Annotated in this window: 106 protein-coding genes and 3 tRNA genes (2 of these 109 cut by a window edge); 46 read left to right on the forward strand and 63 right to left on the reverse strand. The window is 57.0% G+C overall.

Annotation, left to right across the window (positions count from 1 at the left end; genetic code table 11):
- The 9 genes in view from AC2FNC_RS00305 to iscR are tightly spaced (at most 51 nt apart) and all read right to left on the reverse strand, a layout consistent with a single transcriptional unit that may run on beyond the window.
- Window positions 1-911: the 5' portion of a cysteine desulfurase gene (locus tag AC2FNC_RS00305; protein WP_480505150.1), read on the reverse strand. The gene continues 310 nt to the left of window position 1, outside the view; the window shows 911 of its 1,221 coding nt (coding positions 1-911); its start codon is at window positions 909-911; the stop codon falls past the left edge of the window.
- A 13-nt stretch (window positions 912-924) separates the two neighbouring features.
- Window positions 925-1,467, reverse strand: coding sequence for a YIP1 family protein (locus AC2FNC_RS00310; RefSeq protein WP_480472817.1), 543 nt, complete (start codon window positions 1,465-1,467; stop codon window positions 925-927).
- 20 nt (window positions 1,468-1,487) lie between these two features.
- The gene (locus AC2FNC_RS00315) at window positions 1,488-1,973 is read right to left on the reverse strand and encodes a YIP1 family protein (protein ID WP_480472819.1); all 486 of its coding nucleotides are present in this window, start codon (window positions 1,971-1,973) and stop codon (window positions 1,488-1,490) included.
- Entirely contained in the window at window positions 1,973-3,253 is a 1,281-nt protein-coding gene (sufD, locus tag AC2FNC_RS00320; protein WP_496714248.1) for a Fe-S cluster assembly protein SufD, read from the reverse strand. Before sufD ends, AC2FNC_RS00315 begins: the two co-directional genes overlap by 1 nt.
- Entirely contained in the window at window positions 3,253-4,008 is a 756-nt protein-coding gene (gene sufC, locus AC2FNC_RS00325; RefSeq protein WP_480472823.1) for a Fe-S cluster assembly ATPase SufC, read from the reverse strand. Before sufC ends, sufD begins: the two co-directional genes overlap by 1 nt.
- Before the next feature lie 48 nt (window positions 4,009-4,056).
- Entirely contained in the window at window positions 4,057-4,260 is a 204-nt protein-coding gene (locus AC2FNC_RS00330) for a hypothetical protein (protein ID WP_480517060.1), read from the reverse strand.
- Window positions 4,260-5,780 (reverse strand): Fe-S cluster assembly protein SufB, encoded by a 1,521-nt coding sequence (gene sufB / locus AC2FNC_RS00335; RefSeq protein WP_480472827.1) that lies wholly within the window; start codon window positions 5,778-5,780, stop codon window positions 4,260-4,262. The genes AC2FNC_RS00330 and sufB overlap by 1 nt, the downstream gene beginning before the upstream one ends.
- A gap of 18 nt (window positions 5,781-5,798) precedes the next feature.
- Entirely contained in the window at window positions 5,799-6,878 is a 1,080-nt protein-coding gene (locus tag AC2FNC_RS00340) for a cysteine desulfurase family protein (RefSeq protein WP_496714251.1), read from the reverse strand.
- A 51-nt stretch (window positions 6,879-6,929) separates the two neighbouring features.
- Complete coding sequence (gene iscR, locus AC2FNC_RS00345) at window positions 6,930-7,388, reverse strand: Fe-S cluster assembly transcriptional regulator IscR (RefSeq protein ID WP_209596301.1); 459 nt, start codon at window positions 7,386-7,388, stop codon at window positions 6,930-6,932.
- A gap of 179 nt (window positions 7,389-7,567) precedes the next feature.
- Between iscR and AC2FNC_RS00350 the strand changes: the two genes are divergently transcribed.
- From AC2FNC_RS00350 to AC2FNC_RS00375, 6 genes are all read left to right on the forward strand, one after another.
- Window positions 7,568-8,221 carry an alpha/beta hydrolase gene (locus AC2FNC_RS00350; protein WP_170424714.1) on the forward strand — a complete coding sequence of 218 codons (654 nt, stop codon included), beginning with the start codon at window positions 7,568-7,570 and terminating at the stop codon, window positions 8,219-8,221.
- Window positions 8,221-8,466 (forward strand): hypothetical protein, encoded by a 246-nt coding sequence (locus AC2FNC_RS00355; RefSeq protein ID WP_480493134.1) that lies wholly within the window; start codon window positions 8,221-8,223, stop codon window positions 8,464-8,466. Before AC2FNC_RS00350 ends, AC2FNC_RS00355 begins: the two co-directional genes overlap by 1 nt.
- On the forward strand, window positions 8,463-9,632 hold the full coding sequence (locus AC2FNC_RS00360; RefSeq protein ID WP_480553533.1) for an HD domain-containing protein: 1,170 nt from the start codon (window positions 8,463-8,465) through the stop codon (window positions 9,630-9,632). The genes AC2FNC_RS00355 and AC2FNC_RS00360 overlap by 4 nt, the downstream gene beginning before the upstream one ends.
- A 362-nt stretch (window positions 9,633-9,994) precedes the next feature.
- The gene (locus AC2FNC_RS00365) at window positions 9,995-10,330 is read left to right on the forward strand and encodes a DMT family transporter (RefSeq protein WP_480517066.1); all 336 of its coding nucleotides are present in this window, start codon (window positions 9,995-9,997) and stop codon (window positions 10,328-10,330) included.
- Between the two features lie 76 nt (window positions 10,331-10,406).
- The gene (gene typA, locus AC2FNC_RS00370; RefSeq protein ID WP_480472835.1) at window positions 10,407-12,224 is read left to right on the forward strand and encodes a translational GTPase TypA; all 1,818 of its coding nucleotides are present in this window, start codon (window positions 10,407-10,409) and stop codon (window positions 12,222-12,224) included.
- A gap of 614 nt (window positions 12,225-12,838) precedes the next feature.
- On the forward strand, window positions 12,839-13,042 hold the full coding sequence (locus AC2FNC_RS00375) for a hypothetical protein (RefSeq protein ID WP_480472837.1): 204 nt from the start codon (window positions 12,839-12,841) through the stop codon (window positions 13,040-13,042).
- A 150-nt stretch (window positions 13,043-13,192) separates the two neighbouring features.
- Here the strand turns inward: AC2FNC_RS00375 and AC2FNC_RS00380 are convergent, their stop codons facing one another.
- From AC2FNC_RS00380 to recA, 4 genes are all read right to left on the reverse strand, one after another.
- Entirely contained in the window at window positions 13,193-13,816 is a 624-nt protein-coding gene (locus AC2FNC_RS00380) for a transglutaminase-like cysteine peptidase (RefSeq protein WP_496714255.1), read from the reverse strand.
- Between the two features lie 372 nt (window positions 13,817-14,188).
- A complete protein-coding gene (locus AC2FNC_RS00385) occupies window positions 14,189-14,476 on the reverse strand; it encodes a DUF1330 domain-containing protein (protein WP_480517072.1) in 288 nt (95 codons plus the stop codon).
- A gap of 1 nt (window position 14,477) precedes the next feature.
- On the reverse strand, window positions 14,478-17,150 hold the full coding sequence (gene alaS / locus AC2FNC_RS00390; protein WP_496714257.1) for an alanine--tRNA ligase: 2,673 nt from the start codon (window positions 17,148-17,150) through the stop codon (window positions 14,478-14,480).
- A 169-nt stretch (window positions 17,151-17,319) separates the two neighbouring features.
- Window positions 17,320-18,387, reverse strand: a complete 1,068-nt coding sequence (recA, locus tag AC2FNC_RS00395) for a recombinase RecA (protein ID WP_480472844.1) — start codon at window positions 18,385-18,387, stop codon at window positions 17,320-17,322.
- Window positions 18,388-18,579: 192 nt separating this feature from the next.
- Between recA and AC2FNC_RS00400 the strand changes: the two genes are divergently transcribed.
- Window positions 18,580-19,173 carry a sulfotransferase family 2 domain-containing protein gene (locus AC2FNC_RS00400; protein WP_496714259.1) on the forward strand — a complete coding sequence of 198 codons (594 nt, stop codon included), beginning with the start codon at window positions 18,580-18,582 and terminating at the stop codon, window positions 19,171-19,173.
- Between the two features lie 4 nt (window positions 19,174-19,177).
- On the opposite strand, the gene AC2FNC_RS00405 is transcribed toward AC2FNC_RS00400, so the two are convergent.
- From AC2FNC_RS00405 to guaB, 3 genes are all read right to left on the reverse strand, one after another.
- On the reverse strand, window positions 19,178-21,469 hold the full coding sequence (locus AC2FNC_RS00405; RefSeq protein ID WP_496714261.1) for a hybrid sensor histidine kinase/response regulator: 2,292 nt from the start codon (window positions 21,467-21,469) through the stop codon (window positions 19,178-19,180).
- 108 nt (window positions 21,470-21,577) lie between these two features.
- A complete protein-coding gene (locus tag AC2FNC_RS00410) occupies window positions 21,578-22,735 on the reverse strand; it encodes an RsmB/NOP family class I SAM-dependent RNA methyltransferase (RefSeq protein WP_496714263.1) in 1,158 nt (385 codons plus the stop codon).
- 93 nt (window positions 22,736-22,828) lie between these two features.
- Window positions 22,829-24,277 carry an IMP dehydrogenase gene (guaB, locus tag AC2FNC_RS00415; protein ID WP_480517082.1) on the reverse strand — a complete coding sequence of 483 codons (1,449 nt, stop codon included), beginning with the start codon at window positions 24,275-24,277 and terminating at the stop codon, window positions 22,829-22,831.
- Window positions 24,278-24,494: 217 nt separating this feature from the next.
- On the opposite strand from guaB, the gene AC2FNC_RS00420 reads away from it, so the two are divergent.
- On the forward strand, window positions 24,495-26,540 hold the full coding sequence (locus AC2FNC_RS00420; RefSeq protein ID WP_496714265.1) for an ASKHA domain-containing protein: 2,046 nt from the start codon (window positions 24,495-24,497) through the stop codon (window positions 26,538-26,540).
- Window positions 26,541-26,593: 53 nt separating this feature from the next.
- Here AC2FNC_RS00420 and AC2FNC_RS00425 read toward each other — a convergent pair whose 3' ends face one another.
- The 11 genes from AC2FNC_RS00425 to AC2FNC_RS00475 form a co-directional block, all read right to left on the reverse strand.
- Window positions 26,594-27,700, reverse strand: a complete 1,107-nt coding sequence (locus tag AC2FNC_RS00425) for an alpha-hydroxy acid oxidase (protein ID WP_496714267.1) — start codon at window positions 27,698-27,700, stop codon at window positions 26,594-26,596.
- Complete coding sequence (gene comE, locus AC2FNC_RS00430) at window positions 27,700-28,254, reverse strand: sulfopyruvate decarboxylase subunit beta (RefSeq protein WP_496714269.1); 555 nt, start codon at window positions 28,252-28,254, stop codon at window positions 27,700-27,702. Before comE ends, AC2FNC_RS00425 begins: the two co-directional genes overlap by 1 nt.
- The gene (comD, locus tag AC2FNC_RS00435; protein ID WP_480517090.1) at window positions 28,251-28,757 is read right to left on the reverse strand and encodes a sulfopyruvate decarboxylase subunit alpha; all 507 of its coding nucleotides are present in this window, start codon (window positions 28,755-28,757) and stop codon (window positions 28,251-28,253) included. The genes comE and comD overlap by 4 nt, the downstream gene beginning before the upstream one ends.
- A 46-nt stretch (window positions 28,758-28,803) precedes the next feature.
- A complete protein-coding gene (locus AC2FNC_RS00440) occupies window positions 28,804-29,214 on the reverse strand; it encodes a universal stress protein (RefSeq protein WP_480505127.1) in 411 nt (136 codons plus the stop codon).
- A gap of 23 nt (window positions 29,215-29,237) precedes the next feature.
- Window positions 29,238-30,218 carry an alcohol dehydrogenase catalytic domain-containing protein gene (locus tag AC2FNC_RS00445; RefSeq protein ID WP_480493122.1) on the reverse strand — a complete coding sequence of 327 codons (981 nt, stop codon included), beginning with the start codon at window positions 30,216-30,218 and terminating at the stop codon, window positions 29,238-29,240.
- Entirely contained in the window at window positions 30,215-30,976 is a 762-nt protein-coding gene (locus tag AC2FNC_RS00450; RefSeq protein WP_480517094.1) for an SDR family NAD(P)-dependent oxidoreductase, read from the reverse strand. Before AC2FNC_RS00450 ends, AC2FNC_RS00445 begins: the two co-directional genes overlap by 4 nt.
- On the reverse strand, window positions 30,969-32,276 hold the full coding sequence (gene hisD, locus AC2FNC_RS00455) for a histidinol dehydrogenase (RefSeq protein ID WP_480517096.1): 1,308 nt from the start codon (window positions 32,274-32,276) through the stop codon (window positions 30,969-30,971). The genes AC2FNC_RS00450 and hisD overlap by 8 nt, the downstream gene beginning before the upstream one ends.
- Before the next feature lie 12 nt (window positions 32,277-32,288).
- The gene (locus tag AC2FNC_RS00460) at window positions 32,289-33,617 is read right to left on the reverse strand and encodes a TRAP transporter large permease (RefSeq protein ID WP_480517098.1); all 1,329 of its coding nucleotides are present in this window, start codon (window positions 33,615-33,617) and stop codon (window positions 32,289-32,291) included.
- 11 nt (window positions 33,618-33,628) lie between these two features.
- Window positions 33,629-34,141, reverse strand: coding sequence for a TRAP transporter small permease (locus tag AC2FNC_RS00465; RefSeq protein ID WP_480517100.1), 513 nt, complete (start codon window positions 34,139-34,141; stop codon window positions 33,629-33,631).
- A 108-nt stretch (window positions 34,142-34,249) separates the two neighbouring features.
- Window positions 34,250-35,395 (reverse strand): TRAP transporter substrate-binding protein, encoded by a 1,146-nt coding sequence (locus tag AC2FNC_RS00470; protein WP_496714272.1) that lies wholly within the window; start codon window positions 35,393-35,395, stop codon window positions 34,250-34,252.
- Between the two features lie 23 nt (window positions 35,396-35,418).
- Window positions 35,419-35,604, reverse strand: a complete 186-nt coding sequence (locus AC2FNC_RS00475) for a hypothetical protein (RefSeq protein ID WP_480517102.1) — start codon at window positions 35,602-35,604, stop codon at window positions 35,419-35,421.
- Window positions 35,605-35,738: 134 nt separating this feature from the next.
- Between AC2FNC_RS00475 and AC2FNC_RS00480 the strand changes: the two genes are divergently transcribed.
- The 3 genes from AC2FNC_RS00480 to AC2FNC_RS00490 all read left to right on the forward strand — a co-directional run bounded on the left by AC2FNC_RS00480 (window position 35,739) and on the right by AC2FNC_RS00490 (window position 40,017).
- Window positions 35,739-36,761, forward strand: a complete 1,023-nt coding sequence (locus AC2FNC_RS00480; protein ID WP_496714274.1) for a LacI family DNA-binding transcriptional regulator — start codon at window positions 35,739-35,741, stop codon at window positions 36,759-36,761.
- A gap of 370 nt (window positions 36,762-37,131) precedes the next feature.
- On the forward strand, window positions 37,132-38,352 hold the full coding sequence (locus tag AC2FNC_RS00485) for an APC family permease (RefSeq protein WP_496714276.1): 1,221 nt from the start codon (window positions 37,132-37,134) through the stop codon (window positions 38,350-38,352).
- A 126-nt stretch (window positions 38,353-38,478) separates the two neighbouring features.
- On the forward strand, window positions 38,479-40,017 hold the full coding sequence (locus AC2FNC_RS00490; protein WP_496714278.1) for an MFS transporter: 1,539 nt from the start codon (window positions 38,479-38,481) through the stop codon (window positions 40,015-40,017).
- Here the strand turns inward: AC2FNC_RS00490 and AC2FNC_RS00495 are convergent, their stop codons facing one another.
- From AC2FNC_RS00495 to AC2FNC_RS00525, 7 genes are all read right to left on the reverse strand, one after another.
- Window positions 40,018-41,610, reverse strand: a complete 1,593-nt coding sequence (locus AC2FNC_RS00495) for a trypsin-like peptidase domain-containing protein (RefSeq protein ID WP_496714280.1) — start codon at window positions 41,608-41,610, stop codon at window positions 40,018-40,020.
- A gap of 190 nt (window positions 41,611-41,800) precedes the next feature.
- Window positions 41,801-41,874, reverse strand: a tRNA-Gly gene (locus tag AC2FNC_RS00500).
- Window positions 41,875-41,943: 69 nt separating this feature from the next.
- Window positions 41,944-42,771 (reverse strand): polyphosphate kinase 2 family protein, encoded by an 828-nt coding sequence (locus tag AC2FNC_RS00505; RefSeq protein ID WP_480472879.1) that lies wholly within the window; start codon window positions 42,769-42,771, stop codon window positions 41,944-41,946.
- Between the two features lie 125 nt (window positions 42,772-42,896).
- The gene (locus tag AC2FNC_RS00510; RefSeq protein WP_480553557.1) at window positions 42,897-43,952 is read right to left on the reverse strand and encodes a methyltetrahydrofolate cobalamin methyltransferase; all 1,056 of its coding nucleotides are present in this window, start codon (window positions 43,950-43,952) and stop codon (window positions 42,897-42,899) included.
- Between the two features lie 9 nt (window positions 43,953-43,961).
- Window positions 43,962-44,888 carry a methylenetetrahydrofolate reductase gene (locus AC2FNC_RS00515; RefSeq protein ID WP_496714282.1) on the reverse strand — a complete coding sequence of 309 codons (927 nt, stop codon included), beginning with the start codon at window positions 44,886-44,888 and terminating at the stop codon, window positions 43,962-43,964.
- 25 nt (window positions 44,889-44,913) lie between these two features.
- A complete protein-coding gene (locus tag AC2FNC_RS00520) occupies window positions 44,914-45,210 on the reverse strand; it encodes a virulence factor (RefSeq protein WP_209503861.1) in 297 nt (98 codons plus the stop codon).
- 249 nt (window positions 45,211-45,459) lie between these two features.
- Window positions 45,460-47,346 carry a PhoX family protein gene (locus AC2FNC_RS00525; protein WP_496714283.1) on the reverse strand — a complete coding sequence of 629 codons (1,887 nt, stop codon included), beginning with the start codon at window positions 47,344-47,346 and terminating at the stop codon, window positions 45,460-45,462.
- Window positions 47,347-47,524: 178 nt separating this feature from the next.
- Between AC2FNC_RS00525 and AC2FNC_RS00530 the strand changes: the two genes are divergently transcribed.
- Both AC2FNC_RS00530 and AC2FNC_RS00535 read left to right on the forward strand, forming a co-directional pair.
- Entirely contained in the window at window positions 47,525-48,637 is a 1,113-nt protein-coding gene (locus tag AC2FNC_RS00530) for a Ppx/GppA phosphatase family protein (RefSeq protein WP_209503859.1), read from the forward strand.
- Window positions 48,637-49,353, forward strand: coding sequence for an RlmE family RNA methyltransferase (locus AC2FNC_RS00535; protein ID WP_496714286.1), 717 nt, complete (start codon window positions 48,637-48,639; stop codon window positions 49,351-49,353). Before AC2FNC_RS00530 ends, AC2FNC_RS00535 begins: the two co-directional genes overlap by 1 nt.
- Window positions 49,354-49,355: 2 nt before the next feature.
- Here the strand turns inward: AC2FNC_RS00535 and AC2FNC_RS00540 are convergent, their stop codons facing one another.
- The 3 genes from AC2FNC_RS00540 to AC2FNC_RS00550 form a co-directional block, all read right to left on the reverse strand.
- Complete coding sequence (locus tag AC2FNC_RS00540; protein ID WP_480472891.1) at window positions 49,356-49,547, reverse strand: hypothetical protein; 192 nt, start codon at window positions 49,545-49,547, stop codon at window positions 49,356-49,358.
- An 87-nt stretch (window positions 49,548-49,634) separates the two neighbouring features.
- Window positions 49,635-51,536, reverse strand: coding sequence for a cytochrome c3 family protein (locus tag AC2FNC_RS00545; protein ID WP_496714288.1), 1,902 nt, complete (start codon window positions 51,534-51,536; stop codon window positions 49,635-49,637).
- On the reverse strand, window positions 51,533-52,399 hold the full coding sequence (locus AC2FNC_RS00550) for a YihY/virulence factor BrkB family protein (protein ID WP_496714290.1): 867 nt from the start codon (window positions 52,397-52,399) through the stop codon (window positions 51,533-51,535). The genes AC2FNC_RS00545 and AC2FNC_RS00550 overlap by 4 nt, the downstream gene beginning before the upstream one ends.
- Before the next feature lie 171 nt (window positions 52,400-52,570).
- Between AC2FNC_RS00550 and AC2FNC_RS00555 the strand changes: the two genes are divergently transcribed.
- Window positions 52,571-53,659: an AI-2E family transporter gene (locus AC2FNC_RS00555; RefSeq protein WP_496714292.1), complete on the forward strand. Its 1,089-nt coding sequence runs from the start codon at window positions 52,571-52,573 to the stop codon at window positions 53,657-53,659.
- A gap of 99 nt (window positions 53,660-53,758) precedes the next feature.
- Here AC2FNC_RS00555 and AC2FNC_RS00560 read toward each other — a convergent pair whose 3' ends face one another.
- Window positions 53,759-54,427 carry a Crp/Fnr family transcriptional regulator gene (locus AC2FNC_RS00560; protein WP_480553569.1) on the reverse strand — a complete coding sequence of 223 codons (669 nt, stop codon included), beginning with the start codon at window positions 54,425-54,427 and terminating at the stop codon, window positions 53,759-53,761.
- Between the two features lie 206 nt (window positions 54,428-54,633).
- Between AC2FNC_RS00560 and AC2FNC_RS00565 the strand changes: the two genes are divergently transcribed.
- The 3 genes from AC2FNC_RS00565 (at window position 54,634) to cls (ending at window position 58,756) form a co-directional block, all read left to right on the forward strand.
- Entirely contained in the window at window positions 54,634-56,253 is a 1,620-nt protein-coding gene (locus tag AC2FNC_RS00565) for an arylsulfatase (RefSeq protein WP_480480823.1), read from the forward strand.
- 94 nt (window positions 56,254-56,347) lie between these two features.
- Window positions 56,348-57,319 carry an HAD family hydrolase gene (locus AC2FNC_RS00570; RefSeq protein ID WP_496714295.1) on the forward strand — a complete coding sequence of 324 codons (972 nt, stop codon included), beginning with the start codon at window positions 56,348-56,350 and terminating at the stop codon, window positions 57,317-57,319.
- Between the two features lie 24 nt (window positions 57,320-57,343).
- The gene (cls, locus tag AC2FNC_RS00575) at window positions 57,344-58,756 is read left to right on the forward strand and encodes a cardiolipin synthase (protein ID WP_480472905.1); all 1,413 of its coding nucleotides are present in this window, start codon (window positions 57,344-57,346) and stop codon (window positions 58,754-58,756) included.
- On the opposite strand, the gene AC2FNC_RS00580 is transcribed toward cls, so the two are convergent.
- A complete protein-coding gene (locus AC2FNC_RS00580; protein ID WP_480472907.1) occupies window positions 58,753-59,187 on the reverse strand; it encodes an ion channel in 435 nt (144 codons plus the stop codon). The genes cls and AC2FNC_RS00580 overlap by 4 nt on opposite strands.
- Before the next feature lie 171 nt (window positions 59,188-59,358).
- Between AC2FNC_RS00580 and AC2FNC_RS00585 the strand changes: the two genes are divergently transcribed.
- The 3 genes from AC2FNC_RS00585 to AC2FNC_RS00595 are packed head-to-tail and all read left to right on the forward strand — an operon-like array spanning window position 59,359 to window position 63,447.
- A complete protein-coding gene (locus tag AC2FNC_RS00585; protein ID WP_480472909.1) occupies window positions 59,359-60,006 on the forward strand; it encodes an ABC transporter ATP-binding protein in 648 nt (215 codons plus the stop codon).
- Window positions 60,003-62,417, forward strand: coding sequence for an FtsX-like permease family protein (locus AC2FNC_RS00590; RefSeq protein ID WP_496714297.1), 2,415 nt, complete (start codon window positions 60,003-60,005; stop codon window positions 62,415-62,417). The genes AC2FNC_RS00585 and AC2FNC_RS00590 overlap by 4 nt, the downstream gene beginning before the upstream one ends.
- Window positions 62,407-63,447 carry a lipocalin-like domain-containing protein gene (locus AC2FNC_RS00595; protein ID WP_496714299.1) on the forward strand — a complete coding sequence of 347 codons (1,041 nt, stop codon included), beginning with the start codon at window positions 62,407-62,409 and terminating at the stop codon, window positions 63,445-63,447. Before AC2FNC_RS00590 ends, AC2FNC_RS00595 begins: the two co-directional genes overlap by 11 nt.
- 58 nt (window positions 63,448-63,505) lie before the next feature.
- On the opposite strand, the gene AC2FNC_RS00600 is transcribed toward AC2FNC_RS00595, so the two are convergent.
- From AC2FNC_RS00600 to AC2FNC_RS00615, 4 genes are all read right to left on the reverse strand, one after another.
- A complete protein-coding gene (locus AC2FNC_RS00600; RefSeq protein WP_496714301.1) occupies window positions 63,506-63,937 on the reverse strand; it encodes a universal stress protein in 432 nt (143 codons plus the stop codon).
- The gene (locus tag AC2FNC_RS00605; protein WP_480553581.1) at window positions 63,934-66,543 is read right to left on the reverse strand and encodes a TRAP transporter permease; all 2,610 of its coding nucleotides are present in this window, start codon (window positions 66,541-66,543) and stop codon (window positions 63,934-63,936) included. Before AC2FNC_RS00605 ends, AC2FNC_RS00600 begins: the two co-directional genes overlap by 4 nt.
- Window positions 66,544-66,651: 108 nt before the next feature.
- Entirely contained in the window at window positions 66,652-67,620 is a 969-nt protein-coding gene (locus tag AC2FNC_RS00610) for a TAXI family TRAP transporter solute-binding subunit (protein WP_480603544.1), read from the reverse strand.
- Window positions 67,621-68,085: 465 nt separating this feature from the next.
- Window positions 68,086-68,171, reverse strand: a tRNA-Leu gene (locus AC2FNC_RS00615).
- Window positions 68,172-68,316: 145 nt separating this feature from the next.
- On the opposite strand from AC2FNC_RS00615, the gene AC2FNC_RS00620 reads away from it, so the two are divergent.
- Entirely contained in the window at window positions 68,317-68,895 is a 579-nt protein-coding gene (locus tag AC2FNC_RS00620) for a YqaA family protein (RefSeq protein ID WP_480472921.1), read from the forward strand.
- Complete coding sequence (locus AC2FNC_RS00625; protein ID WP_480472923.1) at window positions 68,892-69,362, forward strand: disulfide bond formation protein B; 471 nt, start codon at window positions 68,892-68,894, stop codon at window positions 69,360-69,362. Before AC2FNC_RS00620 ends, AC2FNC_RS00625 begins: the two co-directional genes overlap by 4 nt.
- On the opposite strand, the gene AC2FNC_RS00630 is transcribed toward AC2FNC_RS00625, so the two are convergent.
- A complete protein-coding gene (locus tag AC2FNC_RS00630; protein ID WP_209503840.1) occupies window positions 69,359-69,946 on the reverse strand; it encodes an HNH endonuclease in 588 nt (195 codons plus the stop codon). The two genes, AC2FNC_RS00625 and AC2FNC_RS00630, sit on opposite strands and share 4 nt — an antisense overlap.
- A gap of 213 nt (window positions 69,947-70,159) precedes the next feature.
- On the opposite strand from AC2FNC_RS00630, the gene AC2FNC_RS00635 reads away from it, so the two are divergent.
- Together AC2FNC_RS00635 and AC2FNC_RS00640 are read left to right on the forward strand one after the other, a co-directional pair.
- Window positions 70,160-70,765 carry an rRNA large subunit pseudouridine synthase E gene (locus AC2FNC_RS00635; protein WP_480476745.1) on the forward strand — a complete coding sequence of 202 codons (606 nt, stop codon included), beginning with the start codon at window positions 70,160-70,162 and terminating at the stop codon, window positions 70,763-70,765.
- Window positions 70,766-70,797: 32 nt separating this feature from the next.
- The gene (locus tag AC2FNC_RS00640) at window positions 70,798-71,223 is read left to right on the forward strand and encodes a VOC family protein (protein WP_480517126.1); all 426 of its coding nucleotides are present in this window, start codon (window positions 70,798-70,800) and stop codon (window positions 71,221-71,223) included.
- Window positions 71,224-71,266: 43 nt separating this feature from the next.
- Here AC2FNC_RS00640 and AC2FNC_RS00645 read toward each other — a convergent pair whose 3' ends face one another.
- Together AC2FNC_RS00645 and AC2FNC_RS00650 are read right to left on the reverse strand one after the other, a co-directional pair.
- Window positions 71,267-71,932: an alpha/beta hydrolase gene (locus AC2FNC_RS00645; RefSeq protein WP_496714305.1), complete on the reverse strand. Its 666-nt coding sequence runs from the start codon at window positions 71,930-71,932 to the stop codon at window positions 71,267-71,269.
- Window positions 71,929-72,561, reverse strand: coding sequence for a DNA-3-methyladenine glycosylase family protein (locus AC2FNC_RS00650; RefSeq protein ID WP_496714374.1), 633 nt, complete (start codon window positions 72,559-72,561; stop codon window positions 71,929-71,931). Before AC2FNC_RS00650 ends, AC2FNC_RS00645 begins: the two co-directional genes overlap by 4 nt.
- A 97-nt stretch (window positions 72,562-72,658) precedes the next feature.
- Between AC2FNC_RS00650 and AC2FNC_RS00655 the strand changes: the two genes are divergently transcribed.
- Window positions 72,659-73,885 carry an MFS transporter gene (locus AC2FNC_RS00655; protein ID WP_480553587.1) on the forward strand — a complete coding sequence of 409 codons (1,227 nt, stop codon included), beginning with the start codon at window positions 72,659-72,661 and terminating at the stop codon, window positions 73,883-73,885.
- Here the strand turns inward: AC2FNC_RS00655 and AC2FNC_RS00660 are convergent, their stop codons facing one another.
- The 3 genes from AC2FNC_RS00660 to cysS are packed head-to-tail and all read right to left on the reverse strand — an operon-like array spanning window position 73,886 to window position 77,696.
- Complete coding sequence (locus AC2FNC_RS00660; protein ID WP_496714376.1) at window positions 73,886-74,662, reverse strand: squalene/phytoene synthase family protein; 777 nt, start codon at window positions 74,660-74,662, stop codon at window positions 73,886-73,888.
- Window positions 74,663-74,664: 2 nt separating this feature from the next.
- On the reverse strand, window positions 74,665-76,299 hold the full coding sequence (gene cimA / locus AC2FNC_RS00665) for a citramalate synthase (protein ID WP_496714307.1): 1,635 nt from the start codon (window positions 76,297-76,299) through the stop codon (window positions 74,665-74,667).
- Window positions 76,299-77,696, reverse strand: a complete 1,398-nt coding sequence (gene cysS / locus AC2FNC_RS00670; RefSeq protein ID WP_480553589.1) for a cysteine--tRNA ligase — start codon at window positions 77,694-77,696, stop codon at window positions 76,299-76,301. The genes cimA and cysS overlap by 1 nt, the downstream gene beginning before the upstream one ends.
- A 219-nt stretch (window positions 77,697-77,915) precedes the next feature.
- On the opposite strand from cysS, the gene AC2FNC_RS00675 reads away from it, so the two are divergent.
- Together AC2FNC_RS00675 and AC2FNC_RS00680 are read left to right on the forward strand one after the other, a co-directional pair.
- Window positions 77,916-78,260, forward strand: coding sequence for an MmcQ/YjbR family DNA-binding protein (locus AC2FNC_RS00675; RefSeq protein ID WP_496714310.1), 345 nt, complete (start codon window positions 77,916-77,918; stop codon window positions 78,258-78,260).
- Between the two features lie 56 nt (window positions 78,261-78,316).
- A complete protein-coding gene (locus AC2FNC_RS00680; RefSeq protein ID WP_496714312.1) occupies window positions 78,317-79,501 on the forward strand; it encodes a pyridoxal phosphate-dependent aminotransferase in 1,185 nt (394 codons plus the stop codon).
- A gap of 6 nt (window positions 79,502-79,507) precedes the next feature.
- On the opposite strand, the gene AC2FNC_RS00685 is transcribed toward AC2FNC_RS00680, so the two are convergent.
- Window positions 79,508-80,026 carry an outer membrane protein gene (locus AC2FNC_RS00685; protein WP_480553595.1) on the reverse strand — a complete coding sequence of 173 codons (519 nt, stop codon included), beginning with the start codon at window positions 80,024-80,026 and terminating at the stop codon, window positions 79,508-79,510.
- A 414-nt stretch (window positions 80,027-80,440) separates the two neighbouring features.
- On the opposite strand from AC2FNC_RS00685, the gene AC2FNC_RS00690 reads away from it, so the two are divergent.
- A complete protein-coding gene (locus AC2FNC_RS00690) occupies window positions 80,441-81,985 on the forward strand; it encodes a trimethylamine methyltransferase family protein (protein ID WP_480553597.1) in 1,545 nt (514 codons plus the stop codon).
- A gap of 52 nt (window positions 81,986-82,037) precedes the next feature.
- Here the strand turns inward: AC2FNC_RS00690 and AC2FNC_RS00695 are convergent, their stop codons facing one another.
- Both AC2FNC_RS00695 and AC2FNC_RS00700 read right to left on the reverse strand, forming a co-directional pair.
- Complete coding sequence (locus AC2FNC_RS00695) at window positions 82,038-82,283, reverse strand: EF-hand domain-containing protein (protein WP_480472945.1); 246 nt, start codon at window positions 82,281-82,283, stop codon at window positions 82,038-82,040.
- A 537-nt stretch (window positions 82,284-82,820) separates the two neighbouring features.
- Complete coding sequence (locus tag AC2FNC_RS00700; protein ID WP_496714314.1) at window positions 82,821-86,441, reverse strand: vitamin B12-dependent ribonucleotide reductase; 3,621 nt, start codon at window positions 86,439-86,441, stop codon at window positions 82,821-82,823.
- A gap of 541 nt (window positions 86,442-86,982) precedes the next feature.
- Between AC2FNC_RS00700 and AC2FNC_RS00705 the strand changes: the two genes are divergently transcribed.
- Complete coding sequence (locus tag AC2FNC_RS00705; RefSeq protein ID WP_480553601.1) at window positions 86,983-87,417, forward strand: hypothetical protein; 435 nt, start codon at window positions 86,983-86,985, stop codon at window positions 87,415-87,417.
- A 14-nt stretch (window positions 87,418-87,431) separates the two neighbouring features.
- Here the strand turns inward: AC2FNC_RS00705 and AC2FNC_RS00710 are convergent.
- The 4 genes from AC2FNC_RS00710 to pdxH all read right to left on the reverse strand — a co-directional run bounded on the left by AC2FNC_RS00710 (window position 87,432) and on the right by pdxH (window position 89,281).
- Window positions 87,432-87,508, reverse strand: a tRNA-Pro gene (locus tag AC2FNC_RS00710).
- A 43-nt stretch (window positions 87,509-87,551) separates the two neighbouring features.
- Window positions 87,552-88,019, reverse strand: coding sequence for a DUF192 domain-containing protein (locus AC2FNC_RS00715; protein ID WP_496714316.1), 468 nt, complete (start codon window positions 88,017-88,019; stop codon window positions 87,552-87,554).
- A 7-nt stretch (window positions 88,020-88,026) separates the two neighbouring features.
- Complete coding sequence (locus tag AC2FNC_RS00720) at window positions 88,027-88,533, reverse strand: cold-shock protein (RefSeq protein WP_496714378.1); 507 nt, start codon at window positions 88,531-88,533, stop codon at window positions 88,027-88,029.
- A 142-nt stretch (window positions 88,534-88,675) separates the two neighbouring features.
- On the reverse strand, window positions 88,676-89,281 hold the full coding sequence (gene pdxH / locus AC2FNC_RS00725) for a pyridoxamine 5'-phosphate oxidase (protein ID WP_480517750.1): 606 nt from the start codon (window positions 89,279-89,281) through the stop codon (window positions 88,676-88,678).
- A gap of 135 nt (window positions 89,282-89,416) precedes the next feature.
- On the opposite strand from pdxH, the gene fabI reads away from it, so the two are divergent.
- The 5 genes from fabI (at window position 89,417) to trpE (ending at window position 95,379) form a co-directional block, all read left to right on the forward strand.
- On the forward strand, window positions 89,417-90,223 hold the full coding sequence (gene fabI / locus AC2FNC_RS00730) for an enoyl-ACP reductase FabI (RefSeq protein ID WP_480553605.1): 807 nt from the start codon (window positions 89,417-89,419) through the stop codon (window positions 90,221-90,223).
- Between the two features lie 4 nt (window positions 90,224-90,227).
- Complete coding sequence (gpt, locus tag AC2FNC_RS00735; RefSeq protein WP_480517147.1) at window positions 90,228-90,737, forward strand: xanthine phosphoribosyltransferase; 510 nt, start codon at window positions 90,228-90,230, stop codon at window positions 90,735-90,737.
- Window positions 90,738-90,758: 21 nt separating this feature from the next.
- The gene (locus AC2FNC_RS00740) at window positions 90,759-91,934 is read left to right on the forward strand and encodes an aminotransferase (protein ID WP_480517149.1); all 1,176 of its coding nucleotides are present in this window, start codon (window positions 90,759-90,761) and stop codon (window positions 91,932-91,934) included.
- A gap of 80 nt (window positions 91,935-92,014) precedes the next feature.
- Window positions 92,015-93,856: a SurA N-terminal domain-containing protein gene (locus AC2FNC_RS00745; RefSeq protein ID WP_496714319.1), complete on the forward strand. Its 1,842-nt coding sequence runs from the start codon at window positions 92,015-92,017 to the stop codon at window positions 93,854-93,856.
- An 11-nt stretch (window positions 93,857-93,867) separates the two neighbouring features.
- On the forward strand, window positions 93,868-95,379 hold the full coding sequence (gene trpE, locus AC2FNC_RS00750) for an anthranilate synthase component I (RefSeq protein ID WP_480517153.1): 1,512 nt from the start codon (window positions 93,868-93,870) through the stop codon (window positions 95,377-95,379).
- 44 nt (window positions 95,380-95,423) lie between these two features.
- Here trpE and AC2FNC_RS00755 read toward each other — a convergent pair whose 3' ends face one another.
- Window positions 95,424-96,851, reverse strand: coding sequence for a divergent polysaccharide deacetylase family protein (locus AC2FNC_RS00755; protein ID WP_496714321.1), 1,428 nt, complete (start codon window positions 96,849-96,851; stop codon window positions 95,424-95,426).
- Window positions 96,852-97,050: 199 nt separating this feature from the next.
- Between AC2FNC_RS00755 and AC2FNC_RS00760 the strand changes: the two genes are divergently transcribed.
- The 6 genes from AC2FNC_RS00760 (at window position 97,051) to lexA (ending at window position 101,876) form a co-directional block, all read left to right on the forward strand.
- Entirely contained in the window at window positions 97,051-97,632 is a 582-nt protein-coding gene (locus AC2FNC_RS00760; RefSeq protein ID WP_209503818.1) for an anthranilate synthase component II, read from the forward strand.
- Complete coding sequence (gene trpD, locus AC2FNC_RS00765; protein WP_480517159.1) at window positions 97,629-98,648, forward strand: anthranilate phosphoribosyltransferase; 1,020 nt, start codon at window positions 97,629-97,631, stop codon at window positions 98,646-98,648. Before AC2FNC_RS00760 ends, trpD begins: the two co-directional genes overlap by 4 nt.
- A complete protein-coding gene (trpC, locus tag AC2FNC_RS00770) occupies window positions 98,645-99,457 on the forward strand; it encodes an indole-3-glycerol phosphate synthase TrpC (RefSeq protein WP_496714324.1) in 813 nt (270 codons plus the stop codon). The genes trpD and trpC overlap by 4 nt, the downstream gene beginning before the upstream one ends.
- Complete coding sequence (moaC, locus tag AC2FNC_RS00775; protein ID WP_480472966.1) at window positions 99,457-99,930, forward strand: cyclic pyranopterin monophosphate synthase MoaC; 474 nt, start codon at window positions 99,457-99,459, stop codon at window positions 99,928-99,930. Before trpC ends, moaC begins: the two co-directional genes overlap by 1 nt.
- Window positions 99,927-101,099: a molybdopterin molybdotransferase MoeA gene (locus AC2FNC_RS00780; RefSeq protein ID WP_496714325.1), complete on the forward strand. Its 1,173-nt coding sequence runs from the start codon at window positions 99,927-99,929 to the stop codon at window positions 101,097-101,099. The genes moaC and AC2FNC_RS00780 overlap by 4 nt, the downstream gene beginning before the upstream one ends.
- A gap of 78 nt (window positions 101,100-101,177) precedes the next feature.
- Entirely contained in the window at window positions 101,178-101,876 is a 699-nt protein-coding gene (gene lexA, locus AC2FNC_RS00785; protein WP_496714327.1) for a transcriptional repressor LexA, read from the forward strand.
- Here the strand turns inward: lexA and AC2FNC_RS00790 are convergent.
- A complete protein-coding gene (locus AC2FNC_RS00790; protein ID WP_480603516.1) occupies window positions 101,870-103,918 on the reverse strand; it encodes a ComEC/Rec2 family competence protein in 2,049 nt (682 codons plus the stop codon). The two genes, lexA and AC2FNC_RS00790, sit on opposite strands and share 7 nt — an antisense overlap.
- 78 nt (window positions 103,919-103,996) lie before the next feature.
- Between AC2FNC_RS00790 and gltX the strand changes: the two genes are divergently transcribed.
- The gene (gltX, locus tag AC2FNC_RS00795; protein WP_496714381.1) at window positions 103,997-105,397 is read left to right on the forward strand and encodes a glutamate--tRNA ligase; all 1,401 of its coding nucleotides are present in this window, start codon (window positions 103,997-103,999) and stop codon (window positions 105,395-105,397) included.
- Between the two features lie 121 nt (window positions 105,398-105,518).
- Window positions 105,519-106,814 carry a citrate synthase gene (gltA, locus tag AC2FNC_RS00800; protein ID WP_480472976.1) on the forward strand — a complete coding sequence of 432 codons (1,296 nt, stop codon included), beginning with the start codon at window positions 105,519-105,521 and terminating at the stop codon, window positions 106,812-106,814.
- Between the two features lie 93 nt (window positions 106,815-106,907).
- On the opposite strand, the gene AC2FNC_RS00805 is transcribed toward gltA, so the two are convergent.
- Window positions 106,908-107,975, reverse strand: a complete 1,068-nt coding sequence (locus AC2FNC_RS00805) for a PA0069 family radical SAM protein (protein WP_496714329.1) — start codon at window positions 107,973-107,975, stop codon at window positions 106,908-106,910.
- Window positions 107,976-108,245: 270 nt separating this feature from the next.
- Between AC2FNC_RS00805 and AC2FNC_RS00810 the strand changes: the two genes are divergently transcribed.
- From AC2FNC_RS00810 to AC2FNC_RS00820, 3 genes are all read left to right on the forward strand, one after another.
- A complete protein-coding gene (locus AC2FNC_RS00810) occupies window positions 108,246-108,944 on the forward strand; it encodes a corrinoid protein (RefSeq protein ID WP_209503809.1) in 699 nt (232 codons plus the stop codon).
- Between the two features lie 146 nt (window positions 108,945-109,090).
- Complete coding sequence (locus AC2FNC_RS00815) at window positions 109,091-110,128, forward strand: Hint domain-containing protein (RefSeq protein WP_496714330.1); 1,038 nt, start codon at window positions 109,091-109,093, stop codon at window positions 110,126-110,128.
- Between the two features lie 77 nt (window positions 110,129-110,205).
- Complete coding sequence (locus AC2FNC_RS00820) at window positions 110,206-110,865, forward strand: DUF1638 domain-containing protein (protein ID WP_480517173.1); 660 nt, start codon at window positions 110,206-110,208, stop codon at window positions 110,863-110,865.
- Between the two features lie 2 nt (window positions 110,866-110,867).
- Here AC2FNC_RS00820 and AC2FNC_RS00825 read toward each other — a convergent pair whose 3' ends face one another.
- Window positions 110,868-111,278 carry a SufE family protein gene (locus tag AC2FNC_RS00825; protein ID WP_480472984.1) on the reverse strand — a complete coding sequence of 137 codons (411 nt, stop codon included), beginning with the start codon at window positions 111,276-111,278 and terminating at the stop codon, window positions 110,868-110,870.
- Between the two features lie 138 nt (window positions 111,279-111,416).
- Between AC2FNC_RS00825 and AC2FNC_RS00830 the strand changes: the two genes are divergently transcribed.
- Window positions 111,417-111,947, forward strand: a complete 531-nt coding sequence (locus AC2FNC_RS00830) for a hypothetical protein (protein WP_496714332.1) — start codon at window positions 111,417-111,419, stop codon at window positions 111,945-111,947.
- 6 nt (window positions 111,948-111,953) lie between these two features.
- Here the strand turns inward: AC2FNC_RS00830 and rnd are convergent, their stop codons facing one another.
- The 3 genes from rnd to purM form a co-directional block, all read right to left on the reverse strand.
- Entirely contained in the window at window positions 111,954-113,111 is a 1,158-nt protein-coding gene (gene rnd / locus AC2FNC_RS00835; protein WP_496714334.1) for a ribonuclease D, read from the reverse strand.
- Between the two features lie 114 nt (window positions 113,112-113,225).
- On the reverse strand, window positions 113,226-113,822 hold the full coding sequence (gene purN / locus AC2FNC_RS00840; RefSeq protein WP_480553627.1) for a phosphoribosylglycinamide formyltransferase: 597 nt from the start codon (window positions 113,820-113,822) through the stop codon (window positions 113,226-113,228).
- Window positions 113,819-113,944, reverse strand: partial view of a phosphoribosylformylglycinamidine cyclo-ligase gene (purM, locus tag AC2FNC_RS00845; RefSeq protein ID WP_496714335.1) — the final stretch only. Its footprint extends 921 nt past the window's final position; only the last 126 of its 1,047 coding nucleotides appear in the window; its start codon lies beyond the right edge, outside the window — the gene reads right to left on this strand; the stop codon is at window positions 113,819-113,821. The genes purN and purM overlap by 4 nt, the downstream gene beginning before the upstream one ends.

Raw genomic sequence — 113,944 nt, forward strand, 5'->3', positions numbered from 1 at the left:
TCATGAGCTGCGATGTTTTCCATCCCCAGGTCCATCATATACTCCAGCGCCACGCCAAGACCGATGGTCTGTACGATCCCCGGCGTGCCGGCCTCGAACTTCATTGGCGGGTCATTATAGATGATCTGATCCTTGCTGACCTCTTTGATCATGTCGCCGCCACCGATAAAGGGGCGCATTTCGGCCATGCGTTTGGATTTGATGTAAATCGCACCTGACCCTGACGGCCCATAAAGCTTGTGGCCTGTGATCGCGTAGAAATCGCACCCTATTTCTTCGACATTTACCGGCATGTGAACGGCACCCTGACTGCCATCAACCAGAACCGGGACGCCCTTGGCGTGGGCACCATCAGTTATGGCTTTCACATCTACAACCGTACCCAGCACGTTCGAGCAGTGTGTCACTGCAACCAGCTTGGTTTTCGGTCCGATTGCATCGATTACCGCCTGCGGGTCAAGCCCGCCCTCTGCGTCGACATCGACCCATTTCAGCACGACGCCCTGTCGTTCGCGCAGGAAATGCCAGGGTACGATGTTTGCATGGTGCTCCATCACACTCAGAACAATCTCATCGCCCGCTTCAAGTCGCGGCATAGCCCAGCCATAAGCGACCAGGTTGATCCCTTCGGTCGTACCAGAGTTCAGGACGATCTCATTCTCGTTCGATGCCCCCAGAAACCGCGCGATCGTGCCACGAACGGCCTCGTATTTCTCTGTCGCAAGATTGGACAGGAAATGCAGGCCACGATGGACATTCGAATACTCCTCGGCATAGGCCCGCGTCACCGCGTCAATGACCACCTGAGGTTTCTGAGCCGAAGCACCATTGTCGAGATACGTCAAAGGCTTGCCATTCACCTGACGCGACAAGATCGGAAAGTCAGAGCGGATTTTCTGCACATCATACATAAGAGAGGTATTCCTAGACGGGCCCGGTTGGGCTTAGAAACAGAACGAAGGGGATGGCGACAAGGGCTGACAACACAATTACCGCAAAGGATTTCCAGAGCGACCCGAGTTGATGCGCTTCGTTCAGAAAATGAAGCGTGACGTAAAGGCTCAGGATTGCTGTCGCCAACAATGACATCATCATCAGGAACGGTAGGGTCAGGCTCAAGATCAGCGTCACGACCAAGGCGGCTATTTGCAGGAATTGCAGCCAGATCGTCAAAACCATCAGATCATCGAACTTCGCCAGACCTCCAAGCATTCGCCCGACCAGCAGGAATGCGACGATGCTCAGCATCATGGCCCCAGCCGAGCGCACCAAAACCATGGGAATGCTTTCGAGCGCCGGAGAGGGTTGGCCTGCCGCCATTGTTATTGACAAACCTATTCCCAATTGGACAACGCAGTTCAAAACGACCGCCAGTGCAAATGCCAGCCAAAGCACTTCTCGCCCCAGCTTGAGCGCCATCAGCCGTCGCGCCGCTTCGGCCGGGTTCCTGATCGTCAGGACAGCCATATTTCCCAGAAAACTCGAATTCATGCGACGGACCTTTGCACTTGTCTGAGACCGGATACCCAGAACCAGACAAAAACAGCAACCCAGACAAGACCCACAATCGTCAATGTAGGCCCTGGTCCGATAAACCCGGCGACAAGGCCGTTCAGCAGAACCAGCGGTGCAGACGACAACAGCGCCCAGAACAGCGCCAGGCGCGCACCATAAGCGCTTCCCTGACCGCCAAACAAGCGCGCCGCCCAATGAGACACCAGTGCCAGCGTGTAAAAGACCAAGGGCAGAATGAACACGGATCCGAGCAGAGCACCACCCAAAAGCATGTTCAGCTCAACGCCTTCCAGATGCGCTTTGCGCGCAAGGCCAGGCATCTGGGCGATGAATGCCACCACACAAAACGCCATGACAAAGATCAGCGCACGGTCTTCTCGTTGACCCATATCCAGAAGCCTGCGCACCACGCGCCCCGGCCCCTTGTACGTTGCCAGGATATCTGACGACAGGGCCATCAGCTTCGGCGCGCCAGCCACCCTTCCAGACGGCTTAAGATTTCATCTGCTAATGTGCTGTCTTCGATCTCGTCCACTGCTTCGGCCAGGAATGCCAGCGTCAACATGTTGGTCGCGTCCTTGACCGGTACACCCCGTGACCGAAGATAGAACAACGCCGTATCGTCAATCGCACCCGAGGTTGAGCCATGGGAACACGCCACGTCATCGGCGTAGATCTCAAGTTCCGGTTTAGCGAGGAACTGGCTGTCATCATCTAAAAGCAGCGATTGACTGATTTGGTAACCATCGGTTTTCTGGGCCCCTTGCTTTACAAGGATCTTGCCCTGAAACACTCCGGTCGCACCGTTGCGAAGCACTTTCTTAAAGACCTGACGGCTTTCGCAATTCACCGCGTCATGGGTGATAAACACCGTGTCATCATGGTGGAAATCACCATCCCCAACACAGGCCCCGGCCACATGCGCCACCGCATTGTCGCCTGTCAGTTCAACGACCTGTTCGTTACGGGTCAGCACCCCATTCGCCGTCAAGGTGAAGGACTTGTAGACCGATTCTGCCCCCAAACGCGTGAACATATGGGTCGCGGCGCGACGTTCGTGGTCCCTGCCCTGCGCCCGCACATGATGCAGCGTCCCCTTGTCGGCAATTTCAATCTCTGTACATTTGTTGAAACGCGACGCCGCCGGGCCGGATTCAAGAATAGTCACCTCGGCCCCGCTTTCCACGCGAATGACGTGATGCAGGATCGCGTCGGATGTCGGCGAGGCATGACGATAGATCAGGTTGATCGGTTTGGAGGGTTTGCCCGTAACGTGAATGGCAACGCCGTCCGACGCAAAAGCCGTGTTCAATGCAGCCAACGGGCGTTGAACCGGGGACTGGCCGCGCGCTTCCAGAACGCCATACAGGTCTTTTGCCCAATGAATGTCTTTGCAGCAGATGTCTTCAATCCGGTCGATCTTGACACCGTCCAGCGACAGGTCATCGGATTCCTCGGCGCTGAACACCCCGTCGACAAAAACAATTTTCAAACGGTCAAGGTCGTTGAAAAGCACCGGTTCATCATTGATAAACACCGCCGCAGGCAAAGCCTCGGCAGAAATCAGACTATCGGGTTGAGTGTATTTCCAATACTCATCCCGGCGCCCCGGCAGGCCGGATTCCAGAACACGCGCCAAAGCGTCTTCGCGTGCACCACGGGTGCAGCCCGCATCGGGCATGATCAACGTAGCCAGACGCGCCTCGGTTGCGGATTGTTTCGCTTGCGGCAAAGCCATCAGTTCACCTCGGCCAGAATGTCGGCATAACCGTTGTTTTCAACCTCAAGCGCCAGTTCAGGTCCGCCCGTCTTAACGATGCGACCATTGGCCATGATATGCACAACATCCGGTTTGATGTGATCCAGCAGGCGCTGATAATGCGTGATCACCAGGAACCCACGGCCTTCGTCCCGCAGGGCATTCACACCTTCGGCCACCAGTTTCATCGCGTCCACATCAAGGCCCGAGTCGGTTTCGTCCATGATGCACATCTTGGGTTCAAGCATGGCCATCTGCAAAATTTCGTTGCGCTTTTTCTCACCGCCCGAAAAACCAACATTGACCGGGCGCTTGAGCATATCCGCGTCGATCTTTAGCGTCTTTGCCTTGGCACGCACCTCTTTCAGAAAGTCTGCGGCAGACAGTTCCTCTTCTCCACGGGCCTTGCGCTGCGCGTTTACCGCGGTGCGCAGGAACGTCATGTTGCCAACGCCGGGGATTTCAACCGGGTATTGGAAGGCCAGGAAAACACCTGCTGCCGCGCGCTCTTCCGGTTCCATCTCCAGCAGGTTCTGACCGTCCAGAGTGGCCGAACCTTCGGTCACTTCGTACCCGTCGCGCCCCGACAGAACATAGCTGAGGGTCGATTTGCCCGACCCGTTTGGACCCATGATCGCGTGTACCTTGCCAGCCTCGACCGTCAGGTCCACACCTTTGAGGATCTGCTTGTCTTCTTCTTCAAGCTGTACGTGCAGGTTTTTGATTTCCAGCATTTTTTGTCCTTTTGCGTATCGCAAGGGGCGTCTTGGCCCCGCATTGTTCTAGCCCAGTAATCTGCGGATCAGTCTGGCGAGGATCCAACCCAGGATCGCCCCGCCACCTACCGCCCAAACCGGGTTGATGAATTCCATGTAATGGGTGTTGACGTAGGCCACGCCAAGCAGCCCCCCCAGAACCGGCAATGCGTACCCAAGCCAGGTCAACACATCATCCTTACGGATGCGGGTTCTGGGTGACTGCGTCATCACCCAACCGACCCTTCAAGTGAGATGGCCACCAACTGCTGTGCTTCCATCGCAAACTCCATCGGAAGCGCCTGAAGCACGTCCTTGCAGAACCCGTTGACCACCAGGGCCACGGCTTCTTCCTCGTCCATGCCGCGCTGACGGCAGTAGAACAGCTGATCGTCATCCACTTTTGACGTCGTCGCCTCGTGCTCAACGCGGCTCGAGTTGTTCTTGACCTCGATATAGGGAACCGTATGTGCACCGCATTTGTCGCCGATCAGCAGACTGTCACACTGTGTGTAGTTCCGGCTGTCCTTGGCTTTCGGGTGCATCGACACAAGCCCACGATAGGTGTTCTGGGCCTTGCCCGCGCTGATGCCCTTGGACACGATGCGCGACTTGGTGTTCCTGCCCAGATGAATCATCTTGGTGCCGGTGTCGGCCTGTTGATAATTGTTGGCAATCGCGATCGAATAGAACTCACCCTGGCTTTCATTGCCGCGCAGGATGCAGGACGGGTATTTCCATGTCACGGCCGATCCGGTTTCCACCTGCGTCCACATCACCTTCGACCGGTCACCCCGGCAGTCGGCGCGTTTGGTCACGAAGTTATAGATACCGCCCTTGCCGTTTTCATCCCCCGGAAACCAGTTCTGAACAGTCGAGTATTTCACCTCGGCATCTTCTTCGACGATGATCTCGACCACGGCAGCATGCAGTTGTGCCGTGTCACGTTGGGGTGCGGTACAGCCTTCCAGATATGAGACGTACGAGCCCTTGTCAGCAATGATCAGGGTGCGTTCGAACTGACCGGTGTTCTCGGCGTTGATGCGGAAATACGTGCTTAGTTCCATCGGGCAGCGAACGCCCGGCGGGATGTAGACGAATGAGCCATCCGAGAATACAGCTGAATTCAACGTTGCATAGAAGTTGTCCGATACGGGAACCACGGTTCCCAGGTACTTCTTGACCAGCTCAGGATGCTCTTTGATTGCCTCAGAGATCGAGCAAAAGATCACGCCTGCCTTTTTCAGTTCGGCCTGAAAGGTGGTACCCACGGAAACCGAGTCAAACACTGCATCGACCGCAACCTTGCGGCCCTCGGCGGGAGCATCCTCAGCACCTTCGACACCAGCCAGAATCATCTGTTCTTTCAGAGGGATACCAAGCTTTTCGTAAGTGGCGAGCAGCTTTGGATCAACCTCATCCAGAGATTTGGGTTTCTCTTCCATCGATTTGGGGCGGGCATAGTAATACTGGTTCTGAAAATCGATTGGCGGATAGTGAACCATCGCCCATTTGGGCTCTTCCATTTTGGTCCAACGCTCGAACGCGGCCAAACGCCATTCGGTCATCCACTCAGGCTCATCGTTTTTCCCCGAGATCAGACGGACGATATCAGGGTTCACGCCTTTGGGGGCGTATTCCATCTCGATATCGGTATTCCAGCCATATTTATATGTGCCGACCTCACGAACCGCATCCACGGTTTCCTGATCGACACCTTCTTTCACCTGGGTCTGGTCCAAAGTGGCCATGACTTACCCTCCGTCAGATCACGCAGCCCGCGCGCGATGCTTTTTCTCTTTTTCAAGCCACGTTTCGGCGAAACGCAGCACATCTTCTTCCGTCGTCTCTGGCCCCAACGAAACGCGGATTGCGCATGAGGCCACCGTCTCATCAAATCCCATTGCCGTCAGAACCCGACTGGTTTTGACTTTGCCGCTGGAACAGGCGGATCCCGCACTGATGGCAAAGCCAGACAAGTCCATCTGCATCACCTGCGTTTCGCCTTTCCAGCCGGGCGTCGCGAAACACAGGGTATTCGGGAGTCGCTCCTGATTTTTCCCGACAAAAATAGTAGATATTGCACCAGCCTCAAGGGCGTTTTCTAGAATATTTCTAAGTTCTCTGACTTTTTCCCATACTCCATCAGCCAGATCGCGTTGAGCTGCCTCGGCAGCCGCGCCAAAACCAGCAATACCCACCACATTTTCAGTGCCGGATCTTCGCCCCATCTCCTGACCGCCACCGCTGGCCAAAGGTTCGATATCGATACCTTGCCGCAGGATCAAAGCGCCAACACCTTTTGGCCCGCCAATCTTATGCGCCGACAGGATCGCCATATCTGCGCCACTCCAGGCAAAGGAAAACGGAGTGCGTCCAACAACCTGCGTAATATCCAGCAACAGCCAATCAGCGCGCCGCGCGCCATAGGGCCACTGGTTCTCAACTTTCTGAGGCGGATGCGTGATGACTCCGGTCTCAGAGTTCGCTAGCCCCATCGCCAATATGTGCCCGGGGCCAAAAGGATGCTCGCTGCAATGGGTCAAGTCGAAATGCGACCACAGCGCATCGTGGGCGGTGCTGTCGACAAAGACGTCGCAGCCTTCGGGGCGGTTTTGCAGAACCCGCGCTGCTTCGGTCGCGCCAGAGGTAAATATGACCTCTTGCGGACGGCAACCGACGGACTCGGCGACCTGCGCCCGCGCGCGTTCGACCAACGCTTTTGCGGCACGCCCTTCTGCATGAACAGATGACGGGTTCCCGACCACATCCATCGCCGCGATCATCGCCTCGCGTGCTTCGGGTCGCAGCGGTGCGGTCGCATTATGATCCAGATAAACACGTTTCATGGATACATCTTTTCTCGCACAGTAGTCATATACATGTTCGACTTGCCCAGCTCATTCATCGACGACGGAAAACAGGCTTGGAACTGCCGGGCAAGGCGCAAGGTCATTCCTGATCACATCCGACAGACGCGTCTGGTGCAAAAAGACATAAACATGCGCGCTCAGGCTTTCCCACAAACGGTTCGTCAGGGATTGCGCCCTGCTGCCCGATGACGCACCGGATGCTCCGGCCCCTTTTTGCAGGGCGTCAACCGTCTCATCCACGGCCGCAAGAACCTCGACTACGCGAATCTCGGACGCGGGACGTGCAAGACGATACCCCCCTCCGGGCCCACGGACAGATGCAACCAGTTCCGCGCGACGCAGCTTGACGAAGAGCTGTTCAAGATACGGCAGAGAAATGTCCTGCCGTTCCGAGATTTCGCCCAGGGTTACCAGCCGGTCTGTTGGCTGAAGCGCGATATCCGCCAAGGCGACCATTGCGTAACGCCCTTTGGTCGAAAGCTTCATTCTCTGCCCCCTTTTAGACGGATCTACGCGAAATCATTGACGCCGACGCTGCCAGTGCGTATCTCCGACTGGCAGCGCGATTGCGCCAAGCAATGTAATTAGAACCGTTCTAAGGTGTCCGACGATTATAGTCAAGTATATCCGGATGCCCGCACGAAAATGACAGGACCAAAGCACACATGCCCGAGGTGATTTTTCCCGGACCCGAAGGCCGCCTGGAAGGCCGCTACCACCCGCAAAAGGAAAAAGACGCACCGATCGCCATCGTGCTTCACCCGCATCCTCAGTTCGGCGGGACCATGAACAACAAGGTGGTCTATAACCTGCACTATGCCTTTTACAACATGGGCTTCACAGTGCTGCGTTTTAACTTCCGCGGCGTCGGTCGCAGTCAGGGCGAATATGATCAAGGTGTTGGCGAGCTGAGCGATGCGGCATCTGCGCTGGATTACCTGCAATCCATGAACAACAACTCGAAACACTGCTGGGTTGCGGGCTTTTCGTTTGGGGCGTGGATCGGAATGCAGTTGCTGATGCGCCGCCCCGAAATCACGGGTTTCATCAGCGTGTCGCCGCCTGCCAACATGTATGACTTTTCCTTCCTTGCGCCCTGCCCGTCTTCGGGCCTGATCATCAACGGATCGGCTGACCGCGTGGCACCACCAGCGGACACCACTGCGCTGGTCAACAAACTGCACGAGCAAAAAGGGATCACGATCACCCATAACGAGGTTGAGGGCGCGGATCATTTCTTCCAGGATCGCCACATGGACACGCTGATCACAGATGTCAGCGACTATGTGAAACGTCGGCTGACCGAGAACACCCGCTAATGTCCGACACCATCACATCGCTTGCGGCCAAACTGGCCGAAGATACGATGAAGGTTATGGACGAAACCGGCGAAGACCGGTTCTTTGTAGAAGTGGGTCAGGTTCTTGGTGCGGCGTCTCAATCTTTGGAAGAGGCATTCCTGACGGAAATTCGCGTGCGTCTGGCTGAACGCAAGGCACGACAATTCGTGATCAAACGCCTCGCCGCGCATCGCGCGAAACTCAAGGCGATCGAAAAGCAATGACCGACCGCCTTGTTGCGCAGGTCGCGTTTCTGAAACGGGCCGACAGTCTGAAACTGGTCGAGCGGGCAAATGTCCTGCTTGACCAATCGAGGCCCGAAAACTCCGCCGAACACAGCTGGCACTTGGCATTGTGGGCAATGGTCATGGCACCACTGGCCGGGCCGGACATCTCGGTCGACCGGGTCATCCGCATGTTGCTGCTGCATGATCTGGTTGAGATCGTGACAGGTGATCACCCGATTCACCTCGACACGGATTGGGGCAACGTGGCTGAGGCTGAACAGGCCGCCGCACAGGAATTGTTTGGCCTGTTGCCCGACGAACAAGCACAGGAATTTCTTTCGCTCTGGCATGAGTTTGAGGCGGATCAGACCCCGGATGCCCGGTTTGCCAAGATTCTGGATCGCTGCCAACCGCTGTTTCAGGTTCTGTGCGCCACCGACCCGCGGCAGGATCATGTAGAAATTGCGCGTTCGAACCTAGCGGACGGACGCGCATCGTATCTGGCCCTTGCGTTTCCACTGGCCCACCAACATGCCACAAACCTCTTGAATAACTCGACCCCTCAGGATGACGCATTCACGAGAAGATTGGCGTTTCTTACAGAAGCGGACCAGTTGAAATCCGTTCTGCGCGCGTCACGCCTGATGGCCAGCGACCGGTTCGAAAACTCGGCGGAACATTCTTGGCATGTCATGCTCTATGCCTGGGTATTGGCGGAATACGCGCATTCGGATGTTCAGTTGGACCGAATACTACAGATGTTGCTTTTGCACGATGTTGTCGAAATCGACGCGGGCGACCACCCGATCCACGGTCATGTCGACCACGCGGAACAGGAAGCCAAGGAACAGGCCGCCGCCAAACGATTGTTTGGCCTTCTGCCTGACTGTCAACACCGGTCATTTACTGAACTATGGCACGAGTTTGAGGCGGCTGAGACCACAGAAGCCAGATTTGCAAAGGCTGTTGATCGTTTTCAGACACCCATAGCAAATCTGGAAACAGGTGGCGGGTCATGGGTCGAATACAGCGTTAAATTCGATCAGATTGTTACGCGTGTCCGACCCGCAATTGCAGCGGGAGCGCCTCAGCTGTGGGACTGGCTGCAACCCCAACTGGTTGCGCATTTTGAATACTGTGAAACACGCGACCCTCAGGCATAAAAAAAGGAGCCTGAAGGCTCCTTTTTTCTTGCTTGGTTTCTAGCGGCGTTCAAAAAACACTACTACCATCAAACTGTTGAACCAAGTTGGCTGCATTCACTTCGACGGACCCCCCGTCAGCAAGCCACCCAATCGCCACTATCAGAGCCGAAGCAAATATGATTGATTTCGCAAATAACGTCATCGCTCAAAACTCGTTAACAAAATTAAAAAATATGGGGCAAATATTACATTCATTCGATTGAAAAAACAGTCAGGTATACCTGACCCAAGGTAATCTTGTAGACTGCAAGGCGGTCGACGTATTTCACTCACGCAAATCGCCATCTAGCCACCCGACCCACCCTTTTCGAGGTACTCAAATGCCCCAAGCCTATCTGTATTTGTTGCTGGCTGTGCTGGCAGAAACCATTGGCACGACGGCCTTGCAAGCCAGCCAGCAGTTTTCGCGGTTCTGGCCATCCGTGATTGTTGTCGTTGGGTATGCGTTTGCATTTTACCTCATGGCGCTGACGCTGAAGGTCATGCCTGTCGGTATCGTTTATGCAATCTGGTCCGGTCTCGGTATATTCCTGATCGCCGTAATCGGATTCATCGTGTTCGGCCAAAGGCTGGATTGGCCTGCGATCCTGGGGTTGACGTTGATCTTGTCCGGAATCCTGATCATTCACCTCTTTTCAAAGACTGCCGGACACTGAACCACGGTTAGGGCTGGTATATTTTGCCGCGCCACGTTATGCGCGCGGCAACTTCCCGTTCAAAGGCTGACCTCTCATGGACCTGCGCAACATCGCAATCATCGCTCACGTGGACCACGGCAAAACGACCTTGGTCGACGAGCTGCTCAAACAATCCGGTGCTTTCCGGGAAAATCAGGCCGTCGCGGAACGTGCCATGGACAGTAACGACCTGGAGCGTGAACGCGGCATCACCATCCTGGCAAAGGCCACGTCGGTCGAGTGGAAAGACACACGCATCAATATCGTCGACACCCCTGGTCACGCCGATTTCGGAGGCGAGGTCGAGCGCATCCTCAGCATGGTCGACGGTGTTGTTCTGTTGGTGGACGCCGCAGAAGGCCCGATGCCCCAGACCAAGTTTGTAACGTCCAAGGCACTGGCGCTGGGCTTGCGTCCGATCGTGGTCCTGAACAAGGTCGACAAGCCGGACGCCGAACCTGACCGCGCACTGGACGAATGCTTTGACCTGTTCGCCAATCTCGGTGCGGATGACGACCAGTTGGATTTCCCTTCAATGTACGCCTCGGGCCGTTCTGGCTGGGCGGATATGGAGCTGGACGGCCCCCGCAAGGACTTGAGCGCACTATTCGACTTGATCGTCGATCATGTCCCTGCCCCGAAACAGATCGAACACAAAAATGAACCCTTCCGGATGCTGGCCACGACGCTGGGAAGCGATCCCTTCATCGGCCGTATCCTGACTGGCCGCGTCGAAAGCGGAACGCTGAAGGCTGGCGACAGCCTCAAGGCGCTTAGCCGCGATGGTTCGGTCATCGAAAACTTCCGTGCCACGAAAATCCTGGCGTTCCGGGGCCTGGGTCAACAGCCCATTGACGTGGCCGAAGCAGGCGACATCGTGACCATCGCTGGCATGAGCAAAGCCACCGTAGCGGATTCGCTGGTAGCCCCTCAGGTCACAGAGGCCCTGCCCGCGCAGCCCATCGATCCGCCGACCATCACCGTGACCTTCGGTATCAATGATTCTCCGTTGGCGGGCCGTGATGGCAAAAAAGTTCAATCACGCGTCATTCGAGACCGCCTGATGAAGGAAGCCGAATCGAACGTCGCCATCCGTGTCACCGACACCCCGGGCGGTGAGGCGTTCGAGGTTGCGGGCCGCGGCGAGCTGCAAATGGGCGTTCTGATCGAGAACATGCGCCGAGAAGGCTTTGAACTCAGCATCTCGCGCCCTCAGGTTCTGTTCCGTGAGGAAGACGGGCAGCGGCTTGAGCCCATCGAAGAAGTCACCATTGACGTGGATGACGAATATTCTGGTTCCGTTATTGAGAAGGTTACCGGCGCGCGTAAGGGTGAACTGGTCGAGATGCGCCCGGCCGGTACGGGCAAGACGCGGATCATCGCCCATGTCCCGTCCCGTGGTCTGATTGGTTACCACGGAGAATTCCTGACCGACACGCGCGGTACCGGTGTACTGAACCGTGTGTTCCATGACTGGGCGCCACATAAAGGGCAAATTCCGGGCCGTCGCGCAGGCGTTCTGATCTCGATGGAGAAGGGTCAGGCTGTGGCTTATGCGCTGTGGAACCTGGAAGAGCGTGGCCGCATGTTTGTTGGTCCGCAAACAGACGTGTATCAGGGTATGGTGATCGGCGAACACTCACGCGACAACGATCTGGAAGTGAACCCTCTTAAAGGCAAGAAGCTGACAAACGTGCGCGCCAGTGGAACCGACGACGCGGTCCGCTTGACGCCGCATATCCAGTTCTCACTGGAGGAGGCAATTGCCTATATCGACGATGATGAACTGGTGGAAGTCACACCAAACGCGGTGCGGCTGCGGAAGCGTTTTCTTGACCCGCACGAGCGTAAGCGAATGGCCAAATCTGCCTAGAACACCCTCAGGTTGCAAACTGACCAAACGGAAACAATGGCATTAGTGTGGCAAATTTGCTTCCAATTCGACAAAAGACGAAATCAGAAAAACCGGGCCCACTGCCCGGTTTTTATTTGAAAAATAACAGTTTTCTGTACATGGTTGAAGGCTTCTGACACAAACCTCATCAACAAGATATTGTAGGTGCCCTCAAATTATGGTCAAAGCACGTCAGAAGTGTGACGTCCTTCACAAACACCGATACGGGAATGGTGCATAGAAGGACATAGTTTAGTTATCGAGTTCCAAGGAGTTCAAAATGGGTAATAGAGCTCGCAAGTTTCCACTGTTTTTTATTGCGACAACTTTTCTGCTTTCACCTGCCGGTGAAACCTTTGCCGCTGGGACATGTACGGTTGCAACAGCACGGCAATCCGCTGCGTCCGCTCAGGTTTTGTGCGAATGTGACTCTGTCACAACTGGGATGTTGAGGTACATCCAGCGTCGTGCTGACTTTGATAAGATTGTAGCACGCCTGGGTGCCGAGTGCTCGCCGCTCGCAGATTTGCTCACCGACCTGCCCACCGCGTCGATCGGTTCACCAGATTCACGCTCGGGGGATGGTCCCGCCAATGAACCAGACGACAACAACAGGCCTGACTTTGGCGGTCCACAAGGCGGCTCTGACCCACAAAGTGATCCTGACCCGCAGGGTAATCCCGATCCCCAAGGCGATCCTGACCCGCAAGGCGATCCCGATCCCCAAGATGATCCCGATCCGCAAGATGATCCCGAACCACATAATCCGGATTACGACTACCCCGGTGACGGTATAGGCCTTCGTTAAAAAGCCCGACCGAAAAAAAAGGTCGCCGAAACGTTTGTCCGGCGACCTTTTGGCTTACGGCGTGGTAGTTCTCAGTGGCGATTGACCGATCCGACTGACAACATCGCCATCGTGGCCAAGCGCTTTATTGGAACAAGACCTAGCTTTCTCCGTATATCCCAACCCATCTCTTGGGTTGACTGGGATCCTGCATTCTTAGAAATAGGTATCTTGTCTTTGACCAGGGTTTGATTCTGTTGGTCTGATTGTCCAACACCAGATCGCCTTGCTGGGACCGATATACCAGAACAGCATGAGAATTACGACGCGTATCCAAAACGGTTGCAATCAAAAGCTTACTTGGATCAACCCCCGCATGGATCAGATCTCTTTTCTTCAACAATGCAAAGTCTTCACAATCACCGCCTCTGGGTGTTGGCAATGCCCATCGCTCACGCGTTTTGTACTGAGACTGATCCGTAACTTCCCGGGTCGACGCATTCACGCGACGATTCACTTGATTTACCACCGTCAGCTCTTGGTGGCTGGACAACGTCACCGAACGTTTCGCAGTGCAAGCCCAGTTATATTGGTTGCATAGGTTGATTGCACCTGAAGGCGGAGGCGAAGACGCAACGGTAGGGATAAAAACGCCGTCGGATGCCTGCGCGACAGGTGCGGACGCTATGACGCCGATACACACGGTGCAGATGCCCAATGCGCGCGACGCAACCGATGCAAGCACGGCAACACACCTCTTGGGTAAATTCGTTAATGAAATCATGCGAGGTCCCCGATCCGATGTTCTTCGAGCGATTGCATGTCCAACTGCACCACATTCTGTTTCTTGAAACTATCTGTGATCAGGTGTTACGCGCAATCTTTTGAGAACCTGCAAGCGAAACAGGGCAAAAATTCGTCCGAGAATCTGACAATTTTACGTAAGAATTTTGTTGGCGCGGCCACAATTTGGTCAGGAACCATTCGGTAGAACGTGAGAACCGGAAGATAAGATATTGAAACCTAACAATTATATAAAAAACAGCCCGCTATCGCGGGCTGATCGGCATCAACCAAACATGACATAAGCCGAATCTTGCTTATCCACTGCCGGTTTTCTTGAAATTATCAGTGCCTTGGAAGCAAGGCCCAAATGTCACTCGGTGATTTCTACCACAATCAGTTCACGCTCGCTTGCGCCGCGCGCGTGATTCAGGGCTTGCTGGTACTCATCCGAGTGATAGCATTCAACCGCAACCTCCAGCGACGGGAAGCGCGCCACTACGTTTCGTGGACGTTCCTTGCCTTCCAGCTGAACGTATCGCGCAGCACGGGCGATAAACTCGCCCCCGTGCTTGGCGATGGCCGGTCCGGCCAGTTCGGCGTATTTGCCGTAAGCCTCGGCGTCTGTCACCGTGACATGCGCAATCCAAAGAGCAGGCATATTATCCTCCCAAAACCTGTTGTGCGGCCTTGATTGCCGCATCTGCATTTGATGCATCCTTGCCACCGCCCTGGGCCATGTCAGGACGGCCGCCGCCGCCTTTTCCGCCCAACTCGATCACGGCCGCTTTTACAAGATCCACCGCCGAAATCCGTCCGGTCAGGTCTTCTGTCACACCTGCCGCAACGGCCGCCTTGCCGCCCGTATCCGCAATCAGCAGCACCGCACCCGATCCAAGTCGGCTTTTGTGTTCGTCAATCAACGCTGGAAGGTCCTTGCCTGAAACACCGCTGAGGGCTTGCGCCAGGAATTTCACGCCATTCACATCCCGCGCCTCGGCACCACCGCCCTGACCGGCCCCGCCAGCCATAGCCAGATCCCGGCGCAACTGAGCCACTTCGTTCTGCAAGGCCTTGCGTTCGTCCAGAAGGCTTTTCACGCGCGCCACCACGTCGTCCGGTTGCGCTTTCAGTTCCGATGCGACCTGAGCCAGACGTTGATCTTGCGCCGAAAGATAGCGGAAGGCTTCATCGCCGGTCAGCGCTTCGATCCGGCGCACACCAGCACTGCTGGCGCTGTCACCCAACACAACAAAGGTGCCGATATCACCTGTCTGGCGCACATGTGTGCCGCCACAGAGTTCTATCGACCACGTATCTCCGTCATGACCTTTTCCTGTTGGCGCCTTGCCCATAGAGACAACACGAACCTCGTCACCATATTTCTCGCCGAACAGGGCCTGGGCACCCAATGCGCGCGCGTCGTCGGGTGTCATGACCCGGGTTTCAACAGTCGAATTCTGGCGGATGAAATCGTTCACCTCACATTCGACTTTTTGGATTTCCTTCAGGCTCAGCGCTTTGGAATGACTGAAGTCGAACCGCAGGCGATCCGCCGCGTTCAGCGAACCGCGCTGCGCCACGTGATCACCCAGCGTTTCGCGCAATGCTTCATGCAGCAGGTGCGTGGCCGAGTGATTGGCGCGAATGGCGGAACGGCGGGCATGATCAACCTCAAGCTCTACCGCGTCGCCTTTGCGAACAACTCCGCTTTGTACCGCCACCTTATGTGCATAAACCTTGCCGTCGGCAAACTTCCTTGTGTCCTCCACGCGGCTCAGGTGATCGCGATCCTCCAGCCTACGCAACGCGCCAGTATCGCCGACCTGACCGCCGGCCTCTCCGTAGAACGGGGTCTGGTTCACGACGACCCAACCGCTGTTGCCCGCGTCGATCTTGTCGACCAGTGCACCATCAACAACCAGGGCGACAACCTGCGCTTCGGCTTTCTCGGTATCATAGCCCAGGAAATCCGTCGCACCGGCGGTATCCAGCACATCGAACCATACGACCTGATCCGCCGCTTCACCTGACCCGGCCCATGCGGCACGTGCCTTGGCCTTTTGTTCGGCCATCGCGGTATCAAAACCGTCCGTGTCGACGCTCAGGCCCTTTTCACGCAGCGCATCCTGCGTAAGATCCAGTGGGAAGCCATAAGTGTCGTAAAGCTTAAAGGCCGCTTCACCTGACAGGGGTGCCCCCTCGGAAAGCCCCGAAACCTCATCATCCAGCAACTTCAGACCACGGTCCAGTGTCTGCTTGAACCGGGTTTCTTCCAGCAGCAGCGTCTCTTCGATAAGCGGTTGCGCCTGTTTCAGTTCAGAATAATGCCCGCCCATCTGCTGCACCAGCGTAGGCACCAGGCGATGCATGACAGGATCCTGGGCGCCCAGCAGGTGCGCATGGCGCATGGCGCGGCGCATGATCCGGCGCAGAACGTATCCGCGACCGTCATTGCTGGGCATCACACCGTCTGCAATCAGGAACGAGGTCGAACGCAGGTGATCCGCGATCACCCTGTGATGCACGTTCTGGTCGCCATAGGGATCGACACCGGTCGCATCCGCCGAAGCCTCGATCAGGGTCTTGAACAGGTCGGTGTCATAATTGTCATGGCTGCCCTGCAACAGCGCCCCAATCCGTTCGAGCCCCATACCGGTGTCGATGGACTGCAAGTCAAGCTCGACCATCGAGCCATCTTCGAACTGCTCGTTCTGCATGAAAACGACGTTCCAGATTTCGATGAACCGGTCGCCATCTTCCTCGGGTGATCCCGGAGGGCCACCCCAGATGTGATCGCCGTGATCATAGAAAATCTCAGTGCACGGACCGCAAGGTCCGGTCGGGCCCATCTGCCAGAAATTGTCATTGGTGGCGATGCGGATGATCCGGTCCTCGGGCACACCGACCTTCTTCCAGATTTCAAAGGCTTCATCGTCGGTATGGTAGACCGTGGTCAACAGGCGGGTCTTGTCGATACCGAATTCCCTGGTGATCAGTTCCCATGCAAAAGGGATCGCTTCATGTTTGAAGTAATCCCCGAATGAGAAGTTCCCCAGCATCTCAAAAAACGTGTGGTGACGCGCCGTATAGCCAACATTGTCAAGGTCGTTGTGCTTGCCGCCCGCACGCACACATTTCTGTGCAGTGGTGGCGCGTTTGTAATCGCGGGTTTCCAGACCGGTGAACAAGTTCTTGAACTGCACCATGCCTGAGTTCACGAACATCAACGTTGGGTCATTGCGCGGCACCAGCGGGCTGGACGCGACGACCTCATGCCCTTGTTTTTCAAAGTAGTTCAGAAAAGTCGATCGGATGTCGTTCAGGGTTGGCATAGGGCTCTCTCGGCGCACATATATCTTGGTCTCCGTTGGTTTAGCCCCCCGTCAAGTGAGTGTCCACAGCAGAGGCACTCTGGAACGAAACAAGGCGACCCGATCAGGCCGCCTTGTTACAACTGTTGCAGTCTTTACGCAGAGGCTACGGATCACCCGCCTCAGGGCATCAGGCCTCCAGAATATCGTCATCCTCGGCAAACCCTGGCGACAAGTCGAATTCCAGCCCATGCGCCGCGCGGATCTTGTCTTCGATATCCAACGCCACCCGGCTGTTTTCCCGTAGGTATTGTTTGGCGTTCTCACGCCCCTGCCCGATCCGCTCATCACCATAGCTGAACCAAGACCCGGACTTTTCGACAACACCGGCTTTGACACCCAAATCCAGCAATTCGCCCATCTTCGAGATGCCTTCGCCATACATGATGTCGAACTCGACCTGCTTGAACGGCGGGGCCACCTTGTTCTTCACAACTTTTACGCGGGTCTGGTTCCCGACCACCTCATCCCGGTCCTTGATCGCGCCAATCCGGCGGATATCCAGCCGAACCGAGCTATAGAATTTCAGCGCGTTGCCACCGGTTGTGGTTTCCGGACTGCCGAACATTACGCCGATCTTCATCCGGATCTGGTTGATGAAGATGACCATGCAGTTCGAGCGGCTGATCGAGCCTGTCAGTTTGCGCATCGCCTGGCTCATCAGTCGGGCCTGCACACCGACACTGCTGTCGCCCATGTCCCCTTCGAGTTCCGATTTCGGCGTCAGGGCAGCGACCGAGTCGACAACAACCATATTGACCGCGCCCGAGCGCACCAGAGTATCCGTGATTTCAAGCGCCTGCTCACCGGTATCGGGCTGCGAGATCAGAAGCTCATCCAGATCAACACCCAGCTTGCGGGCATATTGCGGGTCCAGAGCGTGTTCCGCATCCACGAACGCGCAAACTCCACCCCGCTTTTGCTGCTCAGCTATACAATGAAGGGTCAAAGTGGTTTTGCCCGAGCTCTCAGGCCCGTAAATCTCAACAATACGCCCCATCGGCAGTCCGCCGATACCCAGCGCGATATCCAGACCCAGCGACCCGGTCGAGCTCGCCTCGATGTCCTGCCGGGCATCTTCGCCCAGTTTCATGATCGATCCCTTGCCGAACTGCCGTTCGATCTGGGCCAGCGCACTGTCGAGCGCCTTTTGCTTGTCTGCGTTTTTCTTGTCGCTCATTGTCAGAAGATCCGCCATTGTCCTGTCGCCTTCCCTTTTGTCACACCCTTAATCGGGCGGCAATCGCTGCTTTGTTCGCCTCTTGTTCCTTATGAGATCAAAAAGAGAACATTTCAACCAAAACTTACAGAAATCAGTCTTCTCCAATTGTGTTAAAGAGTCGTTTACGACAATCTGCACAAGTAACATGGCAATCTTGGGGATCGGTAAATGCTTGTTTTTTATAAAGAACGACTGGCTTTTCTTTCTGTCCCCAAGACTGGAAGCACGGCTTATCATACGGCGTTGCGTGACCGGGCAGATCTCATCGTTTCACATCCACCAGAGCTTAAACACGCCCCGGTGCGTCGGTATGACCGGTTTTTCCAGACCATGTTTCGAAAACTGTTTGATACCGAGATGGAAATTATGGCCGTTGTACGCGAGCCGGTGGATTGGCTGGGCAGCTGGTACCGGTTCCGCAGTCGCGAAGATTTGATAGGTCAACTACGCTCGACACGTGACATGAGTTTTGACACGTTCGTGCAAGCCTATTTGCAGGACACACGTCCCGAATTTGCCAATGTCGGCAGCCAGGCGCAATTCTTCCGTACCCGCAACGACAGCGCTGGCGCTCGTCATATCTTCAAATACGAACATCAGGACAAGGTGTTGGATTTTCTGCAAACACGGCTGGACATGCAGATCGATCTGAAGCGCGAAAACGTTTCGCCTCAGGGAGATTTACATCTGTCACCAGCCACCGAGCAGAAGTTTCGTAGTGCCTTCCCGGAAGAATTTGCGCTGCACAAAGCCGCATTGTGATTCATCAGTTGAGTTGTTGAAACACGGCCTCAGTCAGTTGGTTAAGGGAAAACGGCTTGGGCAGAAAGGTTGAGTTGGCAATATCCGGACCCGTATCGCCGAAAACGCCTTCGGTATACCCGGACACGAAGATCACACGCGCGTCCGGGCGCGTCTCCCTGGCCTTGCGCACCCAGGTCGGCCCGTCCATTCCCGGCATGACTACATCAGTGACGAATACATCAACACTTAACGCGGGATCTTCAAGCAGTCGAAGCGCCTCTTCCGCCGAGTCCGCCTCGAGCACGGTGTAACCCTTCAGCCGCAGGGCGCGCGTTGCAAAAGCACGAACAGGCGCCTCATCCTCGACCAGCAGCACCACGCCCTCACCCTGCCTGGCACTCTGAGATTCGGGCTGGGCTGGCAACTCGGCTTCGACTTCGGTCGCTGTCTCACAAACCGGAAGGAAAACCGTGAACTCGGTACCCCGTCCAATAGCACTGTCGACAAAGATGAAGCCGCCGGTCTGCTTGACGATCCCGTATGCCGTTGACAACCCCAACCCGGTGCCTTCACCAGTTCGTTTCGTCGTGTAGAAGGGTTCGAAAATCTTCTGCAGCTTGTCTGTCGGTATACCAACGCCGCCATCTACAACCTTGACTGTCACATAGTCGCCCGGTTGCACGGTTGCCCTGTCCCGCATCAGAGGTTGCGAAAGGGTCAACACGCTGGTCTCGATGCGAATTTCGCCCCCGTCCGGCATGGCATCCCGCGCATTAACGACAAGATTCATCAGCACCTGCTCGAGTTGGCGCTTGTCCGCCCGCACGGGTTTGAGCACCGGATCGTGGCTCAGCGTTAATTGCACCTTTTCGCCAACCAAACGGTTCAGCAGGTGAATAAGGTCCGAGATCGTGTCACGCAGATCCAACACTTCGGGCCTGAGGGTCTGTTTCCGCGAAAACGCCAAAAGCTGACTGACCAACGCGGCGGCCCGGTTGGCATTCTGATTGATCTGCACCAAATCCCCGTAATCCGGGTCATTCTGGTCATGGCGCAGCAGCAGCAGATCGCAGTGACCCGAAATGGCTGTCAGCAGGTTGTTGAAATCATGTGCTACACCTCCGGCCAATTGCCCTACGGCCTGCATCTTCTGGCCCTGAACGAATTGAGCTTCCAGCGTCTTCAGTTCAGTCGCATCGTTCAGAACCGCGATCAGGTATATCTTTCCGTCGACAAACACGCGGCTCAGGGTGACTTGAACAAAGATTTCCTTGTCGTCTCTGATGAACTGCAAGAACTCTGATCGCTGCGTTTCTTCTTGCGCTTCGGTCCGTTTCAACCATTCCAGCACAGGGCCACTCATGCCCCGCATGATGTCGCTGATATTACAGCCTTCAAGCTGCTTCTTTCCCAACAGTTTCGCCGCCAGCCGATTACTGTCCAGGATGATGCCGTCCACGGAAAGCCTGAGAATTGGAACCGGAAGGTCGGAGAAAGACATGACCGCATCCTGTGCGGGCATCTGCGTAACCGGTAACAAACAAAGGCTTCGTTCCGACCCGGATTGAGAAAGTTCGGACACGGCTGCCAGAATATGACCATCGCGGGTCCTGACCGCGTTGACAGCTCCAATCCGCGGTTCTGCTTCGCTGAAAATATCCTGCACTCCGGCAGGGTGCGCACCAAACAAACGCTCGGCCGTGGCATTGACGCGCAATACATCACCTGCGCGTCCAATGGTTACAACCGGCAAGCCAAGGGTTTGCCAACTATCCTGTTGAACGTAGTTAAAGCTCCAGCAGAACAGCCCCGGCCTCAATCGATGCACGGAAACTGAAATGGACCGGCCGCCACCGGGAAACTCGCTCTGGGCGCGTCTCGCGGCTTGCGCACGTGATTGCAGGCTCAGTAAGATCGCCGATGGATTGGCAAACTTGGAGCGTAAACAGCGGGCCAGGGTTTCGCCCCGTACGGCCCCCAACTTTTTCTCCGCCAGGACGTTCGCGGCCAATATGTCACCATAGCTGTTCGAGATCACAACCGGAGCATCCTCGCGCTCTGCGAAAGCGGCCAAAAGGGCCGATATTTGATGCAAATGCCTGTTTGTAATCGCCCCCTTGATCCCAAACAAAAGCGCCACACCCAACAGGGAGATGCCTGTTGCCAGCAATCCTTTTGTCCAGTCCGACGGCATAAATCCAACCGCAGGTGCCAGGCTGATCAACAGCGCTAGAAACACCAACGACCCGATCCGAAACACCGATGGAGTATTGGCGGCTGAAGGGGCTGGAAAGAACTCAGTGGTGTCAGGCATAAACGGCTCGGGCACAGGTTTTGCGGTAATAACAGGTAGAATTGGTTAACACTCGCCTAACGGCGCTAAAAAACAATTCAGCTACCCAAGGTTGTATTTACTGAAAGATCAGCGCGTCAAGTGTGACGTAAAGAATCCGTCGGACCCGCGCGTTACCTGCCATGCGTGCCGGAAGGTTTCGCGCCAGCCCGCATGTTGCGCCAGAAACCTGTCGACAACCGCATCGTTCTCGTCCGCAAGAACCGAGCATGTCGCATATGCCAGCACTCCACCTGCTTGGACGAACGGCGTGATTTGTGCAAGAACGTCAGCTTGGATGAGCGTGAGATCTTGCAAACGTTCTTCAGTCAATGCCCATTTACCTGCTGGCGCGCGCCGCCACGAACCGCTGCCGGAACACGGGGCGTCGGCCAAAATGACGTCAAAAGGCCCGTGATTGGCAAGCTCTGTGTTGTTCAGGATGGTTATTCTGGCCCCTGCCCGTTCTGCCCGCGCCGGAACATCCTTCATTCGGCGTGCGTTTACATCATGAGCGTACACTTCGACACCCTTGTAGGCCGCAATCGCAAGCGACTTGCCACCGCCTCCGGCGCAGTAGTCCAAAACGCGCATTCCAGGGCGCAGATCCAAGGCAGCAACGACAGCCTGACTTGCCGCATCCTGAAGCTCGACCAAACCCTGAGCGTAAGCCTGACTTTGCGCGATCTGACGCGCCCCTTCTGTCACCTCCAGAGCAGTCTCGCATAACGGTGTTGGACGGGCTGAAATACCGTCGGTCGCCAAAGCATCAATCGCCCGGGTTACATCCGTTTTCAATATATTGACCCGCAGAAAAACCGGGGCGCGCTCTTGCAATGCCAATGCGCAAGGCACGGCGCCATCGTTCAAGGATGCAACGAACCGTGGCCACAGCCAGTCGGGAAGATCATATCTCTCGGCGTCGGATGCAAAATCCCTTGATACTTCGTCATTTTGAAGGGCTTCTGGCGCGTGGCGGTCACCGGTAAACAACTCAACCGGATCTTCACCCGATGCGCGAATTGCGCCGATCATCAGGCCACGGCCAGTTCCGGAACCGCCCAACGCAGCAAACGAGCGTTTGCAACGCAAAGCATCAAACACATGATCGCGAATAGCTGCCCGATCCTTGGAGCCCGCAAACCTGCTGCGCCGTGCCCAACCGGTCAGCGCCTTTTCAACCGGGGCCCCGGCCAGAATGTCGTCCAGAATTTCAATCGAGGCCTGAACGCGGGCAGCAGGTGTCATCACGGATTACCTTGGCTGAAACAGGCCGTGACAGGCCAATCCAAAATCACTACGGCACCCCGTGCATGGGTGCCGTATGTCATGCGCAACGGCTTACATCAGCCGGTAGTTCGGGCTTTCACGTGTGATCTGAACATCGTGTACGTGGCTCTCTTTCAGACCTGCGCCCGTGATCTTCACGAATTGGCAGTTTCTGCGCATCTCTTCGACAGTCGCGCAGCCGGTGTATCCCATCGCAGCGCGCAAACCACCAACAAGCTGGTGGATCACTGCGCTGGCTGATCCTTTGTAAGGAACCTGCCCTTCGATCCCTTCGGGTACCAGCTTGTCATTTGCCGCGTCCTTCTGGAAATACCGATCCGCCGATCCGCGCGCCATCGCACCAAGACTGCCCATACCGCGATAGGATTTGAACGACCGGCCCTGATACAAAATGACCTCACCCGGGCTTTCATCTGTGCCCGCGATCATCGAACCGACCATGGCGCAAGACGCGCCGGCCGCAATTGCCTTGGCAAAATCGCCCGAGAACTTAATGCCACCATCCGCAATGACCGGAACATCCCCCGCCGCAGCCGCACAATCACTGATCGCGGTCAGCTGAGGGACACCAACGCCCGCCACCATGCGAGTTGTACAGATCGAGCCGGGGCCAATGCCCACCTTGATGGCGTCAGCACCCGCGTCGATCAGCGCCTTGGTCGCCTCGCCTGTAGCCACGTTTCCGGCAATGATCTGAACCTCGTTCGACAGAGTCTTGACCCGTCTGACCGCATCCAGCACCCCCTGAGAGTGACCATGCGCCGTATCGACGACGATGATATCCACGCCCGAAGCCACCAGCTGCTCGGACCGCTCAAAACCCGCGTCCCCAACCGAAGTCGCGGCAGCCACTCGCAGGCGGCCAAGCCGGTCTTTGCACGCAGTTGGGTTCAGAACCGCCTGTTCGGTGTCTTTCAGCGTTAGCAGACCTGTCAGTTTTCCCGTGCCGTCGACCACCAGCAGCTTTTCGATACGACGGGCCCGCATCAGGCTTTTGGCCTCTTCCAGATCGGCGGGTTCTTTCAGCATTGCCAGGTTTTCCGAGGTCATCATCGCCTTGATCGGCGTGTCTTCGGAATTGGCAAAGCGCATATCCCGGTTGGTTACGATACCAACCACGCGACCATCCGCGTCAACTACCGGGAAACCGGTGAAATTATAGCGCTCGACCAGAGCCTTCGCATCGGCCAGGGTCTGATCCGCGCGCAAGGTAACAGGGCTATAGACGATACCCGACTCGAACCGTTTGACGCGGCGAACCTCGCGAGACTGCTCTTCTACAGAAAGGTTCTTGTGGATGACCCCAATACCGCCTGCCTGTGCCATGGCAATGGCCATGCGCGCCTCGGTCACCGTGTCCATGGCCGAGCTCAGCAGCGGGATGTTCATGGTAATCTCACGCGTGACACGCGTGGTTGTGTCCGCTGTTGCCGGCAGCACTGAAGATGCGGCCGGAACCAGAAGAACGTCGTCAAAGGTGAGTGCCTCACGAATCTGCATCTGAATACCCCATGCAAAAGCCCGTTTGGCGGTGACCCTATTGCATGGATTGAACCAAAGGAAAAGCCCTTGGGGGCAACTCTGTGGCTCCAGTTGCCTATACAGCCAAAGAAAACGACGCATGCCGCGCAAATCGTGCCGCTGTTAGCCCTTTCCCTTTGCGCTCAAACCAATATCTTGCCGGGAAAACGCGCGAACACAAAAAGGCATGTCACTCATGACCACCGACCCACTTGTCGTCTTTACCCCGTCCGGCAAACGCGGGCATTTTCCTGTCGGCACGCCAATTCTGACCGCAGCCCGCCAATTGGGAGTGGATCTGGATTCGGTCTGCGGGGGCCGTGGTATCTGTTCAAAGTGTCAGATCACCCCAAGCTATGGCGAGTTTCCCAAGCACGGCGTCACGGTGGCCCAGGATGCGCTGAGCGAATGGAACGCGGTCGAGCAGCGATATGACGACAAGCGTGGCCTGAAACCCGGTCGTCGTCTGGGCTGTCAGGCCTCGGTTCAGGGCGATGTCGTGATCGACGTGCCGCCGGAAAGCCAGGTACATCGTCAGGTCGTTCGCAAAGCCGCCACCGCACGCGCCATCACCATGGATCCAGCAACTCGTCTGTATTTCGTGGTGGTCGAAGAACCCGACATGCATTCGCCAACCGGTGATCTGGAGCGCCTTGAACGCGCGCTGCGCGAACAGTGGAATATTGACGCGGTCACGGCGGACCTGTCACTTTTATCCAAGTTGCAACCGGTTCTGCGCAAAGGCAAATGGGAAGTCACTGTGGCCGTTCACAAAGGTCACAAGGACAGCGTCGCACGCATTGTCGAAATCTGGCCCGGCTTGCACGAAGGCGGGCTGTATGGGCTGGCCATCGACCTTGGCTCAACTACGATTGCGGCTCACCTGACCGACTTGGAAACCGGCGAGGTCAAGGCTTCATCGGGCCTGATGAACCCGCAAATCCGCTTTGGCGAAGACCTGATGAGCCGTGTTTCATATTCCATGATGAACCCCGGCGGGGATCAGGAAATGACAAAAGCCGTGCGCGAGGCGATCAATGATCTGACCACCTCAATCGCTGAAGAAGCCGGCATTGACACCGCGCTGATCGTGGAAACGGTGTTTGTCTGCAACCCGGTCATGCACCATCTGCTTCTGGGTCTGGACCCGGTGGAGCTGGGTCAGGCGCCTTTTGCCTTGGCATCGTCCGAGTCGATGTCCCTGTCCGCACGCGAGATGGAACTGACCAACATGAACCCTCGCGCGCAGGTCTATATCCTACCTTGCATCGCGGGCCATGTAGGCGCGGATTGTGCGGCGGTTGCCCTGTCCGAGGAACCCGGTATTTCCGAGGATTTGGTTCTGATCGTCGATGTGGGCACCAATGCCGAAATCCTGCTGGGCAACACCAGCCGAGTTCTGGCCTGTTCCTCACCCACCGGGCCTGCGTTTGAAGGCGCTCAGATCAGTTCTGGCCAGCGCGCAGCACCCGGCGCGATCGAGCGGATCGAAATCGATCCCCTCACCAAGGAACCCCGCTTTCGCATCATTGGGTCCGAGAAATGGTCGGACGAAGACGGCTTTGACCTTGATGTCGCCACCACTGGTATCACCGGTATCTGCGGCTCGGGCATTATCGAAGCTGTGGCCGAGATGCGTATGGCCGGCCTTCTGGATGAAAGCGGCCTGATCGGATCGGCCGAGCAGACTGGAACGGCCCGCTGCATCCCCGAAGGCCGCACTCACGCTTACCTGATTCACGATGCCAGCGCCGAAGGTGGCCCCCGCATCACTGTCACGCAAGGCGACATCCGCGCCATCCAACTGGCCAAATCCGCGCTTTATGCCGGTGCGCGTCTGCTGATGGACGAGATGGAAGTCGACAAGGTGGATCGAGTGGTTCTGGCCGGTGCCTTTGGCGCCCATATTTCAACCAAGCACGCAATGGTTCTGGGCATGATCCCTGATGCTCCGCTGGACAAGGTCACCAGCGCGGGTAACGCCGCTGGTACAGGCGCGCGGATTGCGCTGTGCAATATCGGATCACGCGCTGAAATCGAACGCGTCGTGCGCGAGATCACCAAGATCGAAACCGCAATTGAGCCGAAGTTCCAAGATCATTTCGTGGCCGCCAACGCGATCCCGCACAAGACCGATCCGTTCCCGGAACTGGCGCAGGTTGTCACGTTGCCCAATCCAAGCTTCAACACAGGCGGAGAAAGCGAAACAGGCGGTGGACGCCGTCGCAGACGTCGCGGTTAAACCAGCAAAGGAACGACTCGCAGGTACGCCTCGGGTCGTTCCCCAAACTGGTTTCAGGTTGCGCGTCGCACCTCGTTAAGCGAAGAAACGCCCATCTGCGCCATGGCAATACTCATTTCATCACTCAGCACAGACCACAGCTGCTCAAGCCCTTCTTCCCCTTCTGCCGCGATTGCAAATTGCAGGATGCGGCCGAAGAAGGCAAAATCTGCGCCGTTTGCCAAGGCTTTCAAAACATCCTCGCCCGAGCGCAAACCGCTGTCGTAAAACAGCGGATAATCCGGACCGACGGCGTTCCGAATTTCAGGCAATACGGCAATCGGCGCGGGCGCACTGTCCAACTGGCGCCCTCCGTGGCTTGAGACCTGAATGGCATCGACACCTGCCGACTTGAGGCTCAGCGCGTCCTCTGCATCCAGAACGCCTTTGACCACCAGCTTCCCGGCCCACTGGTCGCGCAGACGGGCCAAAGTCTCCCAAGTCGCCTTGGCCCGGCTTTCCCGGCGATCAAAATCATATCCGTCCATCAGGAAATTCGCCATTTCGGGCTTGCCTCGCAGCAGTGTTGATAGCGACCACCGGGGGTGAAACGCAAAATCAAGCACCTGTTTCGGCCCCATTTTGAATGGCATCCTGAACCCGTGGCGCAATTCACGCGGGCGACGTCCCACTTCGGGCACATCCACCGTCAGCACCAGCGTTTCGTACCCCGCAGCCTTTGCGCGCTCGACCAGCTTGAACGTACCACTGCCATCACCGCTGAAATACAGTTGAAACCAGGCATGTCCTTCTGCCTCGAGAATCAGGTCTTCCAACGGGGTCGATGCGACGGTTGATACGCCAAGCGGCACCTCGTACCGCGCCGCAAGACGTGCCAGCATCAGGTCTGCACCGGGGGCCGACAGGTTGCACATACCCATCGGTGCGATGCCAAACGGGCGCTGGGTCGACCTGCCAAAGACGGAACAAGCAAGCGACCTTTCACTGACGTCTTTCAGAATCCGTGGACGAAGGATCTGCGCATCCAGTGCGGCCCTGTTTCGGGCCGCGCCAGCCTCGGCCCCAGCAGAACCATCGATGTAGTCAAACACCATCCACGGCAGGCGCCGCCGGGCCAGGCGGCGCGCGTCTTCGGAACTGTGGATAGCGCTGGATAGCATCAGGCCTGTACGGCCTTCATGAACCGGTCGCGGATCACCACCGGATCCATCGTGATAACCGGCATCTTGGCGTTTCCGCTTTCGCACTTGGCCACGATGATGGTCATCTGTTTCGATTCCAGCGCTTCTTGCAGCACGCGGCCGGTATCTTCGGCCTGACATTCGATTACGCGCTCGCATCCTGCGGCTTCCGCCATTTTAGCCAGAGAGGTCTTCTGCCCCGCATATGTCGGCTGATCCCCAGTGGACCCGTACGACCCATTGTCGACGATCAACAGGATATAGTTGTCCGCCACGTTATTGGCGATGGTCGGCAAGGTACCCAGATTGGTCAGGACCGACCCGTCCCCATCGATCACGATAACCGGCTTGGGCTGCGACAAGGCCAGACCCAGACCGATGGATGAGGCCAGTCCCATCGTGCCCAGCATGTAGAAATTGGTGGGCTGGTCGTCGATGGCATGCAGTTCCTGACTTGGAATGCCGATGTTACAAACAACAAGCTGATCGCGCAGGATCGGAGCGATTTCTTTCAGAATTTCAGAACGGATCATTGGTCGCCATAGCCTCCCCAGAAACTGGCATCGGTCAGAATGGCGACCGGTTTGTTGCACATAAAGGTGTATTTGAGGATCGCGTCGAGTTCCTCAACATCTGACTGATGGTGGAAATGATAAGTCGGGATATTCAACTGAGCCAGCAGCGCTTTGGTATGCACGGCCATTTCAACCTGGCAGGCAACCGGTTCGCGCAGCTCTCCGCGATAGGAAATCAGCATGGGCAAAGGCATGCGATAATACTGGATCAGTGTCGCCAGCGTGTTGATCGTCACACCGATTGCGGTGTTTTGCATGATGATCGCGGGACGCTTGCCGCCCATCCATGCTCCGGCGCACAGGCCCATCCCCTCGTCTTCCTTGTTGGACGGGATGTGATGGATGTCCTCTCGCTGGTCGATTTCAGCGATGACGCCTGCCAGTTGCTTGCAGGGGACGGTGGTGACAAACGAGATATCGTTGGCCACCAGATCGTCAGTTATCTTCTTGTCTATGTTCATGGTCGGGCTGTTGGTCCTGTTGGGGCGCATGGCGCGATGAAGGAAATCAGGTTCTGCGGTGTACATGTACAGCGCAGGGGGCATGACGAACGACGCGTGAAGCTGTCGATCCCAAAAAATAGTCGCTCAGGTCCGGTTTGTGGGAACCTATAACAATGCAGTCCACATTGTTGCTGGTCGCGTAGTCAATAATGGTGCGGGCGGTGTGCCCTTTGATGATTTCGGCTTTCACACCATCCAGCCCGTCAACCTTTTGCAACAATGCCCGCCTCGCACGTTCGAACCCTTCGGCCACTGCGGACTTGTCCAGATAGGCGCTGACCGATCCCTGTGGCATTTCGTAGACATGTAAGCCTATGATCTCGGCCCCGTTTTCCGATAAGGCACGCGCGACTTCCAGCGTATGTTGTGAAATGCCGTGATCCAAAGCCATCGGGACCAGAATTTTCTTGTACATGGTGGCCTCCAGTTCTGTCGGGTTTATCCCCAGGGTCTCAGGATAATCTTCGGTGCGGCTACGGAGCCAGAGCGGATATCGCGAAACGCCTGGGCGCCATCGGCCAGTGCACGCTCTTCAACCCAATTCAGGGCGCCAAGACGGCCGTCAAAGATCGCTTGAGCGGTGTCGCGGAAATCCTGCGCGGAGTAGGTGTAGGATCCAATAAAGGTAATTTCCTGCAAGGTCATGCGACGCACGTCCAGACCTCCGGCATCTTCACCCAATCCGACATGCACGATCACGCCGCCCGGCGCGGCCATGGCCGAAGCGACCGACCGTGTCGCGGCATATCCGACAGCATCAATGACCAACGGGAAAGACCCATTGGGCGCATCCACGAGTGCAAAACTTTCGATTTCCGCCAGAAAAGCCCGGCGCAACGCGTTTGGTTCCGCGATTGTAACGTCTTCAATGCCCTGTGCCCGCAGGGCCAAGGCCGCCGCAAGGCCAATGGCCCCACCGCCAATCACCAAGGCGCGGCGGTCCATCGCAGAATGCAGAGCCTCGATCCCCAATCTGACTGCGTGCCAGCTTACCGCCAGAGGTTCGGCCAGCGCAGCTTTGGCGAAAGAGACATCCTCGGGCACGTCGACAAGATTTCTGCCGGGCATCGAGACATATTGCGCGAACGCCCCTTCGCGCGGCGGCATCGAGATGATCTGTCGGTTCGGGCACAGATTCTCGCGACCCGTCCGACATGCATCGCATTGACCACAGCTTACCAGCGGGTTGATCGTCACCCGATCACCAGCGCGGATACCATCAGCGATGACACCGGCTGCCTCGTGCCCGAGGATCAGAGGCGCTGGGCGACGTGTATCATGGCCCAGATAAGCGTGCATGTCCGATCCGCAGATGCCAACCGCCTCGACCCGGATCAGGTGTTCCGATGCGCCCGGTTCGGCATTCGGCACATCGTCGAACACCATTTGTTCAACACCTTTGTAAACCAGAGCCTTCATTTGGCTGTAAACCCTCCGTCAACCATCAAAACTTGCCCCGTGACATAGTCAGACGCCCGAGAGCATAAGAACAAGATCGGCCCGTCAATATCCTGCATCCGCCCATTGCGTCCGATACATGTTTGCTCGGCGTTCCGTTCTGCGCGCTTGGAGTCGTCGAACACGGCCTGCGTCAGTTCGGTGGGGAAGAACCCCGGCCCGATGGCGTTGGCGGTTATGCCAAAGGGCGACCAGGCCTCGGCCATGGCGCGTGTCAACTGCCCGATCCCCGCCTTGGATGCGCCATAGGCGATACCACCAGGAAAAGCGCGCGTTGTTTGCAGCGAGGCGAAATTGACAATTCGCCCCCACCCCTTTTCCTTCATCGCCGGAACCATCGCCTGGCTGAGGAAGAACGGTGCGCTGAGGTTTAGGGCAAGCGTGGCATCCCACCCCTCAGGAGTAACATCATCCGCAGCCTCACGCGTGTTCACCCCTGCCGCATGGACTAGAATATCGGGGGGGTCAAACTTGGAAGCGACAGCCTGCGTCAGCGCATTCACCCCATCGCGATCTGCAACGTCTGCAACAACCGCTGCAGCGCGCGTGCCAATCTCGGCCTGCATCTGCGCCAATGCCTCGCTGCGCCGGGCTACGCCGACAACACGCGCACCGGCAGCGGCAAGAGTCCGAGCCACTTGCCGCCCAAGCCCCGAGCTGGCACCGGTGATACACGCCACCCGGCCTGTCAGGTCGAATAATGTGCGCGGGTCATCCATCGGCGGTCAAGTCGAACTGCTCGTCCGGGAAATACTTCGCAAGACGCACATCTGCGGCGCGGGCGTGACCTTCCATTCCTTCCAACCGCGATATCCGCGCGGTCGCTTCGGCAATGGGCTTCGACCCTTCGCGCGTGGCCCGCTGCCACGTCACGATCTTCATGTACTTATGGACACTCAACCCGCCAGTATAGCTGGCCGCGCCCGATGTTGGCAGAACATGGTTCGTACCGGTCGCCTTATCACCGTATGACACGGTGGTTTCCTCGCCCAGAAACAGCGATCCATAACAGGTCAGCCGTTCCAGCCACCAGTCCAGATCCTCAGCCTGAACCGTCAGATGCTCAGGTGCATATTCGTCGGAACAGGCGGCCATCTCTTCGCGGTTGGAACAGACGATAACCTCGGCATAGTCGCGCCATGCGGCCGAGGCGTTTTCGCGGTTCAATTCTGGCAGATCGGCGATTAGCGCAGGCACCAGTTCCATCACTTTTTGCGCAAGGCCACGATCATCAGTGACCAGCCAGACCGGTGAGTTGTATCCGTGCTCCGCCTGACTGACCAAATCGGTGGCGACGACATGCGCATCGGCAGACTGATCGGCAAGGATCAAACTGTCGGTCGGACCTGCGATCATGTCGATACCAACCTTGCCGTATAGGATGCGCTTGGCTTCGGCCACGAATTGATTGCCGGGGCCCACAAGGATGTTGGCGCGTGGCAAACCAAACAGACCGTAGGTCATGGCGGCAACGCCCTGCACGCCCCCCATAGCCAGAATGCTGTCGGCCCCACTGATATGGGCCGCATAAACGATGGCAGGCGCAACCCCTTCGCCAGGGCGCGGAGGCGAGCAGGCCGTGATGTGGCGACATCCCGCAACCTTGGCGGTGGTCACTGTCATAATTGCGCTGGCGATGTGGCTGTATCGCCCACCCGGCACGTAACACCCCGCAGCATCCACTGGAATCGCCTTCTGCCCAGCAACGAAGCCCGGCACGATCTCAGTCTGGACGTCAGAAACGGTGGCTTTTTGCGTCTCGGCAAAGCGCCGAACGTTGTCGTGGGCGAAACGGATGTCGGCCTTCAGCTTTTCAGAAACTTTTGCACAGGCGGCCTCAATCTCAGCCGGGGTCAGCAAGACATTCCCTTCGTACTTGTCGAACTTGGCGGCATATTCTCTTGCCTTTGCATCACCGCCCGCCTCGATATCGGTCAGAATGGTCTTCACCGTATCATGCACCTCTGAGGCGTGTGATTGAGCCGTTAAAGTTGCCTTTTTCAGATATTCGCGAGGCATGTTCAGCAGGTCCTATTGGTAGATTTCAGGTAACAATGTTGTCGACACGGCTGGCACGTAGGCGATCAGGATCACCACGATCAGCATGGTCAATACGAAAGGCACAGCTCGGGCGGCAATCTTCAGAATGGATTCACCGGTAATGCCAGACACGACGAACAGGTTCAGCCCAAGCGGCGGGGTGATAAAGCCCACTCCCAGTGCGGTGATCATCATGATGCAGAACTGGATCTCGTTCATGCCGATATTGTCAGCCAATGGTTTCAGGATCGGTGCCAGGATCACGATATTCGGTGTCGTCTCCATGACGCAGCCCGCTGCGATCAGGATGCCGATCATCAGCAGGATCAGCAGATACGGATCGTCTGTCAGCGAGGTCACCGAAGTGACAAACCCTTGCGGAACGCCCATGATCGCCAGCGCCTCGGCCAGCGGTGCCGAAAAGGCGATGATCGGCAGGATCACCCCGTTCACCTTTGCAGAGCTGACCAGCATCGACGGAAAATCTGCCAATGTCAGCGTACGCAGGATGAAGCCCATGATGATGGTGACGACAACAGCCGTGGCACCAGCCTCAGTCGGTGTCAGGCGCCCCGAGAAGATGCCATAAAAGATAATCCCCGGTACGATAAAGGCATACCAGCCGGACCTAAGCGCCTTGCCCAGATTGGCGAACCACTCCCCCATGGTCATCATTCCGCCGCCTTCGTAAGCATAAAGGCGGTTCATGATGATGTTGGTGATCAGGATCGACACCAGGATAGCCAGACCCGGGATCAGAGCGGCCAGAAAAAGCGTCGATGCAGAGATACCCAGCACAAGGCCAATGATGATATAGGCGATTGAGGGCGGTATCAGGATACCGGTGCAGGCACCGGCGGCGACCAGAGCACAGGCGTAGGGGCGCGGATACCCGCTTTCCACCAACCGGTTGATTGTCATCCGGCCGACCGCAGCAGCCCCGGCGGCATCCGACCCCGAAATCGCCGCAAACATTCCGCAGACCAGCACCGTGGCCGATCCGAAACCACCCTTGGCGAAGCATGTCAAAGCCTCGGCAACATCCAGAAACTTGCGTGACAACCCCGTCCGTACCAGAACATCCCCGGTCAGGATAAACAAGGGCACGGCAGTCAGGGCAAAAGCGTCGATGCCGGTAAACAGGCTCTCTCCGACAAGGCTGAGAGGAAGGTCACCGGACATGATCAGCATTACGATCGCAGCCGTTCCAATGGCCGCCCAAACCGGTACGGCCAAGGCGATCAGGGCAACAAACAGGATCACCGGCAGATAAAAATCCCAGCCCAGTTCAACGGTTTGATTGAGGGAGTTCCAAAGCATCCGGTTTCTCCTCAGTCAAACAGTTTGTCGCCTTCGAAGACGGGCGTGCCGTCGCGAAGGCATTTCAGATCGCGCAACAGGGATTGGATCAGTCGCCAGATCATCAGGGCAAACCCGGTCGGCACAGCCATCAGGAACCAAACCTTGGAAATCCGCAAACCGTCCGTAACGGAACCAAACTTGGCCGAAACGTGAACCGCTTCATACGACCAGTAGAGTGCGATGATCGCCACCATGAACATCACCAGATCGCCGAAGATATAAAGCAGCGCTTTGGGGCGCGGCCCGACATAGTGCATGATCACATCGATCCGGATATGGGCCCGCTCTTTCACCGCGGCAGCCGCACCTATCCAAGCCAGGTAGATAAAGGAATACCGTACGATTTCCTCGCCCCAGATCGAGGAATAGGCGAATATCTCGCGCCGCAGCACCTCGATGGCCATAGTGATCACCAGCATCACGTAGAACACCAGCAGCAACCAGCGTTCGGCGTTTCGGTCAATTTTCTGAAGAACGGTCATCTGATCCTCCGGCGATGGAACAGCCAGGTCCGCACCTGCCTTGTCGGGCCGCTGTTGGCCGCGCGGTACAAGAATCGTGGACGCCAGCAGGCGCCCACGGGTTTCACCTTAGGCGTCGTGGACGTAATATTCACCCTGCGTACCAGCCGCTTCGACCAGCTTCTCAAAGTTGTCCATCGAACCAGCCAGTTCCGTCTTGAACGGATCCCATTCCGAACGCTGATACCCACCGGCATCCTGCCATTCCGCCAGCTGATCATCGCTGAGCGAATGGAATTCAACACCAGCCTTGTTCAACTCGGCCATGGCATAGGCGCGGGCCGACGGAACCTTGGACAGGTTCTGATGACCAGTCATCTCGGCACCCCACATGATGCCTTCCTGCACGTCAGCAGGCATCGAGTTGAACCACTCCAGATTACAGGAATAAACCTGACTGTCCGGAACGGCCTGCGTGAAGGTCACATGGCTGAGGATGTCCTTGAAACCGAAAACATACAGCGCCCCTACCGACGGGTCGAGCGCGTCGGCAACACCCTGCTTGATCGCCGAAGGCGTTTCACCCCATGCGACAGGCGTCGGGTTAGCACCGACCATGCGATAGTATTGTTGCAGCATCTTCGATCCGGGAACGCGGAACTTGATCCCGCCCATATCTCCCGGGGTTATGACCGCATTGCCGCCCTGCCGGACTGCGACAACACGCGGATCGATATTCACGTAGAACAAGGCTTTGAAGCCTGCCGCCTCGACCTTGGGATGGACTTCGCTTTTCCACGTGTCTGAATGGACAAGGTTGGTGAAGCGCTGGTTCGACCCGCACAGATACGGCATGTTGATCAGGTCGACCGTGGACGCAAAAGGTGCAAAATTCGACAGAGAATGCTGCGCGGCCTGAATCGTTCCACCCTGTACTTTCTGCACCAGCGCGCCGCCCGCGCCTAGCTGGCCACCGGGGGCCAATTTGACATAGACCTTGCCGTTGGTGGCATTCTGGATGTTTTCCTTCAGGTCCAACTGCATGATGGGATAGCTGCGCGACGCGCCCAGCACATAGGCTGTTGCCACCGTCATAACATGGTCAGCGGCCTTCTCACGCTCACTCTCTTCTTTTGCGGTTTGCGCGGCGGCCTCTGAAGACCACAAAACACCCCCAGCCCCGGCAACCAATGCGGCTGTGAACGCGCCACTTGCGCTCAGCTTCAGAAAGTTGCGACGCTCTGCTGACGCCAGTTCAATCTTGTCGTTGTTCATGAATTGCCCTCCCAAGCAAAAGTTCAGCTGCCGTTCGTTGCGTTTCGGTCAGCTTCCTTTTTCAGAATTGCGACAACGAACAAAATCGACGCCGCGAACAGAACCAACATCTCTCCTACGTCGCCAAGAAACGCGCGGCCTGCGAAAGCACCCAAAGCAACGTTGGCGAAATAGATCGCGAAAACGACGGTAGATGCAGCAAGGACCATTTCCGGGACTCCCTTTCAGAATCGGCTCAACACCTTTGTAAGCGCTTACATAATTATTGCAAGCGCTTACATTGACCCTTTCATCATCTGAAAAATGCGATTAACTTAAGCCAACCAGAATTGAGAGTTCGAGAATGTCAAAACATCGGTCTGCTCCGACACTGGATGACGTTGCCAAGGCCGCGGGCGTTTCGACCGCGACAGTGTCCCGGTGTCTGAACAACCCGCAGCAAGTTGTTGAAGCAACGCGCAAGCGTGTCCTGTCGACGGTCGAAGAATTGGGGTACACGCCAAATTTCGCGGCCCGCGTGATGGCGGCCAAGCGGTCATTTACCATTGGCGCCATCATCCCAACCATGGAAAACGCTATATTCGCAAGGGGGTTGCAGGCGTTCCAGGAAGAGATACATCAGCGTGGTTACACATTGCTGGTCTCCAGTTCAGCCTATGAGCCCGAAGCGGAAAAGGATCAGATCCGAACCCTGGTCGCACGGGGTGCAGATGGGCTGTTATTGATCGGTCATGACAGGGACGCAGATATTTATGATTACCTGGACAGACGGAAAGTGCCCGCGCTGGTTGCCTGGTCCTTTCTGCCGGACAAACCTGTGCCGTCAGTTGGGTTCGACAACTGCAAAGCCATGAAAGCGCTGGCAGACCAGATCATCAGACAGGGACATTCACGTCTTGCGACAATATCGGGTATCAGTTCGGGCAATGACCGGGCGCGGCTCAGGATCGCAGGGATAAAAAGCGCCATGGCTGACCACGGCCTGCAGCCGGATGACCTAATGGTGATCGAAACCACGTATGAATTCGAAAATGGCGCGACGGCGTTCAGGGATCTCATGGCTACTGACACGCCGCCGACCGCCGTTTTGTGCGGAAACGATGTTCTGGCTGTCGGCGCATTGAGACAGGCGCAAAAAATGGGGCTCCGAGTGCCCGAAGACGTGTCGATTACCGGCTTTGACGACATCGAAATCGCGCGCATTGTCAGCCCTGCCCTGACAACGGTTCACGTGCCCCACCGTGAAATGGGTCAAAAAGCTGCGCAGGAGTTGATACGGATGATCGAAACGAACTCTGCGGGCCAGTCTTTGGAGCTTTCGACCTATTTGGTCACCCGAGACTCCCTGCTTGACCGCATTCCTTAAGGCTCAGAAAGTTCGGCGGTTCATTGCGTGCAAAAGGCGCACCGGTCTACGATTCAGTGTGACGATCCGCTTTCATTGACCTGAATCAAAGCACGCAAAGTGACCACATAGTGAAGTACGAATATATCAACGGGCCCGACGCTCACCTGCCTGACCCCAAGCAAATTTACCGGTGATCAGTATTTCAACGGCGCGAAGGTTTCACTCCACGGGCGCGGCAAATGCGAGGCGCGCTCTTCTGCCGACTACGCTCTGGCTTCTCGGGACAAAACGCACGTCAGTCACTCATATGATCGAGGCAACGGGACCAAGCAGAGAAACTTTAATGCCAACCCAAGACACGCAACGCATTCCAATTGGCGGATAGATGATGTCCATCGTTGAACAAAATACACCAAAGCTGCGACGGGCGCTGACGACCCCGCTGCTCACGCTCTATGGGCTTGGGGTAACCGTCGGCGCTGGAATATACGTGCTTGTTGGTGCGACGGCCGGGATTGCGGGCCCATTTGCCGCTGTTTCGTTCCTGATTGCCGCGCTTGTTGTTGCGCTGACTGCCCTGTCCTACGCAGAACTGGCAACCCGATATCCTGTGAGTGCGGGTGAAGCCGCTTATGTCGAAGCAGGGTTTCAGAAAAGCTGGATGGCCGTGCTGGTCGGTCTCGCCGTGGCCGCCTCGGGCATCATCTCGGCCTCGGCCGTGGCTATCGGGGCCGCGTCGTACCTTCAAACGCTTACAGGTTTAGGCATTTCAAGTCTGACAATCGGTGTAGTTCTGGTCATGGGGCTGATCGCCCTATGGGGGATCACGCAGTCGGTAATGGTGGCGGCGGTTATTACTGTCATAGAAATAAGCGGGCTACTCGTCGTTATTGGTTGGGGCCAGTCCCTTCCTGAGCCTCAGGGCTATGCGCTCACCCAGATGGTTCCCGGGCTGGACCCAAACGCCTGGAGAGGGATTTTTGCCGCTTCGCTTCTGGCGTTTTTCGCCTTTGTGGGTTTCGAGGACATGGCGAATGTCGCTGAAGAAGTTAAAGACCCCGCCGGAACAATCCCGAAAGCGATCCTGTTGACGCTTATTCTGGCCACGGTCTTGTATCTTGGTACGTCCATGACTGTTCTGTATGTGGTGCCGATCGATGTCCTTTCGACGTCCGCCGCGCCGCTGGCCCTGATTTTTACAGACGCGCCCGATGTTATCCAGCAGGGGTTTTCAGCCATTGCCATCGTTGCGACGATCAATGGTGTTCTGATCCAGATGATCATGGCATCCCGCGTGATTTACGGGCTCGCGGATCGGGATCATTTGCCAAAGTTTCTGGCTAAGGTGTCTCAGGTCACTCAGACGCCAACGGTAGCGACAATCATGGTCACGGCGATAATCCTGTTGCTGACACAAACGCTTCCAATCGCCATTCTGGCCGAGCGGACGTCGCAAATTGTTCTGGGAGTCTTTGTGCTGGTCAATCTGTCACTGATCCTTTTGAAGACCCGGGCTGAAACCGATGAACCGCAGTTCCGCGTGCCTCTTGTTGTTCCTCTCTTTGGGGTGGTGACCAGTTTGTTGCTTTTTGCATCCGCATTTCTGTAACCCTGTGTCATTAGGTCAAGGAAATCCTGCGATGCGATTTACGTGAACATGACCACTGACCAGCCTTCTACAAGAGTGCGGCTTTCTGCATGGTGGCATAGAACCTTTGTTGATCTGGCCCGACAGATGCAATGGTCCTACCTGCCACCGCTCATGGTCTATTTTGCCGCCGGTGTTTCTGGTCTGACATCGGTCGTCGGTGCCTTCTTTCTTAAGGACTACCTTAACCTATCCGCATCCTTTGTTGCCGGGCTGGCGTTTTGGGCCGGGCTTCCCTGGATCCTGAAAATGCCGCTGGGTCATATTGTTGATCTGTTTTGGCGGTGGAAGTCATTGCTGATCCTATTGGGGGCAACCCTGATCACCTTGTCCCTGCTCACCATGTACGGGCTTGTAGCCTTTCCCGGACATATGGCTGATGTCATGCCGCTGGAACATTGGTACATCATTGCCCTGCTCTTGGCGCCTTCCGGCTATGCCATTCAGGATGTTGTCGCCGACGCGATGACAGTCGAAGCCGTTCCAAAGATCAATCCCTACGGGCAGCCGTTTTCGCCCGAGGAAACCCGTGCACAGCATACAACAATGCAAACCCTGGGCAGGATCGCCATTTTCTCCGGTTTTGCAGCCGTTGCCGCGGTCAATATCTGGGTGTTCTCGGGAACCGAGGGCATGCAGAAATCAGACCGCCTTGCATTGTATGGCAACGTCTACCTGATCGCGCTTGTCATTCCACTGCTGTCCGTCAGCGGTGTGGTTTTGCACAGCTTGATACAGCGTCAACGTCTTCGCCAAGGTCATCCCCCTCATACCCATGACGAAACCACCGAGGTCAAATGGCCGATCCTGCTGGGCGGTCTCGCCTTTGTTGTATTGAGTATCGTGTTAGGAACATCGAATTTCCAACTCGCCCAGGAAACTATTTTTGCAGTCTCTCTGAGTGTGATCTTGTACCTGATGTCACGCTTAGTGAAGGAACTGAACCCAAATCAGGCAAAGGCCCTGATTGGTACGGCGATAATCATTTTCGTGTTTCGTGCGGTTCCTCTGCCTGGGCCGGGGTTGACCTGGTTCGAAATCGACGAGTTGGGGTTTGACGAGCAGTTCCTGGCAATCCTGGCGCTTCTGACGTCCCTGCTTGCATTGGTGGGGCTCATCGTCCTGAGACCATTTATGGCCAACCGCTCGATTGCGCAGGTCGTCATCATTCTGACCATCGCGTCGGGGGTCCTCGCCCTGCCCAACCTTGCGCTGTATTACGGCGTGCATGAATGGACATCTGCGCATACCGGCGGGATCGTAGACGCAAGGTTCATCGCAGTCCTTGACACCGCAGTTGAATCTCCGCTGGGACAAATCGCGATGGTTCCGATGCTGGCCTGGATCGCACGTAATGCTCCTGTGCATCTGAAGGCAACTTTCTTTGCCGTCATGGCGTCATTCACCAACATGGCCTTGTCGGCCAGCAGTTTGGCAACGAAATACCTGAACCAGATTTTCGTGGTGTCGCGCGCGGTAACCGACCCGGAAACCGGTGTCGTCACATCGATTGCCGATTACGGCCAACTTGGGCACCTGTTGATCGCCGTGGGCCTGATTTCTGTGATCGTTCCGTTGGTGGTCGTATTCCTTGTTCAAAAATCGCCGTTCCAGACCAACGACTGATTACTGGCTGACAGTTTCTCTCAGCAAGGTTTTCAGGTGCAAAACCGGAACCCCGATGTTCGAGCCCCCGAACTCTGGCAGGATCGCGGCGTTAATCGCGACCACCTCTCCCTTGCGGTTCAGGGCCGGCCCTCCGCTTCCTCCTGACGTTGTTTCCGCGTCATAAACGACTGCACCCGGGCTTGTCTGCGCCACGATTCCTCGGCTGGCGAGAGGTTGAACCTGGTTTTGCGCAGATAACCGTGCGGCGATCGTCCAGAAATTGACGGACCCGTCTTTCTCGAGCGTTTTCAGAAATTCCGGCCCCGCCTGCGCAATTAACGCTTTCAGGCCAGTAGGATACCCCAGCAGAAAGACTTCGTCACCGCTTCGTGGAAGATCTTCCGCCAGTGGCAATCCCAGCCCCTCGATACGGTTTGGATCAACCGACAAAAGTGCCAGATCAGCGGTTTCACTGAACCGGTCCAAAGTAGCCTCGATCGGATCGGTCTGACCTGGCAGATAGGCCAGCAACCGAAGCATCTCGGCCTCAAGACCTGCGTTTTTCAGTGCCTGAGCTTGGTCGCCGGATGTCCAGGGCAAGGCAACGTGGCGGTTGGTGGCCATCAGCGGCGTACCCTCCAGCAGAAATCCGGTGCCAGTGAACTGGAACTCCGCGGGCTCGCCTGTTGCGTCCGGTTCGATCCAGGGTTGTCCGAAGGGTGTTTGCAACTTCTCTCCGTTCGGCCCCAACACGTGGCGCAGCAGTTTACCGCTTTCGATATGACGCAATCCGTAGGCGCCCTGAATGAAAGCCACGGATTGAGTAGAGGCGGTGATGACCCGCGTAGACGCCCCCGCGCGTTGTTCAAGGGTACCCAACCGCTGCTCGGTTGATATCAGCTGGTTCTGAAAGGCTTCCCTCAACGCCACAAGGTCTTCGGGGGTTAGAACATCTTCCCGCGTCTGGCTAAGCATGGTCGCCACAGCTTCAATCTTGCGAGCTTCCTGTTGCAGGCTGTCGGCCAGTCTCCGGTCGTTTTGATAAAGCAGGAACAGCAGACCTGCGATCAGCGCAATCGCGGCTACTACCGTAATCCTGAAGAACATAGTGGTTTGAGAAACAAGCCTTCGCCCACTCTCACGCAGCGCACCCGACATTCTTTGGGCAAAGGGTCGGCGACTTGACCGCGCATAGGCATAGGCGTCGCTCAGGATATCCTCGACCGTATGACGGATGGGAAACCTCTGAGTACATATGCGGTATCGGGAGATCGGGCCCAATTCGCCAAACTCGATCATGTCGCCGTGATTCAGCGTTGCCGACACAATCTTGTGGCCATTGACCCAGATGTCTTGCCCTGCCAGCGCGTTGAGCACATAGCCCCCCTCGGTCCACTGAAGCGTTGCGATATCTTCGTCATGGGGCGGTGTGTTGTCTTTCAGGCGTAGGCCTAGCGCACGGCCTTCGCCAACTGAAACAGTCAATGCGCTGTCGACAAGCCAGGAAACCGTTCCACGGGATGGGCCGGTCAGGCTCTCCAGAAAGGCATGAACATCACCTGCGCAAGGCTCTTGGGGGGTTCTCGTGCCGGTCTGATCAATTTCCCGCATAGTTGGGCTCTGCTCAACAGTGATGGGGTCACTCTATCATAAGACGCCCGGAATCCTACTAATCGCAAGGGGGATGCCCCAAACCGGAACTATCTACAGGCATAAATCAATTTGGTGGAACGTCCCGAAACGACCCCCATGCCTGCCAGAGCAGGCCTTCACCGGAAATCGCCGTCTTACCTGAGAGTTCTGGAGCGGGTAGCGGGAATCGAACCCGCGCGTTCAGCTTGGGAAGCTGACAGGCTACCATTACATCATACCCGCCGCACCTCTGAGATATAACCAGAGTTCCCTGACGCGCAAGCCAGATCGTTTCAGCTCGCCCGGAAAATGTCACTCAGTCCGCGCACGAAGACTGTCGATCAGCGAGTCTTCAACATCCAAAGCCTGGATGGCCGCCTCAAGCGTACGGCTGTCCAGATGTTGCGGGTTCAGATCGACCCCTGCTGAAAACGCTTTGACAATGGCCTTCATGGCGCTGATGCGCGCATATCTTTTGTTATTGGCCGGTATTACGTGCCACGGCGCCAGATCGGTTGACGTCCGGGCCAACATTTCATCCACGGCGACCTCGGTAACATCCCATTTCTCGCGATTCCGGAAATCCTCGTACGTCAACTTCCAGCGCTTCAACGGGTTTCTTAGCCGTTCTGTAAACCGCTGCATCTGTTCATCTTCAGAGATGTGGAAGAACAGCTTGACGATCCGGGCACCATCGTCGACCAGCATGCGTTCGAAATCATTGATTTCCTGATAGGCAGCGCGCCAGCGCGTTTCCGGGGTCAGGTTCTCGATCCGCTCAACCAACACGCGCCCGTACCAGCTGCGGTCAAATGCGGATATCGCTCCGGACGGTGGCAAACGTTCCCAAAACCGCAGCAGGTAATGCCGGTTGAGGTAGTAGTTCCTGGGTGCCCCAATTGGCCAGACCTTAAAGCTGCGCGGGTCCAGAGCCTGGCTGATCCTGCGAATGGTTCCCCCCTTGCCTGCCGCATCCCATCCCTCGAACACCAGCACACCCTTGAGCCCGTGAAACAGATACGCTTGCTGAATCCTGGCCAGTTTGGCCTGAAGATCAATCAGTTGCTCGAAATACTCCTTTTTGCCCAACCGCTTGGTCAGATCCGCTTCTGAGAGTTTCGGGGGGTGATGTTTGCTCATCGTGCCACCTGATCGTTGCGTCCCGGTTCAGGATATCCTGAACCCTTGCGCAAAATCGACATTGATCAGGGTCAAACGAAAAGGCCGGGCACAGTGCCCGGCCTTAGCTGTCTTTGTTGATGCAATCAGGCGCGGCGACGACGGCCACCGCCGCGACGACCACCGGCTGCGCCACCGGCCTCGTCAGGTGATTTGTTGAACCTGATCCACTCCCCACCATGCGGGTCGTTGTTGGTCAGCAGGTTGGCGGCGCGGATGGCCTCCATCTCCTTACCGGCGCGCGGCTTGGTGGAGCCCAGGCCGAACATCTGAACAAACGCCTCGTCATCCATACCTTCTGGCAGAATGATGCCAGCTGCGGCAAGGGCTTCTTTTTTCTCGGTAATTTTTGCCTGCGTCACTGGCAGAGCCACCGGGTTCATAATCGCCGAGGTCATGCCGGCACCCATTGCCATCGGCAGGAAGGCATTGTTGATGCCGTGGCGGTTCGGCAAGCCGAACGAGATGTTGGATGCGCCACAGGTGGTGTTCACACCCAGTTCCTCGCGCAGGCGGCGAACCAGAGCAAACACCTGCTGACCAGCTGTTGCCATCGCGCCAATCGGCATGACCAGCGGGTCAACAACGATGTCATGCGCGGGGATTCCAAAATCGGCAGCACGCTGAACGATCTTTTTGGCCACTTCGAAACGGACATCGGGGTCTTCCGAAATACCTGTGTCGTCGTTCGAGATTGCCACAACAGGAACATTGTATTTTTTGACCAGCGGCAGAACCAGTTCCAGGCGCTCTTCCTCACCGGTGACCGAGTTCAGCAGCGGGCGACCTTCCGCCGCCTCAAGACCCGCCTCCAGAGCACCGGGTACCGACGAGTCGATACACAGCGGAACTTCGACCAGACCCTGTACCAGCTCAACGATCTTGCGCATCAGTGGCGGTTCGGTCTCGTTCGGGTTGGGGTTCGAGTTGTAGACGACGCCCGCGTTGATATCCAGAACGGTCGCGCCCGCCATCACCTGCGCCAGCGCATCCTTCTCGACGGTCGAGAAATCGCCTGCCTCCAGTTCGGCCGCCAGCTTTTTCCGACCGGTCGGGTTGATCCGCTCTCCGATCACGCAGAACGGTTCATCAAAGCCCAGAACGGCAGTTTTTGTTTTTGATTCTAAGACTGTACGGGTCATGTCCGTTCCTTAGGAGTTTGCAGGCTGCGCCGAGGCACCGCCATTATTGATCGCCCAGTTGGCGTTGGTTTTGATCCCGCCCAGCGGGAAGAAGTGCACGTTGGTGATGTTGAAATCCGGGTTGGCCGCTTTGTGGTTGGCCAATTCAGTCACAACATCGTTCGGTTCATAGGGCAACAGAAGCTTCGACACATCCATGGCGCGCTTTTGCAGAACTTTCAGCGACGGGCCGACGCCGCAAGCAATTGCGAACTTGATCAGGGTCTGCAGTTTGGCCGGACCGGCGATACCAATGTGGATGGGCAGGTCGATACCTGCCTCTTTCAGACCATCCGCCCAGGCGATGATCGGCTTGGCATCGAAGGCAAACTGAGTTGCCAGGGCCATCTCGGCATCCGTGGTTTCGTTGAATTTCTGTTTCCAGCGCAGGGCGTCATCGACGTTCTTGGTGGACCCATCGGGATCGATGTCCTTGTTACCCTCGGGGTGACCGGCAACATGAAGTCGCTTGAACCCTGCCTTGTCGAACAGACCGGTTTCCATCAGCTGCATGGAACTGTCGAAATCGCCATGCGGCTTTGTCACGCCACCGGCCAGCAACAGCGCCTGCTCGACGCCCGCCTCACCCTGGTACATCGAGATCCAGTTTTCCAAGGTCGCCGCATCCTTGATGATCCGCGCCGGGAAGTGGGGCATGACAGGATAGCCTTCGGCTGCAATCCGCTTGGCTGTCTTGACCATATCTTCAATCGGGGTGCCTTCGATATGAGCAATGTAGACGCGTGTGCCTTCGGGCAGCAGCGCGCGGAAATCCTCGACCTTTTCGGCGGTCCGCGGCATGACCTCGATCGAATAGCCTTGCAGGAAGGCTTCGACGTTCGGGTTCACAGGGCTGTTTTCGACCACATCACGTTTCTTGAAGTTCAGCAAAGCCATTGAGGCCTCCCATTAAGATACGGGCTTATGCCCAACCGTCATTTGCGATCAGCGCTTTGATGCGGTCCTGATCGTATTCCTTTTCCAGACGCAGGGCCTCGGCCTCGGCTACTTCTGCCGGGTCGCCATCAACTGCAAAAGGCTCGGCCTTGCGCCATTCGGCCAGATAGGCATCACTGTCCTTGGCGTTTACCTTCATGGCGGCGCGGTCGATGGCTTGCTCGAACCGTTCTTCCAGTTGCCGCTTCGCGCCGCGACGGCCTTTGCCGACGATGACCTGAGCGGGAATGTCGCGCCAGTACACGATGGTGACGTCAGGCATTACTGTGATTCCTCCTAACCCGATGGGCCGGTTCTAAACTTCAATGTGGGGATTGGTCGGTCGGTTTTCGACACCCGGCGCTTTTCAAGCGACGTTTTCGCCCACGGTGGCGTGGCGGGGTTTTAACCCGTCTCGCGGCAAAAACGCATACCAAAATTCTCATTGTCACTATGAGAGCATTGCATAATGAACAAAAAGCCCCGGACGGCATGACCCGCCCGAGGCTTGTTTCAACGCGTCTTGCCAAGGTTAACCGACCAACCCACCGTCTTCACGAGTAACCGCAATGATGGCTGAACGTGGAACCGAGTTACCACCGTCGGGCCAGTGGCTATTACCGTCTTCACCGGGGTGTTGAATACCAACAAACATGGTGCGGCGATCCGGCGACCAGCTGAGCCCAGTGATCTCACACTCGTTCGGGCCAACCAGAAAACGACGGATTTCACCGGTAACCGGGTCGCCTGCCAGCATCTGGTTGTTCCCCTGCCCTTCGAAGTCGCCCTCGTTGCTGTATTTGCCGTCGGTCTGGATCCACAGCAGGCCGTTGCTGTCAAACTTCAGACCGTCGGGCGAGTTGAACATGTTGTCGGCGTTGACATTGTCCGAACCGCCATACGCATCCTGATGCACGGTCGGGTTTCCGGCCAGTACATACAGGTCCCATTCGAAACCCGATGCGCCATGGTCTCCGCCTTCAGGGCGCCAGCGCACGATCTGACCGTATTTGTTCGCCTCGCGCGGATTCGGCCCGTTGACCGAAGTGTCGTCGCCACCGGCATTAGGTTTCACACCGCGGTTCTTGTTGTTGGTCAGGCAGCAATAGACCTCGGGCGCGTTCGGGTTGGCCGCAACCCATTCCGGGCGGTCCATGGTGGTCGCGCCAACAGCCGATGCTGCTTGCCGCGTATGGATGCAGATTTCGGCCTGCGACGTCATACCAGTTGTTTCGGGGGTCAGGTCCAGCCACTCACCAGTCCCGTCGTCGTTGAACTTTGCAACCGACAACGTACCGTTCTCAAGCAGCGCATGCGTGTCCACCCCAGCGGCAAAAAAACCTTCCGAGACAAAGCGGTACAGGAACTCGCCCCGTTCATCATCACCCATGTAGACAACGACACGACCGTCATTGTTCACAATGGCCTCGGCGTTTTCGTGCTTGAACCGACCGAGCGCGGTCAGCTTACGAGGGGTCGAGGTCGGCTCGGTCGGATTGATTTCGACAACATAGCCTGCGCGGTTCGGCTCGTTAGGGTTTTTCGAGACGTCGAAACGCTCGTCAATTCCGGCCCATCCGTATCCCCAGTCCTTGGACGAAACGCCGTAGCGCTGAAGTTCGGCGCTGACCTCATGTTTTTCGTCCTCAGTCGAGAAGTAACCATTGAAATTCTCTTCACAGGCCAAATACGTCCCCCATGGGGTCATGCCATTACCACAGTTGTTCCAGGTGCCTTTACAGATGGTGCCTGTCGGATCGGCGGCAGTTTTCAGCAGATCATGGCCAGCGGCAGGCCCCGTCAATGACATGTCTGTCTGCGGCGTGATGCGGCGGTTATACGAGCTATCCTTGACGATGCCCCATTTGCCGTCGGTAACCGCAATCTCGACCACCGTCACACCATGCGCCATCATGCCTTTGGCGACATCGTCATCCGAGGCGGCTTTGGCGTCCGGGTTGTTGCCCCAAAGGATATCGCGATTGGTGTATTCGTTGTTCACGACCAGTAGAACGTGACCCTCGTGCAAAAACACATCCTGACCGTCGGTGTTATCACCAAATGCGCGCTCTTGGCTGGCAGCGGTTCCACGGGTGGCCGGATCAAATTCGGGCACATCAGACCAAAGCGGGTCGCCCCAGCGCACCATCACCTCGGCCTTGTAGCCCGGCGGCACGATGACGTCATCGGCAGTTGACGCCGGAATCGCCTCAAACGCAAATCGATCTGCGGCTGCGCGCGCACCAGTTGGAAGCAGCGACCCGCCCAAAGCCGTGAAACTTCCCACCGCCAATACGCCGCCCAGAAATCCACGACGTGACAGGGCACGTTCAACGACGCGGTCAAACTCACATTCCTCTGGGCGCGGGTTCACCATTTCATCGAATTCGTCAAAGGTCAGGACACGTTTATCTTTCATGGCAGGCTCCGTCTGCGGCTGATTGCGATCAAGAATCCCTCAACCGGGATCAAAGATCAAATCGCACCTCAGTATGAACGGCGTGTGACATCCAAGCCAAATTTGAAATGGAAATCGCTTGCACGTCGACGACGCCCCGCCTAGGGTCAAATCAACTCGAAAATCGGAGGGCGTTACGATGGCGCCCAAGCGTCCCAAAGGTGCGGGCGCGTTCCCGAAAGCGGTCGAAAGCCCCGCGCCGGCAAGACCCGATCCGGATGCCCTGTATGCGGCTCTGGATTTGGGAACAAATAGTTGCCGCATGTTGATAGCCCAGCCCAAGGGCAGCGGGTTTCATGTGGTTGACAGCTTCTCCAAGTCCGTGCAGCTGGGCGCGGGTCTGGAACGCACCGGACGTCTGTCGCGGGCGTCGATGGCACGCACCGTTCAGGCGCTGCGAATCTGTCAACAAAAGCTGAAGCGGAACAAAGTAAAACGGATGCGTCTGATCGCAACCGAGGCCTGCCGCCGCGCCAAGAATTCCCGCGAATTCATCCGACAGGTCAAACGCGAAACCGGACTGACGCTTGAAATCATCCAACCCGAAGAAGAAGCCCGTTTGGCGGTGATCTCCTGCGCCCCGCTGGTGTCCACCAAGACCGAACAGCTGTTGGTTGTCGATATTGGCGGCGGTTCGACCGAGCTGGTCTGGATCGACATTTCGTCCGTCCCTCGCCGTGACCGCCCGGCTGCGATCATGCGTTTGCACAACGGATTTCACACGGTCGACAGCCCTTTTCCGGCTGCAAAAGTTGTAGACTGGATCAGCGTACCGCTGGGTGTTGCCACGTTGCGGGATCAGTTCAATGACGTCGAAAACGACGCCGCTCGCTTTGCATTGATGAGCTGGTTTTTCGAAGAAAACCTGGCCGATTTCGCACCTTACAAAGATGAACAGACCCGCGAAGGTTTTCAGATCGTCGGCACCAGCGGAACTGTCACAACGGTTGCTGCATCGCATCTTGGCCTGAAGCGCTATGACCGGACCAAGGTTGACGGGCTGCGTATGACCAGTGATCAGATTGACAAAGTGATACGCGGGTATTTAGAACTCGGCCCTCATGGGCGCCGCCGGGATCCTCGGATTGGTGAAGACCGGCAGGCCCTGATCATGTCCGGCTCAGCCATTTTGCAGGCATTGTTGCGCTGCTGGCCCACTGATCGCCTTTCCGTGGCAGATCGGGGGCTACGCGAGGGCCTGCTTTATGCACAGATGAGCGCGGACGGGGTACTGGAAGACGGACCGTTCTGATGGCGAAGACACCAACTGGCAAAAACAACTCGGGTCGCGGTCAGCGTGACCTGAAGGTAAAGGTAAAAACCGCACGTGGTCGCAAGCTGAGTTCGACCCGCTGGCTCGAACGACAGCTGAACGATCCCTATGTGAAGCGCGCCCAGACCGAAGGATACCGGGGGCGGGCCGCGTATAAGATCAAGGAGCTAGACGACAAGTTCCGCTTTCTCGTACCCGGAGCACGGGTTGTTGATCTGGGGTGCGCGCCCGGTGGCTGGTGCCAGGTTGCAGTCAAACGCGTAAACGCGCTTGGCGAAAAGTCAGGGAAACGGATCGGAACTGTGCTGGGCATCGACTTGCAGGAAGTCGAACCGGTTGCGGGTGCCGATACTCATGTGCTGGACTTCATGGAGGATGACGCCGACCAGAAGGTCAAGGACTGGCTGGGTGGCAAAGCGGATGTGGTGATGTCAGACATGGCAGCGGCGTCCTCGGGTCACAAGCAGACCGACCATCTTCGGATCATCGCACTGTGTGAAACTGCGGCCCATTTCGCGTTTGACGTGCTGGAAGAAGGTGGCACATTCGTAGCCAAGGTTCTTGCCGGCGGTGCCGAGGGCGATTTGCAAAAACTTCTGAAGCAGAAATTTCAGAAAGTGGCGCATGTAAAACCGCCCGCATCACGTTCGGACAGTTCAGAAAAATTTGTTGTGGCAACCGGGTTTCGCGGCTGAACTTAATCTTCCAATCGGATACGGTTCCCGGTCAGCCGTTGTTCGCGCAGCGACGTCGCGGCCATACCCTGCAACATCAGTGTATCCCCGTGCGAAACATATACAGGCTCGCGATTGCGCAGCTCTTCAATGCGCTGCGCCAGCGTAGCGGGGTTCGTCCCGGTTGCTTTCTGTCTTGTTGAATCCGCGGACATACATCACCTCAAAACAGCAAATCTGAAATGCTGTTAGCGTGAAATTTTGCCGTGAAGTTGGAACAAATCGGGCAAACCTGTGCCGGATCAGGGCCCCAGTTGTTGCAGCAATTGCAGCAAGGCCGGGTCATCGGGCAATCTGCCCAAGGCTTCTCGCAGGGCGATACGTGCGGCTTCCGGGCCGCGATTGATCTGTGCCAGCTGCACCACCATGGGCCACGCTTCGGCGCGCTGAGGATCCAGCGCTACAACCTCGCGAAATGCCCGTTCGGCAGCCGGGGCGTTGCGCAGCGTCAAGGCCATCCCCCCCAGAACCAGATGTGTTTCCGGGGCATCCAGCCTGTTCGAGATCGCCGCCTGCCACTCGGCCATCCCCTCCCCGGCCAGATCCTGTTGCTGAGATGTCAGAGCTTGAAGAGGGATACTCAGAAATTCCTTGGCGGCGGCTATGCGAACGTTGCGAAAAGGATCAGACAAAAGGGGCTCTAACCTTTGCGCACGATCCGTTGGGCTCGCCTGACGCTGCAAGGCTGCTGCATTTGCGCGTATCAGCGGATCGTCTTCCTGCAACAGTGGCGCTGTATACGCGGCAACCTCAAGCGAGCCAAAAGGTTGCAGCAGATACGTTGCTGTTGCCCGCACGATAGCGGGTTGCGAGGGGTCCGTTGCGACAGCAATCAAACCCTCTGGCGTGTTCAAATGGCCATCGGCAGCAGCTTTGAACACCGTGCCATAATGCGGGGCCCGATTGGCTGTGTCAGGAAACCAGCCTTTGATCCGGCTGGCAGCCCAGACCTGATCCTTATTCTGGTGGCAATCAGTGCAGGCATCAGCCCCCAATCCCAAATCCGGTCGCGGCACGCGAAAGCTGTGATCCCGTCGACCGTCCACGCCCATATATGTACGTTCGATCATGTGGCAGCTTTTGCACTGGGCACCCGCGCTATCCGTAACGTGATGATGGTGATTGGGTGTATCGTATACCTGTTTCGCCAGCGTCGGGAAATCAGGGTTTCCGGCCGTGGAATGACATTGGGTACAAATACCGTTGCCTTCGGCCTTCAACTGCGCACTGTGTGGCTCGTGGCAGTTCATGCACCCGACCCCTCGGGCATACATTTTGGATTGCAGGAATGAGCCGTAAACGTAGACCTCATCCAGTATCTGCCCGTCCGGATGATACGAACCGGGCCGCAACACAGCCAGGTTATAGGCATCATGATACGAGGTTCCCGGCAAAGGGTTTCCGTTGCCATGTGCCTCGCGCCGCGAATGACACCCGGCGCATTGCTGGATCTCGGCCTCGGTCTGACCTTTTCCCCAGCTCATCGAAAAGCCTGTATCACTCAGCCCCTCAGTAACGCTCTGCCCTTTGGTCCAATCGATATGAGCTGACCCCGGTCCATGGCAGGCTTCGCAGCCAACACCAATCTCGGCCTGTCGGGAAGAGTATGTTCTGGATTGCGCGTCGTAGTTCTTTTCAAACCCTGTGGCGTGACATTCGGCGCAGCGCGCGTTCCAGTTCTTGTAAGGGCCCGTCCAGTGCAGCCCGTCTTCTGGTGGCAGATCCTGATCGGGGTATAAGTGATACCAGCGCTTCTGCTCGGTATCCCAAACCACATCAAAGCTTTGCAACCGCCCCGGTTCGGTTTCAAACAGATATTGTTGTAGAGGTGCGATTCCAACGACGGAATGCACATCATATGCCGTCGTCGCTCCGTCTTTTTCCGTTACACGAGCTGTGAACCTGTCTGCCTGTTTAGTAAATTCAACCGTCATCCCGTTCTGCACGAACCGGGTTCCATCGAATTCGGCGACCAGATGGCCGTCGCCAACTTCTGTCCAGGCCAAGGCATGATGAGACGAAGCCCATGCCTCGGCCTCGTGCTGATGGCAGTCTGAACACCGATCTGAGCCCACATATTCCAGTGACTGCGCCTGCCCTTCACTTGCGAGGGTCAAACAAGCCGCCAGAATGGCAAATCTCATGCCATATCTCCTGCAGCGGCGTTCCGAAGGTCGATCAATGCGCCGTTGTATTCAGCACCAAGGATCAGCATCGCAGAACACAGATACAGGAAAATCAGCGCAGCCATTGCCCCGGCCAAACCCGCATATGTGGCACTGTAGGTGGCGAACTGACTGATATAGACTGAAAATGCCCATCCGCCAGCTGCCCACAAAACCAATGTCAGTATGACGCCGGGCAGGATCTGGGTCAGGCTGTGCCTGCGGGTTGGCAGAATTAGATGTGCCAGCAGGACAGTGCCTGCCGGAACGGCCACGGTAAACGTCCACCGCAGGCGATCTACGGACAGCCAGTCCGCTACCGGAGCTTCGGTATGCTCTGCCACCAGTTTCGTGTAGACTGGCAAGACCACCTCGACCGTTGCAATAACAAGGATTGCCGAACCGCCAAGGATAACCAGAACCAGACACAAAAGCCGGGTTTTCCAAAAAGGCCAACTGTCCTGATCGTGATAGGCCTGATTCATGGCAGCGCGTACTGCGGCAACCCCATTGGACGCAAAGTAGATTGCAAGCAGACCACCCAGCGTAATCACACCCGACCCCGCCCCGGCCAGAACCGCACGCAGCTCGGCCACGATCGGGTCGGCAACATCCCTGGGCCATGCCCCGAACAGCAGATCAATCAGCTCATCGGTAACATAGTCCTGCGACAATGCCCCTGCCAGCGCCACGGTGAACAACACAAAGGGAAACAGGGCCATCATCAGCGACATGGCGACATGGCTGCTCATGACAGGTCCGTTTTTCCTGACGAACCGGCGAAGTGCCAGCCATAACGCCTGAAGCGGGCGGCCAAATGGGGGAATCGTGGGTTTTGTCATCCTGCAACCCTAACCCGCCGAAATAAAACACAGAACCCGTCATCGGTATCAAAGTGACAAAAGCCGGTCTGCAAACCGCTGACTGCATTGCTAAAACCGGAATGCAGGTGCAGGATTGGGCAAAGCGGGACGATCACTAGCCTGCTTAAGAACAGATAAACAGGATACTGAATGATCCCGGATCAGGAAGATTTCACGGCTCGCCCCAGGCTAAAACTGTCTGTTGTCCGCGACACCTGCATTATCGCGGCGCTGATGGTGCTGGGGCTTTATGCGGGGGCGAACTTCCTGATCCCGCTTGCCATGGCACTGCTGGTCAACGTTCTGATCATTGCGCTGAGCGACCGCGTCGTCGCGCTAACCCACGCTCCAGTCTGGCTGGCAAATATCGCTGGAGTGACCATCGTTCTGGCGGGTTTGTTCATGATCATGTACGTGCTGGGCAGTCAGGCAACGCAGTTTGCACGGTCCGTCAGCACGTACGAAAACCAGTTCGACGGGGCGGTTGAGCGCATAACCGGTCTTGTCGGCAACGACGTCACCACTTTCATCCGCGACAATCTGGTCAGCATCGACATGACCTATGTCGCACGCCTGTTGCTGGGCAGCGCTACGTCCCTACTGAACCAGTTCTTTCTGATCAGCCTCTATGTCGCGTTCCTGATGGCCGAGCGTCTGGCCTTTCGCAAGAAAATTCAACTTGCGGCTGGCGACCCCCAAACCGGCGCTGATTTTGCGACCATGCTTGATGCCATATCGATCAGCCTGCAACGATATGTTGGGGTAAAGACCCTGATCAGCCTGATCACAGCGGGCATCAGTTATTTTGTATTCAGGGCCCTTGGTTTGGAATATGCGGAAACCTGGGCCGTTTTGACCTTTGCTTTGAACTTCATTCCTTCGATCGGGTCGATCATAGCGGTGTTTTTTCCGGCCATGATCGCGCTTGTTCAGTTTGATACGATCGTTCCGTTTCTGATCATCTTGTTTGGGTGCGGCACCCTTCAATTCCTGATCGGTAACTTCCTTGATCCGGCCATGCTGGGCCGCTCGCTGAACATGTCGACATTCCTTGTCATTCTGGCGCTGACATTCTGGACAACTGTCTGGGGCCTGATCGGCGCTTTCCTGAGCGTGCCACTGACGGTCTGTACTCTGATCGTGTTCAGCCACATCCCTGCTTTACGCCCGGTCGCGATCCTGATGTCTCTGGACGGCCAATTGGGCGAGGAGGACGGTCAGGCGCGTGCTAATAACTGAACTGCGGCGTGGCGTAGGCTTAAGTTCGTCGGGTGCCGTACACAGCCGCCAGCCTGTCCGCGTATGTTGGACCGCATACCGGTGTCACGACCCGAAACCTCAGGTCTGACAACTGGCTATCAATGCGCCCCGATCCAGCAGTCGAACCCGGCCATACCCCAGTTCGATTAACCCCAAATCCACAAGCCGGTGAAGGTTCCTGTGCAAAGTCGGTTGCGATACAGCAATCATCGCCGCCAGATCGTCCTGGGAAACATCAATCCATCCATCGGTTTTCGAGGTCCCTTCGTCCAAGTGAAGCAACCTCAAGACCAGCCGCTTTTCCGTTCCCGTCACAGCCAGATTTGCCATGATGCGCAAAGCGGTCCGCATATTCTCATACGTCAACGCATAGAAATCCCGGATGTAGTCAGGATTGTTCTGAATCAACCGCGAGATGCTTAAATTTGGGAAAAACAAGGCTTGAGTGGCTTGCGTCGTGATAACACTGACCAGACGCAGCGCACCTGCAAACAAAGCCAGATCGCCGATCCAGAACCCAGCGCCGTCGCGGTGAAGCACAAACTCCTGACCATCATCCGCTGGGGCCGTTATCTGCACACCACCGCTGAGAATCGCGTAGATACCATTTGCCGGATCACCATAGTGATACAGCGTCTCTCCCGCCTCTACCGATTTCGGTATGCCAAGGGCTGCCAAATCGGCCTGAAACTCTGACGAGCGTTCACTGAACCATCCGGTGTTTCGTAATAGCTTCAGATTATTCATTTTGTCTCACATTTGTACTTTGCGATATAATCATATGATGAGTTTCCGACGCAAGAAGTAACCTATGCTAATGGTGTTCGATTCCTGCTACCAAAGATTTTCAATATGGGAATCAACACTTTGCTGCCGCGTTGTTCATGCATTTGAACGCCGGGTGATTTATTTCCTTTGGGGTCGCCAAGATCCTCTCAGATCAGGAGCAAACCATGTTACCTCCACGTTCGCTATCCGGCACCTGGCGCAGTAACTTGCGCCGACTTGCCGTGGTAACCGCCACGTTGACACTGGCCATACCCGCCTGGGCGCAGAACCAGAAACCGAATATCCTTGTGATCTGGGGCGACGATGTTGGTCAGTCCAACATCTCGGCCTACACGCGGGGGTTGATGGGGTATCAGACACCCAATATCGACCGTATCGCCGAAGAAGGTATGATGTTCACGGATTACTACGGTGAACAGTCGTGCACGGCTGGGCGATCATCTTTCATCATGGGGCAATCCGTTTTCCGCACGGGCCTGTCCAAAGTTGGCCTGCCGGGCGCTGAGGAAGGCATGCAGATCGAAGACCCGACCATTGCGGGCCTTCTGAAAGCGGAAGGCTACGCCACGGGTCAGTTCGGAAAAAACCACCTGGGCGACCGGGATGAACATCTGCCGACAAACCACGGTTTTGACGAATTTTTTGGCAACCTCTACCATCTCAACGCCGAGGAAGAGCCGGAAAACATCGACTATCCCAATGATGCTGTTCTGCCCGATGGCAGAACCTTCCGACAAGCTTTTGGCCCGCGCGGTGTAATCAAGTCGACAGCGGGTGGTGAGATCGAGGATACCGGCCCGCTGACCAAGAAGCGTATGGAAACGGTCGACGATGAAACCGCGGCGGCTGCGATTGAATTCATCCGCAAACAAGAGGAAAGCGGCACGCCGTGGTTCGTCTGGTGGTCAGGCACCCGGATGCATTTCCGCACGCATGTTTCCGAAGAGAAATGGGCAAAGGCCAATGAAATCGTCGGCAAGCAGGTAGATGAGTATACGGCTGGCATGATCGAACATGATATGCATATTGGCGACTTCCTGACTGCGCTGGATGAGCTGGGCATCGCCGACAAGACCATCGTGTTTTACTCGACCGACAATGGTCCGCACATGAATACCTGGCCAGATGCTGCGATGACCCCGTTCTGGGGTGAAAAGAATACCCAATGGGAGGGCGCATGGCGCGTACCTGCCATGGTTCGGTGGCCCGGCAAGATTACCGAAGGTGCTGTGTCGAACGAGATCGTGCATCATATGGATTGGTTACCGACATTCCTGGCTGCAGCTGGCAACGAAACCGTGAAAGAAGATCTTCTGGAAGGTGTCACCGTGGCCGAAGTTGGCGGCGGGCGCGACTATCGCGTGCATCTGGATGGCTACAACATCTTGCCGTTGCTGACCGGCGAAACAGACAAGAGTCCGCGCAGGGAAATCTTCTATTTCACGGACGATGGTGACCTTGCGGCACTGCGCTTCGGTGATTGGAAAATCACCTTCCTGGAACAGAAGGCATGGGCAACTTTGCGCGCCTGGATGGAGCCACTGACCCCTCTGCGCGTGCCATTGATCACCAACCTGCGACGCGACCCGTACGAGCGTGGCTACCGCACATCGAACACCTACTATGACTGGATGCTCGACCGTGCCTACATGCTGGTACCTGCGCAGGCCTATGTCGCGCAGTTCCTTGAAACCTTCAAGGAATACCCACCCCGACAGGAAGCGGCGAGCTTCAGCCTCGACAAGGTGATGGAGAAGTTGACGTCACCTCCGGGCGCACCGTGAACCTGACTGTTTGATCCAAGACACAGCAAAGCCGGAGTCCCGATACCGGGGCCCCGGCCCTTCTCATTAGCGGTTGAAAATTGAGGAATAATCCGTGCGTCTATTTTTGATATTGTGCAGTGTGCTAGGAGCGACGGTCGCCATCGCTGACCCCTTGCCCTCATGGAACAATCTAGAATCCAAAGCGAAAATCGTTTCGTTTGTTGACGATGTAACCGACCCTGCCTCAATGCGTTACGTGACGCCGGATAACCGGATCGCCGTATTCGACAATGACGGAACGCTTTGGGCCGAACAGCCGGTGTATTTCCAGTTCCTTTTCGCCATGGATCGTCTGGCCGATCTGGCCAAGCGGGACCCGTCGATCCTGACAACTCCTGCTCTGGAAGCTGCTGCAAAGGGTGATCTAGCGACCGTTCTTGAAGGCGGGCATGAGGCGCTGATCGAAGTTGTCAACGCATCGCATTCTGGCACCAGCGTCGAAGACTTTCAGGCAGCTGTTGCGCAGTGGCTGGAAACCGAACGCCACCCGGGCACCGGCCTTCGTTATGACCAGATGACCTATCAGCCGATGGTCGAGTTGCTGCGTTATCTACGTGACGAAGGTTTCAAGACCTACATCGTATCCGGCGGCGGCATACATTTCATGCGCGTCTTTGCCGAGGATGCATATGGTATCCCGCCGGAACAGATATTGGGGAGCTATGCAGACAGCACCTATAAGGTGATCGACGGCAACCCGACGATCATCAAGGCACCGGGGCTAGCCTTCATCGACGACAAGGAAGGCAAGCCGATCAATATCGAACGCACGATTGGCAGACGCCCTATTCTGGCCACAGGCAACTCGGACGGAGATTTCGCTATGCTGGATTGGACAACGTCGGGTGATGGTCCGCGTTTGGGAATTCTGATCCACCACACGGACGCCGAACGCGAATGGGCTTATGACCGCGAAAGCCCGATCGGAAAGCTTGCGGGTGGGCTGGATCAGGGTTCTGACAAGGGATGGATCATTGTCGATATGGCGCAAGACTGGTCACGCATCTACACTGGGGCAAACTAAACGGCCCGAAAGACGTAAGACCCCATGTGGACAGCGCTGGTATCTATCTTTGTATTCACGTTGTACGTGGCTGCATTTGTGTTTTCGATCCGAGCGGCACAAACCGCGCGGACACCGCAAGGTGCCGTTGGTTGGGTGGTCTTTTTGGTTTCAGCACCTTTCCTAGCGGTGCCGTTGTATCTTTTTCTGGGACACCATCGCTTTCACGGATATCGCATCGCGCGCCAGAAAAGTGAGCGGGTTGTTGAAGGGATCAAAACCTTTGCCGATTACTCAAGGCCCGATCCCTCCTCAATGTCCATCAATCCGCGCCCGTTCGAGTTTCTGGCGCATCTTCCTGTGTCCAGCGGAAACGGTGCCCGGCTACTGGTTGACGGGCAAGCCACATTCGACGCCATTTTCGACGCCATCGACAAGGCCAAGAACTATATCCTCATTCAGTTCTACATCATCAGAGACGACGCACTGGGCCGCAAACTGCAATCCAAGCTGATCGAGGCGACGAAACGTGGGGTTCACGTCCGTTTCATGACCGATGCAGTCGGCAGTTACGGATTGCCGCGCGCGTATCTGGATACCATGCGTGAAGCCGGAATTGATGTAGCCGACCCGCGTCAGCAACGCGGCCCGAATTTCCGGTTTCAGCTGAATTACCGAAACCATCGTAAAACTGTCATTATCGATGGCGAGACAGGCTTTATCGGTGGTCACAATGTTGGCGAGGAATATCTGGGCAAACATCCGCATTTCGGTCATTGGCGCGACACTCACATAATGATGTCCGGTCATGTCGTCCGGCAATTGCAGCTTATCTTCACTGAAGATTGGCATTGGGCGCATAACGAAGACCTGATTGATGAACTTGACTGGGCGGGCAGTGAATCCGAACAGAACATGAATGCCCTGCTGGTCGCGACCGGACCCGGAGACGAAACCGAAACTGGCGCCATGATGTTTTTTGCAGCAATCGCCGAGGCAAAAGAACGGTTGTGGATTGCGTCGCCTTACTTCGTACCCGACATCGATGTCATGACAGCGCTGCAACATGCCGCGATGCGCGGTGTGGATGTGCGCATCCTTGTTCCTGACATGATCGACCATCGCCTGCCATGGCTGGCCGCGTTTGCCTATTTCGATGAAATCCGCGACTGTGGCGTGCGCGTATTCCGCTATACCGGCGGGTTCATGCATCAAAAGGCGTTCGTTGTCGACGATACGCTGGCCGCTGTTGGAACAACAAACCTCGACAACCGATCCTTCCGCCTCAACTTCGAAGCAATGGCGCTGTTCTTTGATGCCCGGGCTGCACAGGCCGTCGACCAGATGCTACAAGAAGATTTCGAAACCAGTTTCGAATTGACCCGTAGGTTGCGTCAACAACCGGCCCACATCCGCTTTGGTGCGCCGCTGGCACGGTTGTTTGCACCGATCCTTTAGGAAAAGAACTTCTCCTGAAAAACGCGGGTCATCAATGCGACCAGATACGCGGTCGACAATCCAAACGCCAACAGCCCGGTGACCGAAGCAAACGAGCCGAAAATGCGCAGCCCTTCACCCAAAACGATGTCGCCGTATCCGAGCGTCGTAAACGTCACCAATGAGAAATAGATGGCCGAGTTCCAGTCCGGCAGAACATTTAGCAACACCCAGACGATAGCCCAGATCCAGACCTGAATGGTGTGCGTTGCGATAATGAAGCCCAAGGCAACGGCAATCGGCCCCGCGGTTGCCACAAACACCCCGCGTGTGACCCATTTTTTGTCCATCTTGATTATGGACATCGTGCACCAGGTCAGAAAGAGAATCTCGATCAGGATGCAAATACCCAGAAAGGTACTGCCCCAAACGATCTGATGCAGCAACGTCATGTATTTACACCCTGATTTTCGGCCACGAACTGTCAGGGCACAATGACCTTTCAAAACGCAAGGCACAACCCCGCCACCGGATAAGGTAGCCTGCGGCGAAAGGAACCGGTGAAAGGTCTGCACTGGACAGTTGGGAAGTCTGGCGCACATCCTGTGCAAAAAGGGCGCTTCATGCTGTTGATCATCGACCGAGTTCAAAAGACTTATCCCGGCGGGCGGCCCGTTTTGCGCGACGTGTCTCTGACACTGGATCAGGGACAAACGCTTGCTCTGACCGGTGAAAGCGGCAGCGGTAAGAGCACCTTGCTGAATCTGGCCGCCGCCCTGGACAGTTTCGACAGAGGCGAGATTACGCTGGATGGCACGCCCCTGTCCCCTTTGGATGATGCGGGCCGGGCCGGGTTGCGGCGCAGAAAGGTTTCGCTTGTGTTCCAGCAGTTCAACCTGATCCCATCGCTGACCGTGGGGCAAAACCTGTCCTTTCATGCCCGCCTTGCAGGTACCGAAAATGCCCAATGGTCCGGGCAATTGGCAGACCGGCTTGGGCTTTCGGATCTGCTGGACCGCTACCCCGAAAGCTTGTCGGGCGGCCAGCAGCAGCGGGTGGCCATAGGACGGGCCATGGCCGCGCGCCCGAAACTGTTGCTGGCGGACGAGCCGACAGGCAATCTTGACGAAACCGCCAGCGCCAAAGTGCTGGACCTGATGCTGTCACTTGTGGCTGATACTGGTGCAGCTTTGCTGCTGGTGACGCATTCCCCGCAAATCGCGGCCCGTCTGGACACGCACCTACGCCTGAGCGGCGGGCGCATCCAATGACATTGGCCGTCGTCCAGGCCCTGCTGTCCCATTGGCGGGTGCATTGGTTGCAACTGGCAACGCTGCTGATCGGTATCGCCCTGGCAACTGGTTTGTGGTCCGCTGTACAGGCCATCAATGCCGAGGCCCGCGCCAGCTATTCCCGTGCCAACGCCCAACTGGCACTTGGGCAGTTTGACGAATTGCACGATCCAGCCGGTTTCATAGCCATGTCCCGTTATGTCGACCTGCGTCGCGCGGGGTGGCAGGTGGCCGCCGTACTGGAAGGCCCTTATCGGGTCGCCGGACGTACGTTGCGTTTGATGGGCGTGGATATGGTGGCCTATCCCGCCCTGCCCGCAATTACCGAGGCCCAGCAAAGCGGTGCGCCGCCCGAACCGGCGGACATATTGACTGCTCCGGGTCGCCTGCTGGTTTCGACAGAATTGGAGCCCTTGTTGCGCGATCAGGACACTCTGCCCCCGGTTCTCAGTACTTCTGCGCTGCCGCCGGATGTGATCCTGACGGATATCGGCGTTGCCGAACGTCTTCTGAATCAGCCCGGTGCAATCTCGCGGCTCATTATTCTGCCCGATCAGCCGCGCGGGCTTCAGTCCCTAACCACGATCACGCCTGAGCTGGAACGTATCAGCCCTTCACAAAAGATCGACACTGCTCGGCTGACCGACAGTTTTCATTTGAACCTGTCAGCCTTTGGATTGCTGTCCTTTGCGGTCGGCCTTTTTATCGTGAACGGCACGGTCGGGCTGGCCTTTGCACAACGCAGAGGCATCATCCGTTCGCTGCGGGCACTGGGTGTCTCGATGCGATTACTGGTCTGGCTGATCCTTGCTGAACTGACTTTTCTGGCCCTGATCGGTGGGCTCGTCGGGTTGCTTTTGGGCTTCTTTCTGGCCGGAGCACTTCTACCCGATGTCGCGGCCACGTTGCGTGGCCTTTACGACGCACCAGTAACAGGGCAACTGACGCTGCAATTGCAGTGGGTTTTGGCAGGGATCGCCATGGCAGTCTTCGGCACATTGCTGGCCAGCGGCCACGCATTATGGCGCCTGTCGCGCATGCCCCTGCTGGCAAGTCCGGGCGTTCAAGCGTGGCGGGGCGACCCCCGCGCGCGCCATCTTGCAGCGGCATTGGGATTGGTCATGATCCTGGGTGGCGTTTTGGCTTATGTCAGTTTCGGGGGGCTGATCGCCGGGTTTGCCCTGTTGGCTGGCTTGCTGACCGGTGCAGCGCTGCTGCTGCCTGCGCTTTTGTCTGTAATGCTTTCACTCTGCGCCCGCGCGGCGCGGGGCCCTGTTACGCAATGGGTCTGGGCAGATATGCGGGCACAACTGCCCGGGTTGTCACTTGCCCTGATGGCCCTGTTACTGGCTTTGGCAGCGAATGTCGGCGTAGGCACGATGGTGTCCAGCTTCCGGCTGACATTCGTCGGGTGGCTTGACCAGCGCCTGACGTCAGAACTCTACCTGACTGCCAGCGACGACGATCAGGGGCAGGAGATTACCGACTGGCTGCGCCCTCAGGTCGAAGCTATTCTGCCAATCCGAAATGTGGAATTGTCGCACGAGACGGGGCCTTTGTTTCTTTACGGTGTAGTAGATGATCCGGTCTATCGGCAGAACTGGCCAGTGATCACCTCAAGCCCGAATGCATGGGATGACGTCATGGCCGGACGTGCGGTTCTGATCAACGAGCAACTGGCGCGACGTGCCGATCTCTGGCCCGGCGGTGCTTTGGCCTTATCGCCGGACCACATCCTGACCATCGCCGGGGTCTATTCGGATTATGGGAATCCGACCGGGCAAGCCATGGTCTCGATGGACCAACTGAACCGGATCGCTCCGGGTACGGAGGCCCGCCGCTTTGGCATTCGTCTAAACCCCGAAAACGCAACCGAAATGGCGCAAACCTTAAGGGAACGGTTCAACCTTCCACGTCAGGCTGTCGTACAGCAAGCTGCAATGAAGGCGCAGTCGCTGTCGATATTTGAGAAGACTTTTGTCGTGACCTCGGCCTTGAATGTGCTGACCCTCGGCGTGGCGGGATTTGCCATTCTCACCAGTCTGCTGACCCTGTGGACCCAGCGCCTGCCACAGATCGCACCGGTCTGGGCGCTGGGGCTGAACAGGGCGCAACTTGCAGGGCTGGAACTGTTGCGCAGCCTATTGCTGGCGGCATTGACCGCCTGTCTGGCGTTGCCACTTGGGCTTGTTCTGGCATGGGTTCTGCTGACGGTGATCAACGTTCAGGCTTTTGGTTGGCGCCTGCCGATGTTCGTCTTCCCCTGGGATTGGCTGTGGCTGTTTCTACTGACCCTTCTTGCTGCCCTGCTTGCCGCCGCCCTGCCCGCGCTACGGATGCTGCGCCTGCCACCCGCCGATCTGCTGAAAGTGTTCGCCAATGAACGTTAGGACCCTACTAATCCTGCTTATGTGGCTCTACCCGATACCGCTTTGGGCGCAGGGCTATGCAGGTCTAGGCGGAACCGCTGAAGGTTTTGAAGTGCCGGCAGCCGGGTTTGAATTTGATTTCCCAAAGGATCACGGCCCCCACCCGGCCTACCGCATCGAATGGTGGTATCTGACCGCCAATCTCCAAGGGGACGACGGCCTGGACTATGGCATTCAATGGACCCTGTTCCGGTCAGCCCTGAAACCCTATGACAGCGACGGGTGGCAAAGTCCGCAACTTTGGATGGGTCATGCTGCTGTCACGACCCCCAAGGATCATTTTTTTACCGAGCGATTGTCACGCGGGGGGATTGGCCAGGCCGGTGTAACCGCACAACCGTTTGAGGCCTGGATTGATGAATGGCGCATGGCCGGATCGGATTTGGACAGCCTGTCACTGACGGCCAATGGTGATGAATTCGGCTATGATCTTTCACTGACTGCGCAAGGGCCATTGGTATTTCACGGCGACGCGGGCTATTCGGTTAAATCCGCCGATAGACAGGCAAGTTACTATTACTCGCAGCCCTTTTACACAGTCGAAGGCGTGCTGCATTTGCCGGATGGCGAGGTGCAGGTAACCGGTCAGGGGTGGCTGGATCGGGAATGGTCCTCACAACCCTTGGCGGCGGATCAGAGGGGCTGGGATTGGTTCTCGCTCAGTTTTGAGGGAGGCGATAAGCTGATGGCTTTTCGCCTGCGCGGGGATCGAGGCGATTTCACCTCGGCCACCTGGATCAATTCTGACGGCAGTACTGAGGCCATCCCCAACGGTACAATCGGCCTTTTGCCGCTGAGTACCGACGAGGTTGCCGGACGCAATATCCCGACACACTGGCAAGTCGACCTAGCGGATCGGGGCATAGATATTCAGGTCTCAGCCCTGACACCTGATGCGTGGATGGGTACCAGTTTCGAATACTGGGAAGGCCCTGTCACCGTAAACGGCAGCCATAAAGGCGTTGGCTATCTTGAGATGACAGGTTACTGAACCAACCCGACTTTTCTCTACGACCGGCGACGCGATCTTTTGCGCGCTGGAAAATCAGTCAGCGAACCACATAAACTGAGACGTTGGAATGCCGCACCACACGTGCTGCATTCGGACCAAGCAGATAGTCTTTGAAATCCGGCCTATGCGCGCCGATCACAATCAGGTCGGAACCGGCACTTTCGGCGGTTTTCAGGATCTCCTGATAGGCTGTGCCTGTCGCGACTACATGGCGGATGCTTTCATTGCGCTCTGCCCCCAATGCCGAAATGCACAGCGCCGTCAGTTTGGCTCGCGCCTCGGCCAACGCCTTGTCGTGAAAACCTGATTCAAAAAACCCGGACACCCAGCTTTCCCCGAAATCGGGCAGCACAGTCACGACATCCAACTGTGCCCCTTCCAGATCCGCGAAAGCAGCGGCTTTTTGCAGGACCGGAGCATCAATCTCGCCATTGCTGATATCAATGGCACACAGAACAGAACGTGTCATGCGGGCACCCCTTGTCTGGCGGCACGGCCGCGTTGCAGGAACGCGATAAGACCCAAGAGGATCATCGCTGGGATATACACCAGCTGCTTGGGCAGCTGGTCGGACGGCAAGCTGACCGACGTCAGGCGTACGGGTTCATCGCCATAGTAGTCAAAGATGGCCAGATCGTCGGCCACCGGCGCGCCGAACAGCGGCTCGTCAAGCTTGACCAGCCCGTCCTCGGGAAACAGCAGCAGGCCCATCGCCTCGACCCGTGCGGCCCCCCCTTCCTCGTCGCCCACAGTGACAACAACGGTTGTGTCCACCATTTCAAGCGTATCGTAATCGGGGCCTGCGACCACTAGGCGGACATCCGTTCCCGGCGGTGTCTGACCAATGGTCTCTTCAAATGCAGCGGGTTCAACCGATTCGAACGGAGGCGAGATACGATCCATGAAAAAGTCTGGTCGGAACAGGGCAAACGCCACCAGAACCAGGGCAACACTTTCATATATACGGCTGCGGGCCAGGAAATACCCCATCGTGCCCGCCGTGAAGACCAGAATCGCTATGGTCGCGAAAATTGCCACCGTAATTCCTTCGAACCATGTTACGTCAATCAACAGAAGATCGGTGTTGAAGATGAACACAAAAGGCAGTGCCACGGTGCGCAGGCTGTAGAAGAATGCTGTGAAGCCGGTTTTGATTGCATCACCGCCTGATACAGCGGCAGCGGCGAAACTGGCCAGACCCACCGGTGGCGTCACATCCGCCATGATCCCGAAGTAGAAGACGAACAGGTGCACGGCAATCAACGGCACGATAAGTCCGCTCTGCGCCCCCAGTTCAACGACCACTCCGGCCATCAACGAGCTGACAACGATATAATTCGCCGTGGTCGGCAGGCCCATGCCCAGAATCAGGCTCAGCAGGCCAACCATGATCAGCATCAGGATAAGATTGCCGCCCGACAGGAACTCGACCAGATCAGCCATAACCTGACCAACACCCGTCAAGGTCACGGTACCCACGATCACGCCCGCAGTTGCAGTTGCCAGTGCGATACCGATCATGTTCCGCGCGCCGTCAATCAGACCTTGCCACAGGTCAGCGACACCGTCGACGAAGGTACTGATTAAATTGCTCTGCCCCCGGAAAAGCGCCTTGAGCGGTTTCTGCGTCAGCAGGATTACGAACAGCAATGCGGTTGCCCAGAAGGCCGACAGCCCCGGTGATTTTTGTTCGATCATCAGGAAGTAAACCAGAACGACGATCGGCAGCAGGTGGTGCAAACCTGCCTTGTAGATATCTGCGACAACCGGCAGCGTGACTTCCTTTGCATTCGGATCGTCAGGCTCAAGGTCCGGCACTTGTGCCGCCAGAAAAAGCAATCCGACGTAAACCGCGCAGACGATCAGGCTCAGCACAAAGCCCGCCGCGGACGGAATCCAGCTTGTTACAGCATCAACCGGGAATTGCGAGCCATAGCAAAGCCCAGCAAACACCAGGAAGAAGGCCAGCATACCCACAACGGTTCGCGCCAGATGCACGTCTCGGTCACCCAAGGTTGGCATGTTCCGCTTCACCGCTTCCAAATGCACAATATAGACCAGTGCGATGTAAGAAATCGCCGCTGGCAGGAAGGCGTGGGTGATCACCTCGACATATGAGATGCCCACATATTCCACCATCAGGAACGCCGCAGCACCCATTACAGGCGGCATGATCTGACCGTTCACGGAACTTGCAACTTCGACCGACCCCGCCTGTTCGCTGGAAAAGCCAACGCGCTTCATCAACGGAATGGTGAACGTACCGGTGGTAACAACGTTTGCAATCGACGAACCCGAGATCAGGCCAGTTGCCGCAGACCCCACAACGGCCGCCTTGGCAGGGCCGCCCCGCAGGTGACCCAGAGCGCCAAAGGCCATTTTTATGAAGTAGTTCCCTGCCCCAGCCTTATCGAGTAGCGCGCCAAACAGCACGAACAGGAATACGAATTTCGTAGAAACACCCAGCGCGATGCCAAACACGCCTTCGGACGTGATCCACATATGGCTCATGGCCTTTTTCAGGCTCGCACCTTTCCACTGGATCACTTCGGGGACCCAGGAAGACGATCCAAAGAACACATAGGCCAGGAAAACCGTGGCTATGATCGCCATTGCCGGACCAAGTGCGCGGCGCGCGGCCTCAAACAGCAACAGCAGCCCCAACAAAGCCACCCATTTGTCGATGTCATCGGCCAGCAGGCCATTATTGACCAGTTTCTCATAGAAGATGTAGCCGTACAGCGCGATACCCGCGCCCAAAACGCCCATGACCCAGTCCTGAACAGGGACATAATTGCGCGGGCTGGATTTCAGCGCGGGATAGGCCGCAAACGCCAGAAAGATCGCAAAGGCCAGATGGATCTGGCGTGAATTATTCACCACGCTTCCGGGCAGCAGGTAATTCGACAAGGGAGAGGCCAGAACGATCTGATATACCGACCACAAAACGGCAACAATCGCCAGAAACAGCCCCACATTTCCAGCGGGATTTCGCGCCCCTGCATCGGATGAGGCGACAAGGTCCTGAAGCTCTTCTTCCGAGAGTGGGCGATTGCCCTGTGTATCGGAACTCATGTGAAATCTCCCCGTCCTGCGGCCTTGGATTCTTTGGCCCTCTTGTCCCCGGTTTATCCCGGATGTGAACCGGGGCGCCGCAAAAGGACGCCCCGTGTAAAGTCTGGCTTACTGAATCCAGCCTTTTTCTTTGTAGTACTTTTCGGCGCCCGGATGCAGCGGAGCGGACAGGCCGTCCGAAATCATCTCCTCGGGCTTGAGATTTGCAAATGCCGGGTGCAGCTTTTTGAAGTCTTCGAAGTTCTCAAAGACCGAGCTTACAACCGCATAGACAGCATCGTCCGACACATCCGCCGAAGTCACGAAGGTCGCGCCCACGCCAAAGGTGGTGGTGTCATTGTCCGAACCCCGGTACATGCCACCCGGGATAGTCGCAGTGCGGTAGTATGAGTTGTTGTCGATCAGACCCTGAATCGCATCACCGGTGACGTTCACTAGAACAGAATCGCAGGCTGTCGTAGCTTCCTGAATCGAACCCGACGGGTGACCCACGGTGTAAATCATCGCATCCAGTTGGTTGTCACAAAGCGCAGCCGACTGCTCAGCCGCTTTCAGCTCGGACGCCAATTCGAAATCATCGACGGTCCAGCCCAACGCTTCCAGAACCACATCCATGGTGCCACGTTGGCCAGAACCCGGGTTACCGATGTTCACGCGCTTGCCCTTGAGGTCTTCAAAGCTGGAAATACCGGCATCCGCGCGGGCCACAACGGTGAAGGGCTCGGGGTGGACCGAGAACACCGCACGTAGCTTTTCGAAGGGACCTGCCTCTTCAAATTTCGAGGTGCCGTTATACGCGTGATACTGCCAGTCGGACTGGGCAACACCGAATTCCAGCTCGCCTTCGCGAATGGTGTTGATGTTGTAGACCGAGCCACCGGTCGATTCGACCGAGCAGCGCACACCGTGTTCTTTCCGACCCTTGTTCACCAGACGGCAGATCGCGCCACCTGTCGGATAATAAACACCGGTCACGCCGCCGGTACCAATTGTAATGAACTCTTCGGCATAGGCCGCCGGAGCCAACATGGCTGCGGTTACAAACGCGCCGAGGCTCAATTTTCTGCTGTTTTTCATTTCAGAACTCCCACATTTTTTGTCTGGCAGTTGGAATTCAAATCAATCACCCTGCTCATGAATCCGTGCCGATAAAAAAATCGGCCCGCTTCACAGCAGATGCAACCTGTTGAATTTTCCAGTTTCTCCCAACCCCCTTGAGGGTTCATCCAGATACATTCAATGTCAAGGCCAGCGCCAGCCTGACTTGCTCCATTCCGCATATATGAGCGTAAGTTTTGAATTTTCCCCTCTGGCACACAGGAAAACCCGCCCGATCAGTCTTCCGGAACTTTACTGTCCTTTTCTGTTCAGGTCGGTTCGACAGCAGGACGTATACGGTGCCCCTGTATTAGCATGAGACTGATAACAGAGGACTGAAAAGAACGAGACCAGATCGAAAAGTGAGAGTTAAGTGTGCGAGCACGCAATAAGCCCGAAAAGAAAAAACAGGAAGCAGGTTCCCCTAACCCCCTGTTTTTACTTTGGTACCCAAGGCCGGACTCGAACCGGCACGGTATCACTACCGGGGGATTTTGAATCCCCTGCGTCTACCATTCCGCCACTTGGGCCACGGACACTGGATTAGCGCCCATCCGAGGGAAGGTCCAGAGGCAAAAATCATCCAATAATCCATTTGTTTCGACCGCGATGGTTGACGGGCCGTCAGGTGCGTGGTTTGGCTTTCCGGGGCCGAGAACGGGATTTGAGTGCTTAATGTTGCGATCACTTTATGACTGGACAATTCGTCTGGCGGAACACCCTCATGCGCTGTGGGCGCTGGCTGTTGTGGCCTTTGTCGAAAGTTCGTTCTTTCCGATTCCCCCCGACGTTCTGATGATTCCGATGATCCTGGCGCGCCCGTCGCGCGCCTGGCTGATTGCAACTGTTGCTCTGGTGGCTTCGGTTCTGGGCGGGATGCTGGGCTATGCGATTGGTGCGTTTTTCTATGAAAGTCTGGGGCAGCCCATTCTTGAATCCATGGGCAAGGCCCATGCGATGGAAGAATTCAACACACGCTTCAACGATTTCGGGTTCTGGGCGGTCCTGGCCGCCGGAGTGACGCCTTTCCCGTACAAGGTCATCACCATCATGTCCGGCTGGACAGGAATGCCGCTTGGGACATTCATCGCAACGTCGATACTGGCACGTGCGCTCAGATTCTTCCTTGTTGCGGCCCTGCTTTGGGGCTTTGGCGAGCCGATCCGTGAATTTATTGAAAAACGCTTGGGGCTGATGTTCACCTTGTTCATCGTCCTCCTGTTCGGCGGCTTCCTGGTGGTGAAATACCTATGACGAGACGTTCACAACTTATCGCACTGGCAAGTCTTGGGTCCCTGGCCCTTCTGCTGGCAGCTTTTGGCTTTCAATATCTGGGCGGCCTTGCCCCCTGTAAAATGTGTATCTGGCAGCGCTACCCGCATGGGGTCGCAATCGCGATTGGCGTTTTGGCGCTGGCCTTGCCAAGACTGAGCATCCTGCCACTATGTGGCGCGATGGCAGCGGCTGTCACTTCGGGTATTGGGTTTTACCACGCCGGCGTTGAACAAGGATGGTGGGAAGGTCCGACCAGTTGCACATCCGGCAGCATCAGTGGGATGTCGAATGACGACCTGTTCGACCAGATTATGTCAGCGCCTTTGGTTCGCTGCGACGATATCCCGTGGGAAATGTTCAATATCTCGATGGCCGGATGGAATGCCATTGCCTCGGCTGTTCTGGTACTGATCTGGCTCGCGGCGTGGCGCGCAAGCAAGGCCTAGAATTCGTCCAGCTCAGCATCCCAATACAGAAAATCGATCCAGCTTTCGTGTAAGTGATTGGGCGGAAACTTCCGACCAACATTGCGCAGTGCTTCGGCGTCAGGCTGACGGGGCGGCTTTCGCAGGCTCATTCCTGCCTGACGCAGCGATTTCGACCCTTTGCGCAGGTTGCACGGGCTGCACGCCGCCACAACGTTCTGCCAACTGGTCACCCCACCGGCGGCGCGTGGCACCACATGATCAAAGGTCAAATCACCGCGGCTGCCACAGTACTGGCACCGGAACTCGTCCCTCAGAAATAAATTAAAGCGCGTGAAGGCCACGCGCTTTCTGGGTTTTACATAGTCTTTCAGAACAACGACCGAAGGTATTCGGATCTGAGTACTTGGGCTGCGAACCACTTCGTCGTATTCGGCCACGATGTCGACGCGATCCAGCCAGGCGGCCTTGATCGCTTCCTGCCAGGGCCACAGGGACAACGGGTAATAAGACAGGGGGCGATAATCGGCGTTCAAAACCAATGCCGGATGATGCTTCAGCGCACCAGGCTCCCTGACAAATTCGGTCCTGAAGTCTCCGTCCATATCAGAATCGCTCCTCGCTCTGCTCTGCCCGTTTTTGACATCAGAGCGGGGAACACCCGCCCCGGCCTTAGTATAACTATATATCGTGTTAATACTCTGACAAGCCCTGATTTTCCACAATATGTCGCAAACTGGGTAATGCGAATCCGTAACAGGCGCATGACAGTTATCCACAGCTTGCGCGGGACGCACTCTTCGGGGTATGCGCGGGTCATGTCCTGGTTCATTCGCTTCAACAAACCTTATGATGTGCTGCCGCAGTTCACCGACCGCGACAATGGGGATACTCCGCGCAGTACACTGTCCGATTTCATCGATCTGCCCGGGGTTTATCCCGCCGGTCGGTTGGATCGTGACAGCGAAGGTTTGATGCTGCTGACTGACCACGGCAAGTTGCAGGCGCAGATCTCGGACCCCAAGCACAAGATGGCAAAAACCTATTGGGTTCAGGTCGAAGGCATCCCGGACGAAACCGCCCTGAAAGCGCTGCGAAACGGCGTCGAGTTGAAAGACGGCCTGACCCGTCCGGCGAAGGTGCGCCAGATCGACGAGCCAGACGACCTGTGGCCCCGCACCCCACCAATCCGCGAACGCGAGACTGTACCAGACAGTTGGATAGAACTGTCCATACGCGAGGGCAAAAACCGTCAGGTGCGTCGAATGACGGCCGCCGTGGGCCTGCCGACCCTGCGCCTGATCCGTTATCGAATCGGAGACTGGACTCTGGACGATCTGGAACCGGGCCAGTGGGACAGCCTGCCCATGCCATCCCTGAACACCACACCGCAACGAAAACGCGACCGTCGACCGCGCCGGTGACATACCCTGCCCTGATCTGCTAAACTTGAGTCATGAAACTAACTCCCGGAATACCGGCCCCTTCGGCGATTCTGGAAGCGTCGCTTTATGTCGATGATCTGGACGTAGCAGAACAGTTTTACGGCGAAGTACTGGGCCTGGAACGCATTCAGCGTGTCGCCGACCGCCACGTGTTTTACCGAATTGGCGGATCGGTCCTGCTGATCTTTAACCCGGAACAGACGGAACAGCCGCCCCTCAACCCGGACATGCCCGTTCCGCCACATGGCGCCCGTGGTGCAGGGCATGTGTGTCTTGTACTGACCCGTGGTGAAATCGCGGTAATGCGCAAGCACCTTCTGGATTGGAATGTCCCCGTAGACGCAGAATTTGACTGGCCCGGAGGCGCACGATCTTTGTACGTGCGCGACCCGGCCGGAAACTCAGTCGAGTTTGCGGAAGCGCATCTTTGGTCTTAATCCGATGCGAAACGACAGTGTTCTGCTGATTTAATCTTACCGGCTAAAGGCTCAGCTTGTCGCGCATGAAGGCCAGGGCCACACTCAGCCCGTCCGGGGCGATGCCGTGCCCGGTGCCCTTCATGACATGAGCGTAGACCTCTTTGAAACCGGCGGATTGCAGGGCCTCTGCCGCTTCGGGCAAGGATTGCGGCGGGACGACGTCGTCGGCGTCGCCATGCACCAGCAATACCGGCATCCGGCTGACAGTTTCGTCTGCCAGAAGGTCCGCCTCTAGCAAACGGCCTGAGAAAGCGACAATTCCGGCCACGGGGTCTTCGCGGCGGGGCGCGACATACAAGCTCATCATCGTGCCCTGGCTAAAACCAAACAGGACAACCTGTTCTGGCAGAACGTCTTCATCCACCATCAGCGCATCCAGAAAGGCATTAAAGTCCTCGACCGCCATTTCTATGCCCCTGCGCGCTTCTTCCTCAGACGACCCGTCAATCCAGGGAATCGGAAACCACTGAAAGCCATTGGGCATTCCGGGGATCTGCTCGGGCGCGTCCGGGGCCACGAACAATGTGTCGGGCAGATGTTCACCCAGCGGGTCGGCCAAACCCAGCAGATCGGCACCGTTTGCGCCATAGCCATGCACGAACACCACAACCGAGCGCGTGTCGCCCGAAACAGGCTCTTTCCGGAGCGCATTCAAAACCCGTGTCATCTGATCCCTTCTCTTTGCTTTGCAACCCGGTAATAGGCCCACAGCACCCGCGCCGCAACCGAGCGCCAGGGCGACCAGGCCTCGGCCATCTTGCGCAGTTCTTTATCCGTTGGGCGATTGGGCAGGTCATAGAGGATGCGCGCGGCCTCTTGCAGCGCCAGGTCGCCGGGGGCGATCACGTCAGCGCGACCAAGTGAGAACATTGCGTATATTTCCGCAGTCCATACGCCGATGCCTGGCACTTGCGTCAGCGTGGTCACAACCTCCGCATCAGGAACATCACGTAACACTTTGTAATCTATACGCGCTTCTGCCAACGCCTTTGCATATCGGATCTTCTGACGGCTTAGCCCTACGGCCCGCAGATCGTCATCCGTTGCCCACATGATCTTACGCGGACCTGTCAGTTTGGCGTCTTGCAGGCGTTGCCATATTGCATTGGCCGAAGCCACGCTGACCTGTTGGCTGACAATGGCACTCAGCAGCTGCGCGAACCCGTCAGGACGGCGACGTAGCGGCAATGGGCCAATCTGTTCCATTGCATAGGCCATGCGTGGGCAGCTCCGGGCCAGCCATTCAGCCCCTTCCGCCACACAACCCGGCGTTTCGATGATGCGGCCAACGGGCATGTAGTCCCCCTGCTCGGTTGTTACTGGCACGTTAGGCGCAAGTGCCGCAGATGCAACCGGGTTGTGCCGCAAACACTTAGCCGATACCCATTCCGCCATGACCATGATCTCGACCCTTCCTAATGACCGTCAGGCCAAACGCAACGTTGCTGTCTTAGTGGCGGCGCAGGCCATTCTGGGCGCGCAGATGCCAATGATGTTCATCGTCGGAGGGCTGGCCGGTCAGTCACTGGCGACCAATCCCTGCCTGGCGACATTGCCCATTTCACTGATTGTTCTGGGATCGATGCTGGCGGCCACGCCAATTTCGGCCATCATGCAAAAATGGGGGCGTCGCGTCGGGTTCTTTGTTGGCGCGACATCCGGTGCGTTGGGCGGGTTGATCGGGGCCTATGGCCTGTTTCTTGGCTCTTTCCCCGTCTTCCTTGTCGGCAGCCTGTTGACGGGCCTCTACATGAGCGCCCACGGATTCTACCGGTTCGCCGCAGCGGACATCGCGTCGGACGAGTTCCGCCCCAAAGCGATTTCCTATGTCATGGCTGGTGGACTGGCGGCTGCCATCATTGGCCCGCAAATCGTAAAACTCACATCCGAAGCCTATGTCATCCCTTTTCTGGGCACCTATCTGGCTGTCATTGGGATCAATGTTCTGGGGTCCGCCCTGTTCTTCTTCCTTGATATTCCAACACCTGCAAAACCCACCGGCTCCGAGCCCAAGGGGCGGTCGCGACTGGAGTTGTTGAAAACACCTCACATCGCCGTGGCCATCATATGTGCCATGGTATCTTACGCGCTGATGAACCTTGTGATGACGTCAACGCCGTTGGCCGTGGTTGGTTGTGGTTACTCGGCCAATGACGCGGCGGACATCGTTACCAGCCACGTGCTTGCCATGTATGTGCCCAGTTTCTTCACCGGTCACCTGATCGCCCGGTTTGGTATCGAAAGGATTGTTGCGCTGGGTCTGGCGATTCTTGCAACCGCTGGCCTGGTCGCCTTGCAGGGCGTTGAATTGGGGAACTTTTTCGTTGCCCTCATTCTTCTGGGTGTTGGATGGAACTTTGGCTTTATCGGCGCGACAACGATGCTGGCCGCATCGCATGAGCCGCAGGAACGCGGCCGGATGCAGGGCCTTAACGACTTGCTGGTGTTTGGCGGAGTGACTATGGCCTCGCTGGCTTCGGGTGGATTGATGAACTGCTCGGGTGGGTCCCCGGTCGAAGGGTGGACAGCAGTCAACCTTGCAATGATCCCATTGCTGACACTGGCAGGCGGAGCCCTGTTGTGGCTGGTTCTGCGACCTGCCGACCCGGAACGGGCCTGATCACCAGCGCCCGCTGCCCACAGCCCACATCAAGGACAATCGCTGCTGTATTTCTCCCGGTACCAGAGCACCAGAGGCAACACGTTCGGGTCGAGCTATGGCTTGCTTCAATATCCGTTCGGCCAACCACCCGGAATATAATGCCGACCGTGCCTCAACCGAAATATCAGCCCGATGCGATCTGGCTTTGTACAGACGATTCAATGCGGCCCCGGCCAAGGCACGCACCCCTTCGTAGGTGCCGTCCAGCAACGGTATCCGCCCGCGTCGTTCCAGTTCAGGGATAGCCCTGAGCCAGTTCGCCACCCCGACCGCATATCCAAAATCACGCAACGCTGGTTCATCCGCTGCCCCCAGTGCCTGAGCGGATGCAACAAACAATGAACCCGTACTGTGATCGATATAGGCGTCAAAGTGTTCCTGATCTTCGAACGGGTCACGGTATATATCCCAACGCCTTACGGCCACATATTCATCCAAAACGCCTGCCAGATGGGGCGAAAGAACCCGTGACAAGGGTGTTACCACCTCGTGCCGCCGTACGGTTGCCCCTTCAGCAATTTCCTGTAGCGCGTCACGCCACCATTGCAGCCGCATCTCGGCGATCATCGGCTCTTGCGTCACCCAGGGTGCGCGGGCAACTTCGACGTTCAGCGCGTAAATTGGGAACAGGACTGCACGGTCTGCAACCGGTGCAGCCATCGCTGCGCGGAAACGATCTGGATCAGCCCTTTGCACAAGTGCCGCGCAGGCTTTGACGTCTTGGTCAAAGACCACGCTCACTCGGCTGCTGCCTTTTTCGGATCACAATCGCGCACCAACTTCCACTGAATCGCATCCAGAAGCGCCTCGAAAGACGCATCGACTATGTTCGCGCTGACGCCCACGGTAGACCAGCGCCGCCCCTGCCCGTCTTCGCTGTCGATGATGACACGCGTGACCGCTTCGGTGCCGCCTTGCGTAATCCGCACCTTGAAGTCGACCAGACGCATATCTGACAGTACCTGCGAATACTGGCCCAGGTCCTTGGCCAAGGCTTTGGCCAGCGCGTTCACCGGCCCCCTGTCGCTGCCTGACTCGTCCATGGATTCGCTGACAGACAGCTTCTTTTCGCCATCCACTCTTACGACAACAACGGCCTCGGACAGGCTGACCATCTTGTTGTATTTGTTCTTACGCCGTTCAACGGTGACTTTGTAACGCTTAACCTCGAAGAACTCGGGCAATTGACCCAGCTCTTCCCGCGCCAGCAGTTCAAAACTGGCCTGAGCGGTGTCATAGGAATATCCGTCAGCCTCGCGGGCTTTTATCTGGTCAAGGATGCGGCCAAGTGCCGGGTCACCTGCCTCAACACGCAAACCGGCCTCGGTCAAACGCTTACGCAGGTTTGACTGGCCAGCTTGGTTCGACATCGGAATGATACGCGAGTTCCCGACGCTTGCGGGTTCCACATGCTCATATGTCGATGGATCCTTGAGGATCGCGCTGGCGTGCAGCCCGGCCTTATGCGCAAAAGCCGACGCCCCGACATAAGCCGCCTGCTTGCTGGGCACCCGATTCAGAACATCATCCAGCATCCGGCTGATCCGGGTCAAACCAGCCAAAGCCTCACGGCTGACACCAATATCAAACTGCGACGCATAGGGTTCCTTCAGCAACAGCGTCGGGATCAAAGCGGTCAGATTTGCATTGCCGCAACGCTCGCCCAAACCATTCAATGTGCCCTGAATTTGCCGTGCACCGGCCTCAACAGCAGCCAGAGAACAGGCAACGGCGTTTTCGGTATCGTTATGGGTGTGAATGCCCAGCCGATCACCGGGCAGCCCGGCTGCGATCACCTCGGATACAATCCGCCCGACCTCGGACGGCAAAGCGCCACCATTTGTGTCGCACAGGACAACCCACTGCGCGCCAGCCTCAAGCGCTGCGCGACATACATCCACGGCATATTCCGGATTGTCCTTGTAGCCATCAAAGAAATGTTCCGCATCAAACAGCGCTTCACGCCCCTGCGCGACGATATGCGCGACCGAGGCGCGCACGTTTTCCGTGTTTTCTTCCAGTGAAATGCCAAGCGCGTGGGTGACGTGATAATCATGCGACTTGCCGACCAGACAAACAGCCTGCGTTCCCGCATTCATCACCGCAGCCAGCACATCGTCATTCTCGGCTGATCGTCCTGCGCGTTTGGTCATGCCGAATGCCGTCAACCGGGCCGCGGTTTTCGGAGCCACCTCGAAAAACGCGCTATCGGTCGGGTTGGCGCCGGGCCAACCGCCTTCGATGTAATCCACGCCCAATGCGTCCAGCGCCTGCGCGATCTGCACTTTTTCTGCGGTCGAGAACTGCACGCCCTGCGTTTGCTGCCCATCGCGCAGGGTTGTGTCGTAAAGGTAGAGGCGTTCCTTGGTCATCAGACCTCCTCCAGCTTGGCAGCATCAAAACCGGCGCCCGGCACCAGTTCGACACCTTCCTTGCTCATTCGAACCTCAAGCCCCGCCGCTACATATGCTGCCTTCAAGCGATCAACTTCCGAGAAGTCCTTGCTTTGCATCGCGGTGGCTCGTGCTTTCGCCAAACGGTCCGCATGGGCGGTCAGGTCGAAAGATGCGGTATCGGCCCAGTCGCCCATCTCAGACAAAAGCAAACCCAGCTGTTGCGAACTTGCCAACAGGCCTGCGGCGTCACCATCTGAAGCCAGGCGGTAAAGCTCGCTCATGGCACCTGCCGTATTCAGATCGTCACTTAGTGCTGCGATGACTTCAGGTGCCGCACTGGCGGCAGGTTCGATACCTGCTGTCAGCGCCCGCCATTTGCGCAGCGTCGCCTCGGCCTCATGGGCCTTTTTCTCGGTCCAGTCCATCGGCTTGCGATAATGCGTCTGAAGAAAGACGAAGCGGATCACTTCACCCGGCACGCCCTGCTCCAACAGATCGTGCACGGTAAAGAAATTGCCCAGCGATTTGGACATTTTCTTTCCTTCAACCTGCAGCATCTCGTTATGCAGCCAGACCCGCGCGAATTCGCCATGCGGGTGCGCGCATTTGCTTTGGGCGATCTCGTTCTCATGATGCGGGAACATCAGGTCGTTGCCACCACCATGGATATCAAAGCTCTCACCCAGCAGTTCATAGCTCATGGCTGAGCATTCGATGTGCCAGCCCGGACGTCCCCTGCCCCATGGGCTGTCCCAGCCCGGCAGTTCATCGGTCGAAGGCTTCCACAACACGAAATCCATCGGGTTTTTCTTGTATGGTGCCACCTCGACCCGCGCACCTGCGATCATGTCATCGACCGACCGGCCAGACAGCTTGCCATAGCTTTCTTTCCAGCTGTCGACCGCGAACAGAACATGGCCTTCGGCGGCATAGGCGTGGCCCTTGGCGATCAGGTCTTCGATCATCGCGATCATCTGGGCGATATACTGGGTCGCGCGCGGCATCTGGTTGGGTTCCAACGCTCCCAACGCCCCCATGTCGTGCAAGTACCAGTCGATGGTCTCGTCCGACCGCTCCTGCACCAATTGTTCCAGCGTGCCTTCTGCACCAGCCTGCTTGCGCGCCAGCGCCGTCGCATTGATCTTGTCGTCCACATCGGTGAAGTTGCGCACATAGGTCACATGCTTTGCGCCATAGACGTAGCGCAAAAGGCGATAGAGCACATCGAACACAACCACCGGACGGGCATTACCCAAATGGGCGCGGTCATAGACCGTTGGGCCACAGACATACATCCGCACGTTTTCAGGATCGATCGGTACGAAGTCTTCCTTCGTCCGCGTCCGTGTGTTGTGCAGCTTGATCGTCGTCATCGGTCGGGCTCCTAAGAAACAGCAAAGGCTTGCGCGTTGGCGCGGGCTTAGCAACTTGTCTCAGGGATGAAAACGAAAGAAACCGGCCCGCTTGATAAATCAGCAGGTAATGCAGCAGATAATGATGCAGGTCACCGGGTTCATGGGACATCGGTTAGCATGGGATCATTCGCAAGCCAAGTGTTGAGTTTGCCACCCCCGTTGGGCACAGTGCCAAACATGGACCGAAATTTCGTCACTTCCATCTGCAAAACGCTTCCCGGCGCTGAACTGTCCGATCCCTGGGGCGGTGGCCATGACGCCTGGAAAATTGGTGGCAAGATGTTCGCCTGTATCGGAATCGAAAATGATGGTGTTTCCGTCAAAACGCCCGATATCGAGACGGCGCAGATGCTGATTGACGCCGGGATCGGCGTAAAAGCCCCCTATTTCCACCGCAGCTGGGTGCGTCTTCCGTTTGAAACCGGCGCTGACGAAATGCGCCATCGTTTGACTGCGTCCTATGACCTTGTCCGCGCATCATTGACCAAAAAACTTCAGGCCTCGATAGCGCCGCGAAGCTGATTGACAAACGCCTGCCGCTCTGTCCCATTCAGCGCAGAGTAACCGGGGCCCTTGTCATGGAATTGTCCAAGCGCATCACGCAGATCACCGGCGGCAGCGACGGGTGGGAGGTGTTCAACCGCGCCCGACGGATGCTGAATGATGGGCATGCCGTGACAGAATTGACAATCGGCGAGCATGACGTTCGTACCGACCCGTCGATCCTGCACGCTATGGGCCTGTCGGCCCGCAACGGTCACACCGGTTATGCCACTGTGCCCGGAACAGATTTGCTGCGTGATACGGTTGCTGCCCGGGTTCAGTCCCGCACAGGTATTCCAACGACGCGCAACAATGTACTGGTCACGCCCGGTGGGCAGTCCGCCCTGTTCGCGGCGCATATGGCTGTGTGCGATCCCGGCGACACCGGGCTGTTTCTTGACCCGTATTATGCCACCTATCCCGGGACGATTCGCGGTGCCGGGGCCATTGCCCGCGCTGTTCGGACCGCTGCAGAGGATGCATTTCAACCGCGCGCCGAATTGATTGATGCAGCCGCGGAAGGCGCGGTTTCGCTGTTGATCAACACACCGAACAACCCGACCGGAGTGGTGTATTCCCGTCAGTCACTTGAAGCCATTGCCGATGTTTGCCAACGCCGTGACCTGTGGCTGATATCAGACGAAGTCTATGACACCCAGATCTGGGAGGGCGAGCACCTGTCCGCCCGCGTGCTGCCCGGAATGGCCGACCGTACCTTGGTTGTTGGATCAATGTCCAAATCTCATGCCATGACCGGGTCCCGATGCGGGTGGATCGTTGGTCCTGAATACGTGATCCGTCACCTGATAGATCTGGCTACTCATACTACCTATGGCGTACCGGGGTTCATTCAGGACGCGGCCAGCTTTGCACTGACCGCAGGACACGAACTTGAAAACAAGATCGCCGCGCCATTCCGTCGCCGCCGTTCATTGGCGATGGACGTATTAGCGGCACAGAACACAGTGGGGCTCGTCCCGGCGCAGGGTTCTATGTATCTGATGCTGGATGTACGGGCGACCGGGTTGACGAGTGAAGGGTTTGCGAACGCCCTTTTGGACACTCATGCGATTGCGGTCATGCCGGGCGAAAGCTTTGGCAAAGCCGCAGCGGGGCACATTCGGGTTGCCATGACCGTGGATGATGAGAAATTTGTCAGTGCCTTGAGAACCCTGTGCATGTTTTCAGCGCAGCTCGCCAAGCGACACGCGGCTGAATAGCCGCATTCAAAACCGAAACGTCGTACGCAGGTTGAAAACATTGGTGTCCAGACTGCCGCTGGACCGGGTGACATCGTCGAAATTCTGCCGCAGTGCTTCACCGCTGATGACGAAATTCTCGCCAATCGGATAGGCCAATCCGATTCCGTAAACCGCGGCTGTGTCACTGTCGACCGATGTATCAGCCCGCGCTGCGCCTACGACCACGTACCCCAGAGCGTTACCGAAATCATATCCACCACGCAATTTCAAGCTGGTCATGCTGTCGAGACTGCCCTGAGACTGTCCGAGGTTCAGGGACAGCCGATTATACTCCAACTCACCGCCCAGAACGAAATTCCCAAAGTCCCGGTCATAGCCCAGATGCGCACCAAAGGCCGTATCATCGCCATTCGCACCACCCGGACCATCGGCATCTGCAAATCCAAAACTGAAACCGGCATACCCGCCAGTCCAATCCTCCGCCGCAACAGGGTTAGCGCCGGCGATAAATATCGCAACAACAAGGACGGAAATAAGGTTCATAGTCGGGTTCAATGCAACACCGCTCTGGTTTCGATCAGAGGCATGACTTCAATTCAATCTGTGACCTGCTGCTCATAATTCAACTCCGCGCAGCAGACCTTGGAAGTAAGTGAATGCAGTATAACAGATTTCTTCCAAAACGGGCGAAAATCTCGGCGTTTGGTTCTCTGACCCCATAAGCCGTGAGAATTGTCCATATGAATAATCATCAAAGGTCGCAAATAGAACAGATTGTGTCGCCGCGTTTTGGAATTGTCGCGCAAGACGTTGAGGGGCAAAATGGCAGACGATGACTGGAAAATCAGCCTGATCAGCCGCACCATTGGGGCGGATCGTGGCCGCGCCGCACGAGGACGGCCGTAAAGGTGTGCTTGCAGACACCTTAAGACATCACTCAACGACCGGATTCTTGAAATGAACGACCAACCCCGCAATTCTTCGCGCAGTGGCGGCCGCGCCGCGCGCCGTGCTGCCCGTGCAACCGCACTGCCTGAGCACCTGCGACCTGTCCGCCCCGGAATGGAAGGCGGCGTCCTGAATGTACTGACACAGGCGCAGATCGAACGCATCCACGAAGCAGCACTTACCGCGCTTGAAACCATTGGCTTGGCGGATGCCCCGCAAAGTGGCATTGACTATCTGGTCGGTGCGGGCTGCACCTTGGGTGACGATGGCCGTATCCGTTTCCCTCGTGCCCTTGTCGAGGACACGATTGCTAAGGCGAACCGCTCAGTCACTTTGTACAGCCGGGATGGAAACACCGATCTGGAATTGTCGGGCACCAAAGTGCACTACGGTACGGCCGGGGCCGCCGTGTCCATGGTCGACGTCCACGGTCGGGAATATCGCCATTCCACCGTGCAAGATCTGCACGATGCCGCGCGAATCTGCCAACATCTTGATAACATTCACTTTGTGCAGCGGCCAATGGTCTGTCGTGACATCGCGGACAACCTCGAAATGGACCTCAACACAATTTACGCCTGTTGTTCTGGGTCCTTCAAACATGTCGGGACATCCTTCACCGAACCAAGCCACGTCGCACCGGCGATGGAGATGATCTATATGATTGCGGGCGGTGAAAACAAATTTCGCGAGCGCCCCTTCGTTTCGAACTCGAACTGCTTTGTTGTTCCTCCAATGAAATTCGCAACCGAAAGCTGCGAAGTGATGGAAGCATGCATCAAGGCCGGTATGCCTGTCTTGTTGCTATCTGCCGGTATGGCCGGTGCCACAGCGCCGTCGACCATCGCCGGTGCGATCACGCAAGCAACTGCGGAATGCCTGGCGGGATTGGTTTATGTTAATGCCGTAAGTCCCGGTGCCCCGGCGATTTTCGGCACCTGGCCCTTTGGTCTGGACCTGCGGACCGGTGCCATGTCGATTGGTTCAGGGGAACAGGCCCTTCTGACTGCCGGATGCGCCCAGATGCACCGGTTCTATGACTTGCCGGGCGGAGCTGCGGCTGGCGCATCGGATTCGAAACTGCCCGATATGCAGGCCGGCTGGGAACAGATGTGTTCGAACGTCATGGCAGGTCTGTCCGGTCTGAACATGGTGTATGAGGCGGCCGGGATGCATGCCTCGTTGCTGGGGTTCTGCCTGGAAAGCCTTATCCTCAGCGATGATCTGATCGGACAGGCGCAACGCTGTGTACGCGGGATCGAGGTGACGGATGACACGCTGGCACTGGATCAAATGGCGGCGGTATGCATGGGCGGCCCAGGCCACTATCTGGGAACTGACGCAACGCTGAGCCGGATGCAGTCAGATTACGTCTATCCAACATTCGGAGATCGCTCCTCGCCGAAAGAGTGGGTGGAGCTTGGCAAGCCCGATCTGGTGGAAAAAGCCGTAGCCCGGAAAGAGGAAATCCTTTCCACCCCTTCCCCTGCAAGGTTCGACCCGGTTCTGGACGCCGAGATTCGGAAAAAATTCAAAATCCATCTTCCCGCCTAAGGTGATGGAAAAGGCGGCCCGAAATGGATCGGGCCGCCTGTTCATTCGATGCCTACCCGTCGCTGGGCGGCAGCAATCCTGCCTCCTGCGCGATCGCGACCTCGTCTGCATCCAACGCTCCGTCACCATTGGCATCCATGGCCGAGAAAGTGTCAGCGTTGATTTCCGGTACGACTGCCTGAATTTCCTCGATGGTCAAAAGACCATCACCGTTGGTATCGGCTGAGGATTGGGCCGAAGCAACGCCGGGCAAGCCCAGAACGGCCACGGAAAGCCCGATCAAATAATGCGATTTCATTTCAGTGCCTCCTGAAAGGTGTGTTTGTGTTTACGTCCGGACAGCGCCCAGAAGCACATGGACACCCCGGCGCGTCACGCGCTTTGGTAGAACTTCGTGATTTCACGCCAATCTTCGCGTGTTTGCCCGAGTCGGGTTTGCGGCCCTCCGCCTGAAGAAGGCGGCAAAACCTGTATCGGCGGCTCTTGCCCGACAGGACCACCTCAATCCGGCAATGTGGCGCTTATCCGGGACGACTCGGCGGGTAAAAAGAAAGGGGGCCGAAGCCCCCTGTCAGTTTCGCCTTCCAGGCTCATTTCGTTGACCGCCCGGTGTTTTTTTGCCTGCGGCCTGGACTGCGCATGGGGCGAGCGCACCCGCCCCGTGAAAGAGTGGGAAGGAGCAAATATTCCGCCCCACCCTGTTCCCGGCCAACACGGGCATGTCGGCCGAGTGGAGAATGGTCAGTCGGTAACAGACCTGTTCTCCGTATTCGTCGGGGTCGGTTACTTAGGTCAGCGTCCGACCCCTACGCCCCGGGGTGCCAGGGCGTTAAATTCAGCTACACCCGCTTGTCGCGCCGCAGGTGTTGCACTTCATGCAAGTTCCGTTTCGTACCAGCGTGTAGTTTCCGCACTCGCCGCAGGGGTCGCCCTCATAGCCCTGCATCTTGGCTTTGGTGCGGGCGTCCATCCCTGTTGCCACTGCCGTTTCGGTGGCAGGCGCTTCAAAGACAGTTGCTGTTTCTGCTAAACCGGCCACGTCACCATAACTGCCGTTGAACACCATCAGATCCTGCGGCAGACGCTTGCGCAGATACCCGGTTGAACTGATTTGTTTTAACACTTCCAACGACTTGGACGCCGCAGTTTCACTGATTTCCGAGACGTTGGAAACGCCTTCCTCTTCACCGCGTCCCAGATCATCAAAGGTAGCACCCTCGGGTTTCACATGGGCCAGATCGGTACGGTCCAGATAAGACACGGCCAGTTCGCGGAAGATGTAATCCAGGATCGACGTCGCGTTCTTGATCGAGTCGTTGCCCTGCACCATCCCTGCCGGTTCGAACTTGGTAAAGGTGAAGGCGTCGACAAATTCCTCCAGCGGCACGCCATATTGCAGACCGACCGACACGGCGATGGCAAAGTTGTTCATCATCGCCCTGAAGCCAGCACCTTCCTTGTGCATGTCGATGAAAATCTCGCCCAGTTGACCGTCTTCGAACTCACCCGTGCGCAGATAAACCTTGTGGCCGCCAACGATGGCCTTCTGTGTATACCCCTTTCGGCGATGCGGCAGTTTCTCGCGATGACTGCGGATAATTTCCTTGACCACAACCTTCTCGATCACCTTTTCGGCCAGAACGACGGCTTTTTCCTGAGCAGAGCCGCTTTCCAGCACCTCGGCCGCCTCGTCATCATCCTCGACCAGCGCAGCCGCAAGGGGCTGAGACAGTTTCGAGCCGTCACGGTACAGCGCGTTGGCTTTCACACCCAGCGACCAGCTAAGTTCATAGGCCTTCTGGCAGTCTTCGATTGTTGCATCATTCGGCATGTTGATCGTTTTGCTGATCGCACCCGAGATAAAGCTTTGTGCCGCTGCCATCATGGTGATGTGGCTGTCAACCCCAAGGAAACGCTTGCCTTTCTTGCCGCACGGGTTGGCGCAGTCGAAGATCGCGTAGTGTTCTTCCTTCAGATGCGGTGCACCTTCCAGAGTCATGGTTCCGCAGACGTGGTCGTTGGCCGCGTCGATATCCGCGCGGGTGAACCCCAGATGGCGCAACAAATCAAAGGTCGGGTCATTCAGCTTGGTCGCCGGAATGCCCAGAACACCGGTGCAGAAATCTTCGCCCAATGTCCATTGGTTGAAGACGAACCGGATGTCAAAGGCGCTTTCCAGCGCGGCGTCCACCTTGGCCAGTTCATTGGCACCAAAGCCGTGGCCAGTCAGTGAGGTGTGGTTGATCCCCGGCGCATTGCCGATTGTGCCGTGACCGACCGCGTAGGATACGATCTCTTCGATCTGCGACGAGGAATAGCCCAGCTTTTCCAGCGCAGATGGTACCGAGCGGTTGATGATCTTGAAGTAACCGCCGCCTGCCAGTTTCTTGAACTTGACCAGCGCAAAATCGGGCTCGATCCCCGTTGTATCGCAATCCATTACCAGACCGATGGTGCCTGTGGGGGCAATCACCGTGGCCTGTGCATTGCGGTAACCGTTCTGCTCGCCAAGGCTCAGCGCCTCATCCCAAGCGGACATGGCCAGATCGACCAAACGCTTGTCGGGGCAGTTGCCATGGTCCAGAGGCACCGGCTTGACGGCCAGTTTCTCGTACCCCTCAGTCACACCCTGCGCCGCGCGGCGGTGGTTGCGGATGACGCGCAGCATATGCTCGGCATTGCGCTTGTAGCCCTTGAACGGGCCAAGCTCACCGGCAATTTCAGCTGAAGTGGCATATGCCACACCGGTCATGATCGCGGTCAGCGCACCGCAGATCGCCCGCCCCTCGTCCGAGTCATAGCTGTAGCCCATGTTCATCAACAGGCCGCCAATGTTGGCATAACCAAGGCCCAGCGTGCGGAAGTCGTACGACAGCTGCGCGATTTCCTTTGACGGGAATTGCGCCATGGTCACCGAGATTTCCAGCGTCAGCGTCCATAGGCGCGAGGCGTGCATGTAATCGGCGGCCTGGAACTCACCGTCCTTGAGGAAGGTCAGCAGGTTCATCGAGGCCAGGTTACAGGCCGTGTCATCCAGGAACATGTATTCCGAACACGGATTCGATCCGCGAATTTCACCATCTTCAGGGCACGTGTGCCATTCGTTGACCGTGTCGTGGAACTGGATGCCAGGATCAGCACAAGCCCATGCGGCGTGACCAACCTTTTCCCAAAGATCGCGCGCCTTGACGGTCTTTGCGACTTTGCCATCGGTGCGGTTGATCAGCTGCCAGTCCGCGTCTTTCTCGACAGCAGTCAGAAACCCGTTGGTCACGCGGATCGAGTTATTCGAATTCTGCCCCGAGACCGAGCTATAGGCTTCCGAATCCCAGTCTGTATCATAGGTCGGGAACTCGATGCTGTCGTGGCCCTGCTTGGCGTAATCCAGAACGCGTTTGATGTAAGTCTCGGGGATTGCGACCTTTTTCGCCTCGCGGATCGCCTTTCTCAGCGCTTCGTTCTTGTTTGGATCATAGGCATCCTCGGCCGCACCGTCCCAAGAGCGAATGGCCTCGAAAATACCGTTCAGCATCTTTTCGTGCATCTTCGATCCGGCAACGATCGAGGCCACTTTCTGCTCTTCGATTACCTTCCATTCGATGAATTGTTCGATATCGGGGTGATCCGCATCGACAATGACCATCTTCGCTGCCCGACGGGTTGTCCCGCCTGATTTGATTGCGCCGGCGGCGCGGTCGCCGATCTTGAGAAAGCCCATCAGGCCCGAGGATTTGCCACCACCCGACAGCGCCTCGCCTTCTGCACGCAGATGGCTGAAATTGGTTCCGGTGCCCGAGCCGTATTTGAACAACCGTGCCTCGCGCACCCATAGATCCATGATGCCGCCTTCGTTCACCAGATCATCATCGACGGACTGGATGAAGCAGGCATGTGGCTGCGGATGCTCGTAGGCGGATTTGGATTTGGTCAGCTTGCCGGTCTTATAGTCGACGTAGTGGTGCCCTTGCGCCGGACCGTCGATTCCATAGGCCCAGTGCAGGCCAGTATTGAACCATTGCGGGCTGTTTGGCGCGGCGCGCTGAGTCGCCAGCATGTACCGCGTCTCGTCGAAATAGGCGCGCGCATCCTCCTCGGTCGAAAAGTAGCCACCTTTCCACCCCCAGTATGCCCACGCACCGGCCAGCCGATCAAAGACCTGCTTTGAGGAAATTTCGCCCTCGAACTCAGCATCTTCAGCGGGAACCGACCGCCAGAGGAACTCGGGAACGTCTTTTTCCTTAACTTTGATCAATTTGGACGGGACGCCAGCCTTGCGAAAGTACTTCTGGGCAATCACGTCGCTTGCCACCTGCGACCAGGTTGACGGAACTTCGATCCCTTCCAGGCGGAACACAATGGTTCCATCGGGATTTCGGATTTCAGATGTCGCGGACACAAAATCCAGTTCCGAATAGGCATCCTGATCTGGTTTGGTGAATTTTCTTTCAATCTTCATGTCCGCAGCCCTAGTTAAATTCCGCCTAATTTTCGGTTCACGGCACTACATTTTGAGTTGCGGAGCACCACCCGCAACGCCGACAGAAGCGCGCAAAGGTACTGGACGCTGCTTTGGACAGCGAAAAAGCCGTTACAACGGCTGCACGTTAATAGACTGTGCTTATCCGACCCTCGCCTGTTGCCGTCCCGGCTTGAACACCAGATATTGTGGCAATCTCTTCGGCTCATACAATTTGACGTATATTGCCATAGAAGGTCAACGCCCTTTTTCAGCCAAATTTGAAATCTTTTTTGTTGACCAGACCCAGACATGAGAGGAGTCAAACTCTGGGTACGATTCCTCCACAGGCTCGCCTGCGGTAAATTTTCGGTCACGACTCGAAGTCTCAATTCGAATTACCGTTTTTGCCAGCATAGTTATCTGTATTTGATCAACCAACACCTCGCTGGTTAGGCTGCAAAGGAATCAGCTTCGCCGGGTCTGTCGAACCCACACTGAACGACCAAAGGTTCACTTCGAAATGAGAAAGGCCAAACGAATGAAGTTGCTTCGCTTTATCCCCGCGTTGGCCTGTATCGTGGCCTGCACGCCACAAGAAACGCCCACCCCGTCACGTAGCGCGCTGTTCGAAACCCATCCCAAAAGGTTATTTGAGGCATTCGAAACCAGTTGTTCTGGTCCCGGCAAGGTCTTTGAGAAAATCGGCGAACAGGCTTTTGAATGCAGCGAGTATCTGCCCCCAAAAGCGGCTGCCTATTTGATTCTGAACTATGACGGATTTCCGCAGGACCTGCCCCAGAGCGTCATGCGCCTGACATCGTCAAAAACAGGGTCCGGCTATCGCGTTGACGCACGATCGTACTTTAAAGTGCCGCAGAAAACCGGCGCAATCGTTGAGGTTCCACTGGAAAGTGACGTGCTGGATCAGGCGATCAGCTCGTTGTATCTGGCGATGGGCGGCACGCCCACATGAGAATGTGAAGGAAGTGGTCGGGGCGGCAGGATTCGAACCTACGACCCCCTGTACCCAAAACAGGTGCGCTACCAGACTGCGCCACGCCCCGGACCGTGCGCCTTCCTAACGATGACAATCTGATTTGAAAAGCCCTAACAGGGCCAAATCGCAGGACCTTGCGAAAAAATTTCGTGCTGCATCTGAGTGCCGACGCCGACAGAGTAACGTGCAGACAATCCGGCATTGATTTCCAGCACCGCAAAAACGGCATCCCCACCTTCAATCGGTGTCAGATCGCCGGGAATCGCCCTCTCATGCACATGTGTCACTGTGCCCGTACGGTCCAGAAATATCATGTCGAGCGGAATCAGTGTGTTCTTCATCCAGAACGCGACGGGTTGCGGTGGGTCGAAGACAAACAGCATACCGGATCGATTCGGCAACGTCTCGCGAAACATCAGACCCCTTGACCGTTCCTGTGGCGTAACTGCCATTTCCACGTCAAATCGGATTGTCGCGCTGTCGTTTCGGAGTGTGACATGGTCGGCGCTGCACGCAGCAAATGCCCCCCCCGTCCACAGCGTGATCAGAAGCGTCCAGAATACCAGAAAACGAGTCATGGAACGGTCAGCCGTCCAGCGCGGCTTCCCAGGCGAGAACCTGCGCCGCCATTCGGCCACGTTTGCCGTCAATTACGCGCATCGCAAGCGCCTCTCCGGGCTGAAGGTCAGCAAGCCCCGAGCGCCGCAACACTTCGATATGCAAGAACACGTCTTCGCCGCGCCCGAAAACATTTGCGAACCCGAAGCCCTTGCCTTTGTCGAACCACTTCACCCGCGCGGCCTCCAGAGGGGCTTCTGCGATAGCGTCCGCATCCAACTCGGCGAAATCGGCCAACATCATCGACTCGGCGCGCGCCGGCGGGTCGATTGCAACAACCTCAACCGCCTGAACACCTCTGTCCGTGCGGTGTGTCATGATCTCGATACCTGCTCCGTCCGCGACGGAACTTTGGCCGAAATTGCGCAATACGTTCACATGCAACAGAATATCCGGGCCGCCTTCGTCAGAAACAACAAAGCCGTATCCCTTGGCGGGATCGAACCATTTTACGTGTCCACGGACGCGATACATGTTGTTCAGGTCTTCAGGCACGGTTTTCCCATCGCGAATTTTAGCAGTTCGTCAAGGGTCTGTTGTTTATGGGATTGGCAGACAATTTCAAGCCGAAAAAGTTGTTTACTTTCTGCTTGTTGCATTTCACGACACGTGAACGTCATGGATTCAACCTTTCAACATGCCATGCCGATCCCGGCTCAATTCGTTGCCATCTGAACCGATCATGCAAGCGGAACGCTCCATCGGCCCAGAATTCTATCTCTGTCGGCGTCAATCGGTACCCGCCCCAGAATGGAGGACGAGGTGGATTCGGCCCAAGTTTAGCAGTCACTTTCGCGACCTCTGCCATCAAAGCTGTCCGACTTGAAAGCGGTTGTGACTGCTTTGAAGCCCAGGCACCCAGTCGGCTTTTCAGTGACCTCGATGCATAATACGCATCAGCCTGGGGCCCGTTTTCACGACATACTGTACCACGAACACGAAGTTGACGCCGCAAAGATTTCCAATGCATTACAAATGCGGCTTTTTCGGACGTATCCAGCTCGTTCGCTTTGGCGCTTTCGTAGTTTGTATAGAAAACAAATGAATCCGCTTCGATTTCCTTCAGCAGAACCATGCGTGCATTTGGCAAACCGTCCGGGTCAACGGTTGCAAGCGCAATCGCATTCGGATCGTTCAATTCGGTTTCCTGAGCCTCAGCCAGCCACCGGGCCGCAATTGCAAACGGATCGGAGCCAGCAAAGATGCCATCACGCTCGGTCATTTCCATCCCCTGGAAAGTATTAATGACGAGCCTAAGGCGAGAACCCGCTGCGAGCAAGAGCGCACGGCCTTGATGCAGCGCTACCAATGGCATAAACCATGCCAATCTAACGCGAAGACAGGCGGAGAACCAAACATGTCAAATCAGTTGATGGCCGGCAAACGTGGCCTCATCATGGGACTGGCCAATGACAAATCTATCGCATGGGGAATCGCCCGCGCCTTGTCCGAAGCCGGAGCTGAACTTGCCTTTTCCTATCAGGGTGACGCCCTAAAGAAACGTGTGGACCCACTGGCTGCGCAACTGGGCAGCGAAATCGTTCTGCCCTGCGACGTGAGCGATGAGGCTTCAATTGATGGGCTTTTCTCGGCACTGGAAGAGAAATGGGGCAAGCTGGACTTTGTCGTTCACGCCATCGGTTTTTCTGACAAGAACGAACTGCGTGGGCGCTACGTGGATACCAGCCGGGCCAATTTTACGCTGACGATGGATGTATCCGTCTATTCGTTCACCGCAGTTATGCAGCGCGCGGAAAAGATGATGTCTGAAGGCGGCAGCGCCATAACGCTGACCTATTACGGAGCCGAGCAGGTGATGCCCCACTATAACGTGATGGGTGTTGCCAAGGCCGCTTTGGAAGCGTCGGTCAAGTATTTGGCGGAGGACCTGGGCAAGGACGGCATTCGCGTGAACGCGATTTCGGCCGGTCCGATCAAAACGCTGGCCGCCAGCGGTATTGGCGATTTCCGCTACATCATGAAATGGAACGAATACAACTCTCCGCTGCGCCGCAACGTGACCATCGACGATGTCGGCAAGTCGGCCCTGTACCTGTTGTCAGACCTCAGCAGCGGCGTCACCGGTGAGAATCTGCACGTGGATTCGGGCTACCATATTGTCGGAATGAAGGCCGTTGACGCCCCAGACGTGGAAAAAGGTTAAGAACATGAGCGCTAAGGACCGCCTGCCGCACGAAAAAGGATTTCACATCAGCTGGGACCAGATCCACCGCGACTCGCGCGCATTGGCGTGGCGTCTGGATGGGCAAGGCCCCGATGACGGCAGCTGGCGTGCTGTTGTGGCGATCACCCGTGGCGGCATGGCCCCTGCGATGATCGTCAGCCGGGAACTGGATATTCGTACTGTCGATACGGTCAGCGTGAAATCCTACCATCATCAAGCTCAGGGTGAGGCGGAAGTTCTGAAAGCACCCGATACCAACCTTATGGGTGACGGAACCGGAATTCTGATCATCGACGATCTGGTAGACAGCGGAAAAACATTGGAGCTGGTTCGGGAGATGTATCCAAAAGCGCATTTTGCGACGGTTTATGCCAAACCCAAGGGACGCCCAATGGTGGATACGTTCATCACCGAAGTCAGTCAGGACACGTGGATCTTTTTCCCGTGGGATATGGCCCTTCAATATGTCGAGCCCTATCGGGGCACCGATTGAAATCAGATCAGTAGGCAGCACATGACGCTCAGCCGTACCGCCGCAACATTCGCGCCGCCAGTGATGGAAGCGCGCCGATGGGTCGAGGGCGTTTCGTTCCCACCCGAACGTCCGTTGATCAACGTAAGCCAGGCGGCGCCGGTTGACCCGCCGCCACTGGCCTTGCGCAAGGCTATGGCCGAATTTACCGTGCGCGAAGACCATGCGCACCTATACGGCCCTGTGCTGGGAAATGACGACCTTCGCACGGAACTGGCTGCGCAGATAAGCGCGCATTATGGGGCAAAGGTCGAGGCACCTCAGGTTGCTATCACCTCAGGATGCAATCAGGCGTTTTCAGCAGTGATATCGGCCATCACCGGTGAAGGGGATGAGGTTATTCTACCAACCCCATGGTATTTCAATCATAAAATGTGGCTGGATATGTCGGGTGTTCAGGCGGCGGACCTGAAGACCGGCGACGATTTGCTGCCCGGTCCGGAGCGCGCGCGGGCGCTGATAACGGACAAAACACGCGCAATTGCTCTGGTCACGCCCAACAATCCCGGCGGCGTTGAATACCCGGCAGACCTTGTCCGCGCCTTCTTTGAGCTGGCGCGCGAAACCGGGATTTACCTGATCGTCGACGAAACCTATCGTGACTTCGACAGTCGCAGCGGGCCGCCACATGATTTGTTCCAGCAACCAGACTGGGATCAGACGCTGATCCACCTGTATTCCTTCTCCAAGGCATACAGGCTGACGGGTCATAGGGTCGGTGCCATTGCAACGGGCCCCGCACTTCTGGCTGAGGTCGAGAAGTTTCTCGACACCGTTGCCATTTGCCCCGGTCAGATCGGACAGTTCGCCGCGCTTTGGGGTATGCAAAACTTGTCGCAATGGCTGGCAGGCGAACGCGACGAAATACTCGACCGTCGCGCTGCCATCCTTGAGGGTATGCCCGCGCTGGAAGCCGAAGGTTGGCGCCTTTTGGGACTTGGGGCGTATTTCGCCTATCTGGAGCACCCGTTTGACATTCCGTCCGACGAACTTGCCAGGCGTTTGGTGCGTGAAGCCGGTGTTCTGTTATTGCCCGGTACCATGTTTATGCCCGATCACCACCCGGACGGGAAACGGCAAGTGCGCATTGCCTTCGCCAACCTCGACCGCACAGGTTTGGGCCAATTGTTCGAACGGTTGCAGGGCCTGTCCTTCTAAGCTTGCCCCCCGGCGGTGTGCGTCGTATTCAAGGCGGCAACCGACAGGGCAGAACGCTGCCGTAATAACAAGAGGGCACCATGGCCGCAGGCGCTAAAAGTCTTTCGAAAACCTTTGTCTGGATTCTGATGGGCATGCTGATGCTGGGGCTCGCGGGGTTCGGCGCCGTCAACCTGAGCGGCACAGTCCGTACAGTGGCGCAAGTTGGTGATGAAAGCATCTCGATCGATGACTTTGTCCGCGAGTTGCAGCGCGAGATCCGCGCGGTTGAGGCGCAATCGGGTCAGCCCCTGCAAATGTCGCAGGCGCGCGATCTGGGGCTGGATCGAAACGCGCTTGCCCGCCTGACAGCCTTGGCGGCACTGGACAATGAGGTGAGCCAGCTCGGGATCTCCATTGGGGATGAGAACCTGCAAAAAGAGATCGTGTCTGTCCCGGCCTTTCAAGGCGTAGACGGCAATTTCGACCGTGAGGCATACCGCTTTCAGCTTGAACAGGTCGGCATGACGGATTCCGAGTTCGAGTCGGACCTGCGCAAAGAATCCGCCCGTACGATCGTTCAAGGTGCGATCATGGGGGGTGTGGAAATGCCTGCCACCGTGACAGACACAATGGCCAACTATATTGGTGCCCGTCGCAGCTTTACCGTTGCGACGGCAGGGGCCGAGGCTTTGGAAACCCCCGTGGCCGAACCGACTGACGCGCAGATTCAGACCTACTATGACGAAAACGCTGAACAGTTCACCCTGCCCCGCACGAAACAGCTGACGTATGCGATTCTGTCTCCGGCCATGTTGGTGGACACGGTCGAGGTTGACGAAGAGGCTCTGCGAAAACTTTTTGAAGAGCGGTCGGCAGAGTATAATCAGCCAGAACGCCGTCTGGTCGAGCGCCTGAATTTCCCGGATGAACAAGCGGCCAACGACGCCAAGGCGCAGCTTGAGGTCGGCGGCACGACATTTGAACAACTGGTTCGGGACCGTGATCTGGAGCTTTCGGATATCGACCTGGGCGACCTCACGCGTGAGGATCTGGGCGAAGCCGCCGACGCCGTGTTCGCGGCAGAACTTGACGCCGTTGTCGGCCCTCTGCCATCGGTATTTGGCCCCGCCCTGTTCCGTATCAACGGATCCCTGGCTGCAAACAGCGTTCCCTTTGAGGAGGCCGAACCGGCCCTGCGCGAAGAACTGGCGACAGAACGCGCCCGCCGCCTGATCGAGGCACAGTCCGAAGATGTCAACGACATGCTGGCTGGTGGAGCGACTCTGGAAGAATTGGCAAATGAAACTGAAATGGAGCTGGGTCAGATTGACTGGACCCGCGACAGCGCCGAGGACATAGCGGCCTATGACGGGTTCCGCGCGGCCGCCGAAGCCGTGCAAGAGGGAGATTTCCCTGAAATCGCATTTCTCGAAGACGGATCGATCTTTGCATTGCGCCTGAACGACGTTCTGCCACGCCGCCCTGAACCGCTGGAAAGCGCACGCGACCGTGTCGCCGCTGCCTGGGTACAGGCAGAGACCAATAAAGCCCTTTTGGACAAAGCAAACGCCGCACTGAGCCAACTGGCCACTGATGGTGACTTCGCTGCGACTGGCCTGCCCTTCCGCGTTGAAAACGCGCTGACGCGTACCGCGTTTCTTGATGGCGTCCCCGCCAGTTTCATGAACGAAGTGTTCCAGATGGAACTCGGTGAGTTACGCGTCATTGGTGGAAATGGTGCAGCCTTGCTTGTTCGTCTGGACGAGATTCTGCCCCCCGAGGATTCCGACGAACTGCGCCGGTTGCGCGACGCACTGGCTACGCAGATGGATCAGGCGCTGTCGCAGAATATTTTTGACGCATACGTACGGGACGCTCAGACCCGCGCCCGCCCGGTCGTGGATCAGCAGGCGCTGAACGCCGTGCAGGCGAGCTTTTAAGCGAGACCAAGATGGCCCTGACACCCGATTTCGATACCTTCGCGCGCGCCTATGAAGCGGGCGAAAACCAAGTGGTTTACACACGTCTCGCCGCCGATCTGGACACACCCGTGTCGCTGATGCTCAAACTGACGGGCGCGCAGAAAGATGCGTTCATGCTGGAGTCGGTTACGGGCGGAGAAGTGCGTGGCCGCTATTCGATCATCGGCATGAAACCGGACCTGATCTGGCGCTGCCACGGCGAAACGTCCGCGTTGAATCGTTCGGCGCGGTTCGACGCCGACGCCTTTGTCGCGCAGGACGGCAATCCGATGGACAACCTGCGGGCGTTACTGGCAGAAAGCCGTATTGAGCTGCCAGACGACCTGCCTCAGGCTGCCGCCGGGCTGTTTGGTTATCTGGGCTATGACATGGTCCGGCTGGTCGAATACCTGCCGGACGTGAACCCCGATCCGCTGGGGCTGCCAGATGCGATCATGTTGCGCCCGTCTGTTGTCGCAGTATTGGATGGTGTCAAAGGCGAGGTGACGGTGGTCTCACCCACCTGGGCAAGCGACGGTCAATCTGCCAAAGCTGCCTATGCACAGGCGGCCGAGCGTGTGATGGATGCGGTCCGCGATCTGGAACGCGCGATGCCCGCCGAAACCCGTGATCTGGGCGACGCGCGCGAAGTTGCGGCACCGGTGTCGAACTTCACCAAGTCGGGCTATATGGAAGCGGTTGAAAAGGCCAAGGAATACATCCGCGCTGGCGATATCTTCCAAGTTGTTCCGGCTCAGCGTTGGACGCAGGATTTTCCGCTGCCGCCTTTTGCGCTTTATCGTTCGCTGCGGCGCACCAACCCCTCGCCATTTATGTTCTACTTCAACTTCGGCGGTTTTCAGGTCGTTGGGGCCAGCCCCGAGATTCTGGTGCGTGTGTTCGGCAGCGAAGTCACCATTCGCCCGATTGCAGGCACCCGTCCCCGTGGCGCGACCCCCGAGGAAGACAAAGCGAACGAGCTTGACCTGCTGGCCGATAAGAAAGAGCTGGCCGAACACCTCATGCTTCTGGACCTCGGGCGCAATGATACCGGCCGCGTGTCCAAAATCGGTACGGTTCGCCCGACCGAAGAGTTCATCATCGAACGCTACAGCCATGTGATGCACATCGTGTCCAACGTGGTGGGTGAGCTGGCGGAAGACAAGGATGCCCTGGACGCCTTCTTTGCCGGGATGCCTGCGGGCACCGTCTCGGGTGCGCCGAAAGTGCGGGCGATGGAGATCATTGACGAGCTTGAGCCGGAAAAACGCGGCGTCTATGGCGGCGGTGTTGGCTATTTCAGCGCTGGCGGTGACATGGACATGTGCATTGCCTTGCGCACCGCGATCGTGAAGGATCAGAAACTCTATATTCAGGCTGGCGGCGGTGTTGTCTATGACAGCGACCCCGAGGCCGAGTTCATGGAGACTGTCCATAAGTCAAACGCCATTCGGCGCGCAGCGGAAGATGCCGCTCGGTTCACCGGAAACGGCAACGGTTAAAGAACAAGGCGGCTGATCAGGAGATCGCCGCCTGAATCAAACAGTCACTGCACCTGTTTCATCAAGACGGCCGAGATCGGCGCCATCGCCACCCGGTTCCCGCGATCTTCAAGACCCCACAGCAAAAGGGCTGAGATTGTCTCTGGTCGTACCCGCCCCAGCATGACAACGGTTCCTTCCTGACCCGCCCGGAACGCGGCCTGATCCAGGAACCGGCGCATGATTCTGGGATCCTGTCGCGCCCCATCGATATCGCGGAACACAACGCTGGACGGAATGCCATTGCGAACCGCAAGCTTCTGGACAGTGTTCAGCCCATTGTCCTGTGTGATCAACCCGCGTCCGGTTCCGGCAGCAATTGCCGCGACCTGATCGGCCAGCTTGCGGTTTCCCTGAATGCCGCTGTTCACGCCTTCCAGAATACCCACTGTTTCAGGCAATGTATCCAGCCACACGGACAGGGAAACTTCGGCATCCTGCGCGCTTGCTGCCTCGGGCAAGTCCGCAAGGGCCAGAACTTCGAACCCAGCCGCGCGGTGCCGTGCCATCTTTTCCGCCGCATCCGGATCAGACGGGTTCACGGCAAAGCTGATCGGGTAAGGGAAATCCTGCAACGCTTCGGCGCCGAATGCGCCTTCGTCATCAATCAGAATGATCGACATCAGCGGCTTAGATTCCGGGTTCTCGAACTTGGCAGCAAAACGTTCAATCGGTTTTTCCGCAGATGGCTGTTCGGAAATCGCCTGTTCTGCAACAGGCTCATCATCGCGTTCCGTCAACGGCAGGATACGTTTTCCGACAATCGAACTGGCACTTTCTTCCTGTTCTCCCCCGATCTGAGGCAGCGCAGCAATACGCGGAAGCTCACGGGGCAAGGTATCTTCATCCCCTTCCACCGCAATCGGACTGCTTTCAAATGAATTATCAGTCGTGGTGTCATTTGTTTGTGGATCAGCCTCGACCTGTGGCAACGGATTTGGTTCGGGCTCAAGAACCGCGACCTCGGTCGTATCAGGCTCGGATGGAGGTGCGGGCGTTTCATCAATTACAACCGGCAAGGACTGTTCCTGCTGAACTGCGGGCACCTGGCTGGGCTCGGGCGGCGCAGCGGGGGCTTCGGTCATGACAGACACTTCGGTCGCGACCGATGCAGCGGGCTCGTTCGGAGCCTCAGCCGCTTTGCCAACCTCGGGTTGGGGCTCGGATGACGCTTCCAGCCCGGACAAGTCGGCCAGATCTTCGCTGGCATTATCGGCGGCTTCTGGCGCACGCGGGGCCAGTTCCACCAGATCGGCATCAGAAACATCCTCGGCAAGTTCAGTAGGCGCCTCTGGTGTTTCTGAAATCGTCGGCGCTGGTGCTTCGGTCGCAACAAACGGCGTATTGACCATCGGCGTGTTGAGCGACACGACCGCACCCAAGATCAAAACAACGATCGCCCCTGCGACCATTCCTCCGAAAAATCCGCCCATATTTCCTGCCTTTCGCCTCTTTTCCCTGCCTCGCCCTGCTCTGCGCCATCTGGTGTGGCGCTCGGTCAATTGGAGGCGTCAGAAACCGTATGTCCTCTTGACGCTGCCGCCCAAGCCTGAGCATGTATGTGCGGACATTATACCGTGGCCCGGGGTTGCATCGCCAGCCCGAAATGCCCAAGCGAAGATAAGTGCCCATATGCTGCTGCTGATCGACAACTACGACTCGTTTACCTACAATTTGGTACATTATTTGGGCGAACTTGGTGCCGAAATGGTCATTCGCCGCAATGATGCGCTGGATGTGCAAGAAGCAATGGCCATGAACCCGGCTGGGATCCTGCTAAGCCCCGGCCCCTGCGACCCGGATCAGGCGGGCATCTGTCTGGCTCTGACCGAAGCCGCCGCCGAGACAAAAACACCTCTTTTGGGGGTTTGTCTTGGGCATCAGACCATCGGACAGGCGTTCGGTGGCAAGGTGGTACGATGCCACGAAATTGTGCACGGCAAAATGGGCATCATGCACCACACCGGAAAAGGCGTCTTTGCTGGCCTTCCATCGCCCTTTGAAGCCACACGTTACCATTCGCTGGTGGTCGAGCGCGAGACGCTGCCCGACTGTCTTGAGATCACAGCCGAGCTGGAAGACGGCACGATCATGGGGCTGCAACACAGGGAACTGCCTATTCACGGTGTTCAGTTCCACCCTGAATCGATTGCGTCCGAGCATGGTCACGCCCTTCTCAAGAATTTCCTGCAAGAACTGAAAGTCCCCGCATGAGCGACGCGCTGAAACCGCTGATTGGAGCAGCCGCCGATCGTCCGCTGACCCGTAAAGAGGCCGAGACTGCCTTTGGCATCCTGTTCAACGGCGAAGCCACGCCAAGCCAGATTGGCGGGCTGTTGATGGCCATGCGCACGAGGGGGGAAACGGTTGATGAATATGCCGCGGCCGCGGCTGTGATGCGCGCCAAGTGCAATGCCGTGCGGGCGCCCGAAGGGGCGATCGACATCGTTGGCACGGGCGGGGACGGAAAAGGTACTCTGAATATCTCGACCGCGACGGCCTTTGTCGTCGCAGGCGCTGGCGTGACAGTCGCCAAACACGGCAACCGCAACCTAAGTTCCAAATCAGGCGCAGCGGATGCATTGGGTCAAATGGGCATCAACGTCATGGTTGGCCCGCAAGTCGTTGAAAGCGCATTGAAAGATGTCGGGATCGGATTCATGATGGCGCCGATGCATCACCCGGCTATTGCGCATGTTATGCCCTCGCGGCAGGAGCTGGGAACGCGCACGATTTTCAATATCCTTGGCCCGCTGACCAACCCTGCCGGTGTCAAACGGCAACTGACTGGCGCCTTTAGCCGCGAGTTGATCCGCCCCATGGCTGAAACACTAGGCTTGCTGGGGTCAGATCGCGCGTGGCTGGTGCACGGATCAGACGGGACAGACGAATTGACGATCACCGGTATCAGCTGGGTCGCCGCTTTAGAAGATGACGTGATCAAAGAGGTCGAGCTGCACCCCGAGGATGCCGGCCTGCCTGTGCACCCTTTCGAAGACATCCTCGGCGGAACCCCTGAAGAAAATGCCATCGCATTTCGTGCGCTGCTGGACGGCGCCCCGTCCGCGTATCGTGACGCCGTGTTGCTGAACTCTGCCGCCGCATTAATTGTCGCCGATGCTGCAAGTGATCTGCGCGAAGGCGTGGCCATGGCCGCCGAGAGCATCGACAGCGGTGAAGCCAAAAACAAAATCACGGCCTTGGCCGCCAAGACTCAGGAGGCCGCATGACCGAAACCGTTCTGGACAAGATCAAAGCCTACAAACTGGAAGAGATCGCATCAGACAAGGCTCATAAGTCCTTGGAAACTCTGGAAAGTGAAGCACGCGCCGCTTCGGAAACCCGCGGGTTTGCCGCAGCTCTTCAAGCTGCGTCCCGGCAAGGTTACGGCCTGATTGCCGAGGTCAAGAAAGCCAGCCCCTCCAAGGGTTTGATCCGGCCAGATTTTGATCCGCCTGCCTTGGCCAAGGCCTATGAAGAAGGCGGTGCTGCGTGTTTGTCCGTGCTCACCGACACGCCGAGCTTTCAGGGTGCCAAGGAATATCTAACACAAGCGCGTAACGCGACATCTCTGCCCGCTTTGCGTAAGGATTTCATGTATGACCCTTATCAGGTGGTCGAGGCACGTGCTTTGGAAGCCGACTGTATTCTGATCATCATGGCATCCGTCAGCGATGATCAGGCAGCCGAGTTGGAACAAACCGCTTTCGATTGGGAGATGGACGTTCTGATTGAGGTTCACGACCAAGCCGAGCTTGAACGCGCAGCCCAACTGAAAAGTCCTTTGATCGGCATAAACAACCGCAATCTCAAGACCTTCGAAACCACTCTTGATACGACTCGGCGCTTATCCAAACTGGTACCGGCAGACCGTACTATCGTCTGCGAAAGCGGGTTGGGCACGCCAGAAGATTTGCGGGATATTGCGCGCTATGGCGCCCGGTGCTTTTTGATCGGCGAAAGCCTGATGCGTCAGGACGATGTCGAAGCGGCCACCCGCCACATCCTGTCCAATCCGCTTATCCCCGGAGTGATGTGATGCCGCTGACCCATTTCGATGCTCAAGGTCAGGCGCATATGGTCGACGTCTCGGGCAAAGAGGTCACAGATCGTTTAGCCGTGGCTGTGGGTCACGTTAAGATGGCACCGGAAACCTATGAAATCATTTCAGAACAACGCGCCGCTAAGGGCGATGTTTTGGGCGTTGCCCGCCTGGCCGGCATCATGGGTGCAAAAAAGACGCCGGATCTGATCCCGCTCTGCCATCCTTTGCCAGTAACTAAGGTTGCCGTTGAACTGACCCTCGACCCGGATCTGCCGGGAGTTCAGATCGAAGCAACGGTCAAAACGTCAGGTCAAACCGGAGTTGAGATGGAGGCCCTGACCGCCGTTTCCACCGCGGCCTTGACTGTGTACGACATGACCAAAGCCGTCGACAAAGCGATGGAAATTGGCGGCATTCATTTAAGTCTTAAAGACGGCGGAAAATCAGGACGTTACGAGGCGAAATGATTACCGTCGAAGAAGCGCGCGCCCTGCTGTTCGATCTTGTCGGCCCTCTACCTTCGGAACAGGTTCCCCTGGCCCAGTCTGCGGGACGTGTTCTGTCGCACGAGGTTGTGGCAACGCGCGACCAGCCGCCATTTGCGGCATCTTCGATGGATGGCTATGCCGTCAAAGCCGACGAAGTCGAGCTTCATGCCATGTTCAAAGTGGTGGGCGAATCCGCTGCGGGTCGTCGTTTCGACGGCTCGGTGGGCCCCGGTCAGGCCGTGCGTATCTTTACCGGCGCTCCGGTTCCCGAGGGCGCGGATTTCGTTGTGATTCAGGAAGATACCGACCGGCGTGGCGATCTGATCACGATCACAGACGACCCCGGCCCCAAAACGAACATCCGCCCTGCCGGTGTGGATTTTAAGACAGGCACCCCCATCACGGCACCGCGTTTGATCCGCGCCGAAGACATTGCACTGATGGCTGCGATGAATGTCGCGCGGGTCCCGGTTTTTCGAAAACCCGTCATTGCCCTGATCTCGACCGGCGACGAACTTGTCATGCCCGGCGAAGAACCGGGACCGGACCAGATTATCGCGTCAAACACGTTTGGACTGCGGGCATTGCTTGAGGGGCTCGGTGCTGTGGTTCGTGTCCTTCCGATTGCACGGGATACGGTCTCATCACTTGAAACGGCTTTTCACCTGGCACGAGGGGCCGATCTCGTCGTGACGATTGGCGGTGCGTCGGTTGGGGACTACGACCTTGTGTCTGACGTTTCGCAGGGGCTGGGGATGGATCGGTCTTTCTACAAGATCCGAATGCGCCCCGGAAAACCTCTGATGGCTGGTCGCATGGGTGACACCGCGATGGTCGGGCTTCCGGGGAACCCGGTCAGCGCGATGGTCTGTGGCTATCTGCTCCTTGCCCCGATGGTGCGGCGGATGCTGGGGCTGGAAATGGTTCTGCCACCCTTTCGCTCTGCCCGGTTGACCGAACCACTGTCACAAAACGGCCCGCGCGAGCATTACATGCGTGCGGTTCTAAGCGAAACGGGTATCCAGGCCTGTGCAGATCAGGACAGCTCTCTGCTCAGCGTTCTGGCGCAGGCAAACGCCCTTTTGGTCCGTCCCCCGAACGACCCCGCCCGCAAGGCCGGGGAAACGGTTCGATACCTGCCGATCTGAGCTTCGCCCAAATTCATTGACACAAAACGTGAACATGCGTAGAACAAAAGAAAACGCATGAGCGACGAGGTGTGAGCAATGCTGACCAAGAAGCAATTGGATTTGTTGAAATTCATCCAAAAACGCGTGCAGGCGGACGGTGTTCCGCCCAGTTTCGATGAAATGAAGGCCGCGCTTGACCTGCGGTCGAAATCCGGCATCCACAGGCTGATCACTGCGCTGGAGGAACGCGGCTTTATCCGTCGCCTCGCGCATCGTGCCCGCGCGATTGAAATTGTGAAACTTCCTGAAAGCCTTGGCGGTGAACCAACTGCCGGATTTTCACCCCGCGTGATCGAAGGTGACCGGCCCAAAGGCCCCCGCCCGGCCAATATTGAACCGGTTGCGGTGGACGCGTTGGAATTGCCGGTGATGGGCCGGATCGCGGCGGGTGTCCCTATTGAAGCGATCAGTCACGTGTCACATCACGTGGCGGTCCCCGGCCCCATGGTTTCCGGGAAAGGCCAGTACTATGCGCTTGAGGTTCGCGGTGACTCGATGATCGACGCGGGCATCAATGACGGTGATGTGGTTGTCATCCGCGAAACCGCGACTGCTGATAACGGAGATATCGTGGTTGCACTGGTAGAAGATCAGGAAGCGACGCTGAAACGCTTTTTCCGCCGCGGCAACGCTATTGCTCTCGAAGCGGCCAACCCGGCTTATGAGACGCGCGTTCTACCTGAAGAAAAGGTCAAGGTTCAGGGTCGCCTAGTCGGTCTGATCCGAACCTATTGATCCGGATTCAAACGACGGTCCCCGACGGGCTTCGGGGACCAGAGCCTGTGACCTGTCAGTTCCGCGCTTGAAGTCAACTTTCCGTCCGACAATGACAGGCTGCCGGTTTCGGTCAGGTGATCCGGATCGAAGACGGCGCACGCTCCCTCAAGGGTCAGCGCAACTGTCGAAACAATGATCTGGTTGTTCTTGCATTCGTCGAACGCGTGCGCGGCCTTTTTGCCCGAGATATGGATGATTTCCATATCCTGATATGGGTACCGCTGAACGGTGCTGCTGTCCGGCCATCTGCCTGCTGCCGCGATCTGATCGGCACCGTCACCGTCATTCTCAAGCCAGACGCTGGCAACAAACCCGCTGCCTTTGCTTCTGCTCAAAGCCCGGCCCTGAGCGGTCATCACGCCGACTAACCCCCCGTTTTCTGCGATCAGAACATCTGGCCTGTGGCCCGAGTTCCAAAGCAGAAATGACAGAACGACGGGCCCGACCCCGTACCAACGCGCGCGCCCTTGCCACAAGGCCAGCCACAAAGCACCAACAGCAACAAGTGGCAATACATACCAGGGCGGGCTAACTACGAAACCCTGAGCACCGTCCAGGTGCGACACCCAGTTTGACACCCCCAAGATCCAATGCAGCGCCCAGCCCATAACGGTCAGCGGAAAAGCCTCCAATCCAAATGGGGCGGCCAGTGCGGCGACAACCGCCGCAGGCACAACTAATAAGCCCATGACGGGTACGGACAGAAGGTTCGCCAGCAATCCATAGTGAGACATCGTATTGAAATGCGCAGCGCCAATTGGGGCCGTGGCAAGCCCGGCTATCGCCGAGGACATCACCACACCAGCAATCGGTTTCAACCAATTCGGGCCGGGTAACGGACCCACCTGTTGCAATGCGCCGAAGACGGCAACCAGGGCTGTCGTTGCCGCAAAGGACATCTGAAACCCCGGACTCAGCAGCGACTCGGGCCAAAGAACCAGAACGATCAGCGCAGCAACGGAAACCGCACGCAACGAGATCGCGCGCCTGTCGATCAACACGGCCCCCAGCATGACACTGACCATGACATAGGCGCGTTCGGTTGCGATATTCCCGCCGGACAACAGCAAATAAATCGTCGCCGCGATCAGCGCGAGCACAGCCGCAACTTTTCGGACAGGTAACCGCAGCGCCACGAAGGGGATCAGTGACAAACCAATACGGCAGGCCACGAAAACAAAACCCGTCAGTAACCCCATGTGAAGCCCGGAAATGGCAAGCAAATGCGCCAGGTTCGACGCGCGCAGGGACAAGAGCGTCTCCTGCCCCATACCACTGCGATCACCTGTGGTGACGGCAGCGGCAAACCCACCGATTTCTCCGGGCAGGATTTGTTTCACTCGCCGCGATATGGCCATTCGGATTGCGGTAATTCGAACACCGCCAATACCGTCCTTGACTGGCGCAATCGTCAATACAGGAACGCGGGTATACCCGACCGCACCCAGCTCCTGAAACCAGGCATGGCGACGAAAATCGAACCCGCCAGGTTCAACCGGGCCCTGCGGCGGCGAAAGATGCGCTGTGGTCATGATCCGTTGCCCAGGCGCAAAAGGGTCTGTTGCGCCATGAACAGAAAGACGGATGCGTTGCGGCCTGCGCTCCTGCGGTACGTCCCCTACGCGCACCTGATCGAGCGTCAACCGCAACGCATCCGAGGCAGACCGATCCATGGCGACGACCCTCCCCTCGACAGGGCCATAGTACCGCCAGGACAGAACCGGTTCTGCCACCATATGGGCGCGAGTGCCCGCCAGTATGACACCGACCGCAATCAGCGCCCCCCCGGTCGCTAACGCTCCCATCCCCGGTGGCAGCCGGCGGCTCAGGACGACAAGAGCCAGGAACAAGCAAGAAAGACCAGCGTATACCGGCCAGCCAGGCTCGCTCCGGGCACCGAAATAGAGACCGATCCCCGTTGCCAGCATGACTGGCGTCCACGGAAACAGGTACCCTGTCTGGTGCAGCAGCGCGGCCTCGACCCGTGCAAGAACACGCATGGTTGCCCCCGTCCTTCGGGCTCGTTAGACAGGCGTCAAACTATGCCAGATACGGTTACCAAAAGGTTAATCCTCAACATGTCCGAACAGGTCGTCACACGTTTTGCCCCCTCGCCCACAGGTTTTCTGCACATCGGTGGCGCACGCACCGCATTGTTCAATTGGCTTTATGCCCGCGGACGTGGTGGAAAGTTCCTGCTGCGGATCGAAGATACCGACCGGGAGCGCTCGACCCCCGAGGCAACCACCGCGATCCTTCAGGGTATGGAATGGCTGGGACTGGATCATGATGGCGATGTAATCAGCCAGTTCGAAGGAGCTGCCCGGCATGCCGAAGTCGCGCACCAGCTTCTGGCCGAGGGAAAGGCATATAAATGCTTCTCGACGCAGGACGAAATTGCCGCCTTTCGGGAACAGGCGCGGGCCGAGGGCAAGTCGACCCTGTTCCGCAGCCCCTGGCGTGACGCTGATCCTTCGGCTCTTCCCGAACTGCCATTTGTCATTCGCATCAAGGCTCCGCAGGACGGTACAACAGTGATCCGCGATCAGGTTCAGGGCGACGTGACCATTCGCAACGACCAACTGGACGACATGGTTCTGCTGCGTTCCGACGGGACACCGGTCTACATGCTGGCAGTGGTGGTCGACGATCATGATATGGGTGTTACCCATGTCATTCGCGGCGATGACCACCTCAATAACGCGGCGCGCCAGATGATGATCTATGAGGCAATGGGCTGGGATGTTCCGGTCTGGGCCCATATTCCGCTGATCCACGGGCCAGACGGTAAGAAATTGTCCAAACGCCATGGCGCGCTTGGCGCGCAGGAGTATCAGGCCATGGGCTATCCTGCCGCCGGGATGCGCAACTATCTGGCCCGTCTGGGCTGGAGCCATGGTGACGATGAATTCTTTACTGATGCACAGGCAAAGGAGTGGTTTGATCTGAACGGCATCGGCAAAAGCCCTGCCCGGTTTGATCTGAAAAAACTGGAAAACCTGTGTGGTCAACACATCGCCATTTCTGAGGATGCTGCGTTGCAGCATGAAATCGGAGCCTACCTGGCCGCAGCTGCTTTACCACCCCTGACAGATTCACAATCGAGTGATTTGGAACGTGCGATGTATTGCCTCAAGGATCGGGCGCGGACTTTTCCTGAACTCCTTGAAAAGGCTCACTTTGCCTTGACGGAACGCCCAATCGTTCCCGACGAGAAAGCCGCAAAGGCGCTGGCATCTGTATCCGACGGTATACTGGAAGAATTGACGCCGCAGTTGCAAAATGCTAGCTGGTCTCGAGACGAACTGGAGGAGACCCTGAATTCCTTTGCCGAGTCAAAGGAGCTCACGTTCGGCAAGCTCGCTGGCCCACTCAGGGCCGCCTTGGCTGGTCGGGCCGTCACGCCTTCGGTTTTTGACATGATGCTTGTGCTGGGACGGGATGAAACCCTGGCGCGGCTTTCAGAAGCAGCGAAATAACCCGAATTTCATAAACGGGTAACGCTGCTCCGCTAACACCCGGACTGCGCGAAAGCGCGCAGTCGTTGCCCGCACTGCCCGAGGTTTCTTTGGCATGCGTATGAATGAAGAAGGGATAACCATGACAGACAGCAACAAAACAGCCACTCTGACCGTTCACGGCAAAGAGTATGAGTTGCCGGTTCATACCCCGACCGCCGGTCCGGATGTCATTGATATTCGGAAGCTTTACGGTCAGGCAGGGGTATTCACCTATGATCCCGGTTTCACTTCAACCGCAAGCTGTGACAGCACAATAACCTTTATCGATGGTGAAAAAGGCGAGTTGCTGCACCGTGGCTACCCGATCGACCAACTGGCAGAGAAATCGCACTTTCTTGAGGTCTGCTATCTGCTGCTCTACGGAGAGCTGCCGGTCGCAAAAGATCTGGAGAAATTCGAAACCACGATCACCCGCCACACCATGCTGCATGAGCAGATGCAGTATTTCTACCGTGGTTTCCGCCGCGACGCGCATCCCATGGCCATTATGGTCGGTGTTGTCGGCGCAATGTCAGCCTTCTATCACGATTCGACCGATATCGCGGACCCGCATCAGCGCGAGGTCGCCTCGCATCGCCTGATCGCCAAAATGCCGACAATCGCCGCATGGGCTTATAAATACCACACGGGGCAGCCCTTCGTGTATCCGCGCAATGACTTGGATTATGCGTCTAACTTCCTGCGCATGTGTTTCAGCGTTCCTGCCGAAGAATATGAGGTCAACCCGATCCTCAGCCGCGCGATGGACCGTATCTTAACGCTTCACGCAGACCACGAGCAGAATGCGTCAACGTCCACCGTGCGTCTGGCGTCGTCATCGGGCGCAAATCCGTTTGCATGCATCGCCGCTGGTATTGCCTGCTTGTGGGGGCCGTCCCATGGTGGCGCCAACCAGGCATGTCTGGAAATGTTGGAAGAGATCGGCACCGTAGATCGCATTCCCGAATTCATCGCCCGTGCCAAAGACAAGAACGACCCGTTCCGCCTGATGGGCTTTGGCCACCGCGTGTACAAAAACTTTGACCCACGCGCAAAGGTGATGAAGCAGTCGGCCGACGAGGTTCTGGATCTGCTGGGCATTGAAGACAACCCTAAACTGCAGGTTGCTAAAGAGCTGGAACGCGAAGCGCTGGAAGACCCGTATTTCGCCGACAAAAAACTGTTCCCGAACGTTGACTTCTATTCGGGTATCATCCTCGAGGCGATGGGTTTCCCGACCTCAATGTTCACACCAATCTTTGCACTTTCGCGGACTGTTGGCTGGGTCAGCCAGTGGAAAGAAATGATTGAAGATCCACAGAACAAGATCGGCCGCCCGCGTCAGTTGTACCTGGGTGAGACGCTGCGCGATTACGTGGACATCGAAAACCGCTGATCCATCAAAGCACGCAATAAATCCAGAAGGCCCCGGTTAAACCGGGGTCTTTTGCTTTCGATACTGAAGCAGCGGACGGTTGGGTATTTGGTTTCAGAACAAGCTCATTTGATCCCCGGGTTGCGGCGGAACTGCAAACCGGTCGCATCGTAACGGAGCGGATTTTATAGAAAGCCCCAGTCTTTTGCAGGTTTTAGCGAACCTCAGGGCGATGAGCTCGGCATATTCCCCTTCACCCCGCATCCTGTGCCCCCAGCGCGGGTCATAATCCCGCCCACCATGCATTTCGCGCAGCTTGGACATGACCTTTTCTGCACGGGCGGGTTCGTGCTCTGCCAGCCAGTCCTGCCAAAGCTGCGAGACTTCGCGGGGCAATCGCAACATGATCCAGCTTGCCGCATCTGCGCCCGCCTCTTTTCCGGCGCCCAACAGGTTTTCCAACTCATGATCTGTCAGCCCAGGCACAATAGGCGAGGTCATTACGCGAACCGAAACGCCCGCATCGGTCAACGCTCTGATCGTCTGCAACCGACGGGCCGGAGACGGTGCGCGGGGCTCCATCCGCCGGGACAGACCCGCATCCAGCGTGGTAAGCGAAATACCGACCCGCACCAATCCCCGGCTGGCCATGTCAGCCAAAATATCCAGATCACGCTCGATCAATGTTCCTTTGGTCACGATTGCGACCGGGTGGTTGAACTCTTGCAAGACCTCAAGGCAAGACCTTGTAATCAGTCTGTTTTTTTCAATGGGCTGGTATGGGTCAGTGTTTGTCCCGATTGCGATCGTGGCGACCTTGTAGGACTTTGCCGACAGTTCCTTGCGCAGAACAATGCTCATGTTGGGGCGCGCAACAAGGCGAGTTTCGAAATCCAATCCTGCGGACAAGCCCAGAAAGGCGTGGCTGGGTCTGGCAAAACAATAGACACAGCCATGCTCGCACCCCCGATACGGATTGATCGAACGGTCAAAAGGCAAATCGGGTGAACGGTTATAGGTGATGGCACTGCGCGCCACCTCATCCCGCGTCTCGGTTCGCAGGGGCGGCAAGTCTTCATTGATGTCCCACCCGTCATCAACAGCCTGCGTTGCAAACCGTTCAAACCGCCCAGCAGTATTGGACGCCACCCCCCTTGCCTTGACGACATACCCGATGCTCACGATATATTTGTTCCCTATTTGTTCTTGCCGTACGATAAGCGTGAAACAAAACCTGTGCAAGCCAACCCTTCGAAGAAACAGGAACGCACAGATGAAAAATAAACAGGATAATATTGCAGACTTTTCAATCGAGCCGGTGCCATTTTTGGCATATAGGTCGGTCCCGAAACGACCAACGTCGCAATCGTCACAGTCAGAATGCGACGTTTTGGCCAAAACGGAAAAAATGCCACCACGGGCCGATGGCCCGCCCAGCACAGGGAATACCCCATGTCCGACGAAGAAGATATCGTCCTGTCCGAACTGAATGATGACGAACTGGTCGATCAGATGTTCGACGATCTCTATGACGGATTGAAAGAAGAGATCGAAGAAGGCACCAATATCCTGCTGGAACGCGGATGGACGCCGTATGACATCCTGACCAAGGCTCTGGTTGGCGGCATGACCATTGTGGGCCATGACTTCCGCGACGGCATTCTGTTTGTACCTGAGGTTCTGCTGGCGGCCAACGCGATGAAAGGCGGCATGTCGATCCTCAAGCCGCTGCTGGCTGAAACCGGTGCTCCGCGTGTTGGCAAAATGGTTATCGGCACCGTGAAGGGCGACATCCACGATATCGGCAAGAACCTTGTGTCGATGATGATGGAAGGCGCAGGCTTCGAAGTTGTCGATCTGGGAATCAACAACCCGGTCGAGAATTATCTGGAAGCACTGGAAACGGAACAGCCCGACATTCTGGGCATGTCCGCCCTGCTGACCACCACGATGCCTTACATGAAAGTCGTTATCGACACCCTGGTCGAACAGGGCGTGCGCGATGACTACATTGTTCTGGTCGGTGGCGCGCCGCTGAACGAAGAGTTCGGCAAAGCCATCGGTGCAGACGCCTACTGCCGTGACGCTGCTGTTGCAGTGGAAACCGCCAAGGATTTCGTGGGCCGCAAACACAACCAACTGGCTGGCTAAGACCACTCAGGTTTTTCTTGAAAGGCCGTCCGTTTTGGGCGGTCTTTTTCGTTTTGTTGCACCGCCTCCGTCTTTAGGCGTCTTGATTATCCAATTGTATACGAAAGTGCGGTTAAAAACCGAAACGCCCAAGTTTCGGGGGTCCCGTGCCGCAGTCATTCACAGCCATTTCGTTGGGCAAACTCGCCGATATCGATCGTGTTGAGGGCAATTACGTCGCTGAAAACGCCTCCGCGCTTGTTGGGCAAACCTTCGGTTACACGGACGCGCCATTATCGCACAACAGCGTGACATGGAGCGCCGTAGGAAACCCCGGCTCTGCCTATGACATGAACAACATGTCTGCCAATGATCGGTTTTCGATCGACGGCGGCGCGCCGCAAACCTTTGATGGCACATCAGTTTACCACGCCACTGTCACTTATTTCGACGGCACAAGTGCAAACATTACTGCCGTTGTCGCGCAGGATGTGGATGGCAACACATATCTGGTGCCAGAGTTCTCGGACAACGCAGATCAGGCCGCTCTGGAAGCGGGGCCTATACACTCGATCACCTTCAACAGTCTTGCCGGTAATCGGTATTCGGGACTGGTGTCAAGCCGCGAGGACTGGGATCTGGTCCCGTGCTTTACGCCCGGAACGTTGATCAGAACACGGAAGGGAGAACGCCCGGTAGAAACGCTGCGTCCCGGCGACCGGGTTGAAACCCTTGACCACGGGTTTCAAACGGTGCGTTGGGCCGGGCAACGGCGGGTTCAGGCCGCAGGCACGTTCGCGCCGGTTCTGTTCAAGGCAGGCGCATTTGGAAACGCACGCGACCTTCTGGTGTCGCAGCAACACAGGATGCTGCTCTGGAACTGGCGCTTGGAACTGCATACCGGCTATTCCGAAGCGCTGGCCCCCGCCAAACACTTAGTCAATGGACATGACATCATCCTCAAACCCGGCGGGGTCGTAACCTATATCCATCTGCTGTTTGATCAGCATGAGTTGCTCTGGTCGGAAGGCTGCCTGAGCGAGAGCTTTCATCCCGGCGCCCAAACCTGGAACGCACTTGATCGGTCGGCCCGACAGGATATCCTATCGTTGTTTCCCGAGTTATTGAAGCAAGGTATCGCCGCCTACGGCCCGCCCGCGCGGCCTCTGTTATCGGCATTCGAAACACGAACGTCGGCAGCCTGACACGAGATGTCGGAAGAAGGCTTGCCTGCAAGCTGTTTTCGTTCTCTTGTGCCATGAGCCCATAAGGAAGCCGACCTATGCCAAGCGATACGCTACCGGATGATGCAAGCCTCACAACCAAAGGCTATGACGGCGTGGAAAACGCAGGCATCCTGCTGATCGCCTGCGGGGCACTTGCGCGCGAAATTCTGGATATCAAAACGCGCAACGGCTGGGATCACATGGCTCTGACCTGCCTGCCTGCAATCCTGCATGTTCATCCGGAACGGATCACGCAGGCAGTTGAAGACACCGTGGCCAAACACCGCGACAGGTTCGAAAAAATCTATGTGGTTTACGCTGATTGCGGAACCGGAGGTCTGCTGCAATCCGCCTGCGAAAAACTGGGCGTCGAGATGGTAAAAGGCCCTCATTGCTATTCGTTCTTCGAAGGCAATCAGGCCTTTCAAGAACGCGGCGAGGACGAAACAACTGCCTTCTACCTGACTGACTTTCTGGCCCGCCAGTTCGACGCATTTGTCTGGAAACCACTGGGCCTGGATCGCCACCCGGAACTGCGGGACATGTATTTCGGCAACTACACCAAACTGATTTATCAGGCCCAGATCGACGATCCGAAACTGACCGAACGCGCACGGAAATGCGCGGACCGCATGGGATTGGCGTTCGAACGTCGTTTCACCGGCTACGGCGATCTGGAAACCACTTTGTCAGACTGGGCAAACCGCCCCGAGTGACCTCAGGCGTTTTCCTGCGCGACCTGGCGGATGCGTTCGATCATGGCCCGCAATCCATTGGACCGCTGCGCTGACAGATGATCGTTCAAGCCCAGTCGGGCCAGTTCTGCCGCCGCATCGACCTGCGGCACCTCGGTCACCGGCAGTCCGTTGTATAGGGACCGAAGCACGGCGATCAGCCCGCGAACGATCAGCGCATCACTGTCGCCATCAAATTTGAACACACCTGCTTCGATCATCGGATGCAGCCAGACCTGACTGGCACAGCCGTGAACCTTTGTCGCCGGAACTTTCAACGCGTCATCCAAAGGCTCCATCGCCTTGCCCTGTTCGATGACATGGCGATACCGGTCTTCCCAGTCTTCGAGAAACTCGAAATCCTCGACAATGTCTTCAAAGGCAGGCGTGGCCATGGCGCAGTGATCCTTTCGTTGAAATCACAATGTGACCTATGCCGACGACCACCTGCTGTCCAGCCCCAGCTGTGGCTTTTCAACGCGAAGAAATTACGCTAACCCATTGTCTGAATTCGTGTGAAAAGCAGTGGGTCCATGCAAAAGTCTCTGTCCGTTCTTATCATCGCCATGCTGACCCTGACTGCCTGCGGCAGCTGGCGCGACTCGCGGGTGAATCCGTCAAACTGGTTTGGCTCCAGCCGGTCTGTGAAGCCTGAAACGCCGTCGGACCCAAATGCCGCCGATGCTTTGGTTCCCAAGACAAGAGAGGGAAGAGGCCTGTTTTCGCGCCCAGACGCCGAAGATACCAGCATTCCAATCGCCAAAATCGATGAGCTGCGGATCGAGCCAATTCCGTCGGGCGCGATCATCTATTCCTCTGGCACCGCGCTTCGGCAGGGTGCCTATAACGCACGCTTGGTTTCGGTTAATTCAGAAGAAAACAAAGAAAAGGGAATTCTGGAGTTTGTATTCCGCGTGAATTACCCCAGCACAGATACCCCGCAAGGATCTGAACGAACAAGAATGGTGTCGGATGCCATTAATGTCTCGACCCAGGATCTTGAAGGCATTCGTCTGATCCGTGTTGTCGGGCAACAGAATACTTTGGAATCGCGGCGGCGGTAATCGCCGCTAAAGCGAGACGACCTTGACCGCCTGCCCTTTGGCCGCCAGCGCGATTTTCCCCTCGCACAGCTTTAGTGCGTCTTCCCCAAAGACCTCGTAACGCCATCCCGACATCGCGGGCAGTTCTCGTTCGCCAGCGGCAATCTGGTCCAATTCGGAACTTGTTGCGATCAGCTTGGCCGCAACGCCTGAGCTTTCAGTTTTGGATTTCAGCAGAACCCGAAGCAAGTCGGCCAAAGCCGGGTTGACCTTCAGGTTATCCCGGGAATTGTCGATCTTCGGCAGATTTTCCTGCGGACAATTTGTGCCCTTCGTCACCGCAGCAAGAATACCTTCGGCAATCGGGCCCTTGCGCGCCTCGCGCAGCAAAAGGCGTGATCCACCGAGATCGGCGACTGTCTTGGGCTTGGTCGACGCCAGTTCGATCAAGGCATCATCCTTGAACACCCGGTTGCGCGGCACGTTATGTTCCTGCGCATACCTTTCGCGGAACTGCGCCAGCTCGCGTACAACAGCCAGGAACTTGGCCGAATTCGTTCGCGTCTTGACCCGCTTCCAGGCCTCTTCGGGACGAATGTCATACGTGGCAGGCTGCGTCAGCGTACGCAGCTCTTCAGCCACCCAGTGGCTGCGCATCGTCTTCTTGAGTTCCGCGGAAAGATATTCGTAGATCCTGCGAAGATGCGTCACATCCGCCAGTGCATATGTTTTCTGCGCCTCTGTCAAAGGGCGGCGGGACCAATCGGTGAACCGCGAAGTCTTGTCGACGCCCTGTTTGCAGATCTTCCGCACCAGCGTCTCATAGCCGACCTGCTCACCAAACCCGCAGACCATAGCGGCGACCTGTGTGTCGAACAACGGGTTGGGGAACACACCGGCCTCGACCCAGAATATCTCAAGATCCTGACGCGCGGCGTGGAACACCTTGACCACGTTCTCGTTTCGGAAAAGCTCATACAGCGGTTCGAGAGACAGGCCATCAACCAGCGGATCAACCAGAACCGCGCTGTCTTCATCATCAGAGGGAAGCGCCAGTTGCACGAGGCACAGTTTCGAATAATAGGTCCGCTCGCGCAGAAACTCGGTATCGACTGTGATATATGGATAGCTTGCGGCCGCCTTGCAGAAATCGGCCAGTTCTTGCGTCGTCATCAGAGTTTTCATGCGCCGTACTAGTTTTGCTCTTGCTCTTGTGAGTGCCCGTAAATTCCCTCGCCCCCAAGCGATACCGACGACCATAGGACGATTTTCAGGCGAGTGTAAATCACCCTCGGAACCTCACGGCATGAGAACGGGTGACCTGTTGCCTTCGGCAAAGCGGCGCAGCACCGCTGGATAAAGTTCATGTTCCCGGATCAGAACTTTTGAAGCCAGAGTTTCCGGGGTATCCGCTGGTTCGATACCCACACGCGCCTGACCCAGAATCGGGCCATCATCCAGCGCCGCTGTCACCTCATGGACCGAGCAGCCATGTTCCGTATCGCCCGTTTCAATTGCGCGGGCGTGGGTGTGTAACCCCTTGTATTTGGGCAGCAATGAAGGGTGAATGTTTAGCATTCGCCCCTGAAAGCGGGTTACGAAATCCGCGGTCAGGACCCGCATGAACCCGGCCAGGCAGACAATATCCGGCCGCGCGTCTTCCAAGGGCTTCAGCAACTCAGCCTCAAAGGCTGTGCGATTGCCCTTGAATGGCCGGTGATCGACCACTGCGGTCGGAATGCCACGGTCCGCAGCTTTTTTCAACCCGCCCGCCTGCGCATCGTTGGACAGGACCAAACAGGGCCGCGCCGGATGATCACCGGTCATGCTGTCGACAAGCGACACCATGTTGGACCCGCCGCCCGAAATCAGGATCGCGACGCGCTTGTGGCTCACAGCAGTTTGCCCGAATAAGCAACTCCGGGCGTTTCGGTGATAGTACCAATCTGCGCCACCGTCTCGCCAGCCTCGGCCAGCAAGGTCGAAAGCTGATCGGCCTTATCCGGGTCGCAAACCAT

The sequence above is a fragment of the Ruegeria sp. BHSA123 genome, assembly GCF_059613425.1.

Bases quoted from the DNA above. Each gene is read 5' to 3' on its own strand.
- AC2FNC_RS00310 (WP_480472817.1), bottom strand. From the start codon at position 1,467: ATGGCTGTCCTGACGATCAGGAACCCGGCCGAAGCGGCGCGACGGCTG.
- AC2FNC_RS00315 (WP_480472819.1), bottom strand. From the start codon at position 1,973: ATGGCCCTGTCGTCAGATATCCTGGCAACGTACAAGGGGCCGGGGCGC.
- sufD (WP_496714248.1), bottom strand. From the start codon at position 3,253: ATGGCTTTGCCGCAAGCGAAACAATCCGCAACCGAGGCGCGTCTGGCT.
- sufC (WP_480472823.1), bottom strand. From the start codon at position 4,008: ATGCTGGAAATCAAAAACCTGCACGTACAGCTTGAAGAAGAAGACAAG.
- AC2FNC_RS00330 (WP_480517060.1), bottom strand. From the start codon at position 4,260: ATGACGCAGTCACCCAGAACCCGCATCCGTAAGGATGATGTGTTGACC.
- sufB (WP_480472827.1), bottom strand. From the start codon at position 5,780: ATGGCCACTTTGGACCAGACCCAGGTGAAAGAAGGTGTCGATCAGGAA.
- AC2FNC_RS00340 (WP_496714251.1), bottom strand. From the start codon at position 6,878: ATGAAACGTGTTTATCTGGATCATAATGCGACCGCACCGCTGCGACCC.
- iscR (WP_209596301.1), bottom strand. From the start codon at position 7,388: ATGAAGCTTTCGACCAAAGGGCGTTACGCAATGGTCGCCTTGGCGGAT.
- AC2FNC_RS00350 (WP_170424714.1), top strand. From the start codon at position 7,568: ATGCCCGAGGTGATTTTTCCCGGACCCGAAGGCCGCCTGGAAGGCCGC.
- AC2FNC_RS00355 (WP_480493134.1), top strand. From the start codon at position 8,221: ATGTCCGACACCATCACATCGCTTGCGGCCAAACTGGCCGAAGATACG.
- AC2FNC_RS00360 (WP_480553533.1), top strand. From the start codon at position 8,463: ATGACCGACCGCCTTGTTGCGCAGGTCGCGTTTCTGAAACGGGCCGAC.
- AC2FNC_RS00365 (WP_480517066.1), top strand. From the start codon at position 9,995: ATGCCCCAAGCCTATCTGTATTTGTTGCTGGCTGTGCTGGCAGAAACC.
- typA (WP_480472835.1), top strand. From the start codon at position 10,407: ATGGACCTGCGCAACATCGCAATCATCGCTCACGTGGACCACGGCAAA.
- AC2FNC_RS00375 (WP_480472837.1), top strand. From the start codon at position 12,839: ATGAACCAGACGACAACAACAGGCCTGACTTTGGCGGTCCACAAGGCG.
- AC2FNC_RS00380 (WP_496714255.1), bottom strand. From the start codon at position 13,816: ATGATTTCATTAACGAATTTACCCAAGAGGTGTGTTGCCGTGCTTGCA.
- AC2FNC_RS00385 (WP_480517072.1), bottom strand. From the start codon at position 14,476: ATGCCTGCTCTTTGGATTGCGCATGTCACGGTGACAGACGCCGAGGCT.
- alaS (WP_496714257.1), bottom strand. From the start codon at position 17,150: ATGCCAACCCTGAACGACATCCGATCGACTTTTCTGAACTACTTTGAA.
- recA (WP_480472844.1), bottom strand. From the start codon at position 18,387: ATGGCGGATCTTCTGACAATGAGCGACAAGAAAAACGCAGACAAGCAA.
- AC2FNC_RS00400 (WP_496714259.1), top strand. From the start codon at position 18,580: ATGCTTGTTTTTTATAAAGAACGACTGGCTTTTCTTTCTGTCCCCAAG.
- AC2FNC_RS00405 (WP_496714261.1), bottom strand. From the start codon at position 21,469: ATGCCTGACACCACTGAGTTCTTTCCAGCCCCTTCAGCCGCCAATACT.
- AC2FNC_RS00410 (WP_496714263.1), bottom strand. From the start codon at position 22,735: ATGACACCTGCTGCCCGCGTTCAGGCCTCGATTGAAATTCTGGACGAC.
- guaB (WP_480517082.1), bottom strand. From the start codon at position 24,277: ATGCAGATTCGTGAGGCACTCACCTTTGACGACGTTCTTCTGGTTCCG.
- AC2FNC_RS00420 (WP_496714265.1), top strand. From the start codon at position 24,495: ATGACCACCGACCCACTTGTCGTCTTTACCCCGTCCGGCAAACGCGGG.
- AC2FNC_RS00425 (WP_496714267.1), bottom strand. From the start codon at position 27,700: ATGCTATCCAGCGCTATCCACAGTTCCGAAGACGCGCGCCGCCTGGCC.
- comE (WP_496714269.1), bottom strand. From the start codon at position 28,254: ATGATCCGTTCTGAAATTCTGAAAGAAATCGCTCCGATCCTGCGCGAT.
- comD (WP_480517090.1), bottom strand. From the start codon at position 28,757: ATGAACATAGACAAGAAGATAACTGACGATCTGGTGGCCAACGATATC.
- AC2FNC_RS00440 (WP_480505127.1), bottom strand. From the start codon at position 29,214: ATGTACAAGAAAATTCTGGTCCCGATGGCTTTGGATCACGGCATTTCA.
- AC2FNC_RS00445 (WP_480493122.1), bottom strand. From the start codon at position 30,218: ATGAAGGCTCTGGTTTACAAAGGTGTTGAACAAATGGTGTTCGACGAT.
- AC2FNC_RS00450 (WP_480517094.1), bottom strand. From the start codon at position 30,976: ATGGATGACCCGCGCACATTATTCGACCTGACAGGCCGGGTGGCGTGT.
- hisD (WP_480517096.1), bottom strand. From the start codon at position 32,276: ATGCCTCGCGAATATCTGAAAAAGGCAACTTTAACGGCTCAATCACAC.
- AC2FNC_RS00460 (WP_480517098.1), bottom strand. From the start codon at position 33,617: ATGCTTTGGAACTCCCTCAATCAAACCGTTGAACTGGGCTGGGATTTT.
- AC2FNC_RS00465 (WP_480517100.1), bottom strand. From the start codon at position 34,141: ATGACCGTTCTTCAGAAAATTGACCGAAACGCCGAACGCTGGTTGCTG.
- AC2FNC_RS00470 (WP_496714272.1), bottom strand. From the start codon at position 35,395: ATGAACAACGACAAGATTGAACTGGCGTCAGCAGAGCGTCGCAACTTT.
- AC2FNC_RS00475 (WP_480517102.1), bottom strand. From the start codon at position 35,604: ATGGTCCTTGCTGCATCTACCGTCGTTTTCGCGATCTATTTCGCCAAC.
- AC2FNC_RS00480 (WP_496714274.1), top strand. From the start codon at position 35,739: ATGTCAAAACATCGGTCTGCTCCGACACTGGATGACGTTGCCAAGGCC.
- AC2FNC_RS00485 (WP_496714276.1), top strand. From the start codon at position 37,132: ATGTCCATCGTTGAACAAAATACACCAAAGCTGCGACGGGCGCTGACG.
- AC2FNC_RS00490 (WP_496714278.1), top strand. From the start codon at position 38,479: ATGCAATGGTCCTACCTGCCACCGCTCATGGTCTATTTTGCCGCCGGT.
- AC2FNC_RS00495 (WP_496714280.1), bottom strand. From the start codon at position 41,610: ATGCGGGAAATTGATCAGACCGGCACGAGAACCCCCCAAGAGCCTTGC.
- AC2FNC_RS00505 (WP_480472879.1), bottom strand. From the start codon at position 42,771: ATGAGCAAACATCACCCCCCGAAACTCTCAGAAGCGGATCTGACCAAG.
- AC2FNC_RS00510 (WP_480553557.1), bottom strand. From the start codon at position 43,952: ATGACCCGTACAGTCTTAGAATCAAAAACAAAAACTGCCGTTCTGGGC.
- AC2FNC_RS00515 (WP_496714282.1), bottom strand. From the start codon at position 44,888: ATGGCTTTGCTGAACTTCAAGAAACGTGATGTGGTCGAAAACAGCCCT.
- AC2FNC_RS00520 (WP_209503861.1), bottom strand. From the start codon at position 45,210: ATGCCTGACGTCACCATCGTGTACTGGCGCGACATTCCCGCTCAGGTC.
- AC2FNC_RS00525 (WP_496714283.1), bottom strand. From the start codon at position 47,346: ATGAAAGATAAACGTGTCCTGACCTTTGACGAATTCGATGAAATGGTG.
- AC2FNC_RS00530 (WP_209503859.1), top strand. From the start codon at position 47,525: ATGGCGCCCAAGCGTCCCAAAGGTGCGGGCGCGTTCCCGAAAGCGGTC.
- AC2FNC_RS00535 (WP_496714286.1), top strand. From the start codon at position 48,637: ATGGCGAAGACACCAACTGGCAAAAACAACTCGGGTCGCGGTCAGCGT.
- AC2FNC_RS00540 (WP_480472891.1), bottom strand. From the start codon at position 49,547: ATGTCCGCGGATTCAACAAGACAGAAAGCAACCGGGACGAACCCCGCT.
- AC2FNC_RS00545 (WP_496714288.1), bottom strand. From the start codon at position 51,536: ATGAGATTTGCCATTCTGGCGGCTTGTTTGACCCTCGCAAGTGAAGGG.
- AC2FNC_RS00550 (WP_496714290.1), bottom strand. From the start codon at position 52,399: ATGACAAAACCCACGATTCCCCCATTTGGCCGCCCGCTTCAGGCGTTA.
- AC2FNC_RS00555 (WP_496714292.1), top strand. From the start codon at position 52,571: ATGATCCCGGATCAGGAAGATTTCACGGCTCGCCCCAGGCTAAAACTG.
- AC2FNC_RS00560 (WP_480553569.1), bottom strand. From the start codon at position 54,427: ATGAATAATCTGAAGCTATTACGAAACACCGGATGGTTCAGTGAACGC.
- AC2FNC_RS00565 (WP_480480823.1), top strand. From the start codon at position 54,634: ATGTTACCTCCACGTTCGCTATCCGGCACCTGGCGCAGTAACTTGCGC.
- cls (WP_480472905.1), top strand. From the start codon at position 57,344: ATGTGGACAGCGCTGGTATCTATCTTTGTATTCACGTTGTACGTGGCT.
- AC2FNC_RS00580 (WP_480472907.1), bottom strand. From the start codon at position 59,187: ATGACGTTGCTGCATCAGATCGTTTGGGGCAGTACCTTTCTGGGTATT.
- AC2FNC_RS00585 (WP_480472909.1), top strand. From the start codon at position 59,359: ATGCTGTTGATCATCGACCGAGTTCAAAAGACTTATCCCGGCGGGCGG.
- AC2FNC_RS00590 (WP_496714297.1), top strand. From the start codon at position 60,003: ATGACATTGGCCGTCGTCCAGGCCCTGCTGTCCCATTGGCGGGTGCAT.
- AC2FNC_RS00595 (WP_496714299.1), top strand. From the start codon at position 62,407: ATGAACGTTAGGACCCTACTAATCCTGCTTATGTGGCTCTACCCGATA.
- AC2FNC_RS00600 (WP_496714301.1), bottom strand. From the start codon at position 63,937: ATGACACGTTCTGTTCTGTGTGCCATTGATATCAGCAATGGCGAGATT.
- AC2FNC_RS00605 (WP_480553581.1), bottom strand. From the start codon at position 66,543: ATGAGTTCCGATACACAGGGCAATCGCCCACTCTCGGAAGAAGAGCTT.
- AC2FNC_RS00610 (WP_480603544.1), bottom strand. From the start codon at position 67,620: ATGAAAAACAGCAGAAAATTGAGCCTCGGCGCGTTTGTAACCGCAGCC.
- AC2FNC_RS00620 (WP_480472921.1), top strand. From the start codon at position 68,317: ATGTTGCGATCACTTTATGACTGGACAATTCGTCTGGCGGAACACCCT.
- AC2FNC_RS00625 (WP_480472923.1), top strand. From the start codon at position 68,892: ATGACGAGACGTTCACAACTTATCGCACTGGCAAGTCTTGGGTCCCTG.
- AC2FNC_RS00630 (WP_209503840.1), bottom strand. From the start codon at position 69,946: ATGGACGGAGACTTCAGGACCGAATTTGTCAGGGAGCCTGGTGCGCTG.
- AC2FNC_RS00635 (WP_480476745.1), top strand. From the start codon at position 70,160: ATGTCCTGGTTCATTCGCTTCAACAAACCTTATGATGTGCTGCCGCAG.
- AC2FNC_RS00640 (WP_480517126.1), top strand. From the start codon at position 70,798: ATGAAACTAACTCCCGGAATACCGGCCCCTTCGGCGATTCTGGAAGCG.
- AC2FNC_RS00645 (WP_496714305.1), bottom strand. From the start codon at position 71,932: ATGACACGGGTTTTGAATGCGCTCCGGAAAGAGCCTGTTTCGGGCGAC.
- AC2FNC_RS00650 (WP_496714374.1), bottom strand. From the start codon at position 72,561: ATGCCCGTTGGCCGCATCATCGAAACGCCGGGTTGTGTGGCGGAAGGG.
- AC2FNC_RS00655 (WP_480553587.1), top strand. From the start codon at position 72,659: ATGACCATGATCTCGACCCTTCCTAATGACCGTCAGGCCAAACGCAAC.
- cimA (WP_496714307.1), bottom strand. From the start codon at position 76,299: ATGACCAAGGAACGCCTCTACCTTTACGACACAACCCTGCGCGATGGG.
- cysS (WP_480553589.1), bottom strand. From the start codon at position 77,696: ATGACGACGATCAAGCTGCACAACACACGGACGCGGACGAAGGAAGAC.
- AC2FNC_RS00675 (WP_496714310.1), top strand. From the start codon at position 77,916: ATGGACCGAAATTTCGTCACTTCCATCTGCAAAACGCTTCCCGGCGCT.
- AC2FNC_RS00680 (WP_496714312.1), top strand. From the start codon at position 78,317: ATGGAATTGTCCAAGCGCATCACGCAGATCACCGGCGGCAGCGACGGG.
- AC2FNC_RS00685 (WP_480553595.1), bottom strand. From the start codon at position 80,026: ATGAACCTTATTTCCGTCCTTGTTGTTGCGATATTTATCGCCGGCGCT.
- AC2FNC_RS00690 (WP_480553597.1), top strand. From the start codon at position 80,441: ATGAACGACCAACCCCGCAATTCTTCGCGCAGTGGCGGCCGCGCCGCG.
- AC2FNC_RS00695 (WP_480472945.1), bottom strand. From the start codon at position 82,283: ATGAAATCGCATTATTTGATCGGGCTTTCCGTGGCCGTTCTGGGCTTG.
- AC2FNC_RS00700 (WP_496714314.1), bottom strand. From the start codon at position 86,441: ATGAAGATTGAAAGAAAATTCACCAAACCAGATCAGGATGCCTATTCG.
- AC2FNC_RS00705 (WP_480553601.1), top strand. From the start codon at position 86,983: ATGAAGTTGCTTCGCTTTATCCCCGCGTTGGCCTGTATCGTGGCCTGC.
- AC2FNC_RS00715 (WP_496714316.1), bottom strand. From the start codon at position 88,019: ATGACTCGTTTTCTGGTATTCTGGACGCTTCTGATCACGCTGTGGACG.
- AC2FNC_RS00720 (WP_496714378.1), bottom strand. From the start codon at position 88,533: ATGTATCGCGTCCGTGGACACGTAAAATGGTTCGATCCCGCCAAGGGA.
- pdxH (WP_480517750.1), bottom strand. From the start codon at position 89,281: ATGACCGAGCGTGATGGCATCTTTGCTGGCTCCGATCCGTTTGCAATT.
- fabI (WP_480553605.1), top strand. From the start codon at position 89,417: ATGTCAAATCAGTTGATGGCCGGCAAACGTGGCCTCATCATGGGACTG.
- gpt (WP_480517147.1), top strand. From the start codon at position 90,228: ATGAGCGCTAAGGACCGCCTGCCGCACGAAAAAGGATTTCACATCAGC.
- AC2FNC_RS00740 (WP_480517149.1), top strand. From the start codon at position 90,759: ATGACGCTCAGCCGTACCGCCGCAACATTCGCGCCGCCAGTGATGGAA.
- AC2FNC_RS00745 (WP_496714319.1), top strand. From the start codon at position 92,015: ATGGCCGCAGGCGCTAAAAGTCTTTCGAAAACCTTTGTCTGGATTCTG.
- trpE (WP_480517153.1), top strand. From the start codon at position 93,868: ATGGCCCTGACACCCGATTTCGATACCTTCGCGCGCGCCTATGAAGCG.
- AC2FNC_RS00755 (WP_496714321.1), bottom strand. From the start codon at position 96,851: ATGGGCGGATTTTTCGGAGGAATGGTCGCAGGGGCGATCGTTGTTTTG.
- AC2FNC_RS00760 (WP_209503818.1), top strand. From the start codon at position 97,051: ATGCTGCTGCTGATCGACAACTACGACTCGTTTACCTACAATTTGGTA.
- trpD (WP_480517159.1), top strand. From the start codon at position 97,629: ATGAGCGACGCGCTGAAACCGCTGATTGGAGCAGCCGCCGATCGTCCG.
- trpC (WP_496714324.1), top strand. From the start codon at position 98,645: ATGACCGAAACCGTTCTGGACAAGATCAAAGCCTACAAACTGGAAGAG.
- moaC (WP_480472966.1), top strand. From the start codon at position 99,457: ATGCCGCTGACCCATTTCGATGCTCAAGGTCAGGCGCATATGGTCGAC.
- AC2FNC_RS00780 (WP_496714325.1), top strand. From the start codon at position 99,927: ATGATTACCGTCGAAGAAGCGCGCGCCCTGCTGTTCGATCTTGTCGGC.
- lexA (WP_496714327.1), top strand. From the start codon at position 101,178: ATGCTGACCAAGAAGCAATTGGATTTGTTGAAATTCATCCAAAAACGC.
- AC2FNC_RS00790 (WP_480603516.1), bottom strand. From the start codon at position 103,918: ATGCGTGTTCTTGCACGGGTCGAGGCCGCGCTGCTGCACCAGACAGGG.
- gltX (WP_496714381.1), top strand. From the start codon at position 103,997: ATGTCCGAACAGGTCGTCACACGTTTTGCCCCCTCGCCCACAGGTTTT.
- gltA (WP_480472976.1), top strand. From the start codon at position 105,519: ATGACAGACAGCAACAAAACAGCCACTCTGACCGTTCACGGCAAAGAG.
- AC2FNC_RS00810 (WP_209503809.1), top strand. From the start codon at position 108,246: ATGTCCGACGAAGAAGATATCGTCCTGTCCGAACTGAATGATGACGAA.
- AC2FNC_RS00820 (WP_480517173.1), top strand. From the start codon at position 110,206: ATGCCAAGCGATACGCTACCGGATGATGCAAGCCTCACAACCAAAGGC.
- AC2FNC_RS00825 (WP_480472984.1), bottom strand. From the start codon at position 111,278: ATGGCCACGCCTGCCTTTGAAGACATTGTCGAGGATTTCGAGTTTCTC.
- AC2FNC_RS00830 (WP_496714332.1), top strand. From the start codon at position 111,417: ATGCAAAAGTCTCTGTCCGTTCTTATCATCGCCATGCTGACCCTGACT.
- rnd (WP_496714334.1), bottom strand. From the start codon at position 113,111: ATGAAAACTCTGATGACGACGCAAGAACTGGCCGATTTCTGCAAGGCG.